Source organism: Paenibacillus sp. FSL M8-0142, from assembly GCF_038597315.1.
GTDB classification, from domain to species: Bacteria; Bacillota; Bacilli; order Paenibacillales; family Paenibacillaceae; genus Paenibacillus_AQ; species Paenibacillus_AQ lactis.
This window is the reverse complement of record NZ_CP152008.1, coordinates 4,203,468-4,318,810: the sequence shown is the minus strand read 5'-3', so window position 1 is coordinate 4,318,810 and position 115,343 is coordinate 4,203,468. Positions and strand designations below refer to the sequence as shown.

The 115,343-nt window shown below is 52.9% G+C and carries 110 protein-coding genes (2 of these 110 cut by a window edge); 94 read left to right on the top strand and 16 right to left on the bottom strand.

Annotated elements, in window-relative coordinates:
• The 11 genes from NSQ46_RS19975 to NSQ46_RS19925 all read left to right on the top strand — a co-directional run.
• Positions 1 to 1,035, top strand: partial view of a HEAT repeat domain-containing protein gene (locus tag NSQ46_RS19975; RefSeq protein ID WP_342574468.1) — the 3' portion only. It extends 159 nt beyond the left edge of the window; 1,035 of the gene's 1,194 nt are visible here — the last part of the coding sequence; its start codon lies off the left edge, out of view; it ends in the stop codon at positions 1,033 to 1,035.
• Between the two features lie 43 nt (positions 1,036 to 1,078).
• Positions 1,079 to 2,446 carry a glycosyltransferase gene (locus NSQ46_RS19970; protein ID WP_028407311.1) on the top strand — a complete coding sequence of 456 codons (1,368 nt, stop codon included), beginning with the start codon at positions 1,079 to 1,081 and terminating at the stop codon, positions 2,444 to 2,446.
• A gap of 53 nt (positions 2,447 to 2,499) precedes the next feature.
• A complete protein-coding gene (locus tag NSQ46_RS19965) occupies positions 2,500 to 3,294 on the top strand; it encodes a response regulator transcription factor (protein ID WP_007133102.1) in 795 nt (264 codons plus the stop codon).
• Between the two features lie 200 nt (positions 3,295 to 3,494).
• The gene (locus NSQ46_RS19960; protein ID WP_341033898.1) at positions 3,495 to 4,856 is read left to right on the top strand and encodes a nucleotide sugar dehydrogenase; all 1,362 of its coding nucleotides are present in this window, start codon (positions 3,495 to 3,497) and stop codon (positions 4,854 to 4,856) included.
• A 19-nt stretch (positions 4,857 to 4,875) separates the two neighbouring features.
• On the top strand, positions 4,876 to 5,784 hold the full coding sequence (locus tag NSQ46_RS19955) for a hypothetical protein (RefSeq protein ID WP_034275207.1): 909 nt from the start codon (positions 4,876 to 4,878) through the stop codon (positions 5,782 to 5,784).
• 644 nt (positions 5,785 to 6,428) lie between these two features.
• Positions 6,429 to 7,877, top strand: coding sequence for a polysaccharide deacetylase family protein (locus NSQ46_RS19950; protein ID WP_342574466.1), 1,449 nt, complete (start codon positions 6,429 to 6,431; stop codon positions 7,875 to 7,877).
• Between the two features lie 27 nt (positions 7,878 to 7,904).
• Positions 7,905 to 9,215 (top strand): nucleotide sugar dehydrogenase, encoded by a 1,311-nt coding sequence (locus tag NSQ46_RS19945; protein ID WP_342574465.1) that lies wholly within the window; start codon positions 7,905 to 7,907, stop codon positions 9,213 to 9,215.
• 19 nt (positions 9,216 to 9,234) lie between these two features.
• The gene (locus tag NSQ46_RS19940; protein ID WP_342574464.1) at positions 9,235 to 11,103 is read left to right on the top strand and encodes a glycosyltransferase; all 1,869 of its coding nucleotides are present in this window, start codon (positions 9,235 to 9,237) and stop codon (positions 11,101 to 11,103) included.
• 37 nt (positions 11,104 to 11,140) lie between these two features.
• Positions 11,141 to 12,898 carry a polysaccharide deacetylase gene (locus NSQ46_RS19935; protein ID WP_342574463.1) on the top strand — a complete coding sequence of 586 codons (1,758 nt, stop codon included), beginning with the start codon at positions 11,141 to 11,143 and terminating at the stop codon, positions 12,896 to 12,898.
• 295 nt (positions 12,899 to 13,193) lie between these two features.
• Positions 13,194 to 14,258: a glycosyl hydrolase gene (locus tag NSQ46_RS19930; protein ID WP_342574462.1), complete on the top strand. Its 1,065-nt coding sequence runs from the start codon at positions 13,194 to 13,196 to the stop codon at positions 14,256 to 14,258.
• Positions 14,259 to 15,023: 765 nt separating this feature from the next.
• Positions 15,024 to 16,232 carry an IS4 family transposase gene (locus NSQ46_RS19925; RefSeq protein ID WP_342574451.1) on the top strand — a complete coding sequence of 403 codons (1,209 nt, stop codon included), beginning with the start codon at positions 15,024 to 15,026 and terminating at the stop codon, positions 16,230 to 16,232.
• A 608-nt stretch (positions 16,233 to 16,840) separates the two neighbouring features.
• On the opposite strand, the gene NSQ46_RS19920 is transcribed toward NSQ46_RS19925, so the two are convergent.
• Entirely contained in the window at positions 16,841 to 18,988 is a 2,148-nt protein-coding gene (locus tag NSQ46_RS19920; protein ID WP_251536912.1) for a YhgE/Pip domain-containing protein, read from the bottom strand.
• A 40-nt stretch (positions 18,989 to 19,028) separates the two neighbouring features.
• Positions 19,029 to 19,400 carry a hypothetical protein gene (locus NSQ46_RS19915; RefSeq protein WP_007133090.1) on the bottom strand — a complete coding sequence of 124 codons (372 nt, stop codon included), beginning with the start codon at positions 19,398 to 19,400 and terminating at the stop codon, positions 19,029 to 19,031.
• Positions 19,401 to 19,873: 473 nt separating this feature from the next.
• On the opposite strand from NSQ46_RS19915, the gene NSQ46_RS19910 reads away from it, so the two are divergent.
• Together NSQ46_RS19910 and NSQ46_RS19905 are read left to right on the top strand one after the other, a co-directional pair.
• Positions 19,874 to 20,563 carry a YitT family protein gene (locus NSQ46_RS19910; protein WP_028407303.1) on the top strand — a complete coding sequence of 230 codons (690 nt, stop codon included), beginning with the start codon at positions 19,874 to 19,876 and terminating at the stop codon, positions 20,561 to 20,563.
• Positions 20,564 to 20,892: 329 nt separating this feature from the next.
• The gene (locus NSQ46_RS19905) at positions 20,893 to 21,492 is read left to right on the top strand and encodes a chorismate mutase (RefSeq protein WP_210095758.1); all 600 of its coding nucleotides are present in this window, start codon (positions 20,893 to 20,895) and stop codon (positions 21,490 to 21,492) included.
• A 160-nt stretch (positions 21,493 to 21,652) separates the two neighbouring features.
• Here the strand turns inward: NSQ46_RS19905 and NSQ46_RS19900 are convergent, their stop codons facing one another.
• The 3 genes from NSQ46_RS19900 to NSQ46_RS19890 all read right to left on the bottom strand — a co-directional run bounded on the left by NSQ46_RS19900 (position 21,653) and on the right by NSQ46_RS19890 (position 23,605).
• Positions 21,653 to 21,835 carry a hypothetical protein gene (locus tag NSQ46_RS19900; protein ID WP_028407302.1) on the bottom strand — a complete coding sequence of 61 codons (183 nt, stop codon included), beginning with the start codon at positions 21,833 to 21,835 and terminating at the stop codon, positions 21,653 to 21,655.
• A gap of 88 nt (positions 21,836 to 21,923) precedes the next feature.
• On the bottom strand, positions 21,924 to 22,892 hold the full coding sequence (gene msrA, locus NSQ46_RS19895) for a peptide-methionine (S)-S-oxide reductase MsrA (protein ID WP_007133085.1): 969 nt from the start codon (positions 22,890 to 22,892) through the stop codon (positions 21,924 to 21,926).
• 86 nt (positions 22,893 to 22,978) lie between these two features.
• The gene (locus NSQ46_RS19890; RefSeq protein ID WP_034275202.1) at positions 22,979 to 23,605 is read right to left on the bottom strand and encodes a TVP38/TMEM64 family protein; all 627 of its coding nucleotides are present in this window, start codon (positions 23,603 to 23,605) and stop codon (positions 22,979 to 22,981) included.
• Between the two features lie 280 nt (positions 23,606 to 23,885).
• Between NSQ46_RS19890 and NSQ46_RS19885 the strand changes: the two genes are divergently transcribed.
• The gene (locus NSQ46_RS19885) at positions 23,886 to 24,197 is read left to right on the top strand and encodes a hypothetical protein (protein WP_028407300.1); all 312 of its coding nucleotides are present in this window, start codon (positions 23,886 to 23,888) and stop codon (positions 24,195 to 24,197) included.
• A 117-nt stretch (positions 24,198 to 24,314) separates the two neighbouring features.
• On the opposite strand, the gene NSQ46_RS19880 is transcribed toward NSQ46_RS19885, so the two are convergent.
• The gene (locus tag NSQ46_RS19880) at positions 24,315 to 25,133 is read right to left on the bottom strand and encodes an AraC family transcriptional regulator (RefSeq protein ID WP_007133082.1); all 819 of its coding nucleotides are present in this window, start codon (positions 25,131 to 25,133) and stop codon (positions 24,315 to 24,317) included.
• A 152-nt stretch (positions 25,134 to 25,285) separates the two neighbouring features.
• Between NSQ46_RS19880 and NSQ46_RS19875 the strand changes: the two genes are divergently transcribed.
• The 11 genes from NSQ46_RS19875 (at position 25,286) to NSQ46_RS19825 (ending at position 35,985) form a co-directional block, all read left to right on the top strand.
• The gene (locus NSQ46_RS19875; protein WP_028407298.1) at positions 25,286 to 26,386 is read left to right on the top strand and encodes a Gfo/Idh/MocA family oxidoreductase; all 1,101 of its coding nucleotides are present in this window, start codon (positions 25,286 to 25,288) and stop codon (positions 26,384 to 26,386) included.
• Positions 26,387 to 26,636: 250 nt separating this feature from the next.
• Entirely contained in the window at positions 26,637 to 27,722 is a 1,086-nt protein-coding gene (locus tag NSQ46_RS19870) for a Gfo/Idh/MocA family oxidoreductase (RefSeq protein WP_007133080.1), read from the top strand.
• Positions 27,723 to 27,776: 54 nt separating this feature from the next.
• Positions 27,777 to 28,745: a sugar phosphate isomerase/epimerase gene (locus NSQ46_RS19865; RefSeq protein ID WP_007133079.1), complete on the top strand. Its 969-nt coding sequence runs from the start codon at positions 27,777 to 27,779 to the stop codon at positions 28,743 to 28,745.
• 45 nt (positions 28,746 to 28,790) lie between these two features.
• On the top strand, positions 28,791 to 29,513 hold the full coding sequence (locus tag NSQ46_RS19860) for a ThuA domain-containing protein (RefSeq protein WP_342574456.1): 723 nt from the start codon (positions 28,791 to 28,793) through the stop codon (positions 29,511 to 29,513).
• A 197-nt stretch (positions 29,514 to 29,710) separates the two neighbouring features.
• Positions 29,711 to 30,373, top strand: a complete 663-nt coding sequence (locus tag NSQ46_RS19855) for a uracil-DNA glycosylase (protein WP_007133077.1) — start codon at positions 29,711 to 29,713, stop codon at positions 30,371 to 30,373.
• 153 nt (positions 30,374 to 30,526) lie between these two features.
• Positions 30,527 to 30,847: a helix-turn-helix domain-containing protein gene (locus NSQ46_RS19850; protein ID WP_007133076.1), complete on the top strand. Its 321-nt coding sequence runs from the start codon at positions 30,527 to 30,529 to the stop codon at positions 30,845 to 30,847.
• A gap of 309 nt (positions 30,848 to 31,156) precedes the next feature.
• A complete protein-coding gene (locus tag NSQ46_RS19845) occupies positions 31,157 to 31,819 on the top strand; it encodes a hypothetical protein (protein ID WP_007133075.1) in 663 nt (220 codons plus the stop codon).
• Between the two features lie 177 nt (positions 31,820 to 31,996).
• On the top strand, positions 31,997 to 34,435 hold the full coding sequence (nirB, locus tag NSQ46_RS19840) for a nitrite reductase large subunit NirB (protein ID WP_342574455.1): 2,439 nt from the start codon (positions 31,997 to 31,999) through the stop codon (positions 34,433 to 34,435).
• 39 nt (positions 34,436 to 34,474) lie between these two features.
• Positions 34,475 to 34,639 carry a hypothetical protein gene (locus tag NSQ46_RS19835; RefSeq protein ID WP_341033882.1) on the top strand — a complete coding sequence of 55 codons (165 nt, stop codon included), beginning with the start codon at positions 34,475 to 34,477 and terminating at the stop codon, positions 34,637 to 34,639.
• A 173-nt stretch (positions 34,640 to 34,812) separates the two neighbouring features.
• Positions 34,813 to 35,139, top strand: coding sequence for a nitrite reductase small subunit NirD (gene nirD / locus NSQ46_RS19830; protein WP_341033881.1), 327 nt, complete (start codon positions 34,813 to 34,815; stop codon positions 35,137 to 35,139).
• A 45-nt stretch (positions 35,140 to 35,184) separates the two neighbouring features.
• Positions 35,185 to 35,985, top strand: a complete 801-nt coding sequence (locus NSQ46_RS19825) for a formate/nitrite transporter family protein (RefSeq protein WP_341033880.1) — start codon at positions 35,185 to 35,187, stop codon at positions 35,983 to 35,985.
• 295 nt (positions 35,986 to 36,280) lie between these two features.
• Here the strand turns inward: NSQ46_RS19825 and NSQ46_RS19820 are convergent, their stop codons facing one another.
• The 3 genes from NSQ46_RS19820 to NSQ46_RS19810 form a co-directional block, all read right to left on the bottom strand.
• Positions 36,281 to 36,439 carry a hypothetical protein gene (locus NSQ46_RS19820; RefSeq protein ID WP_007133071.1) on the bottom strand — a complete coding sequence of 53 codons (159 nt, stop codon included), beginning with the start codon at positions 36,437 to 36,439 and terminating at the stop codon, positions 36,281 to 36,283.
• 398 nt (positions 36,440 to 36,837) lie between these two features.
• The gene (locus NSQ46_RS19815; RefSeq protein WP_342574451.1) at positions 36,838 to 38,046 is read right to left on the bottom strand and encodes an IS4 family transposase; all 1,209 of its coding nucleotides are present in this window, start codon (positions 38,044 to 38,046) and stop codon (positions 36,838 to 36,840) included.
• A gap of 459 nt (positions 38,047 to 38,505) precedes the next feature.
• Positions 38,506 to 39,231, bottom strand: coding sequence for a Crp/Fnr family transcriptional regulator (locus tag NSQ46_RS19810; RefSeq protein WP_007129684.1), 726 nt, complete (start codon positions 39,229 to 39,231; stop codon positions 38,506 to 38,508).
• A 383-nt stretch (positions 39,232 to 39,614) separates the two neighbouring features.
• Between NSQ46_RS19810 and adhE the strand changes: the two genes are divergently transcribed.
• From adhE to NSQ46_RS19710, 20 genes are all read left to right on the top strand, one after another.
• Positions 39,615 to 42,248: a bifunctional acetaldehyde-CoA/alcohol dehydrogenase gene (gene adhE, locus NSQ46_RS19805; RefSeq protein WP_342574450.1), complete on the top strand. Its 2,634-nt coding sequence runs from the start codon at positions 39,615 to 39,617 to the stop codon at positions 42,246 to 42,248.
• 387 nt (positions 42,249 to 42,635) lie between these two features.
• On the top strand, positions 42,636 to 44,882 hold the full coding sequence (gene pflB / locus NSQ46_RS19800) for a formate C-acetyltransferase (RefSeq protein WP_007129686.1): 2,247 nt from the start codon (positions 42,636 to 42,638) through the stop codon (positions 44,880 to 44,882).
• A gap of 106 nt (positions 44,883 to 44,988) precedes the next feature.
• Positions 44,989 to 45,708 carry a pyruvate formate-lyase-activating protein gene (pflA, locus tag NSQ46_RS19795; RefSeq protein ID WP_007129687.1) on the top strand — a complete coding sequence of 240 codons (720 nt, stop codon included), beginning with the start codon at positions 44,989 to 44,991 and terminating at the stop codon, positions 45,706 to 45,708.
• Between the two features lie 217 nt (positions 45,709 to 45,925).
• The gene (locus tag NSQ46_RS19790; RefSeq protein ID WP_007129688.1) at positions 45,926 to 47,278 is read left to right on the top strand and encodes an extracellular solute-binding protein; all 1,353 of its coding nucleotides are present in this window, start codon (positions 45,926 to 45,928) and stop codon (positions 47,276 to 47,278) included.
• 84 nt (positions 47,279 to 47,362) lie between these two features.
• Positions 47,363 to 48,247 (top strand): sugar ABC transporter permease, encoded by an 885-nt coding sequence (locus tag NSQ46_RS19785; protein WP_007129689.1) that lies wholly within the window; start codon positions 47,363 to 47,365, stop codon positions 48,245 to 48,247.
• A complete protein-coding gene (locus NSQ46_RS19780) occupies positions 48,248 to 49,075 on the top strand; it encodes a carbohydrate ABC transporter permease (protein WP_007129690.1) in 828 nt (275 codons plus the stop codon).
• Positions 49,076 to 49,096: 21 nt separating this feature from the next.
• Positions 49,097 to 50,956, top strand: a complete 1,860-nt coding sequence (locus NSQ46_RS19775; RefSeq protein WP_028403701.1) for a sensor histidine kinase — start codon at positions 49,097 to 49,099, stop codon at positions 50,954 to 50,956.
• Positions 50,931 to 51,716: a response regulator gene (locus NSQ46_RS19770; protein WP_007129692.1), complete on the top strand. Its 786-nt coding sequence runs from the start codon at positions 50,931 to 50,933 to the stop codon at positions 51,714 to 51,716. Before NSQ46_RS19775 ends, NSQ46_RS19770 begins: the two co-directional genes overlap by 26 nt.
• A gap of 97 nt (positions 51,717 to 51,813) precedes the next feature.
• The gene (locus tag NSQ46_RS19765; protein WP_007129693.1) at positions 51,814 to 53,454 is read left to right on the top strand and encodes a glycoside hydrolase family 3 protein; all 1,641 of its coding nucleotides are present in this window, start codon (positions 51,814 to 51,816) and stop codon (positions 53,452 to 53,454) included.
• Between the two features lie 172 nt (positions 53,455 to 53,626).
• Complete coding sequence (locus NSQ46_RS19760) at positions 53,627 to 56,446, top strand: stalk domain-containing protein (protein WP_342574449.1); 2,820 nt, start codon at positions 53,627 to 53,629, stop codon at positions 56,444 to 56,446.
• 271 nt (positions 56,447 to 56,717) lie between these two features.
• Positions 56,718 to 57,185: a transcriptional repressor gene (locus tag NSQ46_RS19755; RefSeq protein WP_028403698.1), complete on the top strand. Its 468-nt coding sequence runs from the start codon at positions 56,718 to 56,720 to the stop codon at positions 57,183 to 57,185.
• The gene (gene yidD / locus NSQ46_RS19750; protein WP_007129696.1) at positions 57,182 to 57,433 is read left to right on the top strand and encodes a membrane protein insertion efficiency factor YidD; all 252 of its coding nucleotides are present in this window, start codon (positions 57,182 to 57,184) and stop codon (positions 57,431 to 57,433) included. The genes NSQ46_RS19755 and yidD overlap by 4 nt, the downstream gene beginning before the upstream one ends.
• A 634-nt stretch (positions 57,434 to 58,067) precedes the next feature.
• Positions 58,068 to 60,056 (top strand): methionine--tRNA ligase, encoded by a 1,989-nt coding sequence (gene metG, locus NSQ46_RS19745; protein WP_341033876.1) that lies wholly within the window; start codon positions 58,068 to 58,070, stop codon positions 60,054 to 60,056.
• A gap of 196 nt (positions 60,057 to 60,252) precedes the next feature.
• Entirely contained in the window at positions 60,253 to 61,326 is a 1,074-nt protein-coding gene (locus tag NSQ46_RS19740) for a zinc ABC transporter substrate-binding protein (RefSeq protein ID WP_251536900.1), read from the top strand.
• 104 nt (positions 61,327 to 61,430) lie between these two features.
• On the top strand, positions 61,431 to 62,180 hold the full coding sequence (locus NSQ46_RS19735; protein WP_007129699.1) for a metal ABC transporter ATP-binding protein: 750 nt from the start codon (positions 61,431 to 61,433) through the stop codon (positions 62,178 to 62,180).
• A gap of 20 nt (positions 62,181 to 62,200) precedes the next feature.
• On the top strand, positions 62,201 to 63,031 hold the full coding sequence (locus NSQ46_RS19730; RefSeq protein WP_186311071.1) for a metal ABC transporter permease: 831 nt from the start codon (positions 62,201 to 62,203) through the stop codon (positions 63,029 to 63,031).
• A gap of 16 nt (positions 63,032 to 63,047) precedes the next feature.
• Complete coding sequence (locus NSQ46_RS19725; protein ID WP_007129701.1) at positions 63,048 to 63,761, top strand: cytochrome c biogenesis protein CcdA; 714 nt, start codon at positions 63,048 to 63,050, stop codon at positions 63,759 to 63,761.
• A 166-nt stretch (positions 63,762 to 63,927) separates the two neighbouring features.
• Positions 63,928 to 64,353, top strand: a complete 426-nt coding sequence (mntR, locus tag NSQ46_RS19720; RefSeq protein ID WP_007129702.1) for a transcriptional regulator MntR — start codon at positions 63,928 to 63,930, stop codon at positions 64,351 to 64,353.
• 116 nt (positions 64,354 to 64,469) lie between these two features.
• Complete coding sequence (locus tag NSQ46_RS19715) at positions 64,470 to 66,026, top strand: family 10 glycosylhydrolase (protein ID WP_007129703.1); 1,557 nt, start codon at positions 64,470 to 64,472, stop codon at positions 66,024 to 66,026.
• 84 nt (positions 66,027 to 66,110) lie between these two features.
• Positions 66,111 to 67,037, top strand: a complete 927-nt coding sequence (locus NSQ46_RS19710) for a patatin-like phospholipase family protein (protein WP_007129704.1) — start codon at positions 66,111 to 66,113, stop codon at positions 67,035 to 67,037.
• A 63-nt stretch (positions 67,038 to 67,100) separates the two neighbouring features.
• Here NSQ46_RS19710 and NSQ46_RS19705 read toward each other — a convergent pair whose 3' ends face one another.
• Together NSQ46_RS19705 and NSQ46_RS19700 are read right to left on the bottom strand one after the other, a co-directional pair.
• Entirely contained in the window at positions 67,101 to 67,433 is a 333-nt protein-coding gene (locus tag NSQ46_RS19705; protein WP_007129705.1) for a hypothetical protein, read from the bottom strand.
• A 7-nt stretch (positions 67,434 to 67,440) separates the two neighbouring features.
• Positions 67,441 to 68,433 carry a DUF1385 domain-containing protein gene (locus NSQ46_RS19700; RefSeq protein ID WP_007129706.1) on the bottom strand — a complete coding sequence of 331 codons (993 nt, stop codon included), beginning with the start codon at positions 68,431 to 68,433 and terminating at the stop codon, positions 67,441 to 67,443.
• Positions 68,434 to 68,588: 155 nt separating this feature from the next.
• Here NSQ46_RS19700 and NSQ46_RS19695 point away from each other — a divergent pair, with 155 nt between their 5' ends.
• From NSQ46_RS19695 to spo0A, 31 genes are all read left to right on the top strand, one after another.
• Entirely contained in the window at positions 68,589 to 69,086 is a 498-nt protein-coding gene (locus NSQ46_RS19695; protein WP_007129707.1) for a YqhR family membrane protein, read from the top strand.
• 77 nt (positions 69,087 to 69,163) lie between these two features.
• A complete protein-coding gene (gene aroQ / locus NSQ46_RS19690; protein WP_007129708.1) occupies positions 69,164 to 69,610 on the top strand; it encodes a type II 3-dehydroquinate dehydratase in 447 nt (148 codons plus the stop codon).
• 52 nt (positions 69,611 to 69,662) lie between these two features.
• Positions 69,663 to 70,733, top strand: coding sequence for a Xaa-Pro peptidase family protein (locus tag NSQ46_RS19685; protein WP_007129709.1), 1,071 nt, complete (start codon positions 69,663 to 69,665; stop codon positions 70,731 to 70,733).
• A 60-nt stretch (positions 70,734 to 70,793) separates the two neighbouring features.
• Positions 70,794 to 71,351: an elongation factor P gene (efp, locus tag NSQ46_RS19680; RefSeq protein WP_007129710.1), complete on the top strand. Its 558-nt coding sequence runs from the start codon at positions 70,794 to 70,796 to the stop codon at positions 71,349 to 71,351.
• 250 nt (positions 71,352 to 71,601) lie between these two features.
• On the top strand, positions 71,602 to 72,855 hold the full coding sequence (locus tag NSQ46_RS19675; protein WP_028403693.1) for an aspartate kinase: 1,254 nt from the start codon (positions 71,602 to 71,604) through the stop codon (positions 72,853 to 72,855).
• 175 nt (positions 72,856 to 73,030) lie between these two features.
• Positions 73,031 to 73,297: a YqhV family protein gene (locus NSQ46_RS19670; RefSeq protein WP_007129712.1), complete on the top strand. Its 267-nt coding sequence runs from the start codon at positions 73,031 to 73,033 to the stop codon at positions 73,295 to 73,297.
• 103 nt (positions 73,298 to 73,400) lie between these two features.
• Entirely contained in the window at positions 73,401 to 74,399 is a 999-nt protein-coding gene (gene spoIIIAA, locus NSQ46_RS19665; protein WP_007129713.1) for a stage III sporulation protein AA, read from the top strand.
• Positions 74,392 to 74,910, top strand: coding sequence for a stage III sporulation protein SpoIIIAB (spoIIIAB, locus tag NSQ46_RS19660; RefSeq protein ID WP_007129714.1), 519 nt, complete (start codon positions 74,392 to 74,394; stop codon positions 74,908 to 74,910). The genes spoIIIAA and spoIIIAB overlap by 8 nt, the downstream gene beginning before the upstream one ends.
• A 15-nt stretch (positions 74,911 to 74,925) precedes the next feature.
• The gene (gene spoIIIAC, locus NSQ46_RS19655) at positions 74,926 to 75,129 is read left to right on the top strand and encodes a stage III sporulation protein AC (RefSeq protein WP_007129715.1); all 204 of its coding nucleotides are present in this window, start codon (positions 74,926 to 74,928) and stop codon (positions 75,127 to 75,129) included.
• 10 nt (positions 75,130 to 75,139) lie between these two features.
• The gene (spoIIIAD, locus tag NSQ46_RS19650) at positions 75,140 to 75,529 is read left to right on the top strand and encodes a stage III sporulation protein AD (RefSeq protein WP_007129716.1); all 390 of its coding nucleotides are present in this window, start codon (positions 75,140 to 75,142) and stop codon (positions 75,527 to 75,529) included.
• A gap of 67 nt (positions 75,530 to 75,596) precedes the next feature.
• Positions 75,597 to 76,757, top strand: coding sequence for a stage III sporulation protein AE (spoIIIAE, locus tag NSQ46_RS19645; protein WP_050954025.1), 1,161 nt, complete (start codon positions 75,597 to 75,599; stop codon positions 76,755 to 76,757).
• A 37-nt stretch (positions 76,758 to 76,794) separates the two neighbouring features.
• Positions 76,795 to 77,520 carry a stage III sporulation protein AF gene (spoIIIAF, locus tag NSQ46_RS19640; protein WP_007129718.1) on the top strand — a complete coding sequence of 242 codons (726 nt, stop codon included), beginning with the start codon at positions 76,795 to 76,797 and terminating at the stop codon, positions 77,518 to 77,520.
• 14 nt (positions 77,521 to 77,534) lie between these two features.
• The gene (spoIIIAG, locus tag NSQ46_RS19635; RefSeq protein ID WP_007129719.1) at positions 77,535 to 78,173 is read left to right on the top strand and encodes a stage III sporulation protein AG; all 639 of its coding nucleotides are present in this window, start codon (positions 77,535 to 77,537) and stop codon (positions 78,171 to 78,173) included.
• A 79-nt stretch (positions 78,174 to 78,252) separates the two neighbouring features.
• A complete protein-coding gene (locus tag NSQ46_RS19630; RefSeq protein ID WP_007129720.1) occupies positions 78,253 to 79,116 on the top strand; it encodes a SpoIIIAH-like family protein in 864 nt (287 codons plus the stop codon).
• Positions 79,117 to 79,286: 170 nt separating this feature from the next.
• Complete coding sequence (gene accB / locus NSQ46_RS19625) at positions 79,287 to 79,787, top strand: acetyl-CoA carboxylase biotin carboxyl carrier protein (protein WP_007129721.1); 501 nt, start codon at positions 79,287 to 79,289, stop codon at positions 79,785 to 79,787.
• A 55-nt stretch (positions 79,788 to 79,842) separates the two neighbouring features.
• Positions 79,843 to 81,186 carry an acetyl-CoA carboxylase biotin carboxylase subunit gene (accC, locus tag NSQ46_RS19620; protein ID WP_007129722.1) on the top strand — a complete coding sequence of 448 codons (1,344 nt, stop codon included), beginning with the start codon at positions 79,843 to 79,845 and terminating at the stop codon, positions 81,184 to 81,186.
• 120 nt (positions 81,187 to 81,306) lie between these two features.
• Positions 81,307 to 81,723: an Asp23/Gls24 family envelope stress response protein gene (locus NSQ46_RS19615; protein WP_007129723.1), complete on the top strand. Its 417-nt coding sequence runs from the start codon at positions 81,307 to 81,309 to the stop codon at positions 81,721 to 81,723.
• A 70-nt stretch (positions 81,724 to 81,793) separates the two neighbouring features.
• A complete protein-coding gene (gene amaP / locus NSQ46_RS19610) occupies positions 81,794 to 82,333 on the top strand; it encodes an alkaline shock response membrane anchor protein AmaP (RefSeq protein WP_007129724.1) in 540 nt (179 codons plus the stop codon).
• Between the two features lie 15 nt (positions 82,334 to 82,348).
• A complete protein-coding gene (locus NSQ46_RS19605; RefSeq protein ID WP_007129725.1) occupies positions 82,349 to 82,582 on the top strand; it encodes a DUF2273 domain-containing protein in 234 nt (77 codons plus the stop codon).
• A gap of 282 nt (positions 82,583 to 82,864) precedes the next feature.
• On the top strand, positions 82,865 to 83,323 hold the full coding sequence (gene nusB, locus NSQ46_RS19600; protein ID WP_007129726.1) for a transcription antitermination factor NusB: 459 nt from the start codon (positions 82,865 to 82,867) through the stop codon (positions 83,321 to 83,323).
• Positions 83,324 to 83,377: 54 nt separating this feature from the next.
• On the top strand, positions 83,378 to 84,238 hold the full coding sequence (gene folD / locus NSQ46_RS19595) for a bifunctional methylenetetrahydrofolate dehydrogenase/methenyltetrahydrofolate cyclohydrolase FolD (protein WP_007129727.1): 861 nt from the start codon (positions 83,378 to 83,380) through the stop codon (positions 84,236 to 84,238).
• Position 84,239: 1 nt separating this feature from the next.
• Positions 84,240 to 85,607, top strand: coding sequence for an exodeoxyribonuclease VII large subunit (gene xseA / locus NSQ46_RS19590; RefSeq protein WP_007129728.1), 1,368 nt, complete (start codon positions 84,240 to 84,242; stop codon positions 85,605 to 85,607).
• 16 nt (positions 85,608 to 85,623) lie between these two features.
• A complete protein-coding gene (gene xseB / locus NSQ46_RS19585; protein WP_040738546.1) occupies positions 85,624 to 85,869 on the top strand; it encodes an exodeoxyribonuclease VII small subunit in 246 nt (81 codons plus the stop codon).
• Between the two features lie 22 nt (positions 85,870 to 85,891).
• Positions 85,892 to 86,767 (top strand): polyprenyl synthetase family protein, encoded by an 876-nt coding sequence (locus tag NSQ46_RS19580; protein WP_186311077.1) that lies wholly within the window; start codon positions 85,892 to 85,894, stop codon positions 86,765 to 86,767.
• A gap of 124 nt (positions 86,768 to 86,891) precedes the next feature.
• Positions 86,892 to 88,799, top strand: a complete 1,908-nt coding sequence (gene dxs / locus NSQ46_RS19575) for a 1-deoxy-D-xylulose-5-phosphate synthase (RefSeq protein WP_342574438.1) — start codon at positions 86,892 to 86,894, stop codon at positions 88,797 to 88,799.
• A gap of 19 nt (positions 88,800 to 88,818) precedes the next feature.
• Positions 88,819 to 89,685: a TlyA family RNA methyltransferase gene (locus tag NSQ46_RS19570; RefSeq protein WP_007129732.1), complete on the top strand. Its 867-nt coding sequence runs from the start codon at positions 88,819 to 88,821 to the stop codon at positions 89,683 to 89,685.
• 69 nt (positions 89,686 to 89,754) lie between these two features.
• Positions 89,755 to 90,246, top strand: coding sequence for a hypothetical protein (locus NSQ46_RS19565; RefSeq protein WP_007129733.1), 492 nt, complete (start codon positions 89,755 to 89,757; stop codon positions 90,244 to 90,246).
• Positions 90,247 to 90,268: 22 nt separating this feature from the next.
• Positions 90,269 to 90,718: a transcriptional regulator ArgR gene (gene argR / locus NSQ46_RS19560; RefSeq protein WP_007129734.1), complete on the top strand. Its 450-nt coding sequence runs from the start codon at positions 90,269 to 90,271 to the stop codon at positions 90,716 to 90,718.
• 53 nt (positions 90,719 to 90,771) lie between these two features.
• Complete coding sequence (gene recN, locus NSQ46_RS19555; protein ID WP_007129735.1) at positions 90,772 to 92,511, top strand: DNA repair protein RecN; 1,740 nt, start codon at positions 90,772 to 90,774, stop codon at positions 92,509 to 92,511.
• A gap of 100 nt (positions 92,512 to 92,611) precedes the next feature.
• Positions 92,612 to 93,949 carry a SpoIVB peptidase gene (spoIVB, locus tag NSQ46_RS19550; RefSeq protein ID WP_007129736.1) on the top strand — a complete coding sequence of 446 codons (1,338 nt, stop codon included), beginning with the start codon at positions 92,612 to 92,614 and terminating at the stop codon, positions 93,947 to 93,949.
• A 198-nt stretch (positions 93,950 to 94,147) separates the two neighbouring features.
• Positions 94,148 to 94,951 carry a sporulation transcription factor Spo0A gene (gene spo0A, locus NSQ46_RS19545; RefSeq protein WP_007129737.1) on the top strand — a complete coding sequence of 268 codons (804 nt, stop codon included), beginning with the start codon at positions 94,148 to 94,150 and terminating at the stop codon, positions 94,949 to 94,951.
• Between the two features lie 371 nt (positions 94,952 to 95,322).
• Here the strand turns inward: spo0A and NSQ46_RS19540 are convergent, their stop codons facing one another.
• Positions 95,323 to 96,225 carry an ArsR family transcriptional regulator gene (locus tag NSQ46_RS19540; protein ID WP_028403680.1) on the bottom strand — a complete coding sequence of 301 codons (903 nt, stop codon included), beginning with the start codon at positions 96,223 to 96,225 and terminating at the stop codon, positions 95,323 to 95,325.
• A gap of 286 nt (positions 96,226 to 96,511) precedes the next feature.
• Between NSQ46_RS19540 and NSQ46_RS19535 the strand changes: the two genes are divergently transcribed.
• From NSQ46_RS19535 to NSQ46_RS19510, 6 genes are all read left to right on the top strand, one after another.
• Positions 96,512 to 97,750 (top strand): extracellular solute-binding protein, encoded by a 1,239-nt coding sequence (locus tag NSQ46_RS19535; protein WP_186311072.1) that lies wholly within the window; start codon positions 96,512 to 96,514, stop codon positions 97,748 to 97,750.
• Between the two features lie 84 nt (positions 97,751 to 97,834).
• Positions 97,835 to 98,710, top strand: coding sequence for a sugar ABC transporter permease (locus NSQ46_RS19530; protein ID WP_007129740.1), 876 nt, complete (start codon positions 97,835 to 97,837; stop codon positions 98,708 to 98,710).
• 62 nt (positions 98,711 to 98,772) lie between these two features.
• Complete coding sequence (locus NSQ46_RS19525) at positions 98,773 to 99,687, top strand: carbohydrate ABC transporter permease (RefSeq protein WP_007129741.1); 915 nt, start codon at positions 98,773 to 98,775, stop codon at positions 99,685 to 99,687.
• 69 nt (positions 99,688 to 99,756) lie between these two features.
• Positions 99,757 to 100,731: a family 43 glycosylhydrolase gene (locus NSQ46_RS19520; RefSeq protein WP_342574436.1), complete on the top strand. Its 975-nt coding sequence runs from the start codon at positions 99,757 to 99,759 to the stop codon at positions 100,729 to 100,731.
• A 280-nt stretch (positions 100,732 to 101,011) separates the two neighbouring features.
• Positions 101,012 to 101,899 carry an NAD-dependent epimerase/dehydratase family protein gene (locus NSQ46_RS19515; protein ID WP_007129743.1) on the top strand — a complete coding sequence of 296 codons (888 nt, stop codon included), beginning with the start codon at positions 101,012 to 101,014 and terminating at the stop codon, positions 101,897 to 101,899.
• Between the two features lie 42 nt (positions 101,900 to 101,941).
• Positions 101,942 to 102,154 (top strand): hypothetical protein, encoded by a 213-nt coding sequence (locus NSQ46_RS19510; RefSeq protein ID WP_007129744.1) that lies wholly within the window; start codon positions 101,942 to 101,944, stop codon positions 102,152 to 102,154.
• A 157-nt stretch (positions 102,155 to 102,311) separates the two neighbouring features.
• Here NSQ46_RS19510 and NSQ46_RS19505 read toward each other — a convergent pair whose 3' ends face one another.
• Positions 102,312 to 102,617 carry a DUF2627 domain-containing protein gene (locus NSQ46_RS19505; protein WP_007129745.1) on the bottom strand — a complete coding sequence of 102 codons (306 nt, stop codon included), beginning with the start codon at positions 102,615 to 102,617 and terminating at the stop codon, positions 102,312 to 102,314.
• A gap of 158 nt (positions 102,618 to 102,775) precedes the next feature.
• Between NSQ46_RS19505 and lpdA the strand changes: the two genes are divergently transcribed.
• The 5 genes from lpdA to lipB all read left to right on the top strand — a co-directional run bounded on the left by lpdA (position 102,776) and on the right by lipB (position 108,634).
• Positions 102,776 to 104,197 (top strand): dihydrolipoyl dehydrogenase, encoded by a 1,422-nt coding sequence (lpdA, locus tag NSQ46_RS19500; RefSeq protein WP_040738619.1) that lies wholly within the window; start codon positions 102,776 to 102,778, stop codon positions 104,195 to 104,197.
• A gap of 173 nt (positions 104,198 to 104,370) precedes the next feature.
• A complete protein-coding gene (locus NSQ46_RS19495) occupies positions 104,371 to 105,411 on the top strand; it encodes a thiamine pyrophosphate-dependent dehydrogenase E1 component subunit alpha (protein ID WP_007129747.1) in 1,041 nt (346 codons plus the stop codon).
• Positions 105,402 to 106,388: an alpha-ketoacid dehydrogenase subunit beta gene (locus NSQ46_RS19490; protein ID WP_007129748.1), complete on the top strand. Its 987-nt coding sequence runs from the start codon at positions 105,402 to 105,404 to the stop codon at positions 106,386 to 106,388. The genes NSQ46_RS19495 and NSQ46_RS19490 overlap by 10 nt, the downstream gene beginning before the upstream one ends.
• Before the next feature lie 18 nt (positions 106,389 to 106,406).
• Positions 106,407 to 107,801 (top strand): dihydrolipoamide acetyltransferase family protein, encoded by a 1,395-nt coding sequence (locus NSQ46_RS19485; protein ID WP_007129749.1) that lies wholly within the window; start codon positions 106,407 to 106,409, stop codon positions 107,799 to 107,801.
• Between the two features lie 137 nt (positions 107,802 to 107,938).
• Positions 107,939 to 108,634: a lipoyl(octanoyl) transferase LipB gene (gene lipB / locus NSQ46_RS19480; protein ID WP_007129750.1), complete on the top strand. Its 696-nt coding sequence runs from the start codon at positions 107,939 to 107,941 to the stop codon at positions 108,632 to 108,634.
• Between the two features lie 8 nt (positions 108,635 to 108,642).
• On the opposite strand, the gene prli42 is transcribed toward lipB, so the two are convergent.
• Positions 108,643 to 108,744, bottom strand: coding sequence for a stressosome-associated protein Prli42 (gene prli42 / locus NSQ46_RS19475; protein ID WP_007129751.1), 102 nt, complete (start codon positions 108,742 to 108,744; stop codon positions 108,643 to 108,645).
• Between the two features lie 111 nt (positions 108,745 to 108,855).
• Here prli42 and NSQ46_RS19470 point away from each other — a divergent pair, with 111 nt between their 5' ends.
• A complete protein-coding gene (locus tag NSQ46_RS19470) occupies positions 108,856 to 109,983 on the top strand; it encodes a tripeptidase T (RefSeq protein ID WP_007129752.1) in 1,128 nt (375 codons plus the stop codon).
• 133 nt (positions 109,984 to 110,116) lie between these two features.
• Here the strand turns inward: NSQ46_RS19470 and NSQ46_RS19465 are convergent, their stop codons facing one another.
• Positions 110,117 to 111,331: a hypothetical protein gene (locus NSQ46_RS19465; RefSeq protein WP_007129753.1), complete on the bottom strand. Its 1,215-nt coding sequence runs from the start codon at positions 111,329 to 111,331 to the stop codon at positions 110,117 to 110,119.
• A gap of 97 nt (positions 111,332 to 111,428) precedes the next feature.
• Positions 111,429 to 111,593 (bottom strand): Z-ring formation inhibitor MciZ, encoded by a 165-nt coding sequence (gene mciZ, locus NSQ46_RS19460; protein ID WP_007129754.1) that lies wholly within the window; start codon positions 111,591 to 111,593, stop codon positions 111,429 to 111,431.
• Positions 111,594 to 111,688: 95 nt separating this feature from the next.
• Here mciZ and NSQ46_RS19455 point away from each other — a divergent pair, with 95 nt between their 5' ends.
• The 6 genes from NSQ46_RS19455 to NSQ46_RS19430 form a co-directional block, all read left to right on the top strand.
• Positions 111,689 to 112,270, top strand: coding sequence for an NUDIX hydrolase (locus NSQ46_RS19455; protein ID WP_007129755.1), 582 nt, complete (start codon positions 111,689 to 111,691; stop codon positions 112,268 to 112,270).
• A gap of 1 nt (position 112,271) precedes the next feature.
• Entirely contained in the window at positions 112,272 to 113,492 is a 1,221-nt protein-coding gene (locus NSQ46_RS19450) for an endonuclease Q family protein (RefSeq protein WP_342574434.1), read from the top strand.
• A gap of 98 nt (positions 113,493 to 113,590) precedes the next feature.
• Positions 113,591 to 114,214 (top strand): stage II sporulation protein M, encoded by a 624-nt coding sequence (spoIIM, locus tag NSQ46_RS19445; protein ID WP_007129757.1) that lies wholly within the window; start codon positions 113,591 to 113,593, stop codon positions 114,212 to 114,214.
• Positions 114,215 to 114,323: 109 nt separating this feature from the next.
• Positions 114,324 to 114,788, top strand: a complete 465-nt coding sequence (locus NSQ46_RS19440; protein WP_007129758.1) for a Fur family transcriptional regulator — start codon at positions 114,324 to 114,326, stop codon at positions 114,786 to 114,788.
• 248 nt (positions 114,789 to 115,036) lie between these two features.
• Positions 115,037 to 115,270 (top strand): YqzK family protein, encoded by a 234-nt coding sequence (locus tag NSQ46_RS19435; RefSeq protein ID WP_007129759.1) that lies wholly within the window; start codon positions 115,037 to 115,039, stop codon positions 115,268 to 115,270.
• Positions 115,271 to 115,305: 35 nt separating this feature from the next.
• On the top strand, positions 115,306 to 115,343 hold the 5' end (the start) of the coding sequence (locus NSQ46_RS19430) for a site-specific tyrosine recombinase (protein ID WP_342574433.1). Its footprint extends 847 nt past the window's final position; the window shows 38 of its 885 coding nt (coding positions 1-38); it begins with the start codon at positions 115,306 to 115,308; its stop codon lies off the right edge, out of view.

Genomic DNA, 115,343 nt, shown 5'->3' with positions numbered 1-115,343 from the left:
GTTCAGGCCCATCTGCATGATGATATCAAGCTTGAGCTGCCGCCAGGGAAGCTGACCCGTGCCGAGCGCAGGGTCATCCAGGCGAAATTCATCGAATGGATCGAGCAGTTCAAGGGAGAAGCGAGGGAGAAGCTCCTTCACCTGTGCAGGGAAGCGGGCTTCGTGGAAGAGGATCTGCGGGCGTTGTCCAGCCCGCGCAAAGGACGCCGCATTGAAGCGGCGTACCGGCTCGGGGGCATGCGTGCCGAAGAGGCGGTACCGCAGCTTCAGCAGCTGATGAACCGGTCCCGTTACGGACCGCAGACCATCATCTTGGCCAGAGCGATTGCCAAGAGCGCGAATGAGCAGCGGCAAATCCGTGAAATGCTGTCGCGGTTGCTGTCGTACGGCAAGGCCATTCATCATATGGCCGCCGACATTTTGCTTGAGACTCGGCTGGACGCTCCAAGCTTGATGCGCAAGCTGCTGGATGATCAGGACCCGGGACTCGTCAAGGTGGCGCTCGTTGCGATGTGGGGACAGGCTGTTCCGGCAGCCGTTCCTACATTGAACCGGCTGGTCGGCTCTGAGGAGAAGGATGTGCGGGCCGAGGCGGTAAAGCTGTATCTGGGCTCCAATCCGGCGCTTAAAGACGATACGATCGCTGCGCTCATGCGCGATCATGCCTGGGAGGTCCGGGCAGCGGCAGCCAAAGCGCTCGGAAGGCTTCATGCGGCCGGAAGCATTCCGCTACTGGCTGAGGCGCTGAAGGACGAGAACTGGCATGTCCGCAACAATAGTGCGGAAAGCTTGGCGATGCTGGGCGAGCAGGGCTTCGAAACGCTGTGCCAGGCCGCTCTTACGGGCACAGGTCCTGCGAGAGAGACGGCGCTGTACCGGATTGAACGGATCATGGCGAAGGAAGGCGACCATGAAGAGGTCGAGCAAATGGTGGCATTCAATAAGAAAAAGCTTGTTTATGACCGTTACTTCGGCATTCAACCAAGTAAACGGATCGGAACAGTTGCAGGAGTAGGAGGGGATTACACTGCTTAGGGATATCCTGCTCACTTACGGCACGGTGGCGATTTACTACGTCATGGCCGTCAGCGCGCTATATTTTGTAATAATTATGCTTTCTTTCAGAAACATCTGGGATATTTACAGACGGGCGTCCTATTCCAAATATAATACGCTCTCGGGGTCGGAGCTCGTCCCGTCGGTCTCGCTGCTGGTTCCTGCATATAACGAGGAGTTGACCATCACGGAGAACGTCCGATGTCTCATGACGCTCAATTATCCGACCTATGAGGTAATCGTGATCAACGACGGCTCCTCGGACCGGACGCTCGATGTGCTGATTAAGGAATACGAGCTGACGCTGCTGCCTAATCCGGAAGTTCGCGGAAGGCTCGAGACCAAACCAGTGCGAGGGGTCTATTACAACCCGCAGTATCCGCATCTGTACGTCATCGACAAGGAGAACGGCGGCAAGGCCGATTCCTTGAATGCGGGCATTAATCTTTCGCGTTACCCGCTCATTTCCTCGATTGATGCGGATTCCCTGCTGGAGAAGGATGCATTGATCCGAATGGCTCGGATGTACATGGAGAATCCGGAGGAGACGGTGGCCATCGGCGGCGACGTTCGGATCGCGAACGGCTGCGTGATCGAGAACGGAGCGGTCAAGAACGTATCCCTGCCGCGCAAAATGTGGCCGATGTTCCAATCGATCGAATATATGAAAGCCTTCCTGGGCGGACGGATCGGTTGGAGTCAGATCAATGGCCTGATTATCGTCTCCGGCGCCTTCGGCATGTTCCGCAAAGACTACGTAATCGCTGTAGGCGGCTACCGGGGCGGCTATCCCGGCGAGGATATGAACATCATCATCAAGCTGCACCGCTATATGCTTGAGAATAAAATCCGATACCGCGTCGCTTTTTGTCCGGAAGCGGTGTGCTGGACGCAGGCGCCGGACACGTACAACATTCTGTCCAACCAGCGCAAGCGCTGGGGACGCGGTAACCTGAAGAACATGATTGAGAACCGCGATATGGTATTCAATCCGAAGTACAAAGTCATGGGGCTCCTGACGATGCCCTACAACGTTATTTTTGAAGCGTTAAACCCTTACTTCAGAATTACGGGCCTTCTGGCTCTGCTTGGATATGTCATGCTGGATATGACTAATTGGCACGTGCTGCTGGTATTCGGATTGGTGAATTTCCTGAGTGGTTATCTGCTCAGCATCGGCGCACTCCTGCTTGAGGAAATCGCCTTCCGCCGCTACACGAAGCTGTCCGACCTGGTGAAAATGCTTCTGTTCTCGGCGCTGAAATTCGTCGGTTATCATCAACTGGGTGTGCTGTGGAGAGTACAGGGCCATATCCAATACCTGCAAAACAACAATTCATGGGGGACCATGACGCGGCAGAGCTGGAAAGATAAGAAGGAAGCGGCATGACATCAGGCCCAAAGTTCACAGTCAAAAAATAAAGAGAGGTGGGACTAGCAGTTATGTCTCAATCCGTAACATTGCAACGTGGACAGGCGGTTGATTTTTACGGCCGTCTGGAGGAGGAAGTGAGAGAACACCAAAGCGGCGCAGCCTTGCTGTTTCTGTACTGCGAAGGCCAGCCCGGAACGGAGTCCTGCGTTCAGCAATTCGTGGATCAGCTGCCGGGCGTGGAAACGGAGGTGCTTCGGGACGAGAGCACGGGCGTGCTTGCCGTCGTTATGCCGGGATTCACGCTCGATGCGGCCCACTATCAGGCGCTGCTGCTGAAGCAGCACTTGCAAAGCCGGCTTCAGCAGGCGGATCCGCGGATTACGCTGGCGGCCATACAGGAGGCGCCGTCGATGCAGACGATGAAGCAGATGGCTGAGACCGCGCGTCTCAGCATATCCTCCGACATTCATATATTCACGGAAGAGGATACAGGCGGCGCTCAAAGCCGCATCCTGATCGTGGATCAGGACAAAGCGGTTAGGGAATTTCTCCAAATTCGGCTTACGATGCAGGGTTATGAAACGCTGGAGGCCGTGGACGGTCTGGAAGCGTTGGAGCTCATCCCGAAATGGGAGCCGGATCTGGTGCTGACCGAGCTGAACCTGTATGGGATTGACGGCCTTCCGTTCATTCATCATATCCAGCAGCTTGATATGAAACATCCGCCAAAAATCGTTGTGCTGACGGAGAAGCGCGTCGAGCAAACGATTAGTCAATGCTTCCAGAGCGGGGTGGATGATTATGTGACGAAGCCATTCTCGCCGGTGGAGCTGGATGCCCGCATCCGGCGCTGCCTTCACTAAAGCGGGTGGACTTCAACGGTTCACTCACCGCAGGCGAAATGTTCATGGGAGCGGGAAATCGAGCTTTTTAGGCTGCAAGCTGCATCATTGCCGTGCCTCCCATAAGAAAGAGAGACCTACTGTATTTTTTTGAGATCCTTCTAAATGAAGGATTTCAGGCAGACCGAACAGACTATACATCCGATGGAGGTTGAATGCTTGTGAACGAAGAATACGAAACTTTATTGAACGCCATTGAGAATAAAAAGGCGGTATTAGGTGTTGTGGGACTGGGCTATGTGGGACTGCCGCTGGCTGTAGAAATGGTCAAGCAGGGTTTCACGGTTGTCGGGATCGATCTTGATCCGAACAAGATTGACCGGATTTACCGCGGCGATTCGTATATTACCGACATTTCGTCAGAGGAGCTAGCCGCATGCATGGAGACCGGACGCTTCAAGCCGACGACCGACTACAGCATGATCGCGGTGATCGACGCAGTCAGCATCTGCGTACCGACTCCGCTCAGCGAAAACCAGGACCCGGATACGTCTTATATTACGATGGTGGTCGATCAAATCAAGCGATTCATGAAACCTAATCTGCTCATTACGCTGGAGAGCACAACCTATCCGGGAACGACGGAGGAGCTGATCCAGCATGAGATCGAGAAGCTCGGGTTCAAGGTCGGCAAGGACTTTTACCTGTGCTTCTCGCCGGAGCGGGTGGATCCCTCCAACAGCAAGTTCAATACGCGGAATACCCCGAAGGTGATCGGCGGCACGACCGAAGCTTGCCTTGAGCTGGGCGTTGCGCTTTACCGTCAGTATGTCGAGACGGTGGTTCCGGTCAGCAACCCGAAAGTAGCCGAAATGTCGAAGCTGCTGGAGAATACGTTCCGCAGCGTGAACATTGCCTTCGTGAATGAGATGGCGATGATGTGCGACCGGATGGGGATCGATGTCTGGGAAGTCATCAATGCCGCCGCTACGAAGCCGTTCGGATTCATGCCGTTCTACCCGGGACCGGGCATCGGCGGACACTGCATTCCGCTAGATCCGATGTATCTGTCCTGGAAGGCGAAGGGCTTCCGCTTCTACAGCAAATTCATCGAGCTGGCCCAATCGACCAACGACAATATGCCTTACTACGTCATCAACAAGACGGCAACGATACTGAACGAATATGCGAAATCGGTCAAGCGCTCCAACATTTTGCTGCTGGGCATGGCCTATAAACCGGATATCAGCGACCTGCGGGAGTCACCGGGGCTTGAGGTATATGAGCTGTTCAAGGAAAACGGGGCCAAGGTGGAGTACTACGATCCGTACGCCAGCAGCTTTGTCGACAAGAACGGGGTGACGGTCCGCAGCGTGGAATACGATCTGGCCAGATTCCGCAGCTACGATTGCATCGTGCTGATCACGAATCACAGTAAGCTGGACTACGGCACCATTGCATCCCTTGGTGTTCCGATTCTGGATACGCGAAATGCGTTTAAGGATTACGCGCGTCCGCATATCTATAAAATCGGCCATTCCGTCCAGCATGTGACCGAGCCGGACGAAGCGGTTCTGATCTAAAGACATCGAAAGGAGAGGAATGAGGTTGAACCACGCAAAAGCAAAGTACGGCATCCTTGCGGTCCTCATCGGTCTTTTGCTGCTGATCCTCTTTCTTCCCCATTCCGAGAAGGTGAATCAGAACAAGGCGACCTGGCTGTGGGATGCAAGTCTGATTCGGAACGAGACGGAGGAAATTGTCGCGTTCAGCGTGAATCACGGAATAACGACGATCTTCCTGCAGATCCAGCAGGATGTGCAGGAGGAGGAGTATCGCCGCTTTATATCGGCGGCATCGCGTCAGGGCATCCAGGTTCACGCGCTGGACGGCCACCCGGAGTGGGCTTACGAAAACGGCCGCGAAGAAGGGCTTAAGCTGTTGTCTTGGCTTGAGGCCTACAACCAAGCAGCCTCGCCGGAGGAGCGGTTTCAGGGTGTGCAGCTGGATGTGGAGCCTTACGTGCTGAAGCGTTGGGATCGCGAGCAGGCGCAGGTGGTGAAGGAGTGGAGCGCCAACCTGGAAGCCTGGGTGCAGGAGGCCGAGCGCATCGCCCTTCCCCTTAGCGCGGCGGTTCCTTTCTGGCTGGATTCCGTACCGGGGCCGGAAGGCAATCAAGCGGGCTCTTTCAGCCGCTGGATGATCGAGCGTACGGATTCGATCGCAATCATGGCTTACCGTGACAGCGGCGAGCAGATGTACGAGCTGTCCAAGGAGGAGCTGGAGCAGGCGGATGAGCTTGGCAAATCGGTTTGGATCGGGATGGAGCTTGCCAATACGGATGAAGGAGAGCATCTCACCTTCTATGCCAAGAGCCGGGGAGAAATGGAGGACGAAGCGAAACGGGCCGCCTCGCTCGGAAGCGAGCATCCGTCATTTGCCGGCATCGCGGTCCATCATTATCAGGCTTGGGTGCACAAGAACATGGCGATGGCTGAGGATGAGCAGTAGAGAGGCAACTATCCGGACATTCATCCCTTGCTCCGATCCGTGAATAATAGGCTTTGATTCTCGACGATAAAAGATTTGCATCAATGAACCGGAAGCGGTATGTTAATGATTGAGACTTCGTGTTTCGCAAAAACACCTTCGACGTCTTCATAGACGGGCGAAGGTGTTTTTTTGTTTCTAATTTTTTTGTTTCTAATTTTTTTGTTTCTATATTATTTGTTCTCTATAACCAGCTGCGGATGCCGTCAAAATCGATGCGCTACGAAAAAAATCCTGGGGGATTTGAGTCGCTGCCAAAATTTTTCGGAAAAAATTTTTTTGAACGGATAAAGTGGGTGGAGACGCGGATTACGGGCCGATAGCGGCTTTCCTTCGACCTATGGCGTCCTTCTGCATATTCCGACTTATTCAGATTTTATTTAGAGTGCCTCTATATACTGATCAATGGCATGCGGCTGGATCGATCAACTATCGCTCGCAAAAGAACAGGTGAAGCGGGATTTTCATGTCGAGTTTCTTTGAAAATGAAAGTAATTGATGAAAAAAATGAGAAAAGCTGTCGCAATTAGAAAAAATAATCTATATTCTAATTAGGAAATTAGAAGGGAGACTAAGGTCCCGCAATGAATAGAAGGAGTATAAATATGAATGGAATATCTACAAAATCACGGGCCGTGTTACGCAGTATCCTGATCGTCGTCGTTCTGTCGCTGCTGCCTGCGTGCAGCCTCTTCGGAGGATCTGCTGCAACCAAGGAGGAGCCCGGCCCGGTGGAGCCTGCAGCCAAGGTCGAACGGTTCACCGGCGAGAAAAGCCGGGAGATCGATTTCGTGTATACGGCGCGAAAAGAGCTGTCCTTGACCTTTAACGGCATGGGGGACAAACAGACGATGCAGGCACTGCTGAACGAGCTCGACACATACAATATCAAGGCGACCTTTTTTCTTCCCGGGATGAGAGTCGCGGAGGAGCCTGATATCGCGAAGGAGATTTTGGCCAGAGGACATGAGATCGAGAACAATACGCTCAACGCGCTCGATATGAGCAAGCTCGATTATGACAGGGTGTATAAGGAGATTCATCTGGCGAATGATGTGATCCAGCGCGAAACGGGCGTTCAGCCGAAGTATATTCGCACCCGTTCCGGCGACTACCCTGAGGATGTCCCGCTGGCGGCCGCGCATCTGGGGATGAAGGCCGTCGTAAGCTACAACATTAATCCGAAGGATCGCAACATGCAAAGTGCTAAAGAGCTTGGCGAGTATATCGCAAGGTATATGTCCAGGGGCGGAATTATTTCGCTGAACACGGACATCAATCCGGAAGTGGTCGGTTCCGTGAAGTATATTGCCGAGGCTGCCGGCGACATCGGGTATTCGCTTGTAACACTGGACGAGCTGGTGAACAACGGCGGCGTGCGGAAGCCACTGGAGCAAATTTCGGGCTACGACGCGGCCAAGATCAATCCTGATTATAAAAATTCGAAGTACGAGCTGGTCTACAAAGCTGATACGAATCGCAAAGAGGTGGCGCTGACGTTTGACGACTTTGGCAGCGACAAAACGGTGACCAAGATTCTGGACATCCTGGAGGAGCATGATGTCAAGGCAACCTTCTTCCTCCGGGCCAAGGGCGTCGAGTCCAACCCGAACCTGGCCCGGGCCATGGTGGAGGGCGGACATGATGTAGCCAACCATTCCTACAGCCATCCTGTTGTAACTACCCTTACTCCAGAGGAACTGCAAGAGGATGTCGTCAAAGCTCACCAAGTCATCACGGAAGCCATTCAGGAGCAGCCTGTCATGCTGTTCCGGCCGCCGACGGGCGTCGTTGACGATATCCGCGCCAAGGCGCTGGCGGCAACCGGATACCCGGTCATCGCCATGTACGATGTCACGACGCTGGATTGGGACGTGAGCAACAGCGCGGACGACATCGTCCACGGAGTCATGACGAAAACGGAGCCGGGAAGCGTCATCCTGCTCCATATGCTCGATGACATCCATACGATCGAAGCACTGCCAAGGGTGCTCGAAGGGCTCAAGGAGAAGGGCTATACGTTCGTGAAGATGGCGGACATGATCCAGGAATAACAATTTGCAAAATGGGGATGGAGTATAATGGAAATTTATCAGAAGATTGCGGACCGTGTTGATAAATTGGCGGTGGTGGGGCTCGGATACGTCGGGCTGCCGCTGGCCGTGGCCTTTGCCAAGAAGGTCGACGTTATCGGCTTCGACCTGAATTCGGAGAAGGTCATGCAGTACCGAAACGGCATCGACGCGACCGGGGAACTGGAGCTTGAGCTGGCTGGATCCACGGCGGAGTTTACAGCCGATCCGGATAAACTGAAGGAGGCCCGCTGTTTCATCGTGGCGGTCCCGACACCGGTCAAGAGCGGGAACGTGCCCGATCTGAAATTCGTGCGCGATGCGAGCCGTTTGATCGGCCGCGTGCTGGCACCGGGATCGATCGTTGTGTATGAATCGACCGTCTATCCGGGGGTCACCGAGGACGTGTGCATCCCGATCCTGGAAGAGGAGTCGGGGCTTGCCTTCGGAACGGATTTCAAGGTCGGCTACTCTCCGGAGCGCATCAATCCGGGGGATCGGGTGCATCGGCTGGAGAATATCGTAAAGATCGTGTCGGGCAGCGACCCGGAAGCGCTGGAGACGGTAGCCCGGCTCTACGAGCTGATTATCGAGGCAGGCGTGCACCGGGCCGAGAGCATCAAAGTCGCTGAGGCGGCCAAGGTGATCGAGAATGCCCAGCGGGACATCAACATCGCCTTCATGAACGAGCTGTCGATGCTGTTCAACGAGATGGATATCGATACGAACGCCGTACTGCGGGCAGCCGGGACAAAGTGGAATTTCCTGCCGTTCCGGCCCGGGCTGGTCGGCGGACACTGTATCGGAATCGATCCGTACTACCTGACTTACAAAGCAGAGGATACCGGGTATCATTCAAAGATTATTTTGGCCGGAAGGCATATTAACGACGGCATGGGCAAATACATCGCGCAGCAGGTTATCAAGCTGGCCGTTCAGAAAGGGCTGGACATTAGCCACGCCAAGGTGGCTGTGCTGGGGCTTACCTTTAAAGAGGATTGCCGCGATATCCGCAACTCCAAGGTGATCGATATTATCCGGGAGCTGCAGGACTACGGCGTGCAGCCGCTGGTGGTCGACCCTTGCGCCGATGGCAAGCAGGCCTATAAGGAATACGGGATCGAGCTGACCGCCTTGGAAGAGCTGCAGGATATTCAGGTTGCGATCGTGGCGGTTGCGCACAGCGAGTTCAAGCAGCTTGGAATTACGGAGTACACCGGGATGTTCGGCTCCGGCCAAGCAAACATCATGATTGATGTAAAGGGCATTTATCCGAGAAGTTTATTCGAGAATAACGGCTTCCATTACTGGAGCCTGTGACGATGGATGGGAGAGCTCAATGTTGAAATTTAGAAAAAAAGACAAGAGGATCAAGGAGGTTCTGACGGAACCCCGAGCCGACCGCCGTACCCTGTCCTACGTGCCCGATCCTGAACAGATCCGGATAACCGCCGACCGAAGAGGCAAGCATGCGATGAAGAACGGGAACGAGGGAGCCGATCCGGATTACCTGTACCAGCTGCGAACCCTCAGCCTGCGCTATGTCGCCGAGTTCGATGTGCGGATTTTTCCTGGCGGACAGGGGCGAAAAGCAGCCATTCAAGGGACCTCTTCAGACATATCGGCCACAGGCATGCTGTTGAAGCTGCCTGCAGCTAATCCTGCCGTTAAAGTCGGGGACAAAGTGCGGGCGAAATTCCGAATTCCACCCGGCGCCATGCCCGAAGGGTTTGAATCGGGCGTCCATATCGACGCTACCGTCGTCCGTACCTTCGTAGACACGACTGGCGGGGGCCAAGTCCACATGCTGGCTATCGAATTCGATAAGCCGCTGACGGAATACATGAAGCGCAAGCGCTGGGGCTACTCCGTATACTCAGCCAGCGCGCTGCTGCTGGGAGCCGTGCTCTTCATCATGCTCATGCGGGCGGAGAGCATCATCTATTTCAAATATAATATGGTCCTGTATTTGTACAGCTTGATCGCCGCGCTGTTTCTTCTGACCCGGTATCTGTTCGGCGCGCTTTACCGGGATGTGCCGATCAATCCGGAATATACGCCGGGCGTGTCGATCATCATCCCATGCTTTAACGAGGCGGAATGGATCAAGCGTACGATCCTCAGCTGCATGAATCAGGATTATCCGGTCGATAAGCTGGAGGTCATTGTCGTTGACGACCGGTCGACGGACCAGTCTGTGGAGCAAATCGAGGAGATGATTCAGCTCATCCATAACGAAGCGGAGCGGTACTCGACCCGGGACAGGCTCACGTACACGGTTCTGCCTGAAAATGCCGGCAAGCGGGTCGCGCTGGTGAAGGGCGTGGAGATGGCCAAGCATGATCTGGTCGTGTTCGTCGATTCGGACAGTTTCCTTGACCCGTCGGCGATTCGCCATCTCGTGCAGCCGTTTCAGGATCCGAAGATGGGCGGCGTTGCCGGCCGGACCGACGTCGAGAACAAGTATACGAATGCCATTACCAAGCTGCAAACGGTTCGCTATTATATCGCGTTTCGGATCATGAAGGCAGCGGAGTCGTGGTTTGACAGCGTAACCTGCCTGTCCGGACCGCTGTCCTGTTACCGGAAAGAGCTGATCCTCCAGCATGCGGACGCGTGGCTTAACCAGAAGTTTCTGGGGCGTCCGGCTACGTTCGGGGATGACCGGAGCATGACGAACTTCATTTTGAAGACGCATCGTACGACCTATCAGGATTCGGCGATTTGCTCGACGATCGTGCCTTCCCGGACAAAGGTGTTCCTGAAGCAGCAAATGCGCTGGAAGCGCTCCTGGCTGCGGGAATCGCTGCGGGCCGGAGGATTCATTTGGCGCAAAGAGCCGTTTATGGCCCTGTTCTTTTATATCGGCTTGATCGTGCCGATCGCCGCGCCGGTCGTCGTTGTTTATAACCTGATGTATGTTCCGATCGTTCACGGGATTTTCCCGGGGACCTTCCTGATGGGACTCCTGATGATGGCCCTGCTCATGAGCCTTGCGCATCTGCTGCTCCGGAAGAGCAGGCTGTGGGTGTTCGGCTTCGTGTTCTGCTTGTTCTATGAGTTCGTGCTGTTATGGCAAATGCCGGTCGCCTGGTTCACGTTCTGGAAATCGACCTGGGGCACGCGGGAAACGCCGCAGGACGTCGAGGCGAAGCTGAAGAAGGAAGCGCGCAGGCGCAAAGGCAAAAAATTCGGGCTGCCGCAGTAAAGGCAGCTGCCGATGTTGAAATGAGGATGGCGCAAAAATGAGTAAGAAGCGTAACCCTGCCCTCAACGTTAAGAGGAAAAATCGCAGGAAAGTCATAAAGGTCATCGGCCAAATCATACTCCTGGCGGTGGCGGCCGTCGTTTTGGTCAACGCGGTCTTCGACCTTCAAACCTACCAGGAGCCGGATAAGTCAAAATGGCGCCAGGACAAAGGCTTCATCGCCTTGTCCTACTTCGGAGTCGGCCGCAGCGGAACGTCCAAGCTGGTGTCGCAAGACCAGCTGGACGCCCAGCTCAAGGCGCTGCACGATCAAGGCTACGAGACGATCTCGCAGCAAGACGTGATCGATTATTACGAGAAAGGCGCGCCGCTGCCGGATAAAGCACTGTTCCTGTCGTTTGAAGACGGACGGAACGATTCCGCGTTGTTCGCGCAGCCGATTTTGGAGAAATACAATTTCAAAGCAACCTTCTTGTCTTATGCGGACAAAATGGGCAACAGCGAACGAAAATTCCTGCAGCCGAAGGACATGCTGAAAATGACCCGGACCGGCTATTGGGAGCTTGGGACGAACGGTTACCGCCTGAGCTATATTAATATTTTCGATGAGGACGGCCGCTACATGGGCGTCAAGGACGAAAAGGCTTTGACCGACAAATCGAACGTTGAGTATTACAACCATTATTTGATGGATTTTATCCGCGACGAGAATATGATTCCGCTCGAGAACCGCTCGGAGATGGAAGCGCGGATCGGCGCCGATTATGCGGCGATGCGCGACGTGTACAGCAGCAAGCTCGGTTACGTGCCGGGCGTCTATATGATCATGCATGCGAATGCCCTTGGAGAAGGGATGAATGCGCTGGTGGACAAGGCGAATACAGAGCAGATCCGGCAAACGTTCACCATGAATTTCAGGCGCGAGGGGACGGCTATGAACGACAAGCAGGGCGATCTGTACAACTTGACGCGTGTCCAGCCGGCGCCTTACTGGTCCACCAACCATCTGATCATGAAGCTGAGCAAGGATTCGGGGCAGGATATGACGTTCGTGACAGGCGACGAAAAAGAGGCAGCCCGCTGGGCATTGGAGAGCGGAGCGGCCGAATTTGACGGCAGCCGCATCACCGTAACCTCTCCTCCATCCGCGGAGGGACGCATTCGGCTTAGCCAGGATCCCGGCGCTGATACGACCGTAACGGCCAACCTGCTCGGCAACGTGGTCGGGCGGCAATCGATCTATGTTCGTTTGGACGAGCAGGAAGATTCGTTCCTGCGGCTTGTTCTGGAAAATAATGTGCTTCGGGTAGAACAAAAAGCACCCGGCCAAGAGCCGGAAGAGCTGTTCGAGCAGACGCTGCCAGACGTGAAATGGGGCGAAGAGGACTTAAGGTTCGATAAAGCATCCGTATACACGAAGGAGCAGACTTTATCAGGGGATCGGGACGATGATGAAGAATATCCGATCAATATTCTCGGCAACAGGAAGCTGGAGATGACGGCACTGGGCGATACGCTAAAGGTTAGTATTGACGGCCAGGTTATCCTTGACAATCAGACGGTGGACAGCGCAATCCGTGGAGGCGGTGTGGCTCTGGGATCGATGTATCATGAGCAGAACAAAAAGGATGACATTTATGACGGGATCTTCGAGAACGTAACGGTAACTGCCATGGACGCGGATGGCGGCAAGGACGTACGGTATACGAACAAGCCTTCAGGCTTGGAAGGCGTCGTTTGGCGCGTTCGCCGGACATTCGATACGGCTGTGAATTGGGCAATCGAAACTTTCTAAATGGATCGAGCCGTTGAAATCTTCTTAAGTGAGATCCAGGAGGTAGCGACACCCAGGTGAAGTTTAGGCGGTCGACACACTCTAGATGGAGAGACCAGGTGGTCGGGACATCCTTGGTAAGATCATAGATGGACGAGACACTCTAGATGAGAGATCCAGATGGACGAGACATCGTGTGTGAGACCGTTCTTGAGTAAGACCCGGTCTGTTAAGGCACTCAGGTGAGTTTAGATGACCCAGAACATCCTAGATGAGCTCCAGATGGATGGAACATGATCAGAAGGTGGCGGTACTTATGAGCCTCAACAAAAAATGGATCTGGGCGGCGGCCGTCACTGTTCTCGCTGCTGCGTTTTTTCTGTGGCGCGAATGGAGAAGCGGAGCGGATGAACCGCCGCCACAGCCGTCGTCCGGGATTCGCCTGTCCGCGTGGATTGCGGATTGGCAGTGGAAGCCCGGGGTGCTAGATCTGGAGCAGCTTGGCGGGAGCGTCAAGGAGCTTAGCATGTTCGCGGCTTATTTTAATCACCGGGATGAGCTTCATTTTACGGAACAGTACGGAGAGGCGCTGCCTGAAGTCCGAGAGGCTGCGACAGCAGCCGGCGTGGAGCGCATGCTGCTGACCATCGTCAATGATCGGTTTGGCGAGGATGGAACGGCGGTTCAGAAGGACCCGGACCTGGTGTCAAGGCTCGTAGCTACGGACACGGCACGGGAGGCGCATATCAATCAGATCGTCGAGACGGCGAAGAAATCCGGATTCGGCGGGGTAGAGATCGACTACGAGAAGGTTCATAAGCGTGATCTTGGCGAGCTGACTTTGTTCTATGGCGAGCTGTACGAGCGCCTTCAGGCAGAGGGATTGAGCCTTCGCATCGTGATCGAGCCCGGCATGAAGACGGAAGGATTGGATTTTCCGGAGGGGCCATCTTATGTCATGATGGCCTATAATCTGTACGGCGGCCACAGCGGGCCGGGACCGAAGGCCGACCACCGGATGATCCGGAATTTAGCCGACAAGCTGCGCCGGTTTCCCGGAAACACCTCCTTGGCGCTGTCGGTGGGAGGATTCGATTGGCCGGATGGCGGTAAGGTCGTTTCGCTGACCGAGAAACGGGCAGCCGAGCTGGCGGCCTCAAGCTCCGCCGCTCCGCAGAGGGATGCCGATAGCGGCGCTTTGCACTTCGAGTATACGGACGATGCAGGTGTCCGTCATACCGTGTGGTATGCGGACGGGACCACGCTTGCAGGCTGGATGGCAACGGCGATGAGCGCCGGCATTTCGGACATCGCTATATGGCGTCTGGGCGAGCTCGAGCCCGATACGCTGAAGCGGTTGAGGGAGGAGGCGGGCAGTTGATCAGCTTGAAGGAGCCAAAGTAGCAGGTAAAAGCCCGAGCAAGTCCCTTTGGGGGACTTGTGGAGCTAAAGTGGCAGGTAAACGTCAGAACAAGTCCTTTTTAGGGACTTGTGGGAGCCAAGATGGCAGGTAAGCACCGGAGCAAGTCCCTAATAGGGACTTGTGGAGCTAAAGTTGCAGGTAAAAGCCTGAACAAGTCCCTTTGGGGGACTTGTGGAGCCGAAGTGGCAGACAAAAGCCCGAGCAAGTCCCTTTTGAGGACTTGTGGAGCCAAAGTAGCAGGTAAAAGCCCGATCAAGTCCCTTTTGAGGACTTGTGGAGCTAAAGTTGCAGGTAAAAGCCTGAACAAGTCCCTTTTGAGGACTTGTGGAGCCAAAGTAGCAGGTAAACGTCAGAACAAGTCCCTTTTGAGGACTTGAGGAGCCAAAGTGGCAGGTAAAAGCCCGATCAAGTCCCTTTTGAGGACTTGTGGAGCTAAAGTTGCAGGTAAAAGCCTGAACAAGTCCCTTTGGGGGACTTGTGGAGCCGAAGTTGCAGGTAAGAGCCTGAGCAAGTCCCTTTTGAGGACTTGTGGAGCTAAAGTGGCAGGTAAACGTCAGAACAAGTCCCTTTGGGGCATGAGCGTTGCATAAAACCTATCACAACTTTTGCTGAAGTTACTATTTCTGTAACTACCTGTATCTTTTTCATGGACAAAACAAAAAAAGGCTCCTAATTTAGAAGACGTAGCACGTTGTCCACGACCTCTAAAAAGGAGTCCAAACCATGGATAACGTAACCCAAAACACTGTCGTTCGTCAACTGCTTTCTTTACTGCCTTTGGATGTACACGATCGACTCCTTCATGCCGATCGCTACGCCAAGAAGCTCACCATCAACAAAAGCATTCTCATTTTCATTCTGGCTCAGCTCAACCATTGGCAAAGCTATATCGAGATGGAAGAACAAATTTATGCACACTCTGAAATTCGGTCCATCCTCGATCTGCCCAGCATCAGCGCAGCCCAATTGTCACGGAAACTCAGCGAAATCCCGACGGAAATCTTGCACATGCTTTTTCTCCATAGCGTTGCCCGTGTCCAGAAGCTGACGGCTCACCAGCAGGGCATTTCTTCAACCATTGGACCTCTGGCACTCATTGATTCGTCGAAAATCACACTCCCCTTGGTACTTGGGGATTGGGCCAGAGTTTCGCATACCTCCAGCGGGGTAAAGCTGCATGTGCGGCTCGTAGCCGCTTCACCCGAAGTGGTATATCCGGACGCTGTCATCCCATCGACTTTAAACGTAGGCGACCGAGCCGGGGCGGTCGAACTGGTCACCGAGCAGGCGGCAACTTATGTCATGGACCGTGGTTATGATAGCTACAAAAACATGGATAACTGGATGGAGCGCGGCATTCAATTTGTCATGCGAATGAGAGATCGCACCTCAATCCATGTTGTGGAGGAACGAGAAATCCCTCCAGGAAGTCCGATCACACGAGATGCTCTTGTGAACGTAGGTAGCGGTTGGCGCAAGATGAAGGAACGAGTCCGGCTCGTAGAGTTTTATGATGAGCAGGGGCGCTATTATCGCCTACTTACCTCTCGACAGGACATAACGGCCGAAGAAGTAGCTCATATCTACAAATGCCGATGGCTTATTGAACTTTTCTTTAAATGGATAAAGCAGCATCTGCGCCTAAAAAAACTGCACAGCTATAAGCCGCAAGCGATATGGAACCAGATTTACCTTGCGCTGATCGCTTACGTGCTGGCACAGTATATGCAGCTACGTCTAGAAACCAAGAAAAGCGTTTGGCGTGTCCTTGAATTGTTTCGAATTCACATGTATCATCCGTGGTCCCAGTTCTTGAACGCTCTGTTTCGAGCACCTACGCGAACAACTTCTGGAAAGCCACGCGGTGCACCAAGGAAGGTACCTGAATTACGAACGAGCGTTGGCATTTTTAAAACAAGCAAAGTGACTTAGGAAACGAAAATCTTGCACAAAATACATTTTATGGGAAAACGTAGCTACATTTAAGAAGTGTTGGATCTTTTAGTGTAATTCTCGAAAAAACAACTGTAAATTAATTGTTCTTATTCAGATTTCATCCAAGTGCTTGCAGATGTAAAGATTTATGCAACGCTCATGCCTTTGGGGGACTTGTAGAACCAAAGTAACTGGTAAACGCTCGAACAAGACCCTTTTGGGGACTTGTAGAGCCAAAGTAGCAGGCAAAAGCTCGAGCAAGTCTCTTTAGGGGACTTGTGGAGCAACCGGAGCTCCTCTGTTAAAGGGGCAAAGAGGTTTGGCAAAAATGCGAACTCGGTAGCTACCGTTTAAATTTGCAAATGAACGCGGCAATCGATCAAAAATAAAAGTGGCGGCACACAGATCACATCCCGTGCGCCGCCATTTTTTGTTTTGAATTAGGGAGAAAACGTAAGCTGACCTACTTATGGGGCTGTTTTCTTCTTAATACACGTTAAAGCGCAGATACGCGCATACTTACCAACGTGAGAGTCACAGGCGATAGGCGCGCTTTTTCCATCTGGAGAGTCACAGCTGGTACTGCGCATTTTTGCCATCAAGGATCAATGAATGAGCTTGGATTCCCTAGCCTTGCGGACCAGTCCGCTGCTCGCCCGGTTGATCGGCTTCTTAAGGACGATGCCGATTACAAGGGCAATGGCGGCGAATATTAGCAGCATCAGCAAATCCTGAATGACGACATCCCATAGGATGCCGCCAACGGCTTCACGCATCATGCTGATGGCATAGGTGAATGGCAGATATGGGTGCAGCGCCTGGAAGAAGGGCGGCGTCATCTGGATGGGGAACGTGCCCCCCGCGCCGGCCAGCTGCAGAACGAGCAGCACGATCGCCAGCGCCTTGCCGACATTTCCGAACACTGAAACAAGCGTATAGACGATCAGCATGAATACAGTGCTGACCAGAAGAGCGAATACGATGAACCAGTTCGGATCGGCAACGTAGGTTTTCAGCAGATACAGATCGCCAACCGTGACGAACAGCGCCTGCAAAAGCGCGATGGTGAGAAACGTCAGGTATCGTCCGAAATACACCTCCACACTGCGAGGACTCCTTTCCTCATCATGAACGTCGACCGTGAGCAGCGAAACGAGCAGCAGCGCCCCGACCCACAGCGATAAGGTGGTGAAGAAGGGGGACATGGCCGAGCCGTAATTGGGAATCGGATACAGCCGATTTTCCTTCAAGACAACAGGCTCGGCAAAAAATTGGCTTTCGAGCTCGAAGTTGTTTTGCAACAAATCGATAATCTCCTGAATATCCCCGCCTGCCTCCAGCTCGCGTATTTTATTGGCCAAATTCGTGATGCGCTGCTCCGCCTCCGGGAGCCGGCTTTTCGCGAGCTGTACTTCTTGACCGCCGAGCTTCAGGCCGGCCCCGGCATCCTTTAGAAGCTTCTGGATATCCGGAACGCTTGCCAGCGCCTTATTGAGCTCGCTCTTTACCCGCTTCGCCGTGTCTTCGCCTTTGTTGAAGGCACCTCGAATCGCCGGGCCGATCTCGCTGTCATACCGCGTGAGCAGAGTGCCGGTCACTGTGTGAATGTCATCTGCCAGCTTCTTCAGCTTGTCGATCGACTCTTGCGGCGGCGTGTCTCCTTTCTCAAGCGCCTCTCCGATTACGGTAAGAACGGACTCGGCGGAGGCAAGCCGAGCGGCGATTTCATTCAGCCGTTCCGCCCCCGAGGCGGCTGCAGGGGAGATGCTGCCGAGCCGCTGGAACAGTGCGCCGAGTCGCTTGGCTGCCTCTGATCCGACCTTGGCCCGCTCTGTGGCGGCTCGGATCCGGCGTTTGAGCTCTTCGGGATCGATATCGGTCTGCCCGAGCGCATCCGCGGCTTGCGATATGGTACCCGATACTTGCTCGAGCACCTCCAGATCCTGCCGGATCGCGGGATCAAGCGAAGCGGAGGCCTCGGCTGCGCGATCTGCAAATTCAGCCAGCGCCCCAGCCATCTGCTCTCCTGTCTGCGCGATATCCTTGAGGCGTGGCAGCGCGGCATCGGCCTCCTTAACAAGGCGGCTGGCGAGCTTGATATCCTCCTCAGCCGTCTTGACCGCTTGATTCAGCTCAGGGAAACTGTCCTCCAAACGGAACAGCAGGTCCCGGACCCTGTTAATGGTCGGCAGCTCGTTCTTGATTTCGATGCCCAGCCGGTTGAAAATTTCAAAGATGGTTCCGTTGGCCGTTTTGATGAAGTTTTTACTAATCTCCTCCACGACGCCCGATGCGCCCTGTGCGGTCACTTTTGGGGAAATGGCATTGATCTTTTCATTCGTATAATACAGAATTTCGGCTTTGATCGGTTCATCCCCAAGCACGGTTCCAATGCGTGCTGAAAAATTCTCGGGTATGACGATGGCCGCGTAGTCATCGCCGCGGCGCACGCCTTGAACCGCCTTTTCGCTGTCCTCCGTGAACCTCCATCCCAGCTTTTCGTTGGTTTTCAGGGATGCAACGATTTCTTTACCGAGATTAATCGGCTGATCGCGCAGTGTGGTGCCTTTATCCAGATTGGCTACGGCAATCGAAATGCCCGATGTCTGGGCGTAGGGATCCCATGAGGCAAGGATGTTAAACCATGCGTACAGCGAGGGAAGGACCGCAAGCCCGAGAATGATGACGGATGCGGCCCAGTTTCGGGTTATTCTTCTGAGATCGGCTGCATAGATATGGAAGATATTCTTCATAAAAGCTCCTGCCTTGTCCGTATTTGGAGCTTAGTATGGCTTATAAACGATTTTGGGATACCGCCCCGATCCGTGAAGCGAGATCCTGAATAAAGGCAGCCGAATCGAATGCCAGCATGCACTCGTATCCTCTGCACAAATACTTGATTTCGAATCCGGCGGCGGTACGGCTGCGGCCCAGGATGCGTATGCCGCGGCGCCGCATCTGCTGTCGGGCCGCCCAGAGCCGGTCCGCGTTGTCTTTGCCGGCATGCCGGAGGAGGAGAGCATACAGGTCAGCCAGCTTGAGCTCTAGGGTTGGCAGCAGACGAATATCGCGTTTAAGCACGGATTCAAGGACCGCATGCAGCATGTAGTCTTGAATGAGGGCTTCGTCCTCCCGGGTGGGAAGGGGGGGAGCCGACCGTTTCATGAGCGACACATCCTCAACAATAGATTCATCAGGGAACATATGTTCTAGTATACCCATGGTATGCCAATCGTATGCTTCCTGCAATCCATAATTTTTGCCAGAAGGGAGGGGCGGCAACGAAGGCATCAAAACCGCTTAATTTTTACAAAAGTTTATGTGATTTCCATTAATTGAATGCTGTCTGTTTAGCTTGCTGCTCTTTTGTGTTATAATACTGTTAGCAGTCAACTAAAAGAGAAAGGATCAGGATACCATGAGTCCCCGAAGGACGAATCCCCAAAGGACGATTTGGAAACGTTATGATCTCTCATACACATAGCTTCCTTCGTAGAGCGAAGTCGGACGTCTGAAGACCAGGACGGTCTCTACGAAAGGAATGGGAACTATGGTTCGAAGGATGAACTCCTCACGGTTGCCTCTGCGTAGAGATTGGCCTGTGTCTGACCAATCTACTACGACAAGAGGGATCCTGTATGAGGAAAAATCAAGAGTCGATTATCGCCATGTCGGCGATGATGTTCGGAACGTTTTTAATGGCATTTGCGTATTACCACATTAATTTTTATAATCATTTGACGGAAGGCGGATTTGTTGGCCTGGCGCTGCTCGGCAAGTATGTGCTGGATATTCCGCCTGCGCTCAGCATGATCCTGATGGATATTCCGGTATTGCTGATCGCTTGGTTTGTAAAGGGAAGAAAATTCATCATTCATACGGTTGCGGCAGCGAGTATGTTCACGCTCTTCTACGCGTTGATGGAGCGATACTCGACGCTCGTCATCGATCTTGGGAATAATCTATTGGCAGCTGCGCTGCTGTCCGGGGTGTTGACCGGCTTTGGTGCCGGCATCGTCCTCCGATTCGGCGGAGCTACGGGTGGAGATGACGTGATCTCTGTTCTGTTCAGCGAATGGAGCGGACTGAAGGTAGGAACGGTCTTTTTCCTAATGGATGCGATCGTGCTTCTCCTTTCCCTGTTCTATATGCCGCTGGTTGAAACCTTGTATACCATATTAGCCGTATCCATTGCGGGGCAAATTATCACGTTGACGGTAACCTTCGGTACGGAGAGAACCGGCAAGAAGCAAGGCCCGAAGCCAGCGCGCTCCCAGCGAGCCGCCGTTGCGCCGAAACCTGCGCAGCATACGGTAAGCGGTCGGTGATGATCCGGGTGTACGAGAGGAAGGGGCGGTCTATGCTTGAGCCCCAGTGTGAAATGCACTTGTTCAATAAGCGAATCCATCATACAAGCAAAACGGCCTTTTTCCTGAATGTGATCGGGGGGAAGGCCGTTTAACTTGTACTGGCGTTATATTGGCGTCTTAGAGGCAAGGAAAATGCGAATACTGCACCGAATAAGAAACACAACCATGCCGATCGGCTCTTGGTCTGCTTACGATAAAAAAGAAGACCGGTCTAAAGCTGCGGCAAACCTGAGCTTCATCCTGAACATCCGATATGGGGCAAAACATTATGGAATAGGAGGACAGATATGAAACGAATGCCATTTGAGCGTCCTACCGAGCATTACGATGAGGGGGTTTATCACATTGATGAACAAATTTGCAAGCTGCTAAAAGAACGCAGGGAGCTCTCTAACCATAATCCAGGCTATCCGCCATTTGAATACATAGAGAAATGGGCAGCTGATTATGATATCTATCCCGATTATTTAAAATTGGTGTTTGGTGCATTGTTAAACGAACAATATTTTAAACCCGTCGTAAAGCCGACCGGATTCAGAAAGCATATTCCCGTGCTGAAATCCGTGGAACAAGGGGAATTCTTCTATACCGTGACCTCTGTACGGCAATATGACAATGCAAGCGTAGTCACCTTCAATATGGATTGGGACGTAACAAACGAATCGGAACAATCATATGAACTGAAGCATTTCGAATTATATGTGGGGGATGAATACGACTGCAGCATGGATACCGGACGCAGTACCTCTGGTCATTCCTCGTTTAACTACATCATATCCCCGCCGCTTCCTGATCAAATCCAAGGGATGGAATTCATTTTCAGTGAGTTCAGCAGACCCTTCTCGAATAAACCAACAGGCCAAACAATCACGATACGAGCAGATTAATTTCCATTTCATAAATGAAACCAGTGGCTTGGGTAGTGAGTGTTTAGCTTTTCCTAGAATATTAGCGGGATTCGATAGACACAACCAATATGAAAAAAAACAAGTCCCGTTCTCAGGACTTGTTTTTCTATAAATGATATAGGTAGCGTAAACCATCAGGCTACTCCTTCTCATCCGGATGGTTCTCGTCCCACTCCTGGGCTTTGGCCGTGGCGATGGCAATCGCGCGGCCTTCATCGTAATCTTCCTCCAGCAGGGCGTTCGCGATTTCCACGGCTTTGTTCCGGACCCGGGGCTCGAGGTTTTTCATGGACGGCGGATAGTCATGCTTGCTCCAAGGCATCGTGAAATCCCTCCATTTATATGTTCGATTACTGTCATATTACCCGGTCGGGCCCGATATTAATCGGATGCAAAGACCGAAGACCCGCTTACTTCTCAAACAGCTGCAGGTATTCGCCGTAGCCTTCCTTCTCCAGATCCTCCTTCGGAACGAACCGAAGCGCGGCCGAATTGATGCAGTAGCGAAGGCCGTTCGGCCCTGGACCGTCGTCAAACACATGCCCCAGATGGGAATCGGCTTTCTTGCTTCTTACCTCGGTGCGCACCATCATGTGGCTAAGGTCGAGCTTCTCCTTGATGTTGTGCTCGCGGATCGGCCGCGTGAAGCTCGGCCAGCCGCAGCCGGCATCATATTTGTCGGTCGAGCTGAAAAGCGGCTCGCCGGAGACGATATCCACATAGATGCCTTCGCCGTCATGGTCCCAGAACTCGTTGCGGAACGGCGGCTCGGTCGCGTTATTCTGGGTGACCTCATATTGGATCGGGGTCAAGCGCTGCTTAAGCTCCTCTTTATCGATCGGCTCGGACCAATGGCGCTCGATGAAATCCTCCCTGCCGGAGCCTTTACGATACCGCTTGTAATGGCCCGGATTTTTTTTGTAATAATCCTGATGGTACTCTTCCGCCTCGTAAAACGTGCTGGCCGGAATAATCGGCGTTACGATCGGCTTATCGAATCTACCGCTTGCCGCAAGCGCTGCCTTGGATTGCTCGGCGAGCTCGCGCTGCTCCTCGGTATGATAGAAAATAGCGGTACGGTAGGACGTTCCGCGATCATAGAACTGCCCGCCTTCATCGGTCGGGTCAATCTGCTGCCAGAACAGCTCCAGCAGCTTCTCATATGGGAAGACCTCCGGATCATACGTAATTTGGACGGCCTCGTAATGGCCGGTCGTATCGGAGCAGACCTCCTCGTAGGTCGGGTTCTCGGTGTGGCCGCCGGTATAGCCGGACACCACCTTCAGGATGCCTGGCAGTTCGTCAAACGGAGAGACCATGCACCAAAAGCACCCTCCGGCAAACGTGGCCAGTTGACTTGGGGCTGTACGATTATCCATATTTTATCCCTCCATGCGTTCATTACAAGATGATGAAACCTTATGTTCTATTATAATCTTTTTTACCCGGTGAAACCAAAATTTCGTCAAACGTTCGCACGGCGCCGTTTCATGTATCGGTAAAGAGCCAGACCGGAAGCTGCTGCCAGCATAATGGCTGCTGCTAGCAAGGCGAACAGAAGAGGCCGGTCTGCGAGGCCGCTTCCGAGCCAGGCATACAGAACTATTGCAGGGATCTTGCCGAGCGCCGAAGCGGCCGTAAAGGTCCAGAACGGAACCGAAGCAACCCCGGCGTATAGGTTCACACCCATCTGTGGGATGATCGGAAGCAGCCGTGCCAGGAATACCGCCCGAAAGGGATGCCGCTCCACGGCTTCCGTAAAGGCGTGCAGCATCTTATACTTGCCGAGCAGGCGCCTGCCGGATTCCCGGTACAGCGTCCGAACTCCAAAATAAACGATGCAGGCCACCGCCGTCGTACCGAGCCATGTAACGATCGATGCCCATACAGGACCATAAGCGTATCCGAGCAAGGCAATGACGGCTTTATAGGGGACGATGGGAATCAGGGCCAGAAGAGCGGCCAGCAGCGTCATAAGCGGGAGGGAACGGTTCTGCTGAAGCCAATCCAGCAGCTCGTGGCGGAACGCAAGACCGGCTGCGAGGATTCCGGCATAAATCGCGGGAATCATCCATCGGCTCCATGTTTTCATAAATGTATAACCTCGCTTTAACAGACAACAGGAATAGGAATATGATAACAAACAAATGGACGGACCGAAAAGCTAATGCCAGTAAAAGAAGAAATCATCTCGGGGACCTTCCTGTCGCGGACGGCTGATCCCTTAAAGTGGCGGCTGGGAAGCATAAGGTAATTACGAAATCGATTTAAACCCCCGCTTTGTTTACATGGCCTTGAAGCGTTATAATGTCCTCATGATGTAGAAGGCGGCCATGGGCATGGCTGCTTCTCGGGTGAGGAGGAGAGAGAGAATGGATGCTGAAGGAAAATCCATGGAAGACCGGATCGTGGAATCCTACCGGCAGGACGAGGATATGATGATCCTTGTGTTTGCGCAGTGGTGCGTCAATCACGGCCTGGATCCGGCGGAGCTGTACCGGAAGGCGTATCCCGGACAGCCGGAGAACGAACGGCTGGGCCGCGTCCTGGAGCTGACGGTGCCGAAGGAGGAGGCTGGGGATATCCCGGACCAGACGGTTCTTGGCGTGCTGTCGATGTACGGCAATGACGACTTGGCAGCGGTCGTTGCCGAAGCGGCGGCAGCGCGGGACGCTCGGCCGTAAATCGCAGCCCTTGAGGGACGATAGCGCGTTTCTCGTCTATGTAACTAAAATGGAAGGACCGGCAAGGAGCAAATCCTTGGCCGGTCCTTTTTGTGTCGCTCGCAATCGATCGCTGCTTTAAGTCGGCGTCCGGCTGTTCATCCGGAACTGCTTCGGCGATTGGCCGAATCGGGAGCGGAACACCCGGTGAAAATAGGTGTAGTTCGCAAAACCCGACGTTTCAGCGACGTCCTCCAGCGACAGCGGGCTGAATACGATTCTCTCCTTGGCCATGTTCAGGCGGACATCCATCGTATACTGCATGATGGTGGTTCCGAAGGTTTCCTTGAAGAGGTGCACGGCTCGGGAAACGCTGATGCCCACATGCGCGGCGACGTCCTCCAGCTTGAACATGGAGGATGCGTTCTCTTCAATATAATTTTTCATGCGGTAGGCCAGATAGGTCTTCGGCGTGGTGGTCGGCTGCTCGGAGAGCAGGCGGTCGACCTCCAGGCAGAGAATTCTAGCCGTGTAGTCCGATATTTCCGGATAAGGGTTCGAGACCCGGCGCTGCTCCAGAACGATCTGGCGGAACAGGCTCAAGTACCGCTCTTCGATCGGGACGCGGATTTTGGAAGGACGCTTCTTCGATTTCCACCAGGCATCCGCCCAAGGCCCCTTGAAAAAAATATGATAATCTCCGCTCTCAATCGTCAGCTCTCCCATGGCATTGACTTCATCGTCAATACGGAGCTCGTAGAATTGGCCCGGAGGAAAAATCAGCAAATCGCCGGCTTCGACGAGCGCAAGCTCGTCATCAATGCGGGCCCGGCAGCGGCCGTCGGTCTGCCACCGCATCAGGTAGGTATCAAATCCGTCCGGCATCGTCATGTTAAAGGGCTTGCGATGAAATGAAAAATCGGCTGCTACGACTTGGTTCGTTAAATTGGAATCCATTGCTTACGTCCCCTTCTGAATCACACAAAGAAATGAAGAAAATAATGACCAGATTGTTCATGTTTCGATCATATTATTCATTTTAAACGAAAGCATTAAAGAATACCATGGTACTAGTCCGGGGCACATCTTACACTCAAGGAGTGACATCGATGAACAAAATGAAAGCAGGCATTATCGGCTGCGGCAACATCAGCGGCATTTACTTCACGAACTTGAAGAACAGCCCGTGGATCGAGATCGTGGCATGTGCCGATTTGATTATGGAGAACGCGAAAGCGAAAGCGGAAGAATTCAACATCCCGAATGTTTATACCGTCGAGGAGATGCTCGCACAGCCCGACATTGAATTTATTATCAATCTGACGATACCGGCCAGCCACGCGAATGTGGATATCGCCGCTTTGGAAGCGGGCAAGCATGTGTACAGCGAGAAACCGCTGGCCATAACGCTGGAGGAAGGCCGGCGGGTGCTGAACCTTGCCGATCAGCGGGGGCTTCGCGTTGGCTGCGCGCCGGACACGTTCCTTGGCTCCGGGGTTCAAACAGCCAAGGCGGCTATTGAGTCCGGAAAGATCGGACGGCCGATCGCCGCTACGGCATTCATGATGGGATCCGGGCCGGAAGCCTGGCACCCGAACCCGGAATTTTTCTATGCTGCGGGCGGAGGCCCGATGATGGATATGGGACCTTACTACGTATCGGCATTGGTCGAGCTGCTTGGTCCTGCACGCCGTGTCAGCGCTTCGACCGGCATCCAAATCCCGGATCGGACGGTTGGCTCGGGCCCGCTTCAAGGCAAGCCTATCCACGTGCAGACGCCGACGCATTTGGCGGGAACGCTTGATTTTGAGAACGGTGCCATCGGCACGATGATCACAAGCTTCGATATCTTCGGCGGTTCTAATCTGCCTTGGATCGAAATTTATGGAACCCAGGGCACGCTCAGCCTTGGCGATCCGAACTTCTTCAACGGCGAAGTGAAGCTGAAGAGACACGGCTCGGACGCATGGGAAGTGCTGGAACCGGTCTTTGAATGCGGCACGAACGAGCGCGGGCTTGGCATCAACGACATGATCCAATCGATTCATGAGCAGAAGGACCATCGCTCCAGCGGCCGTATGGCCTATCATGTGCTGGAGATTATGCAGTCGTTCCAGCAGTCCTCGCTCGAAGGAAGACATATCGTTCTGAAGAGCACGTACCGTTACGGCAGCCTTCCGGCTCCACAGCAGGCCGAATCCGCCGAATAACGGCCTGAAAGGCTTAGGACCATGATATGGTTTGCTTCATCCAGGAGGGCCGATGGTCCCTTTGTGTCCAATGAGTCCATCGTGAACTGGAATCCCGGCCCATCATCCTGTACACTTGGTCATGAAGCAAGCATATAAGCTTATGAAGGCGCATGCGCGAAAGAGCTTCACCCGCGCAATCACCGAATGTAGGCGTTACACCATCGCTATCATTATTTTCTAAGATGAATTCACAGGGGAGGAAACGGACATGTCGAAAACATTACGAATCGGTATTATCGGCTGCGGCGGGATTGCCAACGGCAAGCATATGCCAAGCTTGAAAAAGCAGGCGCAGGCCGAGATGGTTGCCTTCTGCGACATTCTGGTCGAGCGTGCCGAGAAAGCGGCTGCCGAGTACGGCGCTGAAGGAGCCAAAGTCTATTCCGACTACCGGGAGCTTCTGAAAGACGAAAGCATCGACGTTATTCATGTATGCACGCCGAATGATTCCCACTCCGAGATCACGGTAGCGTCCCTGGAAGCCGGCAAGCACGTGATGTGCGAGAAGCCGATGGCGAAGACCGTTGCCGAGGCGAAGCTGATGCTGGAGGCCGCGGAGCGTACGGGCAAGAAGCTGACGATCGGTTATAACAACCGTTTCCGCAACGACAGCATGTATCTTAAGGGAATCTGCGAGAATGGCGAGCTTGGCGATATCTATTACGGCAAAGCGCTTGCCCTTCGCCGCCGCGCTGTTCCGACCTGGGGCGTATTCCTTGATGAAGAGAAGCAAGGCGGAGGGCCGCTGATCGATATCGGCACCCATGCGCTTGACTTGACGCTGTGGCTGATGGACAACTACAAGCCGAAGAGCGTGCTCGGTTCGACCTTCCACAAGCTGGGACAGCGCGAGAATGCAGCCAACGCCTTCGGTCCTTGGGATCCGAAGCAATTCACGGTCGAGGACTCCGCATTCGGCTTCATCACCATGGAGAATGGCGCAACCATCCAATTGGAATCCAGCTGGGCGCTCAACGTGGTGGAATTCGGGGAAGCCAAGACGATTCTTGCCGGCACGGAAGGCGGCGCCGATATGCAGGACGGCCTTCGCATTAACGGCGAGAAAATGAGCAGACTGTACGAAACGAAAATCGACCTGAACGCCGGCGGAGTGGCATTCTATTCCGGCACCAGCGAAAGCGATGCCGATCGTGAAGCGAGAATGTGGCTTGAAGCGATCATCGAAGACAAGGATCCTGTCGTTAAGCCGGAGCAAGCCTTCGTGGTCACGCAAATCTTGGAAGCTATCTATGAGTCGGCGAAGACCGGCAAAGCGGTTTACTTCGACAACTAAGTTCTAAATGATCACCACATACTTAATACTTTTTGAAAAAACAGGAGGTATACAATGAAACTAGGCGTATTTATGGTATTGCTGAGCGGACGTAAATTTGAGGATGCACTGGATTACGTGGCTTCCAAAGGCCTGAAGGCGGTTGAGATCGGCACGGGCGGATACCCGGGCAATGCTCACTGCAATCCGGCCGAGCTTCTCGAGAACGAAACTGCGCTGAAAAACTTCAAGAATGCCGTAGAATCCCGCGGCTTGATCATAAGCGCGCTCAGCTGCCACGGCAACCCGCTTCACCCACAGAAAGCGGTAGCAAAGGAGTTCCATGACGTATTCGTTAAAACCGTTGAGCTTGCAGAGAAGCTGGAAGTACCGGTCGTTAACACCTTCTCGGGATGTCCGGGGGACCACGAGGATGCCAAATATCCGAACTGGCCGGTAGCCCCGTGGCCTAATGATTATCAAGAAATTCTGACTTGGCAGTGGGAGAACAAAGTCATTCCATACTGGACCGAGTGGGGTAAATACGCTTCTGACCGCAACGTAAAAATCGGACTCGAGCTTCATGGCGGATTCTCCGTGCATACGCCGGGAACGCTGCTCCGCCTTCGCGAGGCGGCAGGTGAAGTGATCGGGGCGAATCTTGATCCGAGCCATATGTGGTGGCAGGGCATCGATCCTGTTCAAGCGATCCACATTCTGGGACGCGCCGGAGCCATCCATCACTTCCATGCGAAGGATACCAGCATTGATCCGATCAACGTGAACAAACACGGATTGACCGACATGCAGTCCTACGCGAATATGCTGGACCGCGCTTGGCAGTTCCGCAGCGTCGGCTTCGGGCATGATGTGAAGGAATGGGCCGATATGATGAGCGCCCTTCGCCTTGTCGGATATGACTACGTGGTGAGCATTGAGCATGAAGACGGACTGATGTCCGTTGAGGAAGGCTTCTCCAAAGCCGTGCAAAACCTTCAGCAAGTGCTGATCGAAGAGCCGCTTGGAGAAATGTGGTGGGTCTAACATCGTACAGCAGCAAGCGAATACGCAATTAGGGGGAACAGCAGCATGCTTAATGTAACCATTTGGAATGAGTTCGTACACGAGAAAATCCACGATGAGGTCCGCACCGTATACCCAAGCGGGATCCAAACGGCTTTGGCGGAGGGTCTGCAAAATCCGGATTTTATCATCCGCACGGCAACGCTGGATCAGCCGCAGCACGGATTGACGGATGATGTACTGGACTCAACCGATGTGCTGTTATGGTGGGGGCATATGGCTCATGACCAGGTCAGCGACGAAATCGTCAGCAAGGTCGTCAAGCGGGTATTGGACGGTATGGGGCTGATCGTCCTGCATTCGGGACATTTTTCGAAGCCGTTCAAAGCCCTGATGGGAACAAGCTGCGATTTGAAGTGGCGCGAGGCGGGAGAGCAGGAAATCATTTGGAGCGTGAATCCGACGCATCCGATCGCTGCGGGCCTTACAGGTCCGATCATCATTGAGCATGAGGAGATGTACGGGGAATTCTTCGATATTCCGGCACCGGATGAGCTGGTCTTTGTCAGCAACTTCGAAGGCGGCGAGGTATTCCGCAGCGGGTGCACGTTCAAGCGCGGCCACGGGAACATTTTCTACTTCCGTCCAGGGCATGAGACGTATCCGACCTACTACAACCCTGAAGTGCTGAAAGTCATTACGAACGCGATCCGTTGGGCTTACTCCACAGCAGGCAAGCAGACATTCGGCAACAGTCAGCCGGTTCGTCCGCTGCCGGTGCTGGCATAAATCCCGATCATCGCAAAACGAGCCGAGCAAGGCATCTGCCTTGAACGGCTCGTTTTCTACTTTATAGCCGAAGTGATGCCATTCATTTTTTTATGGGTAAAGGATACAATATACTGAAGCATGGGGTATTTTAAATACTAGGTAGAATATCGAAATTTCACGCATCGCGGATGAGAGTGCAAGGGAGGGGATGACGGATGAAGGATACCCGAAGCGCGCCTGTAAGTCCGGAGACGATCGCCTTATGCAGATCCAGGCTTGCGCATGAGCCTGTCGAAGGATTTTTGCTGGGGAGTGGGGCCGTGCCGGCCAAAGTCATGTTCGTCGGGGAAGCGCCCGGGGCTACCGAGATTCAGGAAGGCATGCCTTTTACCGGCCAAGCCGGCCGGGAGATGGACGCCTATTTGGAGCGGCTGGGTCTCTCCCGCAGCGAGGTCTATATTACAAGCACGGTAAGGAGCCGACCGTTCAAGGAACGCATCATCACCCGGGCTTCCGGCGAAAGGGTGGTCAGCCGTTCGAACCGAACGCCCACGAAAGCCGAAATCTTGGCCCATGCGCCGATTCTGGACGAGGAAATCCGTTTGGTTCGCCCGCAATTCCTGATCCCGATGGGGAATATTGCGCTGCACCGGTTGATCGGGAGCCATGAAACCGTCACTTCGCTGCACGGGAAAATGATCGAAGGGCCCGTTCAGCAGGCGGCAGAACGTGACAATCCCGCTGCCGGCTATCGATTTTCGCTGGAAACCTATAACATTTTTCCATTGTTCCATCCGGCTGCCGTCCTGTATAACCGAAAATTGTCCCGGACCATCGAATCCGATCTGGATATTTTGGCACGGATATTAACGGAATAAGTGCTGAATTTATGGGAAAAAGGGGCCAGGTGGTTTTCAGCTTCCCGAAAATGTGTTAAAATGAAACATACTAACTAATCGTAAGTTTTTCGATCTCACGATAAACGAATAACTTTTTGAACACAAGGTGACTTCGTAAAGAGGTGAAAGGATATGGAAGTTACAAACATTTCGCTGTGTCCCCGCTTTGAATCCGCGTTTTCTTTTCTGGGTAAACGGTGGAACGGATTGATTATCCAGACGTTGATGAGCGGTCCGAAGCGTTTTAAAGACATCTCCAATCTGATTCCGTCCATGAGTGACAAGATGCTGTCGGAGCGGATGAAGGATCTGGAATGCGAAGGAATTTTGATTCGTCATGTGTACCCCGAAACGCCGGTTCGTATTGAATACGAGCTTACGGAGAAAGGCAAAGCGCTTCGCCCGGTCATGGAGCAGATTGCTTCCTGGGCTGAACAATGGGTCGAGAAATGATCCATCGGCGGCGTTCCCATCACTAGCGGAACCCTGACATGAGAACAACTCATATCAGGGTTCTTTTTTTATTTAATATCAGATCTATAAACGTTCCGGAGGATTTGCTGGCTGATATCACAAGAGAAACGACCGCGAAACGCGGTCTGTCTCCTTTGAGCGTGCGTCGGTAGACGTTATTCTTATGCGGCTAGATGGGGGATTGGAAAGAAAAAAACGGGAAAACCTAACCGGACATGCACCAACCCCGCCGTTCGTTTATATGATGTCAGTAGATCCGCTTGACGCCAGTCGAAGGAGGCGATCTTAATGATGGAACGCGGTTATATTTCCTATTTTCAATATGGACAAGAAGACATCGCCGAGCTTGCAAACGCTTCGCTCAAGGTTAGGCATATTGTGGAGAAGACTCGCCATATGCTGGGCCAGCATGCCGTTGAGGAGCGGTTGACGGTTTTAAAAGGAACAAGCCCAGATCAACCCGGACGGAGCGGAGAGGGTGGAGGCATGTTTCAGAAATGGGTGAAGGGTCCGCGCGGCTGGAAATTTATCGATTATGAGAAGTACGGCGTGCAGATCGGAGACAGACTGGAAGGCAGCGGGGCGAGGCGATTGCTGCAGATGCTCATCTGGTCGCATTATGAAAATATCCTCATGCTGCATCCGTTTATAGGCGGGGAGCCCTTTTATGACGGAGAGGAGCTTGAAGTGATCGGCAAGTATTTCGTGCCTACGTACAGCAGTGCAATTCCCTTCTTGCAGAGCGGGAAAGCATTTAAGGCGATCCGGGCGGGGATTCCGCTGTATCAGGAGCTGATTCCCGCACCGGTGGTCATCGCCGGGGCCCAGGGGGAAGAGCTTGCAGGCAATTGGGTGACCGGAGTGAACCTGAACGCTGCCGGATATGCGGGGATTATGCCCTATTTGAAAACGAACGGAAGACGGGAGTTCATGGAAGCCCGCATGATATAGGCATTCGAAAGGATGAAACCTTGCCTTCCTGTTGAGGCGGGGTTATTTTTGCTGAGTATTAAAAATTTTAACTAAGAGTGTGAAATATATCACAAATAATTCGGGCATAAGACGATATAATCAATTTGAAAGGATTGGATGGGGATAACGCAACAATACAGTGTGGGAGGAATAACCATGCCAGCAGCAAAAAAACAAAAGCTAGTGGTCATCGGCAACGGGATCGCAGGAATCAGCACGGTCGAGCAAATTTTAAAGCTTAGCGGGGCATTCGATATTACCGTGATCGGCCAGGAGCCGCACCCGAATTACAACCGGATTATGCTCTCTTATGTGCTTGAAGGCAGCAAAACGCTGGATGACATCGTCTTGAATGATTGGAAATGGTATGAAGATAACGGAATTACGCTGCATACGGGAACAAGCGCGCAGCGGATTGATGAAGCCGCCAAGGTTGTCATGACGGACAACGGGATGGCTGTTCCCTATGATCATGTCATAATCGCAACGGGATCCAAGCCCTTCATATTGCCGGTACCCGGCAGCGACAAAGAAGGCGTTATCGGCTTTCGAAATATCGCCGACTGCACCCGGATGCTTCAGGCAGCGAAGACGTACCGGAAAGCTGCGGTCATCGGAGGGGGATTACTGGGATTGGAGGCTGCCAAAGGCCTCGTGAGTCTCGGCATGGACGTGACCGTTGTGCATCTGATGAACGATCTTATGGAGAGCCAGCTCGATTCCGTGGCGGCGCAGATGCTGCAGCATGAGCTTGAGCAGCAGGGCATCCGCTTTTTATTAGGAAAACAGACGGTTGAGGTATTGGGGGATACGCGGGTAACCGGTCTTCGTTTCAAGGACGGCGATGAGCTGGACGCGGATTTGGTCGTCATGGCTGTCGGCATCCGTGCCAATACGGAGGTAGCGCAGGCGAGCGGGATCGAGGTCCGGCGGGGCATCGTCGTGGACGACCATCTGCGAACTTCGATGCAGGATGTGTACGCCGTCGGCGAATGCTGCGAGCACCGCGGCGTATGCTACGGGCTTGTTGCGCCGTTATTCGAGCAAGGACAAGTGCTGGCCAAGCGGTTATGCGGCGTGGACACCCCTCCTTATGAAGGGTCGATTGTGTCGACCAAATTAAAGGTTAGCGGAGTAGACGTATTCTCGGCCGGGGAATTTATCGAGCAGCCGGAGCATGACGTTGTTCTCGCCAAGGATGATTGGAAGAAAACCTATAAGAAAATCCTGCTCAGGGACGGAATGATCGTTGGTGCCATTTTGTTCGGGGATGTGAGCGAATCAGCCAATCTGCAGTCTTTGATACGAAAAAAGGCGCAGATGACCGACGACATCTATCACTCGATCATGGGCGGCGGCTGTGCCGGAAAAGGGGCGGACGCAGCGACGCGCATCGCGCAAATGCCTGACGACGAAATCGTGTGCGGCTGCAACGGCGTGACAAAGAAAGCAATCGTGGACGCCATCACGGTTCAGGGAATGACCACCGTGGATGAGATCAAGGCATGCACCGGGGCGACGCGGTCTTGCGGCGGTTGTAAGCCTGTGGTAGAGCAGATTCTCCAGAGCGTATTGGGAGACGGCTTTACGACGGCAGCCAAGCAGGGAATCTGCCCGTGCACGACGCTCGACCGGGATACCATCGTTGCGGAGATCCGGGCCAAAGGCTTGACCACCACGAAAGAGGTCATGCATGTTCTGGATTGGAGCAATCCGGAAGGGTGCTCGAAATGCCGTCCGGCGCTAAACTACTATCTGACCATGCTGAACCCGCTGACGCACCGGGAGGAGCGCGAGTCGAGGTTCGTGAATGAGCGGATGAACGCCAACATCCAGAAGGACGGCACGTATACGGTTGTCCCTCGTATGTACGGCGGCGTGACAACTCCGGAGGCGCTGAAGAAAATTGCGGACGTATCCTTAAAGTATAATGTCAAGGTCGTCAAGGTGACGGGAGGACAGCGTCTGGACTTGGTCGGCGTCAAGAAAGAGGACTTGCCGAAGGTGTGGGAGGAGCTGGATATGCCTTCCGGTTATGCCTATGCCAAATCGCTCCGGACCGTCAAGACCTGCGTCGGCTCGCAATTTTGCCGATTCGGCACGCAGGACTCGATGGGAATGGGCGCTTACCTCGAACGGAAGTTCGAGCGGCTGGACTTTCCGGCCAAATTCAAAATGGCGGTGAACGGATGTCCCCGCAACTGTGCCGAAGCTTGCACGAAGGACATCGGCATTGTAGGCAATGACGGCGGCTGGGAAATCTTTGTCGGCGGCAACGGGGGAACGAAGGCGCGGCTCGCTGATTCGTTCTGCAAGGTGAAGACCGATGAAGAGCTGATCGAAATATGCGCAGCCCTCATGCAGTATTACCGAGAGACGGGAAATTATCTGGAGCGGACTTCGGAATGGGTCGAACGGCTTGGTCTTGAGGCGATTCGCGAGGCGGTCCTTCATAACACGGAACAGCGCAAGGAGCTCGTGGAGCGAATCGAGCTGGCGTTGTCGCAGCTGTCGGATCCTTGGAAAAAAGTGCTGGAAGATGACAAGCTTCGGGATGTATTGTACCGCGACGTGCAGCCGGTCGTCGCGACATAGCCGCGGCGATTCGGGCGAGTCCGGCATGGGGCGAGTAACTTGAGTACACTAGCGCTTATCGCCCCAGACATTCCCGTTGAACCCTTGGTTCGGTATCCGGGTGAGCAGGGCCATGCAAGCAGGTCTATACCGCTGCCTGCACTCGGCCAAACGCCGGATCAGCGTCATGGCCTCGTGCTCGATCAGACCTGGGGGATGGGTTAATCGCAGTTGAAGCACCGGATTGACGTAAGAAACGCGTCGCATGTTCCGGCGCAGCAGAATGTTATAAGTTTTTTATAGAGATGTTTCACAGTTGCATGGGTCTTCGGAATATTGGTCCGGCTATTCGTGCTCATGCATACATGGCAAACGTTGTACATGGAGGTTGATCCTATATGGAAAGTAGTCAATACGTAGTTATCGGGCAGGCTGAGGATTTTCTGCCCCAGATCGGCAGGGTCGTAAGGGTCGGCGAGCAGGAGATCGCCGTCTTCCGGACCTCCGATCATCGATGGTTCGCGCTGGACAACAACAATCCGCACCCGAAAGGGGGCCCGCTGGCGGAGGCAATACTGTCCGGGCATTATATTTACGACCCGCTGTACGATTGGAAAATCGAGCTGGTGACAGGTAACGTTCAGGCGCCCGATTCAGGGAACGTGCGAACCTATCCTGTCCGGGAACGGGAAGGAAGGGTCGAGCTTTGCCTCACGAAGCGGTAATTCTCCATCGCATCATCAAACCGACAGAATAAGAGGTGTTGTCCCATGTTCGCAAGCGACGTGGAAGCCGTCGTCCAGACAGCGGTCAAGAAGAAAGAAATGATGAATGAAAGTCTGCTGCGCTATATCGTCTCAACCATGCTCGCCGGCGCCTATGTCGGCATCGGCATTGTGCTGATATTTAAGCTGGGGGCTCCGCTCGCCGCGGATGGCTCGCCGTTTCAATCTCTCGTTATGGGGGCTGCGTTCGGCATCGCGCTGACGCTGGTCGTATTCGCCGGATCGGAGCTTTTTACCGGCAATCATATGGTATTCACCATGAGCACGTTATCCGGAAAAACAACCACCCTGGATACGCTTAAAAACTGGGGGATCGTGTTCATCGGTAATATAGCAGGGGCAGTGCTGCTTAGTTATCTGGTTGCGGCCACCGGTCTTTTCAAGGGCATTCCGGCCGATCACCTCATCTTTACGGCAGCAGCTAAGAAAATGAACGACCCGTTCATGGAGCTGTTTTTCCGGGGAATCCTGTGCAACTGGCTGGTTTGCTTGGCCATCTGGACGGGCATGAGAGCGAAAAACGAGGTCGCCAGACTGATCTTGATCTGGTGGTGCTTGTTTGCCTTTATTGCTACGGGCTACGAGCACAGCGTTGCAAACATGACGCTGCTTACACTTGCCAATATTCTGCCGGGACATCCGGAGACGGTGTCTGTCGCCGGCTGGATCAGCAACATGATTCCGGTAACGCTCGGCAATATTGTTGGGGGCGGGCTGTTTGTCGGCAGCGCGTATTGGTTTATTTCAACTCCGAAAGGAAGCAAGAAGCAGCAAGCTTCAGGCTAAACGAAAATACCGGGTTTTTAAAAAGCAGCCTCAAGTATTTCAAACAGTCACTTGTAGTATAACAAAAGTAGAAGTAATCAAAGTGCACCAAGGGTTTAAAGCAGGCCGAATCTGATATTTTCTATTGCGTCTCATATAAACATCCGGTAACGAAAAAAAGCGGACTCTACGCCAAAGGGCGGGGTCCGCTTTTGTATGCAGTGCAAAGTGCGCAGCCCTGCCCGTCTCTTGCCTTGAAGTCCCTCGCGGCAGAAGATGTCAGGCAGGATTGCTGCGCGTAATGTCCTCCAAATCCTTACCGGTGTTCCACCAGGTCAATCGCACCCAGCACGACATGGGCCAGTCCGAAGCCAAGAATACCGGTTGCGGCAAGTTTATACTTGCTGCAAAGCAGAGCGGCGCCTGAAGCAGAAACTACAGTTCCGAGAACAGCAGGAATCAAACCTTCACGCATGCGTTACACTCCCTTTGAAATGGTTTTGGAAAGACAGGGATTATTGTGGGCAAAGACAGGCAGATTATGCACGGCGGTGGGGATGGGAGGATCGAAGAGGGGGGAGCGCCAGTGAACAAGTCCCGAAAGGGGACTTGGGGGAGCGTAAAGCGCGCCACAGGCGCAAACAAGTCCCGAAAAGGGACTTGTGGAGGTGAAATGTGCGCCAGAGGAGCAAACAAGTCCCCAAAAGGCATGAGCGTTGCATAAATCTTTACATCTGCAAGCACTTGGATGAAATCTGAATAAGAACAATTAATTTACAGTTGTTTTTTCGAGAATTACACTAAAAGATCCAACACTTCTTAAATGTAGCTACGTTTTCCCATAAAATGTATTTTGTGCAAGATTTTCGTTTCCTAAGTCACTTTGCTTGTTTTAAAAATGCCAACGCTCGTTCGTAATTCAGGTACCTTCCTTGGTGCACCGCGTGGCTTTCCAGAAGTTGTTCGCGTAGGTGCTCGAAACAGAGCGTTCAAGAACTGGGACCACGGATGATACATGTGAATTCGAAACAATTCAAGGACACGCCAAACGCTTTTCTTGGTTTCTAGACGTAGCTGCATATACTGTGCCAGCACGTAAGCGATCAGCGCAAGGTAAATCTGGTTCCATATCGCTTGCGGCTTATAGCTGTGCAGTTTTTTTAGGCGCAGATGCTGCTTTATCCATTTAAAGAAAAGTTCAATAAGCCATCGGCATTTGTAGATATGAGCTACTTCTTCGGCCGTTATGTCCTGTCGAGAGGTAAGTAGGCGATAATAGCGCCCCTGCTCATCATAAAACTCTACGAGCCGGACTCGTTCCTTCATCTTGCGCCAACCGCTACCTACGTTCACAAGAGCATCTCGTGTGATCGGACTTCCTGGAGGGATTTCTCGTTCCTCCACAACATGGATTGAGGTGCGATCTCTCATTCGCATGACAAATTGAATGCCGCGCTCCATCCAGTTATCCATGTTTTTGTAGCTATCATAACCACGGTCCATGACATAAGTTGCCGCCTGCTCGGTGACCAGTTCGACCGCCCCGGCTCGGTCGCCTACGTTTAAAGTCGATGGGATGACAGCGTCCGGATATACCACTTCGGGTGAAGCGGCTACGAGCCGCACATGCAGCTTTACCCCGCTGGAGGTATGCGAAACTCTGGCCCAATCCCCAAGTACCAAGGGGAGTGTGATTTTCGACGAATCAATGAGTGCCAGAGGTCCAATGGTTGAAGAAATGCCCTGCTGGTGAGCCGTCAGCTTCTGGACACGGGCAACGCTATGGAGAAAAAGCATGTGCAAGATTTCCGTCGGGATTTCGCTGAGTTTCCGTGACAATTGGGCTGCGCTGATGCTGGGCAGATCGAGGATGGACCGAATTTCAGAGTGTGCATAAATTTGTTCTTCCATCTCGATATAGCTTTGCCAATGGTTGAGCTGAGCCAGAATGAAAATGAGAATGCTTTTGTTGATGGTGAGCTTCTTGGCGTAGCGATCGGCATGAAGGAGTCGATCGTGTACATCCAAAGGCAGTAAAGAAAGCAGTTGACGAACGACAGTGTTTTGGGTTACGTTATCCATGGTTTGGACTCCTTTTTAGAGGTCGTGGACAACGTGCTACGTCTTCTAAATTAGGAGCCTTTTTTTGTTTTGTCCATGAAAAAGATACAGGTAGTTACAGAAATAGTAACTTCAGCAAAAGTTGTGATAGGTTTTATGCAACGCTCATGCCCAAAAGGGACTTGTAGTGGCGCAATGAGCGCCAGAGGAGCAAACAAGTCCCCAAAAGGGACTTGTGAAGGCGCAATGCGCGCCACAGAAGCAAACAAGTCCCGAAAAGGGACTTGTAGTGGCGCAATGCGCGCCAGAGAAGCAAACAAGTCCCCAAAAGGGACTTGTAGCGGTGGAATGCGCGCCAGAGGAGCAAACAAGTCCCCAAAAGGGACTTGTAGTGGCGCAATGCGCGCCAGAGGAGCAAACAAGTCCCCAAAAGGGACTTGTGAAGGCGCAGCGCATGCCACGCAGGGTGACCAAGTCACCCTAGATCCGGCAGATTTCCTTCGGACACAGCTCGCAGTGGCAGATTTCCTGCAGCATCGACAAGTCTTTAATGACGATCAGCCCGCCTGCATACTCGATCGCTTCTTTTTTGCGGAGATCGCTTAGCATGCGGTTGACACTCTCGCGCGTGGCTCCGATCATGTTCGATAGGTCCGTATGGGTAATTTTTTTGTTGATCAAGGTGCTTCCGTCAGCCTGCTCCTGCCCGTACGTATTGCCAAGACGGATCAGCGTCGAGCACAGCGCCCCTGGTTTGCCGTACATCATCAGATCCCGAAATTTGGTCTGGGTAATCCGGTGGTGGACGCCCATCCACTTCATGAAATCAATCGCGAAGTCGCAATGCTGGCAAACCAGCAGCTCCAGATCCTTGTTCTCGATGACGCCGACCACGCTGCTTTCCAGCACTTCAGCCGAGTAGCTGTGGTTGCTGCTGATGAATGGATCGGCATGCCCGATCAGATCACCCGGATGATACATATATAGAATAAGCTCTTTGCCTTCATCGGTCGTTTTCGTTAATTTGATCCGTCCCTGCTTTACATAGTAAAGCTTGTCGGCCAAGTCGCCTTCCCAGAACAAATGCGAGCCTTCAGGTAGTGCGCGTTCCTTCATGGTAACCAGCAGACGGTTTCGATTTTGTTCCGAGAAGCACTGGATATTCCCTAAGCTTTCTAGTTCTAAAACGTTGTCTACAGTATTCATGTCGGTATCTCCTAACATCTTTAAATTTGATCAGTTCAATCTTGAATGATTTGTTACCTCCATTATAACGTGAAAAAAATCACTTGAAAGGGTATTTGGGAGGAAAATAGTGGCGATTTTTCAAACTTTGTGATCTAGTTCACGTATAGGGAGGATCCTCTTAACCTTTTCTCGGCCTTGGGCCACTCCGGTCGCGACAGATATCGGATAGCCAATTCCGAAGAGGATGTCATGAATCATAAAAATATATAGCCGAACCAATATTATGTGAAATAATTCACATAATATTATGAGACGCTATGTTACGATCGAACCGTAGACAACAGAAACCAATAAACAACCGCGAAAGCAACCAAACAGAAAATCATGGGAGGATGAGAGAGATGGCTGTAAGCAAAGCATCTGGAGAAACCAAAGCATCCGCAGAAACCAAAGTCAAAGAACAAACGGCTGAACAATACGTACAGGGCTTAATCGACCGGGCGAACCGGGCTCAAGCGCAGTTTATGGAGCTGGACCAAGAACAGGTGGACCGAATCGTGCATGCGATGGCGATGGCCGGGCTCGAGAAGCATATGCAGCTGGCAAAAATGGCGGTCGAAGAAACCGGACGCGGCGTATACGAAGATAAGATCATCAAAAACCTGTTTGCAACAGAGTACATCCATAACAGTATTAAATACGACAAAACGGTGGGCGTGATAGAGGATAACCCGTACGACCAGTTCCAAAAGATCGCCGAGCCGATCGGGATCATCATGGGGATCACCCCCGTAACGAACCCTACCTCAACCACCATCTTCAAAGCACTGATTTCGATCAAGACGCGCAACCCGATCATTTTCGGATTCCATCCGTCGGCACAGGCATGCAGCCGGGAGGCTGCTGCCATTTTGCTGGAGGCCGCGCGTAAGCATGGAGCCCCGGCGGATTGCATTCAATGGATTGAGGAGCCGTCCATGGAGAAGACCCATGCTTTAATGCATCATCCGGACGTGGCGTGCATATTGGCAACCGGCGGTTCCGCCATGGTAAAAGCGGCCTACAGCTGCGGCAAGCCGGCACTCGGCGTCGGTCCGGGAAACGTGCCGTGCTTTATCGAGAAGTCGGCGGATCTCGACCAGGCCGTGAATGACCTGATTTTATCGAAGACGTTCGACAACGGGATGATTTGCGCGTCGGAGCAGGCTGTCATTATCGAGGAGCCTGTGTTTGAGCAAGTGAAGAAGAAAATGATGGCGGCCGGCTGCTATTTTATGAACAAGGAAGAAACCGTGAAGCTGTCGGCTAAGGCCATGATATCCGACAAATGCGCGGTCAATCCGGCGATCGTCGGTCAGCCGGCGGTTAAGATTGCCGAGCAATGCGGCCTTGATGTCCCGGCAGGCACCAAGATTCTGGTAGCCGAGCTGGACGGCGTTGGGCCGGGCTATCCCCTGTCCGCGGAGAAGCTGAGCCCTGTGCTGGCGTGCTACCGTGTCAAAAACGCGCAGGAAGGCATCAAACGTTCGGAGGAAATGGTCGCCTTCGGAGGGATGGGACATACGTCCGTCATTCATTCGCATAATGAGGATGTGATCCGGGCGTTCTCGAGCCGCATGAAAACCTGCCGCATTCTGGTGAACCAGCCGTCCTCGCAGGGCGGAATCGGGGATATCTACAATACGAATCTTCCATCCCTGACGCTGGGGTGCGGATCGTATGGCCGCAACGCAACCTCTTCCAACGTAACGGCCGTTAATCTGATCAACGTGAAAAGGGTGAACCGCAGAACCGTGAATATGCAGTGGTTTAAAGTCCCGGATAAAATATACTTCGAAAAAGGCTCCACCCAGTATCTTGCCAAAATGCCGGGCATATCGCGCATTGCCATTATCACCGACCCGATGATGGTGAAGCTCGGGTACGTGGAGCGGGTTGAGCATTACTTGCGGCAGCGAAGAGCGCCCGTAGCGATCGAGGTGTTCTCGGAGGTCGAACCGGATCCTTCAACGACTACGGTTGAACGGGGAACCGAAATGCTGAACAGGTTCCAGCCGGACTGCATCATTGCTCTCGGCGGCGGTTCGCCGATGGATGCGGCGAAAGCGATGTGGCTGTTCTATGAGCACCCGGATGCCGATTTCAAAGATCTGAAGCAGAAATTTATGGATATCCGCAAACGGGTGTATAAGTATCCGAAGCTTGGCCAGAAAGCGAAGTTCGTTGCCATTCCCACCACATCGGGCACAGGCTCGGAGGTCACGAGCTTCGCCGTAATCACGGATAAAGTTTCCGGGCACACCAAATACCCGCTAGCCGATTACGAGCTGACGCCGGATGTGGCGATCATTGATCCGGAATTTGTCTACACGCTGCCGAAGACCGCCGTCGCCGACACCGGCATGGACGTGCTGACGCATGCCATCGAAGCCTATGTCTCGATCATGGCGAACGATTATACGGATGGGCTTGCCATCAAGGCCATTCAGCTCGTATTCCAGTATCTGGAGCAATCGGCGCTTACCGGCGACAAGCTGGCCCGGGAAAAAATGCATAATGCCTCGACGCTGGCCGGCATGGCCTTCGCCAATGCGTTCCTGGGCATCAACCACAGCCTTGCGCATAAATGGGGTGGTCAGTACCATACCGCACATGGCCGGACGAATGCGATCCTTATGCCGCACGTCATCCGCTACAATGCGAAGAAGCCGACAAAATTCGCCGCTTGGCCGAAATATACCCATTTTGTGGCTGATCAGCGGTATGCCGAGATCGCTCGGATTCTCGGTCTGCCGGCTAGGACGACGGAGGAGGGCGTCAATAGTCTGATCCTTGCGATTCGGGAATTGAATGCCAAGCTCGGCATCGAAGAATCGTTCCAGCAGCTTGGCATTGATCCACAGGATTTCGAGAATCGCGTCGACGAGCTAGCCGACCGTGCGTTTGAGGACCAGTGTACGACGAGCAATCCGAAGCTGCCGCTCGTGTCGGAGCTTGCGGATGTATATCGCAACGCGTTCTATGGACGGTTTTAACCATACGAGACGAAGGGTAAGTAGACCCTAGAGGGATGGATGCAGCCTTCTGCCGGCCACGTCAGCCTATAGCAGAAGGCTGCATATTTGTTTCCAACCCCGGCCTGCAAATTCGGGTGATAAAAGTCACGAAAAGCTGCATCCTTGTGACTTATATCACAGATGTAAAGATCCACCAGGGTTACAATAAGGGTGTACAAAATAAGCGAGATGAATCTCGGATCTTTACAAATGCAGCTTGCGGGCAAAAGACGGAACCGGCGCGCCTCAATTAGTGAAATAAATCACATTTGAGGGCTTGAATCTGAAAGCCAGAGACTTCCCGCGGTGCGGAGGGTTCCCGGCGTATTGCCGCAGGCCGCAGCTTAAAACTAGGAGGGATTCGAAATGTCGGTGATGGAGCAGTATGCAGGCTGGAGAGGTTTTAAGTCAGGGAAATGGAATAGGAGAGTCGACGTCAACGATTTTATTGCCAGAAACATAACGCCTTATGAGGGGAACGAGGAGTTTCTTGCCGGGCCGACGGATAACACAAAGGCTCTCTGGGACATCGTATCCGATTTAACCCGCAGGGAACGTGAGGCCGGAGGGGTGCTGGACGTTGATGTGAATACGCCGTCGACGATCACCTCCCATCAGCCGGGATATTTGGACAAAGAGAAGGAGAAGATCGTCGGACTTCAGACCGATGAGCCGTTCAAGCGCTCGATTCAGCCGTTCGGCGGCATCCGGATGATGATTGACGCATGTAATGCGTACGGCTTTGAAATGCCGCAGGGCATCGTGGATATGTTTACCCATATCCGCAAAACCCATAACCAGGGTGTGTTCGATGCATACACTTCCGAAATGCGGGCAGCGCGCAAAGCCGGAATCATCACCGGCCTTCCGGATGCTTACGGACGCGGACGCATTATTGGGGACTACCGCCGAGTGGCCTTGTACGGAGTCGACGCGCTTGTGCAGGATAAGCTTAGGGAGCTGGCCGAGCTTGAAGTGGACGCGATGGATGAGCCGGTTATCCGTCTGCGCGAAGAGCTGTCGGAGCAGATCCGGGCGCTGAAAGAACTGAAGGAAATGGCGGCCATGCACGGTTATGACATCTCCAAACCGGCCAATACGGCGAAGGAAGCGTTCCAGTGGCTGTATTTCGGCTATCTGGCGGCGATCAAGGAACAGAACGGGGCCGCGATGTCGCTTGGCAGGGTATCTTCCTTCCTTGATATTTACATCGAGCGCGATCTCGCCGAGGGCAAGCTGACGGAAGAGACGGCTCAGGAGCTGGTGGACCATTTTGTCATGAAGCTGCGTATCGTAAAATTCCTGCGTACGCCGGACTACAACGAACTGTTCAGCGGAGATCCGACTTGGGTGACGGAATCGATCGGCGGCATGTCCGTAAACGGCGTTACCCGCGTGACGAAGAACAGCTTCCGCTTCCTGCATACCCTGTATAATCTGGGACCTGCTCCGGAACCGAACCTGACTGTCCTATGGTCCGAGAAGCTGCCGGAAGCCTTCAAGAAATATTGCGCCAAGGTTTCGATCGAAACCAGCTCGATCCAATACGAGAACGATGATCTGATGCGCCCGATTTACGGGGATGACTACGGGATCGCCTGCTGCGTTTCGGCGATGCGAATCGGCAAGCAAATGCAATTCTTCGGCGCAAGGGCGAACTTGGCCAAAGCGCTGCTATATGCCATTAACGGCGGCAAGGACGAGAAGAGCGGCGCCCAGGTCGGCCCGGAATATCCGGCGATCACGGCCGAGGTTCTCAGCTACGACGAGGTCATGAAGCGGTTCAAGCCGATGATGGAATGGCTGGCGAAGCTTTATATGAATACGCTGAACGTCATCCACTATATGCATGACAAATACAGCTATGAACGGATCGAGATGGCGCTGCATGACCGGGATATTTTACGGACGATGGCATGCGGGATCGCCGGCCTGTCCGTAGCGGCGGATTCGCTGAGCGCCATCAAGCACGCGAAGGTTAAGCCGATTCGAAATGAGCAGGGGATTGCCGTGGATTTCGAGATCGAGGGGGACTTCCCTTGCTACGGCAACAACGATGACCGGGTGGACAGCATCGCGGTGGAGCTGGTGGAATCGTTTATGAGCATGATCCGCAAGCACAAAGCATACCGGGATGCCATGCCGACGCAGTCGGTGCTGACCATTACGTCGAACGTCGTCTACGGGAAGAAAACGGGAACGACGCCGGACGGTCGCAAAGCGGGCGAACCGTTCGCGCCAGGGGCGAATCCGATGCACGGCCGCGACAAGAAGGGAGCGCTCGCCTCGCTGACGTCGGTTGCAAAGCTCCCGTACGAGGACAGCCTCGACGGTATCTCGAATACGTTCTCGATCGTGCCGAAGGCGCTGGGCAAGGACGCCGATACCCGCATCCGCAATCTCGTAGCGATGCTGGACGGATACTTTGGCGATGACGCCCACCACTTGAACGTCAACGTATTCGACAGAGAGCAGCTGATCGACGCGATGGAGCATCCGGAGAACTACCCGCAGCTGACGGTGCGCGTATCCGGATATGCGGTCAACTTCGTCAAGCTTACCCGCGAGCAGCAGCTGGATGTCATCAACCGGACCTTCCACGGTTCGATGTGATGATAGGCGATAAAGGCATAATACGAAACTTGGCCGGTAGAGCCGGAATACGAGCAGCGGGAGAAAGTCCCGGATGACTAAGCGGATACAGAAAGGATGATGCCCCATGCTGAAAGGCCATGTACACTCCATAGAAACGTTCGGAACGGTGGACGGTCCGGGCATCCGCTTCGTGCTCTTCATGCAGGGCTGCCTGTTAAAATGCCAATACTGCCATAACCCGGACACGTGGGGGTTGCACGAAGGTCAGGAGATGACGGTGGAGGAGGTATGCCGGGAGATCGAGCCGTATTTAAGCTATTACCGCGGTTCAGGCGGAGGGCTGACGGTTTCCGGCGGGGAGCCGACGCTGCAATACCCGTTCGTGGCCGAATTGTTCAAGGAAGTGAAGAAACGCTGGAACTTGCATACGGCCTTGGACAGTAACGGGTACAACGAACCGGATAAAATTGCGGAGCTGCTGGATTATACAGACCTTGTGCTGCTGGACCTTAAGCATATTCGCGACGACAAGCATATCGCGCTTACAGGCAAATCCAATGAGCGCACGCTGAAGATGGCCAGATGGTTGTCGGACCACGGAAAAAAGATGTGGATCAGGCATGTATTCGTTCCGGGCATCCACGACGAAGAGGAAGATCTTGCCGATCTGGGGCAGTTTATACGCACGCTTAAGGGCGTGGATAAATTCGAAATCCTGCCGTATCACCAAATGGGCGTGTACAAGTGGAAGGAGCTTGGGATGGCCTATCCGCTGGAAGGCGTGCCTTCGCCGACAGAGGAGGAAGTGGCGCGCGCATACCGGTTGATTGGAGAAGTTATCTGAGGTGCTGCTTAGTCCGGTATCCCTTTATAGCAGAATTAATGCCACATAATGTGTTAAGATAAATGACAGTGACCTTTCCTGAATATGGAAAGGTCACTGTTTTTTGTGGAAGATTTTATCCCTAAGATAGAATAATGTCGACCTATCGGAGAATGGAATCGCTTTCTATAATGAAGATGTAACAAAAACAAACAAACCTTTTGGAGGGTCAAAGACAATGAAGAAAAAGGGTCTGGCATTACTCATGTCGCTTCTATTCGTCTCGTCTGCGCTGTTGTCCGCTTGCGGAGGCAAGGGAGCCGAGAAGCCGTCAGGCGGTACGGGCGGTGCAGCGGGCAACGAACCGTTTGAGATTACGATCCGCCACACGCAAGTGGGCGAATCCAAGAAATTCCGTCTTGCGCTGCTGAACGACGTCGTCAGCAAAACCGAGGCGGCGGTGCCTGGCCTGAAGATCAAGCTGGATGCCGTCGATTCGGAGGTGAACCGCAAAGAGAAGCTTAGAGGCGAGATGGCCGCCGGCAAGCCGCCGGAAGTGTTCGATGTGTTCGGAAGCCCGGACGCAGGCGTATATGCAAAGGAAGGGCTGATGCTCGATCTGACGCCAATCCTTGACGAGCTTGGCATTAAAGACAAATTTACGACGCTGGATCCTTTCACCCACGATGGCAAAATCTACGGATTGCCGATCGGTGGCTCCATCGAAGGTATTTTCTATAACAAAGAATATTTCGAGCAGAAAGGCCTCTCCGTTCCGAAATCGCTGGCCGAGCTGGAGCAAATCGCGGAAGCGATCAAGGCGGACGGCAAAATTCCGTTTGCGCAATCCTCGAAGGACGCGTGGATTCCGCTGATGACTACCAACAACCTGTGGAGCTACTACGCAGGACCGGAAGTGACGTACGGCTTCAAGACCGGCGAAACGAAGTGGACCGATCCGAAAGTGGTCGAAGGCGTGAAGAAGCATCAGGAATGGGTGGAGAAAGGTTATTTCAAGAAGGGCGAGCTCGGATTCGAGTATGCGGACATGAGAAACCAGATTCTCTCCGGCGAAGCTATCATGATGATGGACGGCTCATGGGCCAACTCGGTATTCCGTGATCCGGAGCAGGCTGGCGATATGGTCGGCAAGATCGGTTATTTCAACCTGCCGCCTGTAAATGCGGGCGACCCTGTCGTCGTCATGCAGGATGCGAATAACGGTTACGGCTTCTCGGCCGAAGTGGCCAATGATCCGCGTAAGCTGCAGGCCGTCAAGGAATTTATCAAGAACATGTGGACCGATGAAATGCAGCTGCGCGGTCTGAAGGAAGACGGTGTGCTTCCGGCAATGAAAATGGATCTGGAAACGATGAACTCGACGTCCGACGATCCGCTTATGCAGGATATTTTCAAGGGGGTCAGCGAGATCGGCAAATCCTTCCCTGCCTTTGACGCGCTCGTGCAGGCTGACGTGAACACCGCGCTGAGCATGGGCATCCAGCAGGTAATCGGCGGCGAGCTTGACGCTCAGAAGATGCTGGAGAACGTTCAAGCGGCGCAAGAAGCAGCCAACGCTGCGGAGGAATAATCAAGTGCAGGCGAGTCAAGGCACTACCCGCTGTCATGGGGGTGCCTTTTCGCCTAAACGACAGACATCAATACGGAGGTTACTATGAATAAAGCGCTGAGAAATCCTCTGATCTACATCTTGTTCGTCCTGCCGGCATTCATCCTGTTCCTGGCTTTTTTCATTTACCCGATCTATACGGCGATTGACAACAGCTTTACGAGCTGGAACGGCATTTCCAAGGACGTGAAGTATATTGGATTCGATAACTATGCTACGGCCATGTCGGACGTCGCGTTCTGGAAATCGGTTAAGAACAATGTCTATTTCATTCTTTTCTCATGTTTGGTCCAGGTTCCGCTGATCGTCATCTTCTCGCTCCTTATCGCCAATGTGAAGCGGTTGAAAGGACTGTACAAAACCGCCGTATTCGCTCCGTCGATCATGTCGACGGCCGTCATCGGCATTCTGTGGGGCTTCATTTATAATCCGGACTTCGGCTTGATGAATCAACTCCTCGGGCTGTTTGGCGTGGAGCCGATCTACTGGCTGTCCGACAAAAACTGGGCGATGCTCTCGATCTTGATCACAAACGCTTGGCAATGGACCGGCTTCTACATTGTGATGGTGCTGGCCGCAATCATCTCCATTCCCAAGGAGCTGGATGAGGCGGCGGCAATCGACGGGGCCACCGGCTGGCAGCGAGCCATGAAAATTACGCTCCCTTTGGTTATGCCGATCATCTCCGTTGTCATCATGCTGTCGATCGCCGGGGCGATGAAAGCAGCCGATATTATCCTGGTAATGACCAAGGGCGGGCCGGCCGGCTCGACGGACGTCATGGCAACCTATATGATCCGTTATGCCATTACGAGCTTTAAGCACGGCTTCGGCAATTCGATTGCCGTTCTGATCTTCGTCTTTACGATGATCATTACCGCGCTCTATCAGGTACTGATCGCACGCCGCAACGAAAGGATTGAATACTAAATGAGAGCGATGAAGAAACTGATCCCGCATATTTTCCTGATGGCTTACCTGCTCGTCATTTTGTATCCGTTCCTGTTCGTTCTGTTCTCGTCGGTAAAGACGGATAACCAGTCGATCGCGGCCAATCCGTTCGGGCTGCCCGACACCTTCGTGCTCGACAATTATGTCAATGCTTGGGTGAACGCGAAGATCAGCACGTATTTCTGGAACAGCTTGTATATCGGCGTGCTGTCCGCATGCTTGTCGATCCTGTTCGCGGCGATGCTGGCCTTTGCCATTACGCGTATGCGTTACAACCGGATCAGCGCCATCCTCTTCCAGTGCATCCTGCTGGGCATGCTTATTCCGAACAACTCCTTGATGCTGCCGATCTATGGCATCATGCGTCAATTGGACATTCTTAATACGCATATGGCGCTCATTCTGCCTTACGTGGCTAATGCGATTCCCTTCTCCGTAATCATTCTTGCGGCCTTCATGCGCTCGCTGCCCGGAGAAATCGAGGAAGCCGCCGTCATCGATGGATTGAGGTCTGGGGGCTTGTTTGCTAGAATTATCTTGCCTCTGACCGTTCCGGCTATCGTAACCGTGTTTATCATTAATTTCTTGGGGAATTGGAACGAATTTTTGCTTGCTAACTATTTCTTGTCCAATGACGAGTTGCGAACACTTCCAGTCGGGATGGTCGGTTTCAGGGACGCTTACAATATGAACTACGCCCAAATGTCGGCGGGGATCGTGTTCAGTGTTCTGCCGGTTCTGATCATCTATGCGATTCTTCAAGAGAAGATCATTGAAGGGGTCACCGCGGGAAGCGTGAAGGGGTAATACGAAAGCGGGAGCATGCGTATGAATCTGCGGAACAAATTGTTTACGGCTTTTTTGGGACTCATTATCATTCCGTTGTTTTTGCTGGGCCTATTTACTTTTTTTATTACCTATAACTCGATTGAGGAAAAATACAGCCAGCAAGCCGAATATTCGCTTAAGGCGATCAGCTACAGCATTCTGAATGTATTCAAGGAGATGGAATACGTCACGGACAACGGGATTGCCACCTCCGTGTTCGCAATGGCGCTGAATGCGAAGGATCCGAACGATCAGAACCTGATTAAGGAGTCCAATGCGGAGCAGCTTAAATTGAACGACCGGCAGCGCAGCTTCCGAAATCTACTATATAACCACCCTGCAATCAGCTATGCCTTTTTGTATCATTTCAACCGGGAGTCGCCCCCGATTCCGATCTTCAGCAAAGAGAATTTCCGAACGCTTCCGTATGACCAGTTTAAGAGCAGCCCGTTATATGATGAAGTGGTGGCGCTGAACGGAAGACCCATGTGGCTAGCCCCGCATGAATTTCAGGAGCTGACAGGCGAAGAGCCGGTATTTACCCAGATTCGGCTGATCAAAGATGTGACGACGCTGCGCAAGCTCGGCATATTGGTCGTCCAGATCAAGAAGTGGGAGTTCGAGGAAATCTTTCGCAATTTAACGATACCTAACAATCTGCAAAACACCTCGTTCATGCTCGTGAATAATGAAGGACTGGTTCTGTTTGATCCGGAGAACAGCATGGACGGACAAAATATCAAGCAATACATGAAGCATAAGGTCGAGTTCAAGCAAGGCTACCAGAGCTTTAAGGCCAAGTTCAACGGGAAGGAGCACATCGTTTCCATTTACCACCTGAATGATTACGGCTGGAATCTGGTCTCCTTCACCGATTGGAACTCGTTGTCCCAGGAAGTAACGTCGTTTGCCAAGTGGTTCTTCGTGATTATGGGCGTCTGCCTTGTCACCGCAATCGTCTTTAACCGGCTGTTCATGAACCGGATTACCGGGACAATTGCCGTCATTGTCCGGTTTATGCGCCGGGTCGAGGACGGAGACCTGAATGCGAGAGTCGAGGAGAAGGGCGAGGATGAGCTTCTGCTGCTCTCCAAAGGCTTTAACAATCTGATGAACCGGATCAACGATCTGTTCGTGCAGGTGAAGAAGGAGCAGCGGCAGAAGACGGAAGCGGAGATGCGGGTGCTGCAGGCGCAGATCAAGCCGCATTTCCTGTTCAACACCCTGGAGTCCATCAATGTGCTTGCCATCCAAAACGAAGGCCGCAAAGTGAGCGAGATGGTATACCGGCTGGCGAGCATCCTGCGCATCAGCATACAAGGCAAGGAAGAAATTACTTTGGAGGAAGAGATCAAGCATCTGCAGAGCTATCTGGAGATCCAGAAGTTCAGGTTCGAGGATGTGTTCGACTATGAAATCGACATTCCGAAGGAGCTGATGCACAGCCGCATCCTCAAGCTGACGCTGCAGCCGCTGGTGGAGAACAGCATCCAGCACGGATTTGAAGGAATCTCGTACAAGGGACTCATCCGGATATCGGCATGGAAGGAACTCGGCAATGTTATCATCCGGGTGGAGGACAACGGGCTTGGAATGACCCCGGAGCAGCTGTCGATGTTTGAATATATGGTGCATGACGATTCGATGTCGCAGCAGGCGAAGCTGCAGAATTTGAAGGTGAATCAGGAACGCCGCGGGCTTGGACTGCGAAGCGTAGCAGACCGCATACGCATTCAGTACGGCGATTATTACGGTCTGTTTATCTGCTCGAGCCGTCCCGGCGGCACCGTTATACAATGTGTCATACCCAATTATGATAGGGGGGACGGGCAGCGTGTTGAAGGTATTATTGGTCGATGACGAGGCTCCGATCTTGAACAATCTGAACAGGGTGCTCCCGTGGGAGGAGATGGGCATGAAGGTGATCGGTTTGGCCCGCAGCGGGACGGAAGCATTGGAAATCGCCGAACAGTATACGCCGGATCTGATTTTGTCGGACATTCGGATGCCCGTGATGGACGGCCTGACATTCATTTCGAAAATTCGGGAAGAGGGGAGCCGCGCGGAAATCATACTGCTTACCGGCTATCAGGAATTCGAGTATGCCAGGGAAGCGATTAAGCTCGGCGTCAAGGATTATATCAGCAAACCGATCCATTATGGCGAGCTGGAAAATAAGGTGCGCGAGATCGGGGAGGAAATCCGTAAGAAGAGGGCGAAAGAGAAGTATTACAGCACCGTTTCGCTGATCGACGATGTTCCGGGGCCGGAGACCGCCAAGAAGACGCCCGAGCAGCTGGTCGCTTCCGCCCTGGAATATATCAATACCAATATGGGGCAGGACCTGGGCATTGAAGAGCTCTCGGAGCATTTGGGCATCAGCTCGAGTTACTTTTGCCTGCTGTTCAAGAATCACGTGGGGCTGACCTTTGTCGAATATTTGACGAAGCAGCGGATGGAGGCGGCCAAGTTCCTCCTCGTGAACAGTGATAAGAACATTGCCCAGATCGGCTCCTTTGTCGGTTATCATGAGCGGCGCTATTTCACGAAGGTGTTTCAGAAAGCGACCGGCATGACCCCGTCCGAATTCCGGGAAATGTCCGGCAAAGCAACGGTATGAACTTATTCTGGACGCTGCAGGCAGCTCATGCATCATGCGCTCGATTTCATCTTAGCCTGCGAAGTCCCTAATATGAGAGAAAGTAGGTACGTAATCGATGAAGTGGACTGCAGCAGATTTAACCTTGGAGCAAAAAGTTGGACAAATGTTCATTTGCGGATTCAATGCGCTGACACCGAATGAGCATGCCAGAGTATTGATCGAACAGCATCAGATCGGCGGCATCTGTTATTTCCGCCGCAATGTGGAGACCCTGCCGCAGCTTGCGGAGCTGTCGGAAGCCCTCCAGCGCATGGCCGCGGAGAAGCAGAGCATCCCGCTGTTGATTTCAATCGACCAGGAGGGCGGCATGGTTGCCCGCATTGACCATGACGGGATCAGCCGCATTCCTGGAAATATGGCGCTCGGCGCTTCAGGCAGCGTGGAGGATTGCTATGAGGTGGCAAGGATCGGAGCCCGCGAGCTGCGCTCCCTCGGCGTAAACATGAACTTCGCCCCTTGCCTTGATGTTAACAATAATCCGCGCAATCCGGTCATCGGGGTGCGTTCCTTCGGCGAGGATCCTGAAGCGGTGGCAGCCCTTGGCGCGGCAAGTATCAGAGGATATCAGGAAGAAGGCGTATCCGCTACGGCCAAGCATTTTCCCGGGCACGGCGATACGAGCGTCGATTCCCATCTGGGCAGAGCGTCGGTTCCGCATGACAGAGAGCGCTTGAACCGGGTGGAGCTGTATCCGTTCATCCAAGCGATCAAGCATGGGGTAGACGCGATTATGACGGCCCATGTCAGCTTTCCGGCGATTGAGCCGAGCGATCTGCCAGCCACCTTGTCCCGCGCGGTGTTGACCGGACTGCTCCGGGAGGAGCTGGGCTTCGAAGGACTGATCGTAACCGATTGCCTGGAAATGCACGCCATTTCCAAAGAATACGGCATACCAGAAGGCGCCATCCGCGCGATCCAGGCCGGGGCGGACTGTGTGCTCGTCAGCCATACGCTCTCGGAGCAGACCGCGGCGATTACAGCTGTCATCGAGGCTGTCCGGAGCGGAAGAATTCCGATGGCGCAAATCGATGCTGCCGTGGGCCGGATCCTGGCTTTGAAGGAGCGTAATGCCAAGCTGGCAGCCGAGCTGCCGGTTCAGCCCGTAGCCCGGGTGAGCGAGGAGACGAAGCAGCTGCTGTTCGATATTGCAGGTAGAGGCATTACGCTTGTCAAGGACGAGGGACAGCTGCCGCTGCAGGCGGAGGAGCCAGTAGCGGTGATCTGGCCGGAGCTGCTTAAGGCAACCCAGGTTGATGAGGCATGGAGCAAGAGCTATACGCTGGGCAACGCGCTTAGAAGCAGAGGGGTCCAGGCGGATGATGTGTGCGTCGGCACCAATATGACCGATGAAGAGGTAGAGCAGGCGCTTCAAGCGGTGAGCGGTTATACGCAGATCGTAGTCGCTACGTATACCTCCGAGAGTCGTCTTCCGGAGGGGCAGAAGAAGCTGGTGGAGCGGCTGTCCGCGCTCGAAGGCGTAACGTTGATCGTCGTTGCGACCCGCAACCCGTACGATCTTATCGATCTCCCGCCGGTTCCTGCGTATTTGTGCACGTATGAAAATACACCGTACTACATGCAAGCCGCTGCGGATGTGCTTCTCGGTAAGCTAAAGCCGGGCGGCAGGCTCCCGGTCGGAATCAGCGAGACTTATCCGCTGGGCTGGAGCTATAACCAGAACGTTGCAAACCGTTAAATCACGATAATTAACGTTAAATCACGTGAAAAACCGGAGCTATCCTCCTGGAGGGGGCTCCGGTTTTACTATTATCCTGACCATTTATAGCAACTTTTCGGGATTTATGGCGTCTAATAGTATGTCTGATAGAGACAGTAGAGACTATAAAGCAGTTTTAAAGGAGTAGAGGATGAACTTCAGAAGAATCTCATTGATCACCGTCCTTGCTGCGGCACAGGTATTTGCAGCCGTTCCGGCAGCGGCAGCATCACCGGATTTGACGGCTCCGGCCCAATCCGCCGGTTCGACGCTGCAGTCCACTGCGGTGGAACAAGGTGAGCAAAGCCTGCAGCAGCAGACGGATCAGCAAGACGTACAGCCAGAACAGCAGTCAGTAGAAGAACAGTCGGTCGAAACGGATTCAATAGAAACGGATTCAGCACAGCAAGAAAGTGCGGATTCGATTCCGGATGAAGCCGAGGGAGTTTCATCATCCGTTGATACGGAGCAAGACAGCAAACAGTCAGCGAATCAGCAGCAAGCGGAGGAAGAGGGGAACGGTTCGGGAGAGACCGGGAATAGCTCCGGTAACACCGGGAACGATACGAACATATCGAGCACCTCCGAAACATCGCCGGCTTCCAAGAATGAGCTTGTGCTTTTGATGAACAGTGACGTGATGTACCATAACGGACAGCGCTATAAGGCCGGGGAGCCGATGGCCGTCAAGAAAGGCGTATCTTATATAGCGGTACGGGCAATGGTCGAGCGTGCAGGTCTTAAGCTCTCTTTTGACAATAAGACAAAGGAAACCATTATCATCAAGGATGGCAATGAGCTCCGCTTTAAGACAGGGAGCAGCAATTATAAAGTAAACGGACAGGTCCGCCCAATGAAGGGGCCGGCCTATATTTCCAACAATGTGTTTATGGTTCCATTAACTTCGATTACGCAAGCGCTTGATATTCCATATACGGTTAATCAATCCGAGAAAAAAGTGATTCTTGACCTGTCCCGTAGCGGCAGCGGAGACGGAGGCAGCAGCGACGGCGGAAGCACGCAGCCTGAGCCGGGAGACGGCAGCGGGGGCAGCCAGGTGCCTAACCTTCCGAATCTTGGTCCTAACGATCTGATCCTGATGATGAACAGCGACGTTATGTATCAAGGCGGCAAGATGTATAAGGCCGGACAGCCGATGGCCGTAAAGCAGGGGGTATCCTACGTCGCGATCCGATCGCTGGTCAATCGGGTAGGGCTTAAGCTTACCTATGACGCGAAGACGAAGGAAACGATTATTATCCGCGGCGGCGACGAGCTTCGGTTCAAAACGAACAGCAGCGTGTACACCGTCAACGGAGAACGCAGAACGATGAAGGGACCTGCGTATCAGAGCAACAATACGTTCATGGTACCGCTGACAAGCATTACGCAGGCACTGGATATTTCCTATAAGGTGGACCAGCCGAACAAACGCGTTATACTCAGCCTGAGCACGAAGCCGATCGCGTCCTTCACCGTGTCGCCGGCCGAAATTTATGCCGGAGAGACCTATGTTACGTATCGGACGAATGCCTATTCCCCGACAGGACTTCCCATTGTGGATGAGCGCTGGGAGGGACGGGAGGAGATGTTTAGCCAGCCGGGCACCTACCCTGTCACCTACTCGGTTCAGGATTCAAGCGGCGAGTGGAGCGATCCATACACGCTGAATATTCAGGTCCTCGCACCGAATACGCCGCCGGTCGCCATGTTCACGACAGACAAAGAACAATACAAGATGGGTGAGAAAATCACCTATATCGACCAGAGCTACGACCAGGACCCGGGCGATGAGCTGACTTACAAATGGGAAAATAACGAAAAGGCGTTCTTTACCGCGGGTTCGCACAAAGTCCGGTTAATCGTAACGGATAAAAAAGGCGCGACCAGCACGTACGAGAAGGTCATTACCGTGACGAACGAGGTATTGTATACCCAAGACCAGTTCAACCAATTGTTTACGGATATCGGCGATAGCTATTCATTCAACGGCTCCGTGGTACCGACTTGGGACTTGCTGCCAATTACCCGAAGCTCCGAGCCGACGATGCTGATCCGCAGCAACTCGCCGGAGACGGTGTACCAGGAAGGGATCGTTTATCGGGAGACCGGCAACGGCAGCACCCGGTTCATGATCCATCATATGAACGCTACCGGGAAAAATATGAAGATGTACGTCGTGGCCACCAATATCAACAGCTTACCGACAAGGCTGACAACCGAATATTCCGGCATGGGCGGACCGATCAATATTCCGACCGCAACAGGCAAGGCGGCTGTGCTTCGTTACCTGGAATCCATGCAGTCATCGGCCGATTATCAGTCCATCACGATGGCTCCGGGGGAGAGCAGAGTAATTCTGAAGGATCTAAGCGCCCAATCGCTGAAAAACGGGCAGGTTGTTTCCATGCTCGCTGACCTGTATTCGGATGCGCCGATCCGTTATGATGTCATCATGATCGATGAAACGAAAGACCCGATCCAGAAGCTGCCTCACCTGATTTTGCAGTCGCCGGACGGTGTGCATAATCGGGGATCCTATGCGGATTCGACGAGAATCATCGAATCCTACGAGCTTGTAGGCAACAAGCCGGGGCGTCTTGCGATCGGGGACAATACGAATGACCCGAACCTGGAAGGATACGACGGGATTAACGGCTCCTATACAACCAATGCCGGCAATTTCGGCGTCCTGTACAAAATCAAGCTGCACCGCGTAGCGCCGAATACGCTGATCACGCTGAATCCGCGCGGCGGCAAATACATGGGTGCCATGATGGTCAACGGCAAGATTATTCAAACGCCGAATACGAGCAATGGAGCGGTATCCGCTCCGAACGATGCAGCCGTGCTGTATCGAACAGGCAGCTACGAGGAAACGGTGGAATTTCTCTTCACGGCAGCGCCGGGAAGCAGCCTTCCGATCAATCTCCTTGTGCAGCCGCTGCCCGAGTTAAAGAACGAATCCTGATAAGATGATGAAATTGTAACGATGAATGTTGTTAGCACCGGGCACAGCGATCCTAACATGACCGCTCTTTGGTGCAGGGGAGGCTGTTTTCGAACCGTAAATAACGGTTTCGAAGACGGCCTCTTTCCGGCTTCATGGCGGATACAGCTGCGGGCTCAAGCGTAGTGCCATAAACCGACGTTCGGGCAGGAGGGATAACCGCTTTCATTGACGATGGCTGTTTTTTCAGGCATTATTAAGGGAGTTGACACGAACAGGAGGTCACTTGCGTATGCTTACGACGGAACAGATTATTGACGCCATGTCGGAACATGGGCTGCGCATTACCGATCAGCGAAAGACGCTTGCCAAATTGTTTGGAGAGCATGAGGGCTATCTGACAGCCAAGGACGTTTATGAATATATGGGCCGGAAGTACAGCGGGCTAAGCTTTGATACGGTATATCGTAATTTGCGGGTCCTGTATGAGCTCGGCTTGCTGGAGCAGGTTGTGTTTGAGGAAGGCATCAAATTCAGAGGGCGCTGCAGCGAGGATCATCACCATCATCACATGATCTGTCTGCAATGCCAGAAAACGTACCCGATTACGTTCTGTCCGATGCAGCTGACCGACACGCCGGACGATTTTCAAGTCGTCCAGCACAAATTCGAGGTGTTCGGCTACTGCCGCGATTGCTGCAAGGCGGATGCCGGCGGACAGGCGGCCAAGGGCAAAGGAAAGCAGGAGCAACAGGTATGAGCACCGCACGCCGGGTGGTGAAGGTTCCGATCCACTTCTATCGGAAATTCATCTCTCCATTAAAGCCGGCGACCTGCCGTTTCTATCCGACTTGCTCAGCCTATGCCCTTGAAGCGATCGAAGTTCACGGTGCTCTGAAGGGCTCCTGGCTGGCTGCTAAACGGATTGCCAGATGCCACCCGTTTCATCCCGGGGGGATCGATCTTGTCCCGCCCCGGAAGGGCGAGGAGCCGGCACCGATGGAATAGGCGGTTGCAAGCTGCCAGATGATGAGCGAATAAATTCTATGAAATTGCCCATGCTGTGTTCATAAGAGCAAGATACACCTTGACACTCGTTGTTATGGTTGATTAAAATGGATACAACTTATTGATCGAGATCAAAAAGTGGGATTTTCAGCACCAAGAAGGCTGGATGAAGCTAGGGACTGAGGAGCGGAGCGTACGTTTTGGGTACGTGAGCACCGGAAGGCCCGGCTGAATTCAAGATTCGATGCCGAGTTACTTCTTGTCTCACTTCGTGATCAAAAGACGACTTTTTGATCAACCCTTTTATAATGATTTCCAATGAAGAGATAAGTACGAGAGCTGTCGCCATGTCCAGAGAGCCGGGGAAGCTGCAAACCGGTCTTGGCGCATTTCGGAAAATGGTCTTGGAGGAACCGCTTTTGAGCGTGCAGCTGAACAAGGATGGCTGCCGTAAAGGAGCGGCGTGAGCCAGCGTTAATGGCGGTCCGCGAATGAAGCGGCAGATGAGCCTGTAACCTGTAAGGGTTGCGGGGAAATTGGGTGGTAACACGTGAGATCAGCTCTCGTCCCATTGGGACGGGAGCTTTTTATGTTGTTTCGAGCATCTCCATTTCATGGCAAAGGAAGGATTACAATGACAGACAAGAAGACATTTTACATTACAACCCCGATCTACTATCCGAGCGACAAGCTGCACATCGGACATGCGTACACGACGGTGGCCGGCGACGCGATGGCGCGCTACAAGCAGCTGCGCGGATATGATGTCCGTTATTTGACGGGCACGGATGAGCATGGTCAGAAGATCGAGCGGAAAGCGGCCGAAGCCGGCAAAACGCCGCAGCAATTCGTTGATGACATCGTGGCAGGCATTAAGGATCTCTGGAAGAAGCTTGACATTTCGAATGAGGATTTCATCCGGACAACCGAGAAACGCCATACGTCGGTTGTACAAGAGGTATTCGAGCGGCTGCTGAAGCAGGATGACATTTACAAAGGCGAGTACGAGGGCTGGTATTGTACTCCTTGCGAATCGTTCTTCCTGGAGCGTCAGCTGGTTAACGGCAACTGCCCGGATTGCGGCCGGCCGGTTGAGCTCGTGAAGGAGGAAAGCTACTTCTTCCGGATGGGCAAATACGTGGACCGTCTCCTGCAGTATTATGAGGAGCACCCGGATTTCATTCAGCCGGTATCCCGGAAGAACGAAATGATCAACAACTTCATCAAGCCGGGTCTTGAGGACCTCGCCGTCTCCCGTACAACCTATGAATGGGGCGTCAAGGTCAAGAGCGATCCGAAGCATGTGATCTACGTATGGATCGATGCGCTGCTGAATTATATCACGGCGCTTGGCTACGGCTCGGAGGACAGCTCGCTGTTTGACCGGTATTGGCCGGCGGATGTACATCTGATGAGCAAAGAGATCGTCCGGTTCCATACGATCTACTGGCCGATCATTCTCATGGCGCTGGATCTGCCGCTTCCGAAAAAAGTGTTCGCACACGGATGGCTGCTGATGAAGGATGGCAAAATGTCCAAATCCAAAGGCAATGTGGTCGACCCGGTTACGATGATCGACCGCTACGGTCTGGATTCGCTCCGTTATTATTTGCTGCGGGAGGTTCCTTTCGGAGCGGACGGCACATTCACACCGGAAAGCTTCGTCGAGCGGGTGAACTCGGATCTGGCCAATGACCTCGGCAATCTGCTGAATCGGACCGTGGCGATGGTATATAAATATTTCGACGGTGAGGTTCCCGCCTTCAAGGCAGGCGTGACCCCTTACGATTCATCCATCGAGGAAGCTGCTAAGGCGGTCTATGATAAGGTCGAGACCGCGATGGAGAATATGGAGTTCTCCGTAGCTCTGACGGCAATTAGCCAGTTCGTCAGCCGCAGCAATAAATATATCGATGAGACCCAGCCGTGGGCACTGGCCAAGGATGAGAGCAAACGCGAAGAGCTTGCATCCGTCATGAGCCATTTGGTGGAGACGCTGCGTGTTGCCTCGATCCTGCTGCAGCCGTTCCTGACCCGGACGCCGAAGAAAATCTGGGAGCAGCTCGGTCTCACGGAAGGAGATCTGACAACGTGGGATAGCGGCCGCGACTTCGGTGCGATACCGGCGGGAACGAAGCTTCAGAAGGGCGACCCGATCTTCCCTCGCCTCGATCCGGAGCAGGAGGTCGCTTATATCGCCGAAGCGATGACGGGCGGTGCAAAGGCTGCTGAGGAAGCCAAGAACGATCCGCAGCCGGCGGCTTCGGCTGCGGATGCCGAGGAAGCACCGGAGCTGAAGGAGGAAATCGGCATTGAGGATTTCGCCAAAGTCGAGCTTCGTGTTGCCCAGGTTACAGCAGCCGAGCCGGTGAAGAAGGCCGACAAGCTGCTAAAGCTGCAGCTCGATCTGGGCTTTGAACAGCGTCAAGTCGTGTCCGGAATCGCGAAGTTTTACAAGCCGGAGGAGCTGGTGGGGCAGAAGGTCATCTGTGTGACGAATTTGAAGCCGGTGAAGCTCAGAGGCGAGCTGTCCCAGGGCATGATCCTGGCTGCCTCGAAAGGCGATCAGCTCACGCTCGCAACGGTGCCGGAGAGTATGCCGAATGGCGCAATCGTCAAATAATCAGCGCTTGAAATTGAATGAAGAAGGTTAGAAGGGCGTACCCTGTTAACGGGTACGCCTTTTTTCTATGGAAGGAACGATATGAGCAAAAAATTAATAGTAACGGTTACGATGTAGTTGACAATCTCGTTTTTCTTCTCTTATAATCTTGTTAGTAATGTTTACGATTAGATAGAACGGAGCGGGTGAGGGAATCATGAGCAGGAACAAGAAAGCGAAGTGGACATGGGGAATGGCAGCATTGCTGTCGGCACTGCTAATCGTGTCAGGCTGCGGCAGCAAATCCGGCGGCAGCATTGTGGAAGGGAAAATCAATGTCATAACGACCTTCTATCCCATATATGAATTTACGAAGGAAATTGGCGGTGAAGAGGTTAATGTCGTTAATCTGCTGCCGACCGGAGTCGAGCCGCATGATTGGACGCCGAAAAGCCAGGACATGGTCAATGCCTCCAAGGCCCAGTTGTTTCTATATAACGGTGCCGGATTTGAAGGCTGGGTTCCTTCATTTCTCAAGGGACTGAATAAGGATTCCGAGGTGAAGGCCGTCGAGGTAAGCCAAGGCATTCAACTGATTGATGCCGAGGGAGATGACGGCCATAATCATGGAGCCAGTGACGAGGCTGGACATGAACACAGCCATGAAGCGGCCGGAGAGGCCGCAGAAGAAGAGCTTGATCACAGTCACGATGAGGCCGCAGCGGAAGAGCATGCCGCAGGGTCGGGCACAGCCGAAGGAACCAGCCATCATACCGATCCTCATACATGGGTGAGTCCGAAGTCAGCCTTGATCATGGCCGAGAATATCAAGAACAGCCTGGTCGATACAGATCCGGAACATAAAGCGCAGTACGAACAGCGTTATGAAGTGCTGAAGGATAAGCTTGCTAAGCTCGATCAGGATTTTACCGAACAATTGTCCGGCCTTCCGAAGAAAGACATCGTCGTCTCCCATCAAGCATTCGGATATTTATGCCGGGACTACGGGCTTACGCAGCACGCGATCATGGGATTGTCCCCTGATGCCGAGCCGCGCGCGCAGGATATCGTGAATTTGACGAAAACGGTAAATGAAAAGGGACTCCGTTACGTATTCTTCGAGGAGCTTGTGTCGGATAAGCTGGCCAAGACCCTTGCAAATGAGGCCGGTGTAGAGACGCTTGTCCTAAACCCGGTAGAGGGATTGACGAAGGAGCAGGCGGAGAACGGAGAGAACTACTTCACGATTATGGAGAAAAATTTGCAAAATCTAAAGAAGGCCTTACAATAATAGAGAAGGGGGGAGCTAAGTCCCCTCTTCTTCCTGTCATTACAGGGTATAAAAGCTGCATAAATTTTGATAGCAAAATTTAAAGATAGAAAGGCGGCCAGGTTATGGAACCGGCAGCACAGGATTGCCACCAAACGATTATACAAATCGATAATGTATCCTTTAATTACCGGGATCAGAAGGTGATTAAGGACTTGAATTTCTCAATTAAAGAGCGGGACTTTGTAGGCATTGTCGGCTCGAACGGAGCGGGCAAGACCACCTTGCTGCGGATGATCGTCGGGCTTCTGCCGGCTGCGGAGGGCTCGATCGAGCTGTTCGGCCAGCCGATCCGCAAATTCCGGGATTGGGAGCGCATCGGCTATGTGCCGCAGAAAAATGCGTTCAATCCGCTCTTTCCCGCTACCGTCCGGGAAGTCGTTCTTTCGGGATTATATAACCGTAAGAAGATGTTCCGCCGCATCAGCCGCGAGGATCACCGCAAATGCGAGGATGCCCTGGAGGTTATGCGGATTCAGGATATTGCGGATAAGCGGATCGGCGCATTGTCCGGCGGCCAGCAGCAGCGCGTGTTTCTCGCGCGCGCGCTGATCAACCGTCCGGATCTCCTCATATTGGACGAGCCGACAATCGGAATCGACGCCGAGACGCAGGCCGGTTTTTTCGACTTGATCACCCATATGCATGCGCATCATCACATGACCTTTCTGATGGTCACGCATGATCTCGATATGGTGAAGGATTATTTGGGAGAATCGCCGGTATCGCATAACGGAAAAATCCAGTTTTTCGTTCGGCATTCCCATGAGATCGAAAACTGCGAGATCGAGGATCTTCAGCATTCTCTCGTTTAAATTAGGTATTAATTCATTGGATGCAAGAGAAGGAGACGTTGTCATTGCTTGATATATTGCAAAGCGATTTTTTTCAGCGGGCGCTTGTCGGGGGAATATTGATCGGCATCACCGCACCGCTCATCGGAATATTTCTTGTGCTGCGCCGGCTGTCCATGATCGGGGATACGCTGTCCCATGTGACGATTGCCGGCGTTGCGCTCGGATTTCTGATTGAAGTATACCCGCTGGCTGCCGGGCTTGTGTTCGCGGTTGCGGCATCCTTCGCGATTGAGAAGCTGCGAAAGGCGTACAAGAGCTATGCCGAGCTGTCCATTGCGATCATCATGTCAGGCGGCGTAGCGCTCGCGTCGCTGTTCTTCACGCTGGGAATGGGCTATAATACGGATGTCATGAGCTATCTGTTCGGCAGTATCTACACTTTGGATACGACGGATATATATATGGTTGGCGGCGTTACCGTTATCGTCATTGCCGTGGTCTTCCTGCTGCTTAAGGAATTTTTCCTGTTAAGCTTCGAGGAGGACGCTGCCAGCGTCAGCGGACTGCCGGTCAAAGTGATGAACATGGTGATCACGGTATTGACCGCGCTCGTCGTCAGCACGGCGATCAAAATCGTCGGCGCACTGCTCGTGTCCGCGCTTCTGACGATACCGGTTGCCATCAGCCTGCTGCTGGCACGGAGCTTCCGGAGCTCGATCATTCTGTCCGTGGTCATCTCGGAGATCGCCGTCATCGGAGGTTTGATGCTGGCCGGCGTATTTAACCTGGCGCCTGGAGCAACGATTGTACTGCTGCTGATCGGCCTGCTCATCGTCGCATTGGTCGGCAAAAAGGGTTTTACGACGTAAGGAGGTCTAACATTCAATGGCTGATATTAACGTCGGCATCGCATTTGCAGCCGGATTCGCATCCTTTATATCTCCATGCTGCTTGCCGTTATATCCGTCTTATTTATCCATCATCACCGGCATGTCGGTCAATGATTTGAAGAATGAGCAGAACCGCAAGGAGGTCCGCTTCCGGACGATGACGCATACCCTTGCGTTCATTCTTGGTTTTTCGGCGGTTTATTACACCCTTGGATGGGGAGCGGGGCTGTTCGGGGAGTTCTTCATGGAGTACCAGGACCTGATCCGCCAGCTGTCCGCGCTGTTAATCATTGTTATGGGGCTTATGCTGGTCGGCATTTTCCAGCCCCGATTTTTGATGAAAGACCGGAAATTCAACTTTAAATCCAAGCCGACCGGATACATAGGAACCTTTCTGTTCGGAATCGGATTTGCCGCAGGCTGGTCGCCTTGCGTCGGACCGATTCTGACCGCGATTATCGCGCTTGCCGCTTCGGATCCCGGCACATGGTTTCCGCTGATCACATCTTACTCGCTGGGCTTTGCCGTACCGTTTTTTATTCTGGCCTTTTTCATCGGATCGACGCGGTGGATTTTGAAGTATTCCAGCATCTTGATGAAGGTGGGCGGCATATTGATGATCCTGATGGGGATCCTGCTGTTTACGGACCAAATGTACAAAATCACAATTTGGCTGCAGGGCATTACGCCTGAATGGCTGAAATTTTGATGCTGCTTGGCTCCTTTTGGCTCCAGGCTCTTGGATATTGGTAAATGATGGGATATTCAGGGGGCCAGGACTTGCCAACAGGTCTAAAAAACATGTATCATTACAAGAGCAGGTAAATTGAGGTTTTGGTACAGGTTATGTAATTATAGAAGAGAGAGGGAAGAAGATGCCGACACCTAGCATGGAGGATTATTTGGAGCGCATCTACAAACTGATTGACGAGAAGGGATATGCGCGCGTTTCGGATATTGCCGAAGGCTTGGAGGTTCACCCCTCATCCGTCACGAAAATGATTCAGAAGCTGGACAAAGACGAATATTTGATATATGAAAAATATCGCGGCTTGGTACTGACCAGCAAAGGGAAGAAGATGGGCAAGCGGCTCATGGAGCGCCACCATCTGCTCGAGGAATTCCTCGAAATGATCGGTGTTCAGGATGAAAATATCTATAGGGATGTTGAAGGAATCGAGCATCATTTAAGCTGGGATTCCATTACGCGTATCGAAACGCTGGTTGAGTATTTCAAGCGGGACGAGAACCGGCTGCAGGAGCTGCGGGACATTCATAACGAACTGGTTAGCGAATCGTAATGGGGCATCTGTCCGCTTGTGACAGATGTCTTTTTAAACGGGTAGGCATATTGAAGATGTTGGGTTCATAGGTTAGCATTACCTGCAAATTTCATATTTTCGGAGGATTAATAGAAATGAAGCTTCGGCGATGGTTACTTGTATTGATCATGCTGCTATTATGTCTCCCGTCGGTAGTCTCCACAGCACAGGCGAAGTCGGCTGGTATCAGCATACAGCTGGACGGCGTGAAGCTGGAAAGTGACGTATCCCCATACATACTGCCAAAAGTGAACGTGACAATGGTTCCGACCCGGGTCATCAGCGAAGGACTTGGCGCTTCGGTCGTCTGGGAACAGTCCAAACGGACGGTAACGATCCGTAAAGACGGCAACACCCTGCAGTTGACCTCGGGCAAAACCTCCGCATTGGTGAACGGATCAGCGGTTGCGCTGGACGCTTCGGTTCAGATCAAGCAGAGCCGTGTTATGGTACCCCTCCGATTCATCAGCGAAAATCTTGGCTTGAAGGTAGAGTGGAACCAATCGGCGCAGCGGATTTCGCTCTTCTCGGGCTCCGAGGTTACCCCCCCGCCCGTCTCTACGGTCGAAGAGGTAAGAGGAGCTTGGATTTCGACGGTATTTAATCTCGACTGGCCGTCGCCTAAGAGCACGAGCGAACAGCAGAAAGCAGAATACATCGCGCTCCTGGATTCTCTCCAGGAAGTCGGCATCAACACCGTATACGTTCAGGTTCGTCCGGCCGGGGATGCCCTGTATCCATCGGAGCTCGTTCCTTGGTCAAAGGTGCTGACGGGGATACAAGGGGCGGACCCGGGCTATGATCCGGTTGCTTTCATGGTCGAAGAGACGCACAAACGGAATATGGACTTCCACGCGTGGTTTAACCCGTTCCGGGCCAACACCGACGTGCTGACCGCGTCGCTGGATCCGTCCCATGTCGCCCTTGCGCATCCGGACTGGATCGTAAACACCGGCAAGCAGCTGTACATCAATCCGGGAATTCCGGATGCGCGCCAACATATTATCGACACGATCATGGAGGTTGTAGATCAATATGATATCGATGGGGTGCATCTGGACGATTACTTCTATCCGTCCAATACGACCTTTAAAGACGACGCAGCTTACCGCTTGTATAATGATGGTTCGTATACGAACATCGGCGATTGGCGGCGGGCGAACATCAATGATTTTGTAGCTTCTTTAGGCCAATCGATACACGAGTCCAAGCCGGGCGTCGAGTTCGGCATCAGCCCGTTCGGTGTGTGGAGGAACGCCTCCGTGGACAAGACAGGGTCCGATACGAAAGCGGGCGTAACCGCCTACGACAGCATGTATGCCGATGTTAGAGCCTGGATCCAGAATGGCTGGATCGATTACGTTGCCCCGCAGATCTATTGGAGCATGAGCAATTCAACGGTTGATTACGATAAGCTGGTGGACTGGTGGGTGAACGAGGTAAAAGGCACGGGCGTCGATCTGTTGATCGGCCATGCCCCATACAAGCTCGGGACGTCCGAGGTCGGATGGCAGAGCGCATCGGAAATTATCAATCAGCTGAAGTACAATCGAGGATTTTCTGAGATCAAAGGCAGCATCTTCTTCCGTGCGGAGAACATTTTGAGCAATCCGTTAGGTCTTAAAGAGCAATTGCAATCATATTATAAATAAGATTTGGCGCACGTCCTACAGGTATGAATCATCCCCCGCCCTCATACATAGTCATTAGACCATGTGAGGCGGGGGATTTTCTGTATGCAGATCAATGCGGTTTTTGAAGGCGGCGGGGTCAAGGGCATCTCTCTCGCCGGCGCTGTTAAAGCAGCCGAATTGGCGGGGATCGAATTTAGCCGCGTTGCCGGAACGTCCTCCGGATCGATCGTCGCGTCCGTGCTTGCAGCAGGGTACCGAGCGGATGAAATCCGGAAGATCATTGAGGAGACTCCATTTCATACCTTCCTCCAGCGCGCACCGGTGTTCAATGCAAAGATCATCGGACCGGCTTTGAGGGTGTTGATCAAGAAGGGGCTATATTCTGGGGAAGCGCTGGAGAACTGGATCCGAAAAATTTTGCTGGACAAAGGCATATTCACCTTCTCCGATATTCCGGCCGGTAAGCTCTACATCGTTGCTTCGGATATTACGAACGGCAGACTGCTGGTGCTGCCGGACGATTTGCGCCAATACGGCATTAATCCGGCAACGTTTCCCGTCGCCAAAGCGGTGCGGATGAGCTGCAGCATTCCCTATTTTTTCGACCCGGTCATTCTTCGGCTCATAGGCAGAGCAGCTAAAGGGAAATCGTTCGCCGAACAATTTGTATATATCGTGGACGGGGGGCTGCTTAGCAATTTTCCGCTGTGGCTGTTTGACCGTGAATCGAAAGGAGGCCCGAAGCCTCTGCCGGTGCTCGGCTTTCAAATGGTGGGGAAGAACAGCAATTCACCGCATGAAATTGACGGTCCCTTCAGCATGCTGACGGCGATGTTCGAGACGATGCTGTCGGCGCATGATGAGCGGTATATCGAGCAGCAAAACCGCAGCCGCACCATCAAAATCCCGACCCTTGGCATCGGCACGACCCATTTTCACCTGACCAAGGAGGAGAGCATGAACCTGTACAATTCGGGCTTGACGGCAGGCACGCAGTTCTTCTCAAGATGGAAACCCGAACAGATGTGAATAAGTAAACAATAAAGCGCAGATTCCGAGGCTGCTGAAGCCTTGAAATCTGCGCTTTTGCTTCTAGTGATATTTCGGTAGATCATCGGAAGGGTCAGACTTGCCCTTCTGACCGTCGATGACCTGGAACGGATACTGTTTGCGTGTTGCGGATGGGCTTGTTTTTCTCGTCGGTTGGCTCTTGCGCGCCAGCTTGGCCGCGGTTCGCTTGGACGGCTTCACCTTCGGACGCTTGTTAAAGCGGCGGGGCGGAAACTTGTACAGCACATAGACGATTGCGACGATGATGGCCGGAATCAGCACCATCATCCTTGTGCTCGGGCTAATCAGCAGGCCCAAAACGCCTACTGCGGCTAACCCGATAGCCGTCCAAAAAATGATCGCATGCCTTCTCATGGATTCATCACCCTTTCGCGGGATCCAGCACACTTCCTGTCACAGTTTGCGACACGGGAACATTCTCGTATTGGGCATCTAATTCACGCATTCTGTTAAAGGATGCGATGGATACTTCGACTTGGTCATCCGTCGGCTCCTTCGTTGTGAGCAGCTGCAGCCACAACCCCGGGTAACCGAGGAAACGGAGAACGGGAATATCTCGCATGGCATTGGTAAGCTTCAGGAACTCAAAGGAAATGCCGAGCACGACCGGAAGAAGAGCGATTCGCTGGATGATCCGTTCTGTCATCGTATCCCATGGGACAACTGAATATACAACGACACCGAGCACGATGGTCAGCATCATGAAGCTGCTGCCGCAACGGTAATGCAGCCTTGTATACTTCTGCACGTTCTTGACGGTCAGCTCTTCACCGGCCTCATATGCGCTGATCACCTTATGCTCGGCGCCGTGATACTGGAACAGCCGCTTGATGACCGGCGTTTGGGAGATCGCCCATAGATAGACAAGAAGCAGGATCAATTTAATGATACCTTCAATCAGGTTATGCACGATATAGTTATCAAATGTATTCCCGAATAAGAAATCCTCAACAAAAACCGGCACGAGGGTAAAGAGCAGCTTGCCGACGATAAAGGACAGCACGCTGACCGCGGCAACGCCGATGATCATGCTTAGGCTCCAGCCGGATTCTTCCTTCTCCTTCTGCTTCTCACGCTCCTCCGGATCCAGGCTGTCGTCAGCGAATGCATCTGCGGAGTAGTTCAGATGCTTCGAGCCCTTGATGGTTGAATCTATCAGACTGACGATGCCGCGAAGAAGCGGAACCTTCCGCAGCTTCCGTACCCATTCCTTATCCTCGCGAGGCACCTCTAGAAACTTGATCTCATTATTCTTGCGACGAACGGCCGTTACGTTGACATGCTTGCCGCCGAACATAACGCCTTCGATTACAGCTTGGCCTCCATAGCTGATCGGGGTTGACTTTTGGGACAACCAGTTCACCCTCCCTGACATGTTTTTCGTTCTATTAACTATTGTATCGAATTTTGAAAGTAATTTCTAGTTGGATTGACCCGTGGGAAGCGGAGCATACTATCTGCTAAAGAAGGGAAGATGAGCATCGACTACCAAGCGAAGGAGGATTCAACATGACCGAAGGTCAATTTCGACAGGAGAACAAGGTGACGAATCCGTTTTTGTACGCCCTGGAGCTGGGGTATTACGCTGGGCTGATTTGGGGAGCAGTAAGATGGATTTTTTATACGCTGAAATTCACGAGGGTGGTGCCCGGCTTCTTGATGGAGCCCTTCTTCAAGCATGAGTTTCTCGTCACCGCGGCGGGGCAGATTGCGGGCTGGCTGTCGTTTATCGCGTTCTCCGTTATCGCTTCGCTGATTTACGTGTTTCTTTTCCGCAAGCTCAAAGGTCCCTGGCCCGGCATCATTTACGGCGTCATTTGGTGGATCGTGCTTTATATCGCCCTCAACCCTTGGCTCCGGTTTACGGCTCCGGTTAAAAAGCTGACGTGGGATACGAACATATCCGAGTTTTGCATTTTTATATTATGGGGACTCTTTATCGGTTACACGGCTGCCCAGGAATTTACCGACGAACGGATGCGCGAGCCGAAGCAGGTTACGGGTTAAAAACAATAAACTTCTCAATCCGATACCGCCTATGGTAAAATAGCACTTGGTTATTTGACGAAAAGGTGGGAAACCCTATGAAAACCATATGGGTGATAAACGGACCGAATTTAAACCTGCTCGGCTTCCGGGAACCGGGGATATACGGTTCGCTCAGCCTGCAGGCGATCGAGGATAATTTGCGCAAGCAAGCGGATGCTGCGGGGATCGGGATTACCTTCTTTCAGTCTAACCACGAGGGTGCGATCATTGACCGGATCCATGAAGCGATCGGGCAGGCGGATGGAATACTGCTGAATCCGGGCGCGCTGACGCATTACAGCTATGCTGTGCGCGATGCGGTCAGCTCGGCGCGGATTCCCACCGTGGAGGTTCATCTTTCGAACATTCATGCTAGGGAAGAATTCCGTCATACTTCCGTCATTGCGCCTGTTGCTGCCGGTCAAATCGCGGGCTTCGGCGCGGCCAGCTACACGCTGGGCTTGTCAGCCCTTTTACAAATTCTGGAGACCAGGGAGGCATAGCGGCGTTTGGATACCCGCTTTGATCCCGGCATGGGTGAGAGGAGATGGAACAATGAGCAGCAAACGAGTAGCAGGACTGCGCGAGAAGCTCGAGGCCAAAGGCTTGTCGGCCATGCTGATCGGTAGCCCGATCAACCGCAGATATTTGACAGGGTTTACGGGATCCGCAGGATATGTGCTGATCACGAAGGAACAGTCGTATCTGCTGACGGATTTCCGTTACATGACACAGGCTCCGCAGCAAGCGACCGGCTTTAAGGTCATTGAGCACGGAGCGAAGGTTATGGATACCGTAAAAGAACTGCTTCAATCCGAAGGCATTGCCTCGCTCGGTTTCGAGCAGGACCATGTTACATACGGGGTTTATTCCGGTTATACGGAGCAGCTTGCACCGATCAGCCTCGTTCCGGTATCGGGTCTGGTCGAGGAGCTCCGTATCATCAAGGATGCCGAGGAATTGAAGATCATGCAGCGCGCTGCCGATTTGGCCGATGAAACGTTCAGCCATGTGCTCACATTGCTTCAAGCGGGCAAAACCGAGCGCGAAATCGATCTGGAGATGGAAATGTTCATGCGCAGCCGCGGCGCGACTTCCTCCTCCTTCGACACCATCGTCGCTTCCGGAGAACGTTCTGCGCTACCGCACGGCGTTGCCAGCGACCGGGTGATTCAAGGCAATGAGTTCGTCACCTTTGATTTCGGCGCACTCCTGGATGGATACTGCTCGGATCTGACCCGGACGGTAGCCCTCGGCAGCCCGGATCCGAAGCTGAAGGAGATCTATGACATCGTGCTCGAAGCACAGCTGCATGCGCTTGCGCATATCAAGCCAGGCATGACTGGACGCGAGGCCGATGCGCTGGCACGCGACATCATCACCCGGTACGGATATGGCGAGTATTTCGGGCATAGCACGGGACATGGACTGGGCATGGAGGTTCATGAATCGCCGCGACTGTCCAAGGCGAGCGACGATATCCTGAAGCCGGGCATGGTCGTAACCGTGGAGCCGGGCATTTACTTGCCGGGTCTTGGCGGTGTCCGTATTGAAGATGATATTGTGATCACGGAAACGGGTATTCAAATATTGACAAGCTCGTCCAAAGATTACACCGTGCTCTAATGAAAGGCCGCAACAACGAACAAGAATTATTCAAACCGTATCCTTTAGGAGGGAAATTCAGTGATTTCAGTCAATGATTTTAAAACAGGATTAACCGTAGAAGTGGATGGCGATATTTTTACCGTTTTGGATTTTCAGCATGTTAAGCCAGGTAAAGGCGCCGCATTCGTACGCTCCAAATTGAAGAACTTGCGCAACGGCAACACGGTGGAGAAAACATTCCGTGCCGGTGAAACGATCGGACGCGCGCAAATTGACAACCGCGGCGTGCAGTACCTGTATGCAAGCGGACAGGAGCATGTGTTCATGGATAACGAAACCTATGACCAGTTCAGCTTGACCAGTGAGCAGCTGGAATGGGAACTGAATTTCCTGAAGGAAAACATGAATGTTAACATCATCAGCTATCAGGGAGAAATTCTCGGGATCAACCTGCCGAACAGCGTCGAGCTGAAGGTAGTGGAAACCGAGCCGGGAATTAAAGGCAACACAGCGACAGGCGCTACAAAAAATGCGAAGGTGGAAACAGGCCTCAATGTGCAAGTTCCGCTGTTCATCAATGAAGGCGATGTGCTTCTGATCGATACCCGTGAAGGAAAATACATCTCCCGCGCATAAGGCTGGCTTATTAGGCGAAACGATCTAATCGCCCCGCCTCTGCCAATATCTTCTGTTGCAACGCGACTCCTGTACGTCAAGTACGGGAGTTTTTTATATTTTCTAGATTGAAGGGCGCTCAGAGCGGCATTTCTTTCAGACGAAAGCCTTGACGGAGGGTGTTACTTTCGTATTATACTGTTTTAAAGTGAGAAACCATGAACCAATGCACTGGTACATACTGATTATCATGTGGGGAGTGAAAGAGGCATTGTCATTGTACGTTATGAAATTCGGAGGCAGCTCTGTAGGCGATACAGAACGCATGAAGCGCGTGGCCGGACGAATTGTAGAGAAACAGGATGAAGGCCATCAGTGCGTTGTTGTTGTATCCGCGATGGGGGATACCACCGACGATCTGATTGATCAAGCTAAACTATTAAACGAGAACCCGCCCGCACGGGAAATGGATATGCTGTTAACGACCGGAGAGCAGATCTCGATCTCGCTTCTCTCGATGGCGATTCATAGTCTAGGGCGCAAAGCTGTATCCTTTACGGGATGGCAGGCCGGATTCCGGACGGAAGCCGTCCACGGCAAAGCCCGTATTACCGATATATCCCCGGAGCGCGTGCACAAGGCGCTGAATGACGGAAATATTGTCATCGTTGCCGGCTTCCAGGGGATGTCGGAAGAAGGCGAAATCACGACCCTCGGCCGCGGAGGCTCGGATACGACCGCGGTGGCGCTGGCTGCAGCGATTTCGGCCGATGTGTGTGAAATCTATACGGATGTGGACGGGGTATACTCTACCGATCCGCGCGTAGTAAAATGCGCACGGAAGCTCCCTGAGATTTCATACGATGAAATGCTGGAGCTGGCGAACCTTGGGGCAGCGGTGCTTCATCCCCGAGCAGTTGAATACGCCAAACACAATCAAGTGAAGCTTGTTGTTAGATCAAGCTTTAATCATAACGAGGGAACGGTTGTTAAGGAGGAAACGAGCATGGAACAAGGTGTAGTGGTCAGCGGTATCGCATTCGACAAGAACGTTGCCAGAATCAGCATTATGGGTGTTGCCGATACCCCTGGCATTCTGGCGCAGGTGTTCGGCGAACTGGCCAAAGAAGGGATCGACGTGGATATCATCGTACAAAGCGGTGTCCAAAACGGGGAAGCAGACTTTTCCTTCACCGTATCCCTGCATGACCGGGAGCGTGCTTTGTCCGTCATCGAACGGATCCGTGGCGAGCTTCCGTACCGCGACGTAACCTCCGAGGACAATCTGGTGAAGGTATCGATCGTCGGCGCGGGCATGGTAAGCCACCCTGGCGTTGCCGCCCAAATGTTCGACGTGATCTCCCGTCAAGGGGTCAGCATTAAGATGGTCAGCACCTCCGAGATCAAAGTATCCTGCGTGATTGACGGAAGCAATCTCGAAGGCGTCGTTCAAGCACTTCATACGGCGTATGGACTGGACACCGACCAGCAGGCAAGCGTCGGAGGCCCGCAGGTTCGCCGCTAAGTTCATATCATTCTAGTTCGGTTCATAGAGCAAAGACTGTCTCAAGGGCAAATGCCCGGGGGCAGTCTTTTTTTTGTTGTGAGATTCGTGTCTATGAAATAAAAAAATAGAGATAAATTCGGGGATGAATGCATATTTTTAATCATCACGCAATGGAAGAAGGAGGGAGAACTTCATGTTGGACAAGTTCGTCGCCAGCATGGCAACGCTTCGGCTGTTCTCGGGCAGCCTCGAGATCGTTGCTGCGATTGTCATGCTGCGGCTGAATCAAGTAGATAAAGCGCTCGCCGTCAATTCCGCGCTAGCGTTTACCGGCCCGCTCATTCTGATCCTAACCACGACAATCGGGCTTGTAGGTATGGCGGATAAGCTGTCATGGGGGAAGATCGGCTGGATATTGTGCGGGGTTGCCTGCCTCTTATACGGAATCTTAAAAAAATGATAGATTCCCGTCATAAATGCAGGGTACAAGCATACACATGGGATAAGAAATCTTTTTAACAGAAGGCAGATTTTCAAAAAAGGACAACTTGGGGGAAATTGATATGACACTGAATTGGCTGGGGCTGTTTCCCGAATCCGTCAAACGAATGCTGCTGAACCTGCCGAGTGAGCTGCTGGAGCATGTGGAGGAGGTGCGAATCCGGGAAGAGCGTCCCCTCGAAATCAATTCGCAGGGCAGATACCACTTCCTGGATCGAAACGGCGGATTGACGCTGCGGCCGGAGGAGGCGTACAAGCCAACACGGGAGGATACACACAGGCTGCTGGATCTGATCAGTAATCATTCCCTTTACACGATGGAAGAGGAGCTGCGGAAAGGATTCATAACGATCCCCGGCGGGCACCGGGTCGGGCTGGCGGGGCGGACGGTTCTCAGCGGAGGGAAAGTGGAGCATATTCGGGATATCAGCGGCTTTAATGTTCGGATTGCCAAAGAGATCCGCGGGGCGGCCGACGAGATGCTTCCGCATTTGCTGGACCGCAAACGCAAGCGTGTCATGCATACTCTGATTCTTTCTCCTCCTCAGCATGGAAAGACGACGCTGCTTCGGGATCTGGCCCGGCAAATCAGCTATGGCCAGTGGGGGGCAGGGACCGTTCGATGGCCTGGCATGAAAGTGGGCATTGTGGACGAACGCTCCGAAATCGCCGGCTGCCAGCGGGGGGTTCCCGGGTTCGATGTCGGTCCCAGGACGGACGTGCTGGACGGTTGCCCCAAAGCAGAGGGCATGATGATGATGATCAGGTCCATGTCGCCGGACGTTCTCATTGTGGACGAGATCGGCCGGGCCGAGGATGCGGAGGCAGTTGTTGAGGCGCTCCATGCCGGCATAAGCGTCATCGCCACGGCTCACGGCTCTTCCGTCCAGGACATGCGGGGACGTCCTGCTCTGTCGGGACTGATCGAGAATCGAATGTTTGAAATGTACGCGGTTCTCAGCCGCACCGGGGATGCAAGGTCGTTCAAGCTTTATGACGGAGGGCAGCGAACGCTTCAGTCCGCTGCCAGCGGTCCGCCTGGCGGTGATGCCTATGCTTAAACTGGTAGGTGCTTTGCTCGTCATTGGTGCAGGAACGCTCGCAGGCTTCTATCAGGCCCAGCAGTTTGCGGTCAGACCAAGGCAGCTGCGGGAGCTGATACTGGCGCTCCAGCGGCTTGAAACCGAGATCAGCTATGGCTTTACGCCGCTTCCGGATGCACTGGAACGAATCAGCGCCTCTCTCCGGGATCCACTGAAATCCTTGTTCGCCCAAGCCGCGCAGTATATGAGGCCGGATTATGGCTTATCGGCAGAGGACAGCATACGCAAGGCTCTGGAGGATTACTGGAAGCGGACTTCCATGAAAAACGCCGAGAGGGAAGTGATGGAACAGCTCGGCGGCGTACTTGGCACCAGTGACAGGCAGGACCAGATGAAGCATATTGCGCTGGCCGCCCAGCAGCTGAAGCATGAAGAAGAGGCGGCAAGGGATGACCAGGCGAAATATGAAAAGATGAGCAAAAGTCTGGGGCTGTTAATTGGAGCATTGATCGTCATTTTGATCTTTTAGCGAGGTGCCAAGGAAATGAACATTGAAGTCAACGCCATCTTCCAGATCGCCGGGATCGGCATCATCATCGCCATGATTCATACGGTCCTGAAACAGATGGGCAAAGAGGATATGGCACACTGGGTGACTCTCATCGGTTTTGTGGTGGTGCTGTTTATGGTCGTAAGGCTGCTCGATGATCTGCTTAAGGAAATCAAAAGTATTTTTCTATTCCAGTAGGTGGACCTTTATGGAAATTATCCAGGTGGTAGGCCTCGGTCTTATCGCTACCGTACTGATTCTGGTCGTCAAGGACCAGAAGCCGTTATTTGCCTTCCTGCTCGCCGTGGCGACCTCCGTCATGATCTTCCTGTTCCTGATCGGAAAGATCGGCGACGTGATCCGGATGCTGGAGGATTTGGCCGAGAACTCCGGCGTCCAGATGATCTATCTCAAAACGGTGCTGAAGATTATCGGGATAGCCTACATCGCTGAAATGGGGGCGCAAATCGTAAGGGATGCCGGTCAGGAATCGATCGCTTCCAAAATAGAACTGGCGGGAAAAGTGCTCATATTGGTACTCGCTGTACCGATTATCGGGATCATCATCGAGACGGTCCTGAAGCTCCTCCCGGCATGATTAGGGAGGGAGGGGCGTGGCACATGCAGGATCATCGAGGAGAACCGGTTTATACAGGCTGATCGTAATGCAGCTCATGCTGCTGGTGTCCGGCATGTTCATAAGCATCGCCCCTGCAGCCGCTGCCGAAAATCCTGCCGGGGACTTGGTAACGGAGCAAACGGAGCAGCTTCCGACCGAGCAGGTGGAGAAATATTGGGAGCAATTGATGAAGGATTACGGCGGATTCTTTCCCGAGGGCAGGACGCCGTCCCTGATGGAAATGCTTCTTCCGGGCGGCGATGGCTTCAGCTTTAAAGGCATCATGTCCGGCCTTGGAAAGTATCTCTGGCACGAGGTGCTGTATAACGGAAAGCTGCTAGTAACGATCATCATGCTGAGTATCATGAGCTTGATCCTGGAAAACTTGCAGACGGCCTTTGAGAAGGGCACCGTGAGCCGGGTAGCGTACACGATCTGCTACATGGTTGTGCTGGTCATTGCGGTCAACAGCTTCAGCGTCGCGATCGGCTACGCCAAAGACGCGATCACCGGCATGATCGACTTCATGATGGCGATGCTGCCGCTGCTCTTTGCCCTCATGGCATCGATGGGCAATGTGGTGACCGTCTCGGTCGCGCATCCCTTGGTGATCTTCATGGTACATACGGTGGGAACCTTGATTAGAACGATCGTATTTCCGCTGCTCTTCTTCTCGGCACTTCTGCACTTGGTCAGCTCGCTGTCCGTAAAGTACAAGCTGACCCAGCTTGGCAATCTGCTCCGGGGCATCGCGATGGGCTTCCTGGGCGTCATGCTGACCGTCTTCCTCGGCGTCATCTCGGTGCAGGGCATCACGAGCTCCGTGACGGACGGGGTCACGATCCGAACGGCCAAGTACGTAACCGGCAACTTCGTTCCGGTGGTGGGAAAAATGTTCGCGGATGCGACAGATACCGTAATCTCGGCATCGCTGCTCGTTAAAAATTCAATCGGTCTGGCAGGGGTCATCATCATCTTGTTTCTCTGCGCATTTCCGGCGATCAAGATTTTGACCCTTGCCCTGATCTACAATCTGGCGGCAGCCGTCATGCAGCCGCTGGGCGACACGCCGATCACAACCTGCCTGCAGGCGATCGGCAAGACGCTGCTGTACGTATTCGCCGCACTGGCTGCCGTGAGCATGATGTTTTTCCTGGCGATTACGATTCTGCTTACCGCAGGCAATATAACGGTCATGATGCGGTGACGACGGGCTTGCCGGCCAAGGTAAGGGGGGATGATCGATGGACTGGCTTTCGGATTGGCTCAAAAATGTCATCATGGTCGTGCTCTTCGCCGCTTTCGTAGACCTGATTCTTCCGGGGAAAGCACTCGAGAGATACGCGCGACTGGTTCTGAGCCTGATCATCCTACTTACGCTGCTCAGCCCGATCATCCGCTTGCTGACAGACCCGCCGGAACAACGGCTGGCCCAGGAACTGGAGCGGCAGGAAAAAGGGCTCCCGCAGGAGATGCAGCTGGAATCCATTCTGGCCCAAGCCGAGAAGCTGAAGGATGTGCAGCAGAGCCAGAGCCTGGAGTGGGCCGGCAGCGAGCTTGCCCGCGTCATGAAAGAGGAAATCGCAGCCGAGACGGGAGAAGCGGTACAAGAGGTTGAGGTCGTGCTGGCAGCAACCCGGGCGGAGGACGACTCGTATACGGGAGCGGATATCCGCTCCGTGGATGTGAAGCTAAGCGGACCATCGGATGCTGCCGTTTCCGAAGAGGGCTCCGGGGCGAAAGAGCCGATTGGGATAACCCCTGTCGAATCGATTGAAGTAAATTTAGAGTCCGGCACAACGGATAACAATGGCAGTCAAGCGCCGTCTCAAGGGCGCGAGGCTGCAAGCAAAGAATACAAAGCACGAGAGGAACAGATCGTCAAATACATCAGCCAGAGATGGGATCTTAGCCCGGATCTGATTACGATACATTTGCCGGAGCATGGGCAGGATGACAAAAAGTTATAACGGAGGTGAGGATGATGGGAAAATGGCTGAAGCGGCTTGAACAGTGGCTTGGCGGCGGCGCCGGCGGAGCCAAAAAAATGCAGACCTTCCGCTGGCTGATTATACTCGGTCTCATCGGCGTCGCAATCATGCTGTTCAACTCCTTCGTCAATGTAAAGAAGCTGGATCATGAAAATATCGGCCGCGAGCCGCCGGAATCCGCGGCCGTATCGACCGGACAGGGCAGCGAGCCCGCCGGCGGAAGCAGCGAGTTTGAGAGCATCGAGCAGGATTTCGAGATGCGGACGCGGACGATGCTGGAGCAAATCGTTGGGGTTGGTGCCGTGGATGTGATGGTCACCGTGGAATCCACGGAGGAGCTTGTCGTTCAGAAGGACATCAAGGACACCCAGGAGCTGACCGAGGAGACCGATGCCAACGGCGGCAGGCGCCATGTCACGAGCTATCAGCGCGACGGGCAGATCGTGACTTATGATTCATCCGGTAAAGAGACGCCGATCGTCACTAAGCGGATTAAACCGCAGGTTCGGGGCGTGCTCGTCGTAGCCAAGGGAGCAGAGAACGAGATCGTCAAGAACTTGATCGTGGATGCCATCCAGCGGGGGCTGAATGTACCGTCCCACCGCATATCGGTTGTCCCGCGAAAGCAGTAGCAGTGTTTTACCGCCCGAATGAGCAACTCATACGAGGCTCAAAACCAAGGCTTTTTATTCCAAAGGAGGATACGTTCAAATGAATAACAAAAGACAAACCATATGGTTGGTTTCGATGCTGAGTTTAATGGTGATCCTGTCAGCGTACTATCTGTTCACGGATGAATCCGGCACGAAAGCGCCGCCTGTCGCCGAAAGCACGCAGGTTGACGGCCAGAAGCCTGCAGCCGGCCAAGGCGCAAACGGCACAAGCGACGAGCTGGTTGTAAACGAAGTGATCGAGGAAGGAACCGACGGAGATTCCGGCGCGAACGAGCAGAATGCCGAGAGCACGGACACTGGAGCACAGACCGGCAGCGAAGATCCGGCTAAAGCGGCACAGGGAGATCAAGGCAAAGAAGGAGAGCAAGGCAAAGAAGGAGAGCAAGGCAAGCAAGGAGAGCAGGAGCAAGCCGGAACCAAGGACAGCGCGGAAGAGCCTAAGGTAACGGAGACCAAAGAGGGTGAACAGGCGCCTGCGGAAACAAGCAGCACGCAAGGGGGCAAAACCGAGCAGGAGGTGCTGGAGGAAGTAGCGGCCCAAGCCTCCTCGGCGCGAGCTCAGCTGGATGCCTATAAGCTGGACCGGGAACAGAAGAACATGAAATTATATGACGATTTGATTTCGAAGATCGACAACCATGAGAGCAAGCCGGAGGAGACGGCACAGGCTTCCGAGCAATTGAAAGAAGCGGAGGAAAAAGAGGAGATCATTCTCAACATCGAGGCGCAGCTGCAGCAGCAATTCGGCAATGCCGTCGTTAAAGAAGAGAGCGAGAAATACAATGTCGTCGTGCTCAGCGACAAGCTTGACGCCAAAGGCGCCGCCGATATCGTCGGTCTCGTCATGAAAGAGCTGAAAGTAACGCAGGATAAGGTTACGGTTCAATATGTTGCCCCGTAAAAGCATCCGCTGTTTTTCAACATAAATCACCTTTATACGATAAACATTGCGGAGTCCGGGATTTCCCTGGACTCTTTCTATTTCGCTCGATTGTGATATAATACTCTAAGCTATCGACTGACTGTCCGAATCAGGGCTTCTACAGAAAGTGAAGGAGTGAACGACTGATCATGTTTAAATTAAACGAGATTAAAGAGCTTATTAAGCTGGTGGATGAAACATCCGTACATGAATTGGAAATTGAAAATGAAGGCACGCGTTTGTCCATTAAGAAGCCGAACCCTGCCGAAGCCGTTATTCAGCAAGTAGCGCCGCAAGCCTACATTCCTGCGCCGCAAGCCATGGCACCGCAAGCTGTACAGCAGCAGGCCACGGTCAACCAGGCTCCTGCCGCGGCAGCGCCACAGGAAGCAGCGGAGGTTAACAGCTCATTACATAAGATCGTATCACCGATGGTAGGGACCTTCTATCGCGCCCCTTCCCCTGAAGCGCCTTCTTTCGTCAGCCCCGGGGACAAGGTAACGGAGAAGACAACGGTCTGCATCATTGAGGCGATGAAGCTGATGAACGAGCTGGAGGCCGAGGTTAAAGGGGAGATCGTCGAAGTCCTCGTCGAGAACGGCCAGCTGGTCGAGTTCGGGCAGCCACTGTTCCTGGTGAAGCCGGAGTAGTGCACGCTGTACTCGCCATGAGCGGGAGTCTTATGAGTCCGAAGGAGGTTACTTCATGACATTTCAAAAAGTCTTAATCGCGAACCGCGGCGAAATTGCAGTCCGCATCATCCGCGCATGCCGGGAGCTTGGCATCTCGACGGTGGCGGTATATTCCGAGCCTGATCGGGACTCTCTGCATGTTCGCCTTGCCGATGAAGCTTACTGCATCGGTCCGACGTTATCGAAGGACAGCTATCTGAACTTTACGAATATTATGAGCGTGGCGACATTGACCGAATGCGATGCCATCCATCCGGGATACGGCTTCCTTGCCGAGAATGCCGACTTCGCCGAAATCTGCGAATCCTGCAACATCACCTTTATCGGTCCGTCTGCCGATGCCATTAACCGCATGGGTGACAAGGCGGTTGCCAAGCAGACGATGAAGGATGCCGGCGTACCGGTTATCCCTGGCTCAGACGGGCTGATCGAGGATTTGAACGAAGCGATTATGCTGGCCCGTGATATCGGCTATCCTGTTATTATCAAAGCCACCGCAGGCGGCGGAGGCAAGGGCATCCGGATCGCCGAGGACGAGGAAGCGCTGATTAAGCAGATTACGACGGCCCAGCAGGAAGCGCAGAAAGCCTTCGGCAATGCCGGCGTTTACCTGGAGAAATATTTGACGGGCATGAAGCACGTCGAAATCCAAATTATTGCGGACAAGCACGGGAACGCGGTCCATCTCGGAGAGCGCGATTGTTCCGTTCAGCGCCGGAGACAGAAGCTTGTTGAGGAAGCGCCTTGTCCGGTGATTACGGAAGAAGTACGTACCCGGATGGGAGAAGCCGCCGTGCGCGCAGCCAAGGCGGTCCAATACTCCGGAGCGGGTACGCTGGAGTTCTTGCTCGGTCCGGACGGGCAGTTCTATTTCATGGAAATGAATACGCGGATCCAGGTGGAGCATCCGGTAACCGAGATGGTAACCGGAGTTGACTTGATTCAGGAGATGATCTCGGTTGCTGAAGGGAATCCGCTCAGCTTCACCCAAGAGGATATCGTCATCAACGGATGGTCGATCGAATGCCGGATCAATGCCGAGAATCCTGACAAAGGCTTTATGCCGGCACCGGGTACGATTCAATTCTACCTTCCGCCGGGAGGACCTGGCGTGCGCGTGGACAGCGGGGCTTATCCGGGCTATACCATTTCGCCGTATTACGATTCCATGATCGCGAAGCTGATCGTATGGGCGCCGACTCGGAACGAAGCGATTGCGAAGATGAAGCGCGCGCTTTCCGAATTCGAGATTGAAGGCATTTATTCCACCATTCCGTTCCACCAAAAACTGATGAACCATCCAACCTTTATCAAAGGCGATTTCGATATTAAGTTTTTGGAAGAAAATGAGGTATAAATCGTTTGGCCAAGTTTGTCATAAACTTGGCCGAATGGTATAGTATGAGTAATAAGAGCGCATGCCTCAAGCAGTCCCTCGAGCATCCGCAAACTTATTCCCGAAAGGTGTGTTGAGACTATGGCTGAGACATTGCCAACTACAGAATTTGAACGTACGGATATCGGTGAGATTCAGATTGCGCCGGAAGTCATTGAAGTTATCGCAGGGCTTGCAACGGTGGAAGTCCGCGGGGTTGCAGGAATGAGCGGCGGCTTTGCCGGCGGCATCGCTGAGCTGCTTGGCCGGAAAAATCTGTCCAAAGGCGTCAAGGTAGAAGTCGGACAACGCGAAGCGGCTGTTGATGTATCCGTTATCGTTGAGTACGGACATCGTCTTCCGGAAGTAGCGGGTGAAATCCAGCGCAACGTGAAGCGGTCCATTGAGAATATGACAGGTCTTACCGTCGTTGAGGTCAATGTACATATTCATGATGTTCATTTCATGAAGACAAGCGAGAAGAACGACGATCTGGATCTGGTGCAGCGCGTGAAATAAAATGGATCATTTCATAGCCCCCGGCAGCAATGTCGAGGGTTTAATCTAATTTAAGGAGGCTGTGCGGGTCGTGGCCAAAATCATGGACAGACTTCTGCTGTTTATATACAGCTTGAGTATCGGTGTTATATCTGTAGTTGCCATCCTCCTGTTAAGCGGTGCTGTTCCGTACCATTTGACGTTTGCCCAGGAGCAGCAGCTCGTTCTGGCGGGGATTATCATTGCTGCCGTATTGTTTCTCCTCAGCATCCGGTTCTTTTACATTTCGGTACGTCGCGACCGTTCCACGCTGAATTCGATTGATCAGCGAACGGAGTTTGGAGACATTCAGATTTCGGTGGAAACGATTGAAAATCTGTGCCTGAAGGCAGCTTCCAAGGTGCGAAGTGTAAAGGATCTGAAGTCCCGAATCAAGGTGTCCCAATCGGGGCTTGAGATTGCGATCCGTGCCGTGGTGGACGGCGAGGAATCCATTCCTGCGCTGACGACCGAGGTGCAGAAGCAGGTGCATGATTTCGTTGAAGAGACGACGGGAATACCAGTCTCGTCCGTATCCGTATATATCGCTAACGTGGTTCAGGCGCCTAGCTTTAAGAGCCGCGTGGAATAGAGGTGAATTTCCCAAATGCCTTGGAAAGAAATATGGGAGAGTCACAGAGGGCGGATCTTCGGTGTCGCCGGCGGTCTTGTGTGCGGACTGATTTATCTATTATCCGGTTTTTGGGATATGCTGTTCTTTGCATTAGTGGTATTTATCGGCTATACGTTTGGCAAACGCAAGGATTTGAACCAAGGCTCCATCTTCCACTTTCAGGAATGGGGGCGCTGGTTGTCCGAGCGTTGGCGGCCGTTTAAATGAACCCTGTGATATGCTTCTTTCGGCAAAAAAGCTAAAGGACAGGTTAATGATGCCTTTTTTGCAGAAAGCAGCGGTTCACAGGTTTTTTTATTGTGAGGATTTTGGTGAAGATCTAAAGTACAATCAGCAATATATAAAGAGTTTAACGGTTTAGCTCGTCTATATATTGCTTTCATAAGCTGCTGAAAATCGAGTTTTGCAAAAGACTGGTCAAAACTTTATGGAAAATTGATAATACTAATCAGAAAAATGGATTCAGGCAGGGTCCACAGGAGGAACAAAATGAAAAGACGTGTAGCTAGGGAGATCGCCGTTCAAAGCCTGTATCAGATGGAAATGAACGAAGTCGACAGCCTGGAGGCTGTATCGATGCTGCTCTCGGAGGCGGCCGAAGAGAATGAGACGGAGCGAGTGATCGGCGACGAGGTTCAGATGAAGGAGTATGTGCTGCAGCTGGTCAACGGGACATGGAATTCCAGGGAAACGATTGACCAGCTGCTCGCTCATTACTTAAAAGGCTGGCAGGTTAGCCGCCTTTCCCGCGTGGATCGCCAGATTCTCCGTCTGGCTGTGTACGAGCTCGGATACCGCGATGACGTGCCCGGTAAGGTGGCCGTCAATGAAGCGATCGAGCTATCGAAGCATTTCGGTACCGAGGAATCGGGTAAATTCGTAAACGGCGTATTGGGCCGGATTATCCAGGAGCTGGATCAAGTCAAAGCGAAGTTGCAACAATCATAATTCTACGCCCAGGATGGCAGGCGGATCATTCAATCATAGTGAGGAGAGATTAGGATGACAGCAGCAACGATCATTAATGGTAAACAGATATCCGAAGAAATTCGCGAAGGGATCGCGCTGGAGGTGCAGCAGCTGTCGAAACAGGGCGTGCGCCCGGGCTTGGCGGTTGTGCTGGTGGGTGACGATCCGGCTTCCCATGTTTATGTCCGAAATAAGGAAAAGGCGTGCCACGATCTCGGCTTTTATTCCGAGGTGCACCGGCTTCCTGCCGATTCCAGCCAGGAAGAGGTGCTAGCTCTGGTGGACAAGCTGAATAAGCAGTCGTCCATTCACGGGATTCTTGTTCAGCTTCCGCTCCCCGGTCATATTCAAGAGAAGGCGGTAATTGATGCGATTGCCGTTGAAAAAGATGTGGACGGGTTCCATCCGGTCAATGTGGGCAACCTGGTCATCGGGGACGACAGTCTGCTGCCATGTACCCCGGCGGGCGTCATTGAGCTGATCAAACGGACAGGCGTCGAAATTTCGGGCAAGCATGCCGTCGTTATCGGCAGATCCAATATTGTGGGCAAGCCGGTATCGCTGCTGCTGCAGCGGGAAAACGCCACCGTGACGATGTGCCATTCGAGAACGAGCAACATGCCGGAAATCGCGAAGCAGGCCGATATTTTGGTCGTTGCCATCGGCCGGGCGAATATGATTGACGCCAGCTATGTCAAGCCGGGCGCCGTCATTATCGACGTCGGCATGAACCGTCTGGAGAACGGCAAGCTGGCGGGAGACGTTGATTTTGCGAGCGTGAAGGAGATCTCGGGTCCGATTACGCCAGTTCCCGGAGGCGTCGGTCCGATGACCATCACGATGCTGATGAAGAATACGCTGCTGGCCGCCAAACGGCTGAGCGGAATTGAATAATATGAAATCCGTGGATCCGGGACGCGTCCTGTCCGTTAAGGATTTGAACCGATATATTCGAATGAAAATGGAAGGCGACTCCAGGCTGTCCGACGTCTGGATTCGCGGGGAGATTTCGAATTTTACGCATCATTCCAGCGGACATATGTATTTTACGTTGAAGGATGAAGGCAGCCGAATCCGGGCGATCATGTTTGCGAGCCATAATCAGCGCTTGCCGTTTATCCCGAGAGAAGGCTCGAGGGTGATAGCCAGAGGCAATGTCTCCGTCTATGAGCGGGACGGTCAATATCAGTTCTATGCCATTCAGATGCAGCCGGACGGAATCGGCAGCCTGTATCTCGCTTACGAGCAGCTCAAGTCAAAGCTGGAGGAAGAGGGCTTGTTTTCGCAGGAGCTTAAACGCCCGCTTCCGAGCTATCCCAAGACGATCGGTGTGATAACCTCACCGACCGGGGCAGCTGTTCGCGATATTATAACAACGATTCAGAGACGGTATCCGCAGGCGACTGTACAGCTGTACCCGGTCCTGGTTCAGGGAAAGTCGGCAGCACCCTCCATTGTTAAGGGAATCCGTGCGATGAACGAGCTTGGCGAAGCGGATGTGCTCATTGTCGGCCGGGGCGGAGGCTCGCTGGAGGAGCTATGGGCATTCAACGAGGAGATCGTCGCCAGAGCGATCCATCAATCGAATATTCCGGTGATCTCGGCTGTCGGCCATGAGACGGATTTTACGATCGCCGATTTTGTAGCCGATGTGCGTGCAGCGACGCCGACAGCGGCTGCGGAGCTTGCAGTTCCGAGCCGCGCGGAGCTGAAGGGACAGATTGTGCAGCGCCAGCGGCAGCTGAATCAAGGGCTTCAGCAGCGGCTTCAGCGAAGCCGGGAGCGCCTTGCGAGACTTCAGCGCTCGCCGGTGCTGAACCATCCTCGCCGCTACATGCTGCAGCATGCCGAGCGCTTGGACATGCTCTCCTACCGATTGCAAGGAACGCTCAAATCGCAGCTGTCGCTCTACCGTCAGCGCCAGCGGTCGCTGCATCAGGGATTGATCAGATCCAATCCGCGCGCCCAGGTCGAGCAGGCATCGCTGCGGAAGGAGCAGGCGAAACGCCGCCTGATGCTTGCCATGCAATCGATCCGCAAAGCCAAGCTGTCCCAGCTGCAGACGGAGATCCGCCATCTGGATGCGCTTAGTCCGCTTAAGATCATGTCCCGAGGGTACAGCCTGGTTTATGATGAGCAGGAACAGAAGCTGATCAAATCAGTGGAAGATGTGCAGCTCGGCGATTTGGTTCAAGTGAGGGTCAATGATGGCCGGCTGCAGTGTCAAGTGTGGGGAATAAAGGAGGATGAAGAACGTGTCTAGTGAGGCAAAAGACTTGATGGAGATCAGCTTTGAAGAGGCGATGGCACAGCTGGAGCAGATCGTCGAGCAGCTGGAGGACGGGGACGTCCCTTTGGAGAAGGCGATCGACTTGTTCCAGCAAGGGATGAAGCTGTCTCAAATGTGCAGTCAAAAGCTGGAGCAGGTTGAACAGAAAATCGAGATGATTGTCGAAGAAGGCGGGGAGCTCAAGCGCAAGCCCTTCGGCGGCGCACTTGATGAGACAGGTGAATTGAGTGAATAATAGACTTCCTTTTCAGCAATATATGAATGACATCTGTGACAGGCTGGACAGCGAGCTTACGGCCCTTTTTCCGGAGGGATGGAAAGTTCCTGAAACCCTTCATCGATCGATGACGTATTCCTTAATGGCAGGCGGAAAGCGTCTGCGTCCGCTGCTGGTCATCGCGGCTTGCGAAGCAGCCGGCGGAAGCAGAGAAGCGGCTCTGCCGGTGGCGTGCGCCGTTGAGATGGTGCATACATATTCGCTCATCCATGACGATTTGCCTGCGATGGACGATGATGATTTCCGGCGGGGGAAGCCTACGAATCATAAAGTGTTCGGTGAAGCAGCGGCGATTCTGGCGGGCGATGCGCTGCTGACGCATGCTTTTTACAGCATTGTGCAGTCCTCGCGCAAGCACGGGATTCCTGCCGATCGGGTGCTGTCGATTGTGGAGGACCTTGCGGAATATGCCGGGCCCCGGGGAATGGTTGGCGGCCAAGTGGCCGATATGGAAGGAGAGCAGGGATTAACCAGCCTTGAGCAGCTGGAGTATATTCATCTGCATAAGACAAGCGATCTGATCATGTTCTCCCTCATGGCTGGAGGACGGGTAGCAGGCTGTTCAGAAGCCCAGATCGATTCGCTTCGCTCCTTCGGCAAGCATATCGGGCTGGCCTTCCAAATCCAGGACGATATCCTCGACTTGATCGGCGATGAGGCCAAGCTTGGCAAGCCGACGCAAAGCGATGTGAAGCAGGAGAAGGTGACCTATCCGTTTTTTATCGGCTTGGAAGCCTCCAAGCGGGAGGTTGAGCGTCTGACCGCCGAAGCGAAGAGCGCCATTTCCGAAGGGAATTTTCCGGACCCGTCCAGACTGCATGAAATTGCAGACTTTCTCTTGGCTCGGGACCACTAGAGCGGGGTTACTTGCACACCGATTATTTGTGATATAATGTCTTTAAATGGCTGATGATAGCGCAGCCTTTCATGGTTTATGAATTGCTAACTTTACTTTATCAAGGAAAGCGGGGAGATTCTTCGTGCTGCTTCCAAATATCAAACATCCCAACCAACTGAAAAAACTGTCGGTGGACGAACTTGAGGACCTGGCGGTGCAAATCCGTCAGTTTCTGATTGAAAAGCTGTCCGTGACCGGCGGTCATCTTGCACCGAATCTGGGAGTGGTTGAACTCACGCTGGCCTTGCACTATTGCTTTGACAGCCCTCGTGACAAGATGATTTTTGACGTGGGCCATCAAGCCTATGTCCATAAGATATTGACGGGACGGATGGATAAATTCGACACCTTGCGTAAATACAAGGGCTTGTGCGGTTTTGTGAAACGTGCGGAAAGCGAGCATGACGTCTGGGAAGCCGGCCACAGCAGCACTTCCCTCTCGGCAGCGATGGGCATGGCGATGGCGCGGGATTTGAAAGGCGACAACAACCGGGTAATCGCGCTCATCGGCGATGGCGCCCTTACGGGCGGGATGGCGTTTGAGGCCCTGAATCATATCGGCCATGAGCGGAAGAAGCTGATGGTCATCCTGAACGATAATGAAATGTCGATTGCTCCGAACGTCGGGGCGATGCATAACTATTTGAGCAAAATCCGCTCGGACCGCTATTATTTGCGGGCGAAGGACGAGGTCGAGATGCTGCTCAAGAAAATTCCGGCGATCGGCGGCAAGCTGGCGAAGACCGCGGAGAAAATGAAGGACAGCCTCAAATATATGATGGTTCCCGGCGTTTTGTTCGAGGAGCTTGGATTTACGTATTTGGGACCTGTGGACGGTCATGATTTGAGCAAGCTGATCGATACGCTGCAGCAGGCCGACAATGTCGACGGGCCGGTGCTGATTCATGCGGTAACCACCAAGGGCAAAGGCTACCGTCCTGCCGAATCGGATTCCCATAAGTGGCACGGCATCACGCCGTACAAGATCGAATCCGGCCAAGTGCTGAAAGCGGTAGGCAATCCGATGTATACGGAAGTGTTCGGACAAACGCTCGTTGAGCTCGGCGAACAGGATGAGCGCATCGTTGCGGTCACGCCGGCAATGCCGGGCGGCTCGGGCTTGATTCCGTTCGGCAAGAAGTTCCCGGACCGGATGATCGATGTCGGCATTGCCGAGCAGCATGCGGCGACGCTTTGTGCCGCACTGGCCATGGAAGGCTTGAAGCCGGTATTTGCGGTATATTCCACCTTCATGCAGCGGGCATACGACCAGATCGTCCACGATATCTGCCGCCACAATGCCAACGTGATGTTCGCCATCGACCGTGCGGGCTTTGTCGGCGCTGACGGCGAGACCCATCAAGGGGTGTACGATGTGGCCTTTATGCGCCATATTCCGAACATCGTCATCATGATGCCGAAGGACGAGAATGAGCTTCGCCATATGATGAAGACGGCGCTTGACTATAACGACGGGCCGATCGCCTATCGCTATCCGCGGAACAATGTCCGCGGCGTTCCGTTGGATCCGAAGCTCAAGCCGATCCCGATCGGTACATGGGAAACAGTCCGCCGCGGCGAGGGCTACGCGATTTTGGCGGCCGGTCCAATGGTGCAGCTGGCCGAAGAAGCGGCCGATCTGCTTAAGCGGGAGGGCATTTCCGTTGAGGTTGTGAATGCGCGTTTCTTGAAGCCGCTTGACGGCGATATGCTGAAGAAGCTGGCGGCGTCCGGAACGAGCATGATCGTTCTGGAGGAGGTTTCGCAGGCCGGCAGCCTTGGCAGCAGCGTGCTGGAGTACTTTGCCGAGCAAGGTATTCATGACGCGGTTGTCTCGTTAATGGGGATTGAGGACAGGTTCATTGAGCACGGCAGCATCCAAGAGCAGCGGGAAGAGGTCGGATTGACGCTGGAGGCGGTATGCAACGAAATCCGCAGTCTCAAAACTGCTCGTACGGCTACGCTCGGGAAGAGAAGTTTTACGTCTTAGAAACCATCAGGAGTGTTTTATGGAATCATCTCACAAGGAACGTGTTGATGTCCTGCTTGTGGAGCAGGGATATTATGATAGCAGGGAGAAAGCCAAGTCTGCCATTATGGCGGGTCTGGTCTATGCCGGAACCGAGCGAATCGAGAAAGCCGGCATGAAAATCCCGCGTACGACGGAGCTGAAAGTAAAGGGCTCTGTGCATCCTTATGTAAGCCGGGGAGGTCTTAAGCTTGAGAAGGCGATCTCTCATTTCGGTCTCGATATGAAGGGCAGAACGATGCTGGATATCGGCTCATCCACCGGCGGTTTTACCGATTGTGCGCTTCAGCATGGAGCCAGCTACGTCTATGCGATCGATGTCGGATACAATCAGCTCGATTGGTCGCTCCGGAACGATGAACGTGTATGCGTCATGGAGCGGACGAATTTCCGCTACATGACACCCGAGGATCTGAAAGGCCCCCGGCCGGATATCGCCAGCATCGATGTATCTTTTATTTCGCTGCGTATCATTTTGCCGACGCTCAAGACGCTTCTGGACAGACCCGGAGATGTGGCAGCTTTAATCAAGCCGCAATTCGAGGCAGGACGGGAGAAGGTCGGTAAATCCGGTGTTGTCCGAGACCCCAAAGTACACAAGGAAGTTTTAACGCAGGTGCTTCATTTTGCTGAAGATATCGGATTCAGGCTGAACAATCTGACCTTCTCGCCCATCACGGGCGGCGAAGGCAATATTGAATTCCTGGCCCACTGGCGGCTTGAGCCGGAGGACGCGGCTGAAACGGAAGAACCGGTTCAGCACATGGATCATGCCGAGCTGGATCAATGGATCGACAGCATTGTTAAGCAAGCAGCTCATACATTCACGGGAAACTCATCGAAATGATGGGTTTCTTTTGCTGAAAAAGAGGAATTTATGTTCCCATCCGCGAATATCAAAATTCGAGGTGAGAGGATGAATGAGCGTTATGATGGATTGTTGATGGTGCTGCTTGGCATCGTGATCGTGCTCTTGATCGGCTACAGGGTCAACCGCTGGCTGATGTCACCGCAGCCCGACCTGCTCCCGGGAATCCCGATCAATGACCGCATTCCGGATCACCCAGTCATTGGGTTGCTTGAACAGGAAGGATATGAGGTTGTCGGGGGTAAAGTAAAGGTAAATCTGTCGTTTGACACGGGACACAAGCCGATTCGCAGCAGACTATTCATTGATTACGTCGCATCCGGCAGCAACGGGGAGCTGTATATGGTTAAACTGGCACGTGAACGGATGCCGGTGGACTGGACAGGGGCGGGTATCCGGGATCGGCTGATGCCTTACCTGCTGCTGTACCCGGAGTGTGCCGGGCTCCTGTATGTAGATATGAACGAGCAGGAAGTGCACCGACTCACCATGGATTGGTCCGATGAGGAATGGAATGGAAATGACGAATACAACACCTAAATTTCGGGAGGCTCTTACGAATATGAAGGGACAACGCCATATTAAAATCAGGGATATCATTACCCACCAGGACATCGAAACGCAGGACGAGCTGGTTGATGCTCTCCGTGCCGAGGGTTTTCAGGTGACGCAGGCTACGATATCCAGAGATATTAAGGAATTGCTGCTGATCAAGGTACCGACCGATGACGGAAGGTATAAATATTCGATGCCTACGGATCAGCGTTATAATCCGGTGCAGAAGCTGAAGCGGGCGCTGGTGGATAATTTCGTATATATTGACCGGGCCGGCAATCTGGTTGTGATGAAATGCTTGCCGGGCACCGCAAACTCGGTAGCCGTGCTCCTTGACAATATGGAGTGGAGCCAGATCATGGGCACGATATGCGGGGATGACACCATTTTGCTGATTTGCCGCACGGAGGAGGACGGAGAACACGTTGTATCTCAGATCAAAAGCTATATCTCTTAAGATTGGTTTTCGCGAGGCATACATCCGATTTACGGGTTTAGGGGGTTAAAGGGATGTTAAATACGTTATCCATTCGGAATTTGGCTGTTGTTGAGAGCGTGGACGTACAATTCTACCCGGGCTTTCATGTTCTTACAGGGGAGACAGGCGCGGGAAAATCCATCATCATCGATGCGCTTGGGCTGATTGCCGGCGGGCGCGGATCGGCGGATCTGATCCGGTACGGCTGCGATAAGGCGGAGATTGAGGCGCTGTTTGATCTTCCCCCGGCACATCCCGTGTGGCAAACACTAACGCATTTAGGCATTGAGGCGGATACCGAGGAGCATTTGCTGATCCGCAGAGAGCTGACATCGCAAGGAAAAAGCACCTCCCGCATTAACGGTCAGCTTGTGAACTTGAGTATGCTCCGTGAGGTAGGGGAGAAGCTCATCAACATTCACGGCCAGCATGAGCATCAGAGCCTGCTGCGTTCGGAACAGCACATGAGCCTGCTCGATACGTACGGGGAGAAGATCATCGGCCCGGCCAAGCGTAAATACCAGGAGCTGTATTCGGAATTCAGCAAGGTGGAGCAGGAGCTCAAGGAACTGCAAGAGACGAGCCAAAAGGCATATCAGATGCTCGACATGTATCGGTTCCAGCTGGAGGAAATTGCGGCGGCCCAGCTAAAGCCGGGAGAGGACGAGGAGCTGTCCGAGGAGCGTGTCAAGCTGTCCCACAGCGAGAAGATGATGGACTCCGTCGCAGGCGCCTACGAGCTGCTGTACGGGTCATCAGGCTTGGAGGCGGTCAGCCGGGCGCTCAGTCGGCTAGAAGATGTCTCGGCCTATGACGAGAAAGGGCTGAAGCCGCTCGTGGAGCAGCTGCAATCCGCTTATTATCAGCTGGAGGATGCCGTGTTCCAGCTGCGGGATTACCGGGACGGCATTGAATTTAATCCGGAGCGGCTGAATGAAATCGAGCTTCGTTTAGATATGATCTCCGGTTTGCGGCGGAAATATGGGGATAATGTGGAGCAAATTCTGGAATACTACGGGAGAATTCAGCAGGAAACCGACATGCTGGAGAACAAGGACGAATTTATCCAGGGATTGGAGAAACGGCGGGACGAGCTGCTCGCTGTGGCTCTGGAAGCTGCCAAGAAGTTGAGCGATGCGCGTAAGCGGTGTGCGCGGGATTTGGCGACCCAAGTGGAGCGTGAGTTGAAGGATCTTCAAATGGAACGAACCCGGTTTGAGGTTCGTCTGGAGCTTCAGGATGCGCCGGATGGTTACGAATATGAAGGACAACGAATCCGATTGACGAAACAAGGGATCGATGCAGCAGAGTTTCTTATATCGGCGAATCCGGGAGAACCGCTGCGCCCGCTCGCTAAAATTGCGTCCGGCGGCGAAATGTCCAGGATCATGCTCGCCATGAAGAGCATCTTCGCCCGGCATGACCAAATTCCGGTCCTGATCTTTGACGAGGTGGATACCGGCGTTAGCGGCAGGGCCGCTCAATCGATCGCGGAGAAGCTGTTCCTGCTCGCCAAGACATGCCAGGTATTCTCCATCACGCACTTGCCGCAAGTGGCATGCATGGCCGATCATCAGTACTTGATCGAGAAGAAGGTCGTATCTTCAAGAACGATGACCCAGGTGCAGAATTTAAGCGAAGAGGGGCGGATCAAGGAGCTCGCACGGATGCTCGGCGGAGTCGAAATTACCGAAAAGACACTTCATCATGCCCAGGAAATGCTCAATCTGGCGGCGGCGCAAAAGGCTTCCAGAACGGCTTCGGGTCAATGATTGACAGTTATAAAAGCCAGGGGGCAGGGTAACTTAAAGGTACGCAATTGGCGACCACCTTTTCGTCAAGCGAAAGAAGAAAAAGGGAGCGTGACAGCCATTGAAGCCCAACCTCAGGAGAAAACTGCTCGGTTTCGTTCTTGCTTTCCTTCTTTGTTACCTTGGAACTGCTGAGCCTGTCCAATCTTTTGCGTCATTGCCTGATGAGCTTAGGTTGATTGCCGGCCGGCAGGCCCGTCTGGACGTGGCGATGCCCGTCCAAGCCCTCGCTTCAGTCGATCGTCCCGATGTGGTGCAGTTAAACGGCTCCCGGGCGTCGAAGCTCCAAGTATCATTAAAGCAGCCGCTCCAGCTATATCCCCAGCAAAGCGGCACAGCAGAAGTTACCCTGAAATTATTCGGTAAAATTCCTTTGAAGACAGTCCATGTGAATGTGATGCCGGAGCTGAAGGTGTTCCCTGGCGGACAGACAATCGGCGTTAAGGTTAAATCCTCCGGCATCCTGGTGGTCGGACATCATCTCGTTCGCGCTTCGAACGGGGCAAAGGTATCTCCCGGCGAAGCTGCAGGTCTCAAGCTTGGAGATCTGCTCACCGCCATGGATGGCAAACCGCTGACCGATGTAACGAAGGTGGCCGAGATCGTGGAGAAGGCGGGGAGAGCCAAACGACCGCTTGATATCACGTTCAAACGCAGCGGCAAGGTCATGAAGACAAAGCTGAGTCCTGCTTTCGACGAGGACGATAAAACCTGGCGTCTAGGGCTTTATATCCGCGATTCTGCTGCAGGGGTGGGCACCTTAACCTTTTATGCCCCCCACCAGAAGGTGTATGGCGCGCTCGGCCACGTCATTACCGACATGAATACCCAGACACCCATTGAAGTGGGGAGCGGGCAAATCGTGCAATCCAATGTCACATCCATTTCAAGAAGCGAAGAAGGGGAACCAGGCGAGAAACGGGCGACCTTTTCCAAAGACGGCAAGGTGCTTGGTAATGTTGAGCGCAACACCCATTTCGGCATTTTCGGCAAAATGAAGGATCTGCCGGAGCATGGTCTGTACACGGAGCCGATTCCAATCGCCATGTCCCACGAGGTGAAGGAAGGGCCGGCTGAAATACTGACCGTGGTCGAAGGCCAGGAGGTCGAGCGTTTCACCGTTGAGATCGTTCATGTCTCCAAACAGGATGCACCCGCAACCAAAGGGCTTGTACTCCGGATCACGGATCCTAGGCTTCTCAAAAAGACCGGCGGAATCGTGCAAGGCATGAGCGGCAGTCCAATCGTTCAAGACGGCAAGTTGATCGGGGCGGTCACCCATGTGTTTGTGAATGATCCGAAATCCGGCTACGGCTGCTTTATCGAGTGGATGCTTCAGGACTCCGGCGTACTACCCTCTGCAGAATCAAAACCAACACAAAATCTTAAGGCAGGTTAATGCCTTGAGATTTTTTGTCGTAATACGACGAAATACATATTAATTTGAAATAAAATATTTAATTATAAATCAACTTCAAAAAAAAATAAAGAAAAAATAATTTTCGACAGAAGGAATTTAAATCCGTCTGTCGAAAACCATATACACAAGAAAAATAACCAAAAAATCCTAAGTGATCGGATAAAGGAGGAGCACGAATTGCAAAAGATTGAAGTATTATTGGCAGACGACAACCGTGAATTTACGAATTTGCTCGGCGAATACATTTCGGATCAACCCGATATGGTGGTTTCCGGAATCGCTTATAACGGGGAAGAAGTACTGAGCATGATCGAGGAAACGGGAAAAGTACCGGATGTGCTGATCCTTGATATTATTATGCCGCATTTGGACGGTCTCGGCGTACTTGAGCGTCTTCGTGATATGAATCTGTCCCCGCAGCCGAAAGTGATCATGCTGACCGCATTCGGTCAGGAGAACATCACCCAGCGGGCTGTCCAATTGGGAGCTTCCTATTATATTTTGAAGCCGTTCGATATGGAGGTGCTGGCTAGCCGGATCCGCCAGCTGGTCGGTTCCCCAAGCAATCTGTCGTCCAGCACGCCGTTTACGAACGTCAAATCCAATGTCGTACCAATGGGCAAGGGCAAAAATCTGGATGCGAATATTACCTCGATCATTCATGAAATCGGCGTGCCTGCGCATATTAAGGGATATCAATACCTGCGCGAGGCCATTACGATGGTGTACAACAATATTGAAATTCTCGGCGCGATCACGAAGACGCTGTATCCGGCCATCGCCGAGAAATTCAAGACAACGCCATCCCGCGTGGAGCGTGCGATTCGTCATGCCATCGAGGTTGCATGGACGCGCGGCAACATCGACAGCATCTCGCATCTGTTCGGCTACACGATCAACATCAGCAAATCCAAGCCGACCAACAGCGAATTCATCGCGATGGTTGCAGATAAGCTGAGAATCGAGCATAAGGTCTCTTGAAATGATGGTGTAACGCGGAAATCTGACGGGGATTAGAACCGGTGTCCGTTAGTCCTTTATCGGACATGACTTCGTATGTCTCGATAACCGATATGCGGTTTCGTTCGAACTCCTGAGCTTTCCGTATTCACCTCGAGCAATTGCCATTATCGATCGGATGTATTTAAGCTGAAATACGAAACGAACTTTGCAAACCTTCCTTACCATCCAATGAGAAGCTCATAACCGGGTCCCTTTCTATGTGCTAGGGACATCGTGTTGTGGGCTTTTCTTATGGCATCGAGAGTACAGCTTTGAAACAAAAAAGGGGTCCTTCCTTTGGTCCGCAGACCTTCAGGAAGAACCTCTTTTCATCGTTTCCCGGGCAATAATTACAGATAGTAGAGCTTAAACTCGATATCCTGGTCATGATTGCCGAATTTTTTGCCAAAGATCGTAGCCCCGCCGACATGCTCGGCATCCTCTTTAACCTCGATCCGAAAGGTCCAACGGTCACAGGTCGTATCCAGGTCCTGAACGGAGATCGCGGACAGCGGGTCACCGTCAATATAAGTGCCGTGCGATGTAATCCGTATGGTCTTCAGGAGCCCATACTGGTTAATATTGTGCGGCCACCAGTCCGGCGTAAACTTCCCTCTCGTATCCGCAAAGTCACCTGGACTCGTCCAGGTGCCGAGCTCGATGCCATTTAGCGAAAACGTAATGTCCGAAGGCCAGACGTCATTGGAAAATGGAAATTCAGAGGAGATTTCCAAACTGATCTCGAACTGCTGCAGCTTCTCGTCCTTCTTGAGGAAGTTCGGGATGTTGTATTGAACGAACCCCTCGGTGAACCATAGAATTTCCGCGTCCACGCGCTTCGGATCCATAAAATATTTCGGTTCGTCGACTCTTCCGATAAATTCCTTATCGGTTGCCAGACCGCAGGTCGGCTTAAGATCATAGTCCGTGTAGTGCCCGATCGGCACCGAGGTCTCGTAAGAGGCGAAGGAATGAAAGATTTTTTTGGGAAAATTGATTTCGATATGATCGACCTTCAAAATCGATATTTTCTGCTGACCCGATTTTCCGGGCACCTTCTCGGTCTTGATGATTCCGGCATCCTCCAGCTTCTTGATATGCTTGGTGACAATCGCGCTGCTGAGCTGAAGCTCGTGGGCAAGGTCCTTGATGTTCATTTTATTTTTGGAGAGAAGCTGGATAATCCGAATTCGAACCTCGCTCGCCAGCGCTTCATAGACGACAAGAGAGGATTTGTCTATTTCCAACTGCATCGATCCCACTTCTTTCAATTGGATTTCATTTCCTGACTTCCTTAACTAATATGAATGATACCACAACTATGGTTAACCTGTACATAAATCAACCAAAATAATCAATCAAAATAATGATGATTTGATTAACCAAAACATTAATCAAATAGAAAATAATATAATTAAATTTATAGAAATGTTATTGACACCGTTTTCAAGGTGCATGTATACTGAACAACAGTTAATCGTTTCCATAGCGTTTGAATGAAAGGGTTAACGAAATGAATTGTAACAGGAGGAGAACGTGTTGAAGAAAAAGATGGGGGTTTCATTAATACTTGTATTGTTGGCCGTATCCGTATTATCCGGTTGCGGAAGCGGGGACAAAAATACGATAACCTTCTGGACGCCTCTCACAGGGGACGACGGCGCGTACATGGATCAACTGGTGAAGGACTACAATGCCACAAATCCGGAGTATAAGGTTAAGCACGTCATCACATCAGACATGTATACGAAGATCTCTACGGTTCTCAACTCCGGCAAGGGTGTTCCCGACCTGGCCATCATCCATGCGGATCGTGTTCCCGGCTTTGTCAAGCAAGGGGTCCTTGAGCCAATGACCGGTGTTATGCAAGCGCAACCAGAGCTGAAGGAAGAGAATTATTTGCCGCAGGCTTGGAACACAGGCAATATCGACGGCACCCAGTACACGGTTCCCCTGGATATTCACAGCAATGCGATGTACTACAACAAGGATTTGCTTAAGAAGTACAATGTGGAAAGCTTCCTGGACGATGATGTCGTAACGATTGAAGAAATGCTGTCGCTCCAAGGTAAGCTGGACGAAGGGGATTATGTCGTTAACGATGCCTTGTTAGGCTGGGTGGTGCTGGCACAGATCCAGAACCTCGGCGGCGACATTCAGCAGGACGGCAAGCCGGCCGTAAATACGGAAGTGATGAAGCAGGCGTTCCAAGAGATTAAAAAGATTGCCGATGCCGGTCTGATGACACCGTTCGGCGAGGACGGCTACTTGATGTTCCAATCCGGCAATGTGCTGTTCTCGACAGACGGAACCTGGAGCTCGACCGCTCACGCAGCCGTAGAGAACCTGAATTTCGGCGTGACAAACATCTACTCCGCAAATGCGGACAAGTTCACGAACCGCGCTTCCTCGCATCTGTTCGCGATGCTGAATAACGACAAACGGACGGATGAGAAGGAAGCAGGAATCGGTCAGTTCCTGGAGTTTATTCGCCAGAACTCGATGGAGTGGGCGAAGGCAGGACAGATCGTCGCAAGTAAGCAGGTCATTGAAAATCCGGAATACAACAAATACATCCAGTCCTTCTTTACAGCGAGCGATAAACAAATTGAGTCCTTGTACATTTATACTTACGAATACTACCCTTACGTAGCTGAAGCCGTTGATACGTACGCCGCAGATATCGTGCGCGGAAACGTTGATATCGATGAAACTCTCCAAACGATGCAAAAGTTCGTCGAGGATAAAATCGCTGAGGGCAGTAAGGCAGCGGAATAGGCCGTGCGCATGAACCGATAGCAAAAAAGCAATGTGCCATCCGATCATGGCGCATTGCTTTTCCCAAAGGAGAAATGAAAGGGTATGAAAAAGAAGTCGCTGACACCTTATTTCTTTGTAGGTCCACATTTGATTCTGTTTGCCGTATTTATTTTTTTGCCGACCATCTACGGTATTTATGCATCATTCACACAGTGGAACCTCATCAATGATCCGGTCTGGGTCGGACTGGCCAACTACAAAACGATTTTGTTTGATACGGAGTCTACGTTTTACACGCAGTTTTTTAACGGGATCAAGAACACGTTGATTTTCGTTGTCTTAAGCGTTCCGATTCTAATTGTCATTCCGCTCTTGATCGCGGTGGCGCTGGAGCATAAAAAGGTGAAAATGAAAGGGCTTATGCAGTCCATTCTGTATATCCCCGGCTTGATCTCGATTTCAGCCGCAGCGCTGATCTGGTCTTTGATCTTTAACAAGCAGCTCGGCATTACGAACAATCTATTCGGTTCCGAAACGGTATGGGCGGCCAATCAGCCTTACGCCTGGCTTATTATCATCGTAATCACGGTATGGGGTGGAGTTGGGGGCAATATGATCATCTACCGTGCTTCGATCAGCGGCGTGTCCAAAGATCTGTACGAGTCGGCCGAAATGGACGGAGCCGGGCCGATCCGGAGATTCTCAAGCATTACCCTGCCGTCGATCCGTTTCCCGCTGATTTATACCTTCGTGATGACAACGGCCGGGGCGTTCAACGTATTCGGGCAGCCGTTAATGATGACCGACGGCGGGCCAAGACAAAGCACCACCGTGTTGATGATGTACATCCGTCAGCTTGCCTTCGGCCATGGGGAATCCATTGCCGGTATGGCATCCGCCATGGCGGTCCTGCTCGGACTGGTCATTCTCGTCATCTCGGCATTCCAGTATTACGTGATGAATCGGAATGCTTCATAGCCGCTTTGCAAACTGCGGCCGGCTAATCTAACGCCAAACGTTAAAAGGTAGGTGTACTGTACATGTCGAACCCGGTGTTGAAGGATGCGGAGACGGCTCCAAGGGCGGCTAACCGCAAAGGCGTCCGGTCATCCTCATCCAGCTTGAATATATCGAAATATTTAGCCTATTTGTTTCTTATCGTTCTATGCGTCATATGGGTCATTCCCGTAATTTTCGGCATAACGACATCCTTTCGTTCCCAAACGGAGGTCGTAACCACCGGCTTTCGGCTGCTGCCGGAGAACTGGATCTTCGATAACTATGTTGCGATCCTGGAAAATACGTCAACCGCGCCGATCCTCCGCTGGCTGATGAATTCGGTCTTTATTGCGACGCTGCACACACTGCTGGTCATTGTCGTGATTTCAATTACGGGCTACGGATACTCCCGTATGAACTTTAAGGGAAGAGACACGCTGTTCTTCACGCTGCTTGGCATTTCCTTCTTTCCAGGCGTCGTTAACCTCATCCCGTCCTATAAAATCATTGACGCCTTAGGCTGGGTGAATACGTCCTGGGCGATGATTATTCCCGGTCTTGCGGGAATGGGGAATATCTTTCTCGTCCGCCAGTTTATGAAAGGCATTCCGAAGGATCTCGACGAATCCGCCAGGGTTGACGGTGCCGGTGATTTCCGGATCTATTATTCCGTTATATTGCCGCTCATCAAACCGGTGCTGATCGTGTGCGGGCTGTTTTCCTTTACCGGATCCTGGAATGATTTCCTCTGGCCGGTCATCGTATATACCGATGTCGAGAAAATGCCGGTTACTGCGGGGCTGCTGCTGCTTCAGGATATTTACGGAAATTATCGCATGATCGGGCAATTGATGGGGTCGGCCATTCTGGCCATCATTCCGACTTTGCTGTTATTTCTTTTTGCCCAGAAGTATTTTGTGCAGTCGATTAATCTGAATGCCGGGATTAAAGGCTAAGGAAACAGACCTTTTGGGTCCCAGCCAATAAATATAAAAAATCATTATACTTGGATAGGAGTTATCATCATGTCAGAATTGAAATTGAACAATCCCCTCATCGAGCAGAGGGCGGACCCTTGGATTTATAAGCATACCGACGGTTATTATTATTTCACGGCTTCGGTTCCCGAGTACGACCGGATTGAGCTGCGGCGTTCCCGTACCATCTCTGGATTGGCGGAGACGGAGGGAACAACGATCTGGGTGAAGCACGAAACCGGATGGATGAGCGCCAACATCTGGGCACCGGAAATTCATTGCATCGACGGCAAATGGTATGTGTATTATGCCGCTGCGCATACATCCGAAACTAGAGACGGATTATTCGATCATCGCATGTTTGTGCTCGAGAATGAAGCTGCGAATCCCCTTGAAGGCGAGTGGGTCGAGAAAGGGCAGGTTGTGACGAAATGGGAGTCTTTTGCCTTGGACGCCACAACGTTCGAGCATCGCGGTACACGGTACTATGTGTGGGCTCAGAAGGATCCCGGCATTCCCGGGAACTCCAATCTGTATATCTCGGAAATGGAGAATCCATGGACACTCAAGGGAGAGCAGGTCCTTATCTCCAGGCCGGAATATGATTGGGAGAAGCAGGGATATCTGGTCAATGAGGGCGCGGCGATCTTGAAGCGGAACGGCCGGATATTCATGACGTATTCAGCAAGTGCAACTGACCATAATTATTGTATGGGGTTGTTAACAGCGGATGAGAGCAGTGATTTGCTGAATCCGACTTCATGGGTGAAGTCGCCGGAGCCGGTATTTGCTACCTCGGAGGCCAACGGACTGTATGGACCCGGGCATAACAGCTTCACCGTATCGGAAGACGGCAAGCAGGATATTCTCGTCTATCATGCGCGAAGCTACAAAGAGATCGAAGGCGATCCGCTGTACGACCCGAACCGCCATACCCGGGTACAGCTGATCCGGTGGAACGAGGACGGTACGCCGAACTTCGGCGTGCCGCGGCCGGATACGAAGCTTGTCAACGCCGACTGATTCGATTGCATGAACAATAAGAGCTGCCAGACATCCGTTGCTACGTACAATGGAATGCTGGCAGCTTTTTGGTTTTAATGGGCATTAACGAGAGGATAAGGGCAGGATTATCCTGGACGATGGACGTTGGACGAAACTTGTCGAAACATAGCTAAAAAAGGGATAGCAGCCCTAAACCGGCAGCTCGGACGGATAGCTTAGAAGGAATATCGCCCCGTAATGGAGAACAAAGGTACAGTGCGAATTTTCGGTTCATTAAATCGTGTGGGAGGAATATGCAATGGCTAATATATTGGTCTTGGGCGGAACCCGTTTTTTTGGCAAACGACTGGTCCAGCGCCTGATCGATAACGGGGACGAGGTCACCATTCTTACGCGGGGCAACCATCAGGACCCGTTCGGCCGGCATGTGCGGCGGATTGCGGCGGATCGGAAAGATCCCGGCGCGCTGAAGCGGGCTGCCGGTGAAGCGGATTGGGATATCGTGTATGATAATATATGTTATACGCCGGAGGAAGCCGGGCAAGCAGCCGATATATTTGCAGATCGAACGGGCCATTACGTGCTCACGTCGACGCTGTCGGTTTATGATTTTGCTGATCATTCGCTCCGCGAGGAGGATTTCGATCCATACCGGTATCCGATTATTATGAACGACCAGCAGGACTACAGCTATAAGGAAGGAAAGCGGCAAGCTGAAGCGGTGCTGTTCGGGAGGCATAATCTGAACGTTACGGCGGTGCGGCTCCCGATCGTGCTTGGCCCTGACGACTATACCAAGCGGCTGCTGTTCCATGTCGAGCATGCGGCTGCCGGCGAGCCGATCGGATTGCCGGCGCCTGATGCGGAAATATCGTTCATTCATGCGGAGGAGGCTGCCGAGTTCCTCCAATGGGCAGGGACAACCCGGTTCGAAGGGCCGATTAATGCCTGCTCTGACGGAACGATAACGATTCGTGAGATTATGGGAATGATCGAGAAAGAGATCGGCAGATCGGCGCCGCTTATCCCGTCTGCGTCCCCTGAGCATATGTCTCCGTTCGGAATTCCGGACAATTGGACGATGGACAACACGAAGGCGTCTGAAGCCGGCTTCCGGTTTTGGAATTTAAGGGATTGGATGCCCCGGTTAATATCCGAGCTATCAACCGATGTGAGGTTAAAGTAGCTTATAAGCGCAGGTGAGGCTATCCAGAAAGGAAGAAACAGCATGAATGACAAAATCGAAGCTTTCAAGGCGCGAATCCAGCAGTTGACGGCTGACGGAAAATGCTCCCCCGAGGCTGCTGAGCTGATCGACGAAATGTACGCGGAGCTTGAGACGGCCTACAAGCAGAACCTGAACCTGAGGAAGACGGCGCTTAAGGCCGTATCGAAGCAGGAGAGAATGTCCAGCAAATTGAAGGATGCGCTAATGGAGTAGTTAGGTTCTGATTCTGTAATATGAACGTCAGTCCAAAAGGAATGAAGACTTCGATTCTCAAATGTTCATAATCGAAGTTGAACTAGCTAAAGGGGATGCCCGAAAGATCTGATAGATCTCAAGGACATCCCCTTTTCTCAGTGGACCATGCCTTCCGTCAGCTTCCGGATGAGGTTCCCGGCTTCGGTGCGGAACGCTTCTTCTTAAACCGGGGGCCGACATAATTCCGCTTACGGTCACGAAACAGAATCCAGCCGCCAAGAAAGCCGATGCCGATTACAAAAAGCGCAAGACCGCCAAGGAATGGAAGCCAGCCGAAGGAGGGATTGGTCACGCGATCATCTCCATGGACGGCGATATATAGGAACACCGCATCTTTCATCATTAAGAAGCCTTTCATCGCCATAAAGCCGGGAACGACCAATATAAGAATGGCGATAAACCGGGAAATAATCATTTTCATAAGGAGATTCCTTCCTGAGACTGATGTAAAGTTCTATCGTTTATCATACCTTTTTCCATAGGAGATGTCTATTTGGTTTAGGTGTCTTTCGATTTTGTGTTCAGCTAAAAAGAGAGTACAATGAGAGAGAAACTGGACTTATGTTGGAGGTGCCGATTGTGGCAATTACATGTGATGTAGCGATACTTGGCGGGGGGACCGGAGGATATGTTGCAGCCATCCGGGCGGCCCAGCTTGGAAAAAATGTGGTCATCATTGAACAGGACAAGCTCGGAGGAACCTGCCTGCATCGCGGATGTATTCCGAGTAAAGCCTTGCTTCGGAGCGCCGAGCTATTTGCAGAGATGAAGGATAGCGAGCGTTACGGCATCGAGTCAGACGGCGTCCGTTTATCGTTTGGCAAAGTGCAGCAGAGGAAAGAAGGCATCGTTCATAAACTGTATCAAGGCGTTCAATATTTGATGCGGAAAAATAAAATTACCGTGGTCCAAGGAAAAGGGAGAGTCATCGGGCCTTCCATCTTCTCGCCGCGGAGCGGGGCGGTAGCTGTGGAGCTTCCGGACGGCGAGATGGAGACGGTCGTTCCAACCCATCTGATTATTGCCACCGGTTCCAGACCACGTCATCTGCCCGGGCTTGAGCCGGACGGCGTACATATCCTGACCAGCGACCATGCACTCCAGATGGAGGAGCTCCCTGAATCCATCATCATTGTCGGAGGCGGCGTTATCGGCGTGGAATGGGCCTCGATGCTGAATGATTTCGGCGTGAACGTCACCGTGGTCGAGGCGGCGACGCATCTTGTGCCAGCGGAGGATGAAGAGATCGGACGGGAGCTTAAGAAGCAGCTTGCCGGAAGGGGCGTCAACATCCTGACAGGCGCCAAGCTGCTGATCGAAACCTGCGAGGTTCAAGAAGGACGCGTTACGATTATGCTCGAGCATGACGGCGAGAGCAGGACGCTGACAGCCGACAAGCTTTTGATGTCCGTAGGAAGGGTTGGCAATACCGACCAGATCGGCCTGGAGAATACCGATGTCCGCGTGGAGAACGGAGTCATTGCCGTGAATGCGAACATGCAGACGACCGAACCGCATATTTATGCGATCGGCGACTGCATTGGCGGTCTTCAGCTTGCACATGCCGCCAGCCATGAGGGGATCACGGCCGTGAATCATCTGGCAGGCGAGGCCCATATGACTTATCGCAAAGAGTGGATTCCGCGCTGCATTTATTCCCGTCCTGAGGCGGCCAGCGTTGGCCTTACGGAGAAGGAAGCCCGGGATCGCGGGCATGCGGTCAAGGTCGGCAAGTTTCCATTCTCCGCGATCGGCAAAGCGCTGGTCAACGGGACGCAGGAAGGCTTTGTAAAAGTGATCGCCGATCAGGAGACGCAGGATATTTTGGGCGTGCATATGATCGGTCCGCACGTTACGGAGCTGATCGGGGAAGCGGCACTTGCGCAGGTGCTGGATGCCACGCCTTGGGAAGTAGGAGCAGCGGTTCATGCGCACCCGTCTTTGTCGGAAATCATAGGCGAAGCGATGCTGGCCGTGGACGGAAAATCGATCGGTTTATAGGCCTAAAGGCATTCTTTGTGGAATCCCTCATTTCTTTTTGGTTAAAAAGGGATTATAATAACATTAAGCCAAGTCTTAGTACCAGGTTTTAATACTTGCTCTGATATGCTACTGTTGACGGTGCGACTGCACCGATCCTGGAGGGCGAGGCTCATGATAAAGGAGGGATCTCCATGAAAGAACAAGAAACGATGACTTCGAAGACCAATCGGCATGAACAGCTTGGGCTTACAGACGGACAGGTTCTGGACATGTACAAATATATGGTGCTGGCGCGCAAGTTCGATGAGCGCAACCTGCTGCTGCAGCGTGCCGGCAAAATTAATTTTCACGTATCCGGGATCGGACAGGAGGCTTGTCAGGTCGCTGCGGCTTTTGCCCTCGACCGGGAGAAGGATTATTTCCTGCCATACTACCGCGATTACGGATTTGTGATGGCTGTAGGCATGACACCGCGAGAGCTCATGCTGTCGGCATTTGCCAAGGCGGAGGATCCGAACAGCGGCGGCCGGCAAATGCCCGGGCATTTCGGGAGCAAGCGGCTGCGTATCGTGACAGGGTCCAGCCCGGTCACAACGCAGGTTCCGCATGCGGTAGGCATCGCGCTGGCTGCTAAGATGCAGAAGAAGGATTTTGTTACGTTTGTTACGTTTGGCGAAGGTTCGAGCAACCAGGGAGATTTCCATGAGGGCTGCAACTTTGCCGGCGTCCATAAGCTACCTGTTATTTTGATGTGCGAGAATAATCAGTACGCGATTTCGGTTCCGATTCACAAGCAGCTCAGCGGCAAAGTGAGCGACCGTGCGCTGGGATATGGTTTCCCGGGCATTCGGGTAGACGGCAATGATGCGCTAGCTGTATATGCAGCAGTTAAGGAAGCGCGTGAGCGGGCGATCCGCGGCGAAGGGCCGACACTGATCGAGTCGATGATGTATCGTCTGTCTCCGCATTCCACCTCCGATAACGATTTGGCTTATCGGACGAAAGAGGAAGTCGAAGAGAACTGGAAGAAAGACGGCGTGGTCCGGTTCAAGAATTATCTGATCGATTGCGGATTATGGGATGAAGCGCGGGATCAGGATCTTATTGCACAATTGAATCTGGAAATTAAAGAAGCGACCGAATCCGCAGACAATGCGCCATTCCCTAAGCCGGAAGATACGCTTCTTCACGTATATGCCAGTGATGAAGGAGGGGCTCAAGCATGGCGGTAATGGAGTATATTGATGCCATTCGACTTGCAATGAAGGAAGAGATGCAGCGGGATGAATCGGTATTCGTGCTGGGCGAGGACGTTGGCGTTAAGGGCGGCGTCTTCACCACAACGAAAGGCCTGATGGAACAGTTCGGAGAAATGCGCGTGATGGATACCCCGCTCTCGGAATCGGCGATCGCCGGCGTAGCCATCGGAGCCGCCATGTACGGCATGAAGCCGATCGCGGAGATGCAGTACTCGGATTTCATGCTTCCCGCGACCAACCAGATCATCAGTGAAGCAGCCAAAATCCGTTACCGCTCGAATAACGACTGGAGCTGTCCCGTGGTTATCCGGGCGCCGATCGGAGGAGGAATCTTCGGCGGCCTGTACCATTCCCAGTGTCCGGAATCGATATTCGTCGGGACACCGGGCCTTAAGATCGTCGCCCCTTTCTCGGCGTATGATGCGAAGGGATTGCTGAAGGCAGCGGTACGCGATCCGGATCCGGTCCTGTTCTTCGAGAATAAAAAGTGCTATAAGCTGATCAAGGGCGAGGTTCCGGATGACGATTACGTCGTACCGATCGGGAAGGCGAATCTGCTTCGGGAAGGGGCCGACATTACGGTGATCGGCTATAGTCAGCCGCTGCACTTCGTGATGCAGGCTGCCGAGGAGTTGGAGAAGGAAGAGGGCATCACCGCCCACGTGCTCGATTTGCGCACCTTGCAGCCGCTGGATCAGCAGGCGATTATGGATGCGGCCCGTCAGACGGGGAAAGTGCTGATCGTGCATGAGGACAACAAAACCGGCGGTGTTGGCGCTGAAGTAGCGGCGATCATTGCCGAGCACTGTCTGTACGATCTGGATGCGCCGATTATGCGTTTATGCGGTCCGGATGTGCCGGCGATGCCGATCAGTCCGCCGATGGAGAAGTTTTTTATGCTGAACAAAGATAAAGTCAAAGAATCCATGCGTCAGCTGGCGCTTTACTAAGAACAGGGAGTTGTGAGCATGTCCGATAATCAGAAATTAACCGATGTTGCGATGCCTCAGCTCGCGGAATCCCTAGTTTCCGCAACGATTGCCAAGTGGTTAAAGAAGCCGGGGGATCCGATCGAGCAGTATGAACCGATCTGCGAAGTCATCACGGATAAAGTGAATGCCGAGATTCCGTCGACGATGGATGGCGTGATGGGAGAATGGTTGGCACAGGAAGGCCAAACGGTGAACGTAGGTGAAGTTATTTGCCGGATCGCTACCGCGGCTGCTCCGGAGCGTACGCCATCCGCTCAGCCTTCGGGCTATCCCGCACAGGCTTCCCCAAGCCGTACGGTTTCGGCGGAAGGAGAATCCATGCGTCACCGGTACTCTCCTGCGGTTCAAAGCCTGGCGGCAGAGCACCAAATTGATTTAAACCAGGTACAAGGCACCGGAATGGGCGGCAGAATTACACGTAAAGACGTTCTGGCCTATATCGGGCAGGGACGACCGGCTGCTGCCGCAACCGCAGCTTCCGGCATGGTCTCGAATGAAGCCGAGACGGCGGCACAACGATCAGCTTCGCCGTTCGAAGGCATGCAGCGCCAGACGCCTGCCGCACCGACGCCGCCGCCCGGAACGCCCATCCCGGATGTGCGTCATTCCGGGCTTCACTTGACCGAAACGCCGAAGATCCCGACCATCGAAGTGGAAGGCATGGAAAACGGGCGCTCGGAATATTTTATTGATGTTACGCCGATTCGTAATGCGATTGCGAGAAATATGCGCCAAAGCGTCACCGAAATCCCGCATGCCTGGACCATGATCGAGGTGGATGTGACCAACGTCGTGCTGCTGCGGAACAAACTGAAGGATGAATTCAAACGGAAGGAAGGGGTCAATCTCACCTATCTGGCATTCCTGCTGAAGGCGGTTGTCAATGCGATCAAGGATTACCCGATCATGAATTCCTTCTGGGCTGTCGATAAAATCGTTGTCAAACGGGATATCAATCTGTCGCTGGCCGTAGGTACGGAGGATTCGGTGCTTACACCGGTTATCCAACGCGCTGACCAGAAGAATATCGCCGGCCTTGCCAGAGAGATCGACGAGCTTGCGCGCAAGACCCGCGAAGGCAAGCTGACTCTCGATGACATGCAGGGCGGTACCTTTACGGTAAACAATACGGGCTCCTTCGGCTCCATCCTTTCTTACCCGATTATTAACTATCCGCAGGCAGCGATCCTGACGTTCGAATCGATCGTGAAGAAACCGGTCGTGATCAATGATATGATCGCAGTCCGTTCCATGGCGAACCTGTGTCTGTCATTGGATCACCGCATTTTGGACGGCGTCATCTGCGGCCGGTTCCTGCAGCGGGTTAAGGACAACCTGGAGAGCTTCAGCCTGGATACGAAGCTGTACTGAGTTGGAACAATTCTTGGTGGTAACATCTGTAAATCGACTAAGCAACACCTGTAAACGCCCGTGCATATGCTCACGGGCTGTTGTGATCATGGCATTCATTCGGATATTGGACCCCAGTGGAGAGAAGGGTGAGCACAATGACGAAACCGTTAAATGTCTCGTACACGCCGATGCTCGATTACGGCATGGCCTGGGAGCTGCAAAAGCTCCATGTAGCGGAAATCGACAAAGGGGAGCGTCACGAAAGCCTGATGCTCCTCCAACATCCGCCTACCTATACGATAGGCTCGCAGCGTCATCCGGAGCATTTGCTGCTCAGCAAGGAAGAGCTGGAGAAGAAGGGCATTGGCCTGTTCGAGATCGATCGTGGCGGGGATATTACATATCATGGACCCGGACAGCTGGTCGGGTATCCGCTCTTAGTGCTTGAAGGCGGCAAGGGGCTGGATTTGCACGGATTCCTCCGCAGCGTGGAGCAGGTCATTATCGATTATTTGGCCGCGCACCAAATCGAAGCAGGCCGCAAGCCGGAGTATACGGGCGTGTGGGTCGGCGACCGCAAAATATGCGCGATCGGCGTGAAATTCAACAAGCGCCGGCATGACCGGGGATTTGTCACGAGCCACGGCTTCGCTTTTAACATTAAAGCGGGCATCGCCGAATCCGGCTTCACGGGAATCATTCCGTGCGGGATTCAGGAATATGGCGTGACATCGCTGGAGGATTGCACCGGCCGCACCTTCGAAGTCGAGGAAGTAGCGCGGGAGATCGTGCCCTACTTCACCAAGGTATTTTCCTATAAGGCGCATTGGCCGGATAAAGTCTGGACATAAGCTGTCGCTTAACGTAAAAGAAGGGGCTCCAGGACAATAAGCAGCGTGGATCCGATCATGGCGATCAGCATGAGATAGATAAAAACTCGAAACCATTTTTTACGTTGCATGGTGCAGCTCCTTTGAAAAAGTTTAATGATGTACATCATTATAGCAGCATTTATTCCGTTTGGAAGGCTATAAGTCCATTGTATCGTAACTGCGAAAGAGAGGGAAGTCCAGTGATCTCAAGAGAACGAATCATTCAAGAGTTTATGGAACTGGTTCAGGTGGACAGCGAAACGAAGCATGAAGAGGCGATATCCGGCGTATTAAAGGAAAAGTTCGGAAGCCTTGGCCTCGAGGTCGTTGAAGACGACGCAAAGGATAAGACCGGGCACGGAGCAGGCAACCTCATCATAACCTGGAAGGCGGAAGGCGCGGAGAAAGCGCCGAAGGTACTGTTTACCTGCCATATGGATACCGTTACACCCGGCCGGGGAATTAAGCCGACGCTCGGGGAAGACGGCTGGATTCGCAGTGACGGGACGACGATTCTCGGCGCGGACGATAAGGCCGGAATCGCCGCTTTACTCGAAGGGATCCGGGTGATCCAGGAGAACAAGATTCCGCATGGCCAGATTCAATTCGTCATCACCGTCGGCGAGGAATCCGGTTTGGTCGGCGCTCGTGCGCTCGATCCGAAATACCTGGAAGCAGAGATGGGGTTTGCGCTCGATTCAAACGGAGAGCTGGGTTCCATCGTCGTTGCCGCTCCGACCCAAGCAAAGATCAAGATGATTATTAAGGGGAAATCGGCGCATGCCGGCGTGAATCCGGAGGATGGCATCAGTGCCATCCAAGTCGCCTCCAAAGCGATATCCAAAATGAAGCTCGGGCGCATCGATAAAGAAACGACAGCGAACATCGGCAAATTCCAAGGCGGCGGAGCTACCAACATCGTGTGCGATTACGTGGAGATCGACGCCGAAGCGAGAAGCATCGTGCAGGAGAAGGTGGATAAGCAAGTTGGCGATATGCGCGAAGCGCTTGAAACCACGGTTCGGGAGTACAATGCAAATTGCGAGTTTATTAGCGAAATTGTGTATCCCGCATATAGCTTTAATGAGCATGATGCAGTCGTGCAGCTTGCGCAGCGGGCGATCCGCGGGCTTGGCATGCAGGCGGATACCTTTACGTCCGGAGGAGGCAGTGATGCCAACATCTTCAACGGACTCGGCATTCCGACCGTAAATCTGGCGATCGGGTATCGCGACATTCATACAACCAAGGAACGGATTAAGGCCGAGGACTTGGAAAAAGCCGCACAGATTGTTGTGGCCATCGTGCAAGAAACAGTAAAATCCTAATACCAATAAAGTCCGCAGCGGGCATCACCCGCTGCGGACTTTTTATAATGCTCTCATCGACTCGACTCAAGGAGCGTGGAGCGTTTTTATATTTCAGAGCTTCTTTCGAGCGAAGGAAGTCTTTACATGAGCGCTAATTGACCAGCGAGCGTTCAGTCTCAAAGGGGTCGTTCCGTTGCTGTGCCGGGGACCAGGACGTGTGCCACCCCGTGCTCTCGACCACGTGCAGGGCCGCATTAATTTTGCCCAGATATGCCTCGATTTCTGTTCTGGCTTCAGCCGAAGCATACACTCTTTCCAGCCTTCCGGAGAGCGAGATCAGGGTGGACTGCAAATAACAGGCCGCTTCGCCGAATCTTGCCGCAGTATATGAGGGCCGATGGCTGCGAAGCTGCGCGAATAATTTCGCGGACTCTTCATAGGAGCCTTGGTCGTACAGACGCTCTGCCGCTACGAAAATCAGATCGGTGCTGTACAGGCCCGGGTCCTGCAGGGGCAGTTCTTCGAGCGCATGGATTTTTGCCGCTGCAAGCGACTTATATCCTTCCTGATATAACAGGCAAATCAGTGCATAATAAGCATGGTCGCCATATTCAGCCAGCAATTCCTCGGCCGCATCGATCATGCCGAGCGATACCGCGATGTCAGCCCATTCGATTCGCTCGGTCAAGCTGAGACTGGCTTCCAGCTGCGTACGCTTCAGCTTCCGTTCACAGAGAAGCTGAATGATCCGATGCTTGCTCTTCCGGTCCGTAAGCTCATTCAGCCCTTCCCCGTGACCCGCCTGGTTGCCTTGGTTCATAAGCTGCAGCGCTTCGGGGATCCGGTCGCTCCGGATCAGGCTGCATATGTACATATGCCATTGTTCATGGGTTAAACGGTCAAGGCGCGAGAGACATTCTGCGGCAATCGAATAGGAGCCGATATAATATAGCGCCTTGCCCAGCATTGCTTCCGAATTCGTGCAGCCTCCTGCTTCCCGCGCAAGGGAAGCGTAAATATCGGAATCTGCCGATCCCTGCGCATGGAGGAGGGCAGCCCACTGGTTCAAGGCCTCCTGTGCATATGCTCCCTTCTTCGAGAGAACGGTCCGAAATGCATTCTCCGCATCTTGGAAAGAACGAAGACGCATGCTTAATAGACCATACTCAAGCCAGATCAGATCCGAATCTTTCCATTCGGTCTGGGCCCCTTGGTCTCTATTCAATGGAGAGGATAGCGCCGCTTCCCTGAAGCTCACAAGCGCTTCCTCAAGATATCCGCGTCTTTCGTACCACTTCCCGCGTTCATAGATCGTTGAAGGCGGGCTTGTAATTGGTTCGGTTTCAATAAATGGTATATGTCGCATGTCGAAGCCTCCCAATGTAATAACACAGGTTCCGGTGTGAAAGTCATGGTCGAATTTCGAAAAAAAGAGAAAAAAGTCGAAAAAAGAGTCTAAAGTCCTAGTAATGCCGGGAGCTTGCGTGTTTATTCAATCTCTTGGCGGTAATAATATCCATGATGGTTGCCTCTGGCCCCCATTGATTCTGCCATTGCTTGAGCATAATGCGGATCTGCCAGGCTCGTCCCACCATATGAATCGAATGCTCCCCTTGATAGCTCTTCATCACGCGTTCCTTCTTTCTCGGAAATTTTGATATAATACACCTTATGCAATAGCATGGGCAGTCATGCCGTTTTTAAACTTAAGGAGGCTAAATCTATGAACGTGACCGGCAGCAGCAACCGCGAAGCTTCAAATAAAATGCTGGAAGAAACGACAATATCGACGCAGCCTGTATTCGACGGGAAGATCATTTCCCTTCAGGTGGATACCGTCCGCCTTCCGGACGGGCAGACAGCAACGCGGGAAGTCGTAAGGCATCCTGGTGCCGTAGCGGTCCTTGCGTTAAAAGGGGATAAAATGCTGGTCGTCGACCAGTTCAGGCAGCCGCTGGGGCGCTGCGAGGTGGAGATTCCCGCCGGCAAGCTGGAGCGCGGCGAGGATCCGATGGAAGCTGCAAAGCGGGAGCTGCAGGAGGAGACGGGCTATGCATGCGGTTCGATTCGCAAGCTGCACTCCTTTTACACGTCCCCGGGCTTTGCCGACGAAATCATTCATCTCTATCTGGCCGAAGATCTTGTGAGTGGAGCCATGAACCCGGATGAGGATGAATTTCTCCAATTGATGGAAGTCACGCTGGAGGAAGCCTATGATCTTATAAGAGAAGAAAGAATCAGCGATGCCAAAACGATTCTGGCGGTGTATGCATGGAAAATGTATACGATGACGGGAACGATCTGACATGAGTTCGGGTAAGAAGCTTGACTTCCAGCAGGACCTGCACAGCTACTATTGCGATATGCATATTCATATCGGCCGAACGGACAGCGGACAAGCTGTCAAAATTAGCGCAAGCAACAACCTGACGTTCGAGAACATTGCGGCGGAAGCCTCCGAACGGAAAGGCATCCGGATGATCGGCATTATCGACTGCCACTCTCCTTCCGTGCAGGACGATATCACCCGCTGCCTGGACAGCGGAGTCATGGAAGAAATCGAGGGCGGGGGCATCGCCTACCGGGATACGGTCATTCTTCTCGGCAGCGAGATCGAAATACGCGAGCCGGGCCTGGGAGCGGCGCATGTGCTTGCGTATTTTCCGGATTTGGGCACCATGCGCGAGTTCACGGACTGGATGTCCCGCTATATGAAAAATGTCCAGCTGAGCTCGCAGCGAATCTATGTGTCTCCGCGGGAGCTGCAGCGGGAAATCATCGGCCGCGGCGGCCTGCTCATTCCCGCGCATGTATTTACGCCTCATAAAGGGCTGTACGGCAGCATGGCGGATCGGATGAGCGATGTGTTTGATCTTGAAGGGATTGCAGGCATCGAGCTTGGTCTCAGCGCCGATTCCTCGATGGCGGGATTGATCAGCGAGCTCGACCGCTACACCTTTCTGACCAATTCGGACGCGCATTCGCTGGGGAAGATCGGAAGGGAATACAACCGGATTGATATGGCCGGCCCATCGTTCGAGGAATTCAAAATGGCGCTTCAGATGAAGGAAGGGCGGAGGGTGTCGGCGAACTACGGCCTGAAACCGAAGCTGGGGAAATACCATCGGACCTATTGCGGCGGATGCGAGAGCATCCTCGATCAGGAGCACTTAGCTGCCGAATCCGGGCCGCCAAGATGCCCGTACTGCGGCAGCACCAAGCTCATCCAGGGCGTCCTTGACCGGATCCTTGATATTGCAGACCGGGAGGATCCGCGCATACCGCCGACCCGGCCGCCATACCATTATCAGGTTCCGCTTGAGTTCATCCCCGGCCTCGGCAAATCGGCTATGGGGAAGCTGCTGGCCGCCTTCGGGACCGAAATGGCGATTCTTCATCAAGCCACCGAAACGGAGCTTGCGGAGGTCGCCGGGGAGAAACTTGCAGCCAGCATTGTCAAGGCAAGAAACGGAACGCTGGCCCTGTCCTCGGGCGGTGGAGGCACCTATGGCAAGGTGATGAAGTAAGGACACGCCGGGGTCCGTCCCCGGAACCTTTCTTCCAGTCATAGAATTCGAGAGGGGATCATAGAGTAGAGTAGAGACAGGAAAGGAGACTCTATTCTATGCAATCATTCCGCCAGACGTTAAAGGATCAGACACCGCTCTATGTATTTGTTGCTGTCTTGTTTCTGGTCGGCGTGCTCTTCGGGGCGCTGATGGTCAATGCGCTGTCGTTGGAGCAGCAGCAGGACATGGCCAGGCACTTGAACCATTTTTTCATTAACGTGCAGGACAGCAGCGAAACCATGATGCAGTCCTCCTACTGGAGCATAGCGGGTCTTCATCTGAAATGGATCGGACTAATATGGATTTTAGGCTTGTCGGTGATCGGCCTGCCGGGCATTCTCATTTTGGATTTTTTGAAGGGAGTTCTGATCGGCTTTACCGTCGGATACTTGGTTGGGCAATACTCGTGGACCGGTCTGCTATTCGCACTGGTATCCATCGCGCCGCAAAACCTGGTCATTATCCCGATGCTGATGATGTGCAGCGTTGCAGCCATCTCGTTCTCCCTATATATCATCAGAAATCGATTTTTGATGCATCGCGGAGGCAGCATGGTACGGCCGCTGACATCCTATGCACTGATAACGCTCTGCATGGTGGTTCTGGCGCTGTGCATTTCGTCCTTTGAGACGTGGGTAACGCCGGCGATGATGCAGTGGGTAACCCCGATGCTGCTGTAATGCCGCGTGTTTTAGCGGAGAGTAAAAGCGTTTGACTTTGTTTGTCAAATCCCCCTATAATGAAGGAAGTGACAATGACGTGCAGTGATTTCCAAGGGGGAGGGAAACGATGGAAGCGCGGATCGACAAAATTAAGCAGCAGCTGCAATCCCAAGGTTACAAATTAACGCCCCAGCGGGAAGCCACGGTTAGCGTGTTGTTGGAGAATGAAGACGACCACCTTAGCGCAGAAGATGTATTTATGCTCGTGAAAGAGAAAGCTCCGGAGATCGGTCTGGCAACCGTATACCGTACCCTGGAGCTGCTGAGTGAGCTTCATGTCGTAGAGAAGATCAATTTCGGCGATGGTGTCGCAAGATACGACCTTCGAACAGATACTTCGAAACATCATCACCATCATCTAATATGCACTCAATGTGGAAGCATGGATGAAATACGCGAGGATTGGCTCGGTCCCTTAGAGGAACGACTGGAGCGCGAATTCAATTTCACCGTGCACGACCATCGGCTTGATTTCCACGGCATATGCTACCGTTGCAAGGAGAAGGGCAAGAACGACCCTGATAAATCTTAACTTATAACCAACATCATATGGCGTGGTGATTCATCACGGCAAAGCCCTCTTTAACGCATACAGCCGGGAGGGCTTTTCATTTGGGTAGGAAATGGACATGAGTACATACTCGATTCAGGCGGGAATCGTGCCGAATTGCGCTTTGCCCCTTATCGGATGCCGGTATATATGCCGGCCCGGTATCATAGTCTTAATGTGACGAGCTTTCGGGCTCAAGCGTACAAAGAACACAAGGGGGACGCATGATCATGATTATATCGATCCGCAAAATCGCCGCATGGATCCGCTTCATTTCCATGTTCGCCCTGTTAACGATGTTTTTCTATTATATCCTTGGATGGGTGGGAGACTGGTTAACCCCATCCGACCCTTACCGTACGCCGACCGGTCATGCCGTAAAGGCATTTCAGCCGGAGAGCACGTTAGATGCTAGATATTCGCCGATGGAACGTCTCCGTTTATATTACTGGTATGGCGAGTAGATGTTCCAAAGGGCATGCAGGGTCAGGTGGAAACGATGCTTCAATATGTAGATGAATACTTAGAATATTTGGA

Excerpts from the sequence above, each read along its gene's own strand:
- NSQ46_RS19970 (WP_028407311.1), top strand. The coding sequence starts at position 1,079 with ATGGCCGTCAGCGCGCTATATTTTGTAATAATTATGCTTTCTTTCAGA.
- NSQ46_RS19965 (WP_007133102.1), top strand. The coding sequence starts at position 2,500 with ATGTCTCAATCCGTAACATTGCAACGTGGACAGGCGGTTGATTTTTAC.
- NSQ46_RS19955 (WP_034275207.1), top strand. The coding sequence starts at position 4,876 with ATGAGGTTGAACCACGCAAAAGCAAAGTACGGCATCCTTGCGGTCCTC.
- NSQ46_RS19950 (WP_342574466.1), top strand. The coding sequence starts at position 6,429 with ATGAATGGAATATCTACAAAATCACGGGCCGTGTTACGCAGTATCCTG.
- NSQ46_RS19945 (WP_342574465.1), top strand. The coding sequence starts at position 7,905 with ATGGAAATTTATCAGAAGATTGCGGACCGTGTTGATAAATTGGCGGTG.
- NSQ46_RS19940 (WP_342574464.1), top strand. The coding sequence starts at position 9,235 with ATGTTGAAATTTAGAAAAAAAGACAAGAGGATCAAGGAGGTTCTGACG.
- NSQ46_RS19935 (WP_342574463.1), top strand. The coding sequence starts at position 11,141 with ATGAGTAAGAAGCGTAACCCTGCCCTCAACGTTAAGAGGAAAAATCGC.
- NSQ46_RS19930 (WP_342574462.1), top strand. The coding sequence starts at position 13,194 with ATGAGCCTCAACAAAAAATGGATCTGGGCGGCGGCCGTCACTGTTCTC.
- NSQ46_RS19925 (WP_342574451.1), top strand. The coding sequence starts at position 15,024 with ATGGATAACGTAACCCAAAACACTGTCGTTCGTCAACTGCTTTCTTTA.
- NSQ46_RS19920 (WP_251536912.1), bottom strand. The coding sequence starts at position 18,988 with ATGAAGAATATCTTCCATATCTATGCAGCCGATCTCAGAAGAATAACC.
- NSQ46_RS19915 (WP_007133090.1), bottom strand. The coding sequence starts at position 19,400 with ATGAAACGGTCGGCTCCCCCCCTTCCCACCCGGGAGGACGAAGCCCTC.
- NSQ46_RS19910 (WP_028407303.1), top strand. The coding sequence starts at position 19,874 with ATGAGGAAAAATCAAGAGTCGATTATCGCCATGTCGGCGATGATGTTC.
- NSQ46_RS19905 (WP_210095758.1), top strand. The coding sequence starts at position 20,893 with ATGAAACGAATGCCATTTGAGCGTCCTACCGAGCATTACGATGAGGGG.
- NSQ46_RS19900 (WP_028407302.1), bottom strand. The coding sequence starts at position 21,835 with ATGCCTTGGAGCAAGCATGACTATCCGCCGTCCATGAAAAACCTCGAG.
- msrA (WP_007133085.1), bottom strand. The coding sequence starts at position 22,892 with ATGGATAATCGTACAGCCCCAAGTCAACTGGCCACGTTTGCCGGAGGG.
- NSQ46_RS19890 (WP_034275202.1), bottom strand. The coding sequence starts at position 23,605 with ATGAAAACATGGAGCCGATGGATGATTCCCGCGATTTATGCCGGAATC.
- NSQ46_RS19885 (WP_028407300.1), top strand. The coding sequence starts at position 23,886 with ATGGATGCTGAAGGAAAATCCATGGAAGACCGGATCGTGGAATCCTAC.
- NSQ46_RS19880 (WP_007133082.1), bottom strand. The coding sequence starts at position 25,133 with ATGGATTCCAATTTAACGAACCAAGTCGTAGCAGCCGATTTTTCATTT.
- NSQ46_RS19875 (WP_028407298.1), top strand. The coding sequence starts at position 25,286 with ATGAACAAAATGAAAGCAGGCATTATCGGCTGCGGCAACATCAGCGGC.
- NSQ46_RS19870 (WP_007133080.1), top strand. The coding sequence starts at position 26,637 with ATGTCGAAAACATTACGAATCGGTATTATCGGCTGCGGCGGGATTGCC.
- NSQ46_RS19865 (WP_007133079.1), top strand. The coding sequence starts at position 27,777 with ATGAAACTAGGCGTATTTATGGTATTGCTGAGCGGACGTAAATTTGAG.
- NSQ46_RS19860 (WP_342574456.1), top strand. The coding sequence starts at position 28,791 with ATGCTTAATGTAACCATTTGGAATGAGTTCGTACACGAGAAAATCCAC.
- NSQ46_RS19855 (WP_007133077.1), top strand. The coding sequence starts at position 29,711 with ATGAAGGATACCCGAAGCGCGCCTGTAAGTCCGGAGACGATCGCCTTA.
- NSQ46_RS19850 (WP_007133076.1), top strand. The coding sequence starts at position 30,527 with ATGGAAGTTACAAACATTTCGCTGTGTCCCCGCTTTGAATCCGCGTTT.
- NSQ46_RS19845 (WP_007133075.1), top strand. The coding sequence starts at position 31,157 with ATGATGGAACGCGGTTATATTTCCTATTTTCAATATGGACAAGAAGAC.
- nirB (WP_342574455.1), top strand. The coding sequence starts at position 31,997 with ATGCCAGCAGCAAAAAAACAAAAGCTAGTGGTCATCGGCAACGGGATC.
- nirD (WP_341033881.1), top strand. The coding sequence starts at position 34,813 with ATGGAAAGTAGTCAATACGTAGTTATCGGGCAGGCTGAGGATTTTCTG.
- NSQ46_RS19825 (WP_341033880.1), top strand. The coding sequence starts at position 35,185 with ATGTTCGCAAGCGACGTGGAAGCCGTCGTCCAGACAGCGGTCAAGAAG.
- NSQ46_RS19820 (WP_007133071.1), bottom strand. The coding sequence starts at position 36,439 with ATGCGTGAAGGTTTGATTCCTGCTGTTCTCGGAACTGTAGTTTCTGCT.
- NSQ46_RS19815 (WP_342574451.1), bottom strand. The coding sequence starts at position 38,046 with ATGGATAACGTAACCCAAAACACTGTCGTTCGTCAACTGCTTTCTTTA.
- NSQ46_RS19810 (WP_007129684.1), bottom strand. The coding sequence starts at position 39,231 with ATGAATACTGTAGACAACGTTTTAGAACTAGAAAGCTTAGGGAATATC.
- adhE (WP_342574450.1), top strand. The coding sequence starts at position 39,615 with ATGGCTGTAAGCAAAGCATCTGGAGAAACCAAAGCATCCGCAGAAACC.
- pflB (WP_007129686.1), top strand. The coding sequence starts at position 42,636 with ATGTCGGTGATGGAGCAGTATGCAGGCTGGAGAGGTTTTAAGTCAGGG.
- pflA (WP_007129687.1), top strand. The coding sequence starts at position 44,989 with ATGCTGAAAGGCCATGTACACTCCATAGAAACGTTCGGAACGGTGGAC.
- NSQ46_RS19790 (WP_007129688.1), top strand. The coding sequence starts at position 45,926 with ATGAAGAAAAAGGGTCTGGCATTACTCATGTCGCTTCTATTCGTCTCG.
- NSQ46_RS19785 (WP_007129689.1), top strand. The coding sequence starts at position 47,363 with ATGAATAAAGCGCTGAGAAATCCTCTGATCTACATCTTGTTCGTCCTG.
- NSQ46_RS19780 (WP_007129690.1), top strand. The coding sequence starts at position 48,248 with ATGAGAGCGATGAAGAAACTGATCCCGCATATTTTCCTGATGGCTTAC.
- NSQ46_RS19775 (WP_028403701.1), top strand. The coding sequence starts at position 49,097 with ATGAATCTGCGGAACAAATTGTTTACGGCTTTTTTGGGACTCATTATC.
- NSQ46_RS19765 (WP_007129693.1), top strand. The coding sequence starts at position 51,814 with ATGAAGTGGACTGCAGCAGATTTAACCTTGGAGCAAAAAGTTGGACAA.
- NSQ46_RS19760 (WP_342574449.1), top strand. The coding sequence starts at position 53,627 with ATGAACTTCAGAAGAATCTCATTGATCACCGTCCTTGCTGCGGCACAG.
- NSQ46_RS19755 (WP_028403698.1), top strand. The coding sequence starts at position 56,718 with ATGCTTACGACGGAACAGATTATTGACGCCATGTCGGAACATGGGCTG.
- yidD (WP_007129696.1), top strand. The coding sequence starts at position 57,182 with ATGAGCACCGCACGCCGGGTGGTGAAGGTTCCGATCCACTTCTATCGG.
- metG (WP_341033876.1), top strand. The coding sequence starts at position 58,068 with ATGACAGACAAGAAGACATTTTACATTACAACCCCGATCTACTATCCG.
- NSQ46_RS19740 (WP_251536900.1), top strand. The coding sequence starts at position 60,253 with ATGAGCAGGAACAAGAAAGCGAAGTGGACATGGGGAATGGCAGCATTG.
- NSQ46_RS19735 (WP_007129699.1), top strand. The coding sequence starts at position 61,431 with ATGGAACCGGCAGCACAGGATTGCCACCAAACGATTATACAAATCGAT.
- NSQ46_RS19730 (WP_186311071.1), top strand. The coding sequence starts at position 62,201 with ATGCAAGAGAAGGAGACGTTGTCATTGCTTGATATATTGCAAAGCGAT.
- NSQ46_RS19725 (WP_007129701.1), top strand. The coding sequence starts at position 63,048 with ATGGCTGATATTAACGTCGGCATCGCATTTGCAGCCGGATTCGCATCC.
- mntR (WP_007129702.1), top strand. The coding sequence starts at position 63,928 with ATGCCGACACCTAGCATGGAGGATTATTTGGAGCGCATCTACAAACTG.
- NSQ46_RS19715 (WP_007129703.1), top strand. The coding sequence starts at position 64,470 with ATGAAGCTTCGGCGATGGTTACTTGTATTGATCATGCTGCTATTATGT.
- NSQ46_RS19710 (WP_007129704.1), top strand. The coding sequence starts at position 66,111 with ATGCAGATCAATGCGGTTTTTGAAGGCGGCGGGGTCAAGGGCATCTCT.
- NSQ46_RS19705 (WP_007129705.1), bottom strand. The coding sequence starts at position 67,433 with ATGAGAAGGCATGCGATCATTTTTTGGACGGCTATCGGGTTAGCCGCA.
- NSQ46_RS19695 (WP_007129707.1), top strand. The coding sequence starts at position 68,589 with ATGACCGAAGGTCAATTTCGACAGGAGAACAAGGTGACGAATCCGTTT.
- aroQ (WP_007129708.1), top strand. The coding sequence starts at position 69,164 with ATGAAAACCATATGGGTGATAAACGGACCGAATTTAAACCTGCTCGGC.
- NSQ46_RS19685 (WP_007129709.1), top strand. The coding sequence starts at position 69,663 with ATGAGCAGCAAACGAGTAGCAGGACTGCGCGAGAAGCTCGAGGCCAAA.
- NSQ46_RS19670 (WP_007129712.1), top strand. The coding sequence starts at position 73,031 with ATGTTGGACAAGTTCGTCGCCAGCATGGCAACGCTTCGGCTGTTCTCG.
- spoIIIAA (WP_007129713.1), top strand. The coding sequence starts at position 73,401 with ATGACACTGAATTGGCTGGGGCTGTTTCCCGAATCCGTCAAACGAATG.
- spoIIIAB (WP_007129714.1), top strand. The coding sequence starts at position 74,392 with ATGCTTAAACTGGTAGGTGCTTTGCTCGTCATTGGTGCAGGAACGCTC.
- spoIIIAC (WP_007129715.1), top strand. The coding sequence starts at position 74,926 with ATGAACATTGAAGTCAACGCCATCTTCCAGATCGCCGGGATCGGCATC.
- spoIIIAD (WP_007129716.1), top strand. The coding sequence starts at position 75,140 with ATGGAAATTATCCAGGTGGTAGGCCTCGGTCTTATCGCTACCGTACTG.
- spoIIIAE (WP_050954025.1), top strand. The coding sequence starts at position 75,597 with ATGCAGCTCATGCTGCTGGTGTCCGGCATGTTCATAAGCATCGCCCCT.
- spoIIIAF (WP_007129718.1), top strand. The coding sequence starts at position 76,795 with ATGGACTGGCTTTCGGATTGGCTCAAAAATGTCATCATGGTCGTGCTC.
- spoIIIAG (WP_007129719.1), top strand. The coding sequence starts at position 77,535 with ATGGGAAAATGGCTGAAGCGGCTTGAACAGTGGCTTGGCGGCGGCGCC.
- NSQ46_RS19630 (WP_007129720.1), top strand. The coding sequence starts at position 78,253 with ATGAATAACAAAAGACAAACCATATGGTTGGTTTCGATGCTGAGTTTA.
- accB (WP_007129721.1), top strand. The coding sequence starts at position 79,287 with ATGTTTAAATTAAACGAGATTAAAGAGCTTATTAAGCTGGTGGATGAA.
- accC (WP_007129722.1), top strand. The coding sequence starts at position 79,843 with ATGACATTTCAAAAAGTCTTAATCGCGAACCGCGGCGAAATTGCAGTC.
- NSQ46_RS19615 (WP_007129723.1), top strand. The coding sequence starts at position 81,307 with ATGGCTGAGACATTGCCAACTACAGAATTTGAACGTACGGATATCGGT.
- NSQ46_RS19605 (WP_007129725.1), top strand. The coding sequence starts at position 82,349 with ATGCCTTGGAAAGAAATATGGGAGAGTCACAGAGGGCGGATCTTCGGT.
- nusB (WP_007129726.1), top strand. The coding sequence starts at position 82,865 with ATGAAAAGACGTGTAGCTAGGGAGATCGCCGTTCAAAGCCTGTATCAG.
- folD (WP_007129727.1), top strand. The coding sequence starts at position 83,378 with ATGACAGCAGCAACGATCATTAATGGTAAACAGATATCCGAAGAAATT.
- xseA (WP_007129728.1), top strand. The coding sequence starts at position 84,240 with ATGAAATCCGTGGATCCGGGACGCGTCCTGTCCGTTAAGGATTTGAAC.
- xseB (WP_040738546.1), top strand. The coding sequence starts at position 85,624 with ATGGAGATCAGCTTTGAAGAGGCGATGGCACAGCTGGAGCAGATCGTC.
- NSQ46_RS19580 (WP_186311077.1), top strand. The coding sequence starts at position 85,892 with ATGAATGACATCTGTGACAGGCTGGACAGCGAGCTTACGGCCCTTTTT.
- NSQ46_RS19570 (WP_007129732.1), top strand. The coding sequence starts at position 88,819 with ATGGAATCATCTCACAAGGAACGTGTTGATGTCCTGCTTGTGGAGCAG.
- NSQ46_RS19565 (WP_007129733.1), top strand. The coding sequence starts at position 89,755 with ATGAATGAGCGTTATGATGGATTGTTGATGGTGCTGCTTGGCATCGTG.
- argR (WP_007129734.1), top strand. The coding sequence starts at position 90,269 with ATGAAGGGACAACGCCATATTAAAATCAGGGATATCATTACCCACCAG.
- recN (WP_007129735.1), top strand. The coding sequence starts at position 90,772 with ATGTTAAATACGTTATCCATTCGGAATTTGGCTGTTGTTGAGAGCGTG.
- NSQ46_RS19540 (WP_028403680.1), bottom strand. The coding sequence starts at position 96,225 with ATGCAGTTGGAAATAGACAAATCCTCTCTTGTCGTCTATGAAGCGCTG.
- NSQ46_RS19530 (WP_007129740.1), top strand. The coding sequence starts at position 97,835 with ATGAAAAAGAAGTCGCTGACACCTTATTTCTTTGTAGGTCCACATTTG.
- NSQ46_RS19525 (WP_007129741.1), top strand. The coding sequence starts at position 98,773 with ATGTCGAACCCGGTGTTGAAGGATGCGGAGACGGCTCCAAGGGCGGCT.
- NSQ46_RS19520 (WP_342574436.1), top strand. The coding sequence starts at position 99,757 with ATGTCAGAATTGAAATTGAACAATCCCCTCATCGAGCAGAGGGCGGAC.
- NSQ46_RS19515 (WP_007129743.1), top strand. The coding sequence starts at position 101,012 with ATGGCTAATATATTGGTCTTGGGCGGAACCCGTTTTTTTGGCAAACGA.
- NSQ46_RS19510 (WP_007129744.1), top strand. The coding sequence starts at position 101,942 with ATGAATGACAAAATCGAAGCTTTCAAGGCGCGAATCCAGCAGTTGACG.
- NSQ46_RS19505 (WP_007129745.1), bottom strand. The coding sequence starts at position 102,617 with ATGAAAATGATTATTTCCCGGTTTATCGCCATTCTTATATTGGTCGTT.
- NSQ46_RS19495 (WP_007129747.1), top strand. The coding sequence starts at position 104,371 with ATGAAAGAACAAGAAACGATGACTTCGAAGACCAATCGGCATGAACAG.
- NSQ46_RS19490 (WP_007129748.1), top strand. The coding sequence starts at position 105,402 with ATGGCGGTAATGGAGTATATTGATGCCATTCGACTTGCAATGAAGGAA.
- NSQ46_RS19485 (WP_007129749.1), top strand. The coding sequence starts at position 106,407 with ATGTCCGATAATCAGAAATTAACCGATGTTGCGATGCCTCAGCTCGCG.
- lipB (WP_007129750.1), top strand. The coding sequence starts at position 107,939 with ATGACGAAACCGTTAAATGTCTCGTACACGCCGATGCTCGATTACGGC.
- prli42 (WP_007129751.1), bottom strand. The coding sequence starts at position 108,744 with ATGCAACGTAAAAAATGGTTTCGAGTTTTTATCTATCTCATGCTGATC.
- NSQ46_RS19465 (WP_007129753.1), bottom strand. The coding sequence starts at position 111,331 with ATGCGACATATACCATTTATTGAAACCGAACCAATTACAAGCCCGCCT.
- mciZ (WP_007129754.1), bottom strand. The coding sequence starts at position 111,593 with ATGAAGAGCTATCAAGGGGAGCATTCGATTCATATGGTGGGACGAGCC.
- NSQ46_RS19455 (WP_007129755.1), top strand. The coding sequence starts at position 111,689 with ATGAACGTGACCGGCAGCAGCAACCGCGAAGCTTCAAATAAAATGCTG.
- NSQ46_RS19450 (WP_342574434.1), top strand. The coding sequence starts at position 112,272 with ATGAGTTCGGGTAAGAAGCTTGACTTCCAGCAGGACCTGCACAGCTAC.
- spoIIM (WP_007129757.1), top strand. The coding sequence starts at position 113,591 with ATGCAATCATTCCGCCAGACGTTAAAGGATCAGACACCGCTCTATGTA.
- NSQ46_RS19440 (WP_007129758.1), top strand. The coding sequence starts at position 114,324 with ATGGAAGCGCGGATCGACAAAATTAAGCAGCAGCTGCAATCCCAAGGT.
- NSQ46_RS19435 (WP_007129759.1), top strand. The coding sequence starts at position 115,037 with ATGATTATATCGATCCGCAAAATCGCCGCATGGATCCGCTTCATTTCC.